Source organism: Winogradskyella vincentii, assembly GCF_020166345.1.
GTDB classification, from domain to species: Bacteria; Bacteroidota; Bacteroidia; order Flavobacteriales; family Flavobacteriaceae; genus Winogradskyella; species Winogradskyella vincentii.
In genome coordinates this window covers 57672-173014 of the sequence record NZ_JAIUJS010000001.1, presented here as the reverse complement: position 1 = coordinate 173014, position 115343 = coordinate 57672, and the positions used below count along the sequence as shown (strand labels likewise).

Sequence of the window (115343 nt, the reverse complement as noted above, 5' to 3'; positions counted from 1 at the left end):
ATTGTTCAATTTATCAATATCAAAGCTAAAGCACCTAATAATCCAATTAGAATTAAAACAGTTACTCCGGTAGTTGTAGAATTATCTAATTAATAGGAAATAATAAAATTGATAGAGCGTTATAGACATGTTCTAAGGCCTCAAATTAATAAAATGAATACAATGAAGATAAAGCAATTATTAATAACGTTTGTTGGGATTTTAGCCTTCAACAGTATGTCTGCTCAGGCGAATATTCTCAACGCTAAGATACCAGAAGAAATTGGCATGAAAACAGAAGCCGAGTTGCTTTTGGATAATGACAAACCTCTTGAATATGGTTATGTTGGCGATAGAGATATTTTGTTTTCCAAAATTATTTGGGAAAACGTTGTCCTTGATGAGCGAGCAAATTTTCCATTGTATTTTCCTATAGATACAAATAATATTGGTAGAGATAGACGCTCTTTATACCATGTATTGATGGATAACATTAATAGTGGTATGATCTCTAAAGTGTACAGTGATTCTTATTTTACAAATGAGCTTACACAGAAAGATTTAATGGCTTCTATGACTAAGACCGATACTTTAGATATTGGATATGATCAATTTAATGCTGATGGATATATTGATCCTGAATATATCGTTACACGAAATATTGAAGCGTTTGATATCAAGTCATATTTAATTAAAGGTATGTGGTACTTTGATAAGCGTCAAGGTGAGATGAAGTATCGTATCTTGGCACTTGCACCAGCGGCACCAGATGTTAACTTTATTGATTCTGATGATGAAGCAAACAAAGAGCCAATAGGATTATTCTGGGTGTTTGTTCCTGAAATTAGAGATATATTACATGAGTCCAAAGCATTCAATAATAAGAATAGTGCTGTACCAATTTCCTTTGATCATCTCTTAAATAGTCATCGATTCCATGGATTAATTTACAAGGAAGAGAATGTCTATGGCGATAGAGAAGTTAAGGAGTACATCGCTGAAAATGCTCTTATGCAACTCTTAGAATCTGAACGAATAAAAGATAAGATCAGAAACTTTGAACAAGATATGTGGAGTTATTAAACTCATCACAATAAATTTAAAGCTCACCATTGGTGAGCTTTTTTTATGCAATAATTAAGCGTTTATCGTTAGCTTGTCTCTAGATATATTAATTTTACATTGATGAAAGAAGTTGATTATATAGTAGTTGGTTGCGGTCTTGCGAGTATTTCGTTTTGTGAAAAGTTGTATAAAAACGGCCACTCGTTCGTCGTGTTTGATGATGGCTCTCAACAATCGTCATTAGTGGCAGCTGGATTATATAACCCTGTTATATTAAAACGATTTACAGAAGTATGGAAAGCCAAAAAGCAACTCAGTATTGCTTTGCCAGTATACGAGGTTATTGAAAAGAGATTAGGTATAAAAATTGATTATCAACTTCAAATATTAAGACGATTTGCTTCAATTGAAGAACAAAACCTTTGGTTTTCTGCTGCAGATAAGCCATCCTTAGAATCGTACTTATCTACAACAATAATCAAGAATTCAAATATAAATGTTGTTGCGCCATTTGGATTTGGTGAAGTCCTCCAAGCAGGAAGACTAGATACAGAGACCTTGATAAGGCACTATAAAAAGTTTTTAATAGAAAAGGATAGCCTAAGGAATGAGGCATTCGTCTATGAAAATCTAAGCATTAATGATCTAAAGGTTTCTTACAATAATATAAAAGCAAAGAAAGTTGTTTTTGCGGAAGGATTTGGCGTAAAGAATAATCCCTTTTTTAAAGATTTTCCGTTAAATGGAACCAAAGGCGAAGTTTTAACAATTAAGGCTCCAGATTTAAAAATTGATTTTGCAATTAAGTCCTCGGTCTTTATAATTCCTCTTGGTCAAGATAATTACGTAGTTGGCTCTACCTATAATTGGACTGACAAATCAAATAACCCAACTGAAGAAGGAAAGGAAGAATTAACATCAAAATTAAAAACATTCATTAAATGCGATTTTGAAGTCGTTAATCATGTTGCTGGTATTAGACCAACAGTTAAGGATAGAAGACCTTTAATTGGTGCACATGAAGACCATCAAAACATATATGTCCTAAATGGTTTAGGTACACGAGGTGTAATGATTGCGCCTTATGTCGCAAATGAACTTTACAATTTTATAGAGAATAATGCCGAGTTAGATAGAGAAATAGATTTTAGACGCTTTAATTCTTAACTAAATTCTTATCATATTTCATAAAAAGGTTAATCCAAATATTACGTGAAAGCCTCATAATTACTGGTATCAACGCAATGAGGGTAATTATTATTGCTATGAAAGCCGTAATTAGGGAAGAATCAAAAATATTATAGCTTACTACAAATGCCGTTACCGCAAATGCAATTCCAATTGCGTAGCTTACATACATAGAGCCATAAAAAAATGAGGGTTCCATTCTGTATCGCGTATGGCAATGTGAACATTCGTCATTGATTTTTAAGGTTTCTGATAGTGCATATGGATTAGGGTTGACATACATGGATTCTTGATGGCATTTTGGACATGCACCGAAAAGAATACTATAAAGTTTCATTCCTTTTCTAATCATAACTAAAAACCTTTAATTTTGCGTCTTTTAATATAGAGCAAAGATAAATTTTTATTGTTCTATTGTTGTAACAATTGTGACATTTAAGCCAATTGTAATTTATAGAAAACCTATGCTAAATATTCATAATTTATCCATTTCATTTCAAGGAGAATACCTTTTTAAGGACATAACCTTTAAACTTGGTGTTGGAGATAGAATTGGACTAATTGGTAAGAATGGAGCAGGTAAATCTACAATGCTTAGAATCTTGTCAAAGGAACAAGATTATGATTCTGGACAAATTGCTGCAGATAAAGACTTAAAAATTGGTTTTCTCAAACAGGATATTGATTTTGAATTCGGTAAAACAGTATTGGAAGAATCTTATGAAGCTTTCAAGGATATTAAAAATTGCGAACTTGAGCTAGAGAAAATTAATACTGAATTAGCTGAAAGAACCGACTATGAGAGTGAGTCCTACCATCAGTTGATGATTAATCTTAACGAGATTCAACACAAATATGAAATATTAGGTGGGTACAATTATCAAGGTGAAACTGAAAAGATTCTTCAAGGATTAGGATTTAAAAGGGAAGACTTTAATAAACTAACAGATACGTTCTCGGGAGGCTGGCGTATGAGAATAGAGTTAGCCAAATTACTTCTTCAAAATAATGACTTGTTATTACTAGATGAGCCAACCAACCACTTGGACATTGAATCGATTATTTGGTTGGAGTCATTTTTAAAAAACTATAGTGGTGCAGTTGTTATCGTTTCTCATGATAAAATGTTTCTGGATAATGTAACTAACAGAACAATTGAAATAACCTTAGGACGTATATACGATTATAAAAAGCCGTACACTAAGTTTTTAGCGCTAAGAAATGAAATGAAGGTGCAACAACTTGCTGCCCAAAAGAATCAGGAAAAACAAATTCAACAAACTGAAAAACTCATAGAAAAATTCAGGGCCAAGGCTTCTAAGGCTTCGATGGCTCAATCACTGATAAAAAAATTAGACCGAATTGACAGAATTGAAGTCGATGAAGATGATAATAGTGTAATGACGTTAAAGTTTCCTGTATCTATAACTCCTGGTAAAGTTGTGATTGAGCTAGAAAATGTTTCAAAGAATTACGGGGATTTACAGGTGCTCAACAATGTAAATTTAACTATTGCCCGTGATACAAAAACTGCATTTGTGGGTCAAAATGGGCAAGGTAAATCTACATTAGCCAAAATCATTGTTGGAGAAATTGAACATGGTGGCAATTTAACCTTAGGACACAATGTTCAAATAGGTTACTTTGCTCAGAACCAAGCTGAGTATTTAGATGGAAATAAAACTGTTCTGGATACTATGATTGATGCGGCCAATGAATCTAATAGAAGTAAAGTTCGTGATATATTAGGCTCATTTTTATTTAGAGGTGAAGAAGTTGAAAAATATGTAAAAGTACTTTCTGGGGGAGAAAGGAATAGATTGGCCCTCGCAAAGTTATTATTACAGCCACTAAATGTTTTAATAATGGATGAGCCTACTAACCATTTAGATATTCAATCTAAAAATGTATTAAAGGAGGCATTGAAAAAATTTGAAGGGACATTGATACTGGTTTCACACGATAGGGATTTTCTTCAAGGCTTAACCGAAGTTGTGTATGAGTTCAAAGACCAAAAAATCAAAGAGTATCTTGGAGATATTGATTTTTATTTAGAACAAAGAAATATAGAGAACCTCAGAGAGGCTGAAAAAAGAACAGTAATTGCATCTAAACCCAAGGAGAGTAATAAGCAGAGCTATGAAGATCAAAAACGTTTAAAATCACTTAATAATAAGTTGAGCAAAGTAGAATCAAAAATTAATCAGCTAGAAAAAGATATTAAAAACGATGATATTGCTCTAGAAACCAATTATGAGGTAACTGCTTCCGACCCAAACTTTTTTGAATTGTACCAGGCTAAGAAAGCTGAATTAGAAGATTTGATGATGCAATGGGAGACAGTTCAAGAAGAAATTGAGAATTTTAACAATTAAGATTATTTTAACTGCTTAGCACTTTGTTATAGGTAAATTTGTAGACTATAACAAACCATCACATGCGCAAAACTATATTATCCCTATTAGGGGTTTTACTTATTGTAGGAGCTTATTTCTTAGGTCAAATAATAATTGAAAAAAATAATCGAAAAAGACCAACTCCAGAAAAGGTTGTTAAAACCGTGTTTATCGATACGGTTCAAAATTCAAATGTAAATATTGTTATTCCTGCAAATGGAAGTTTAGTTGCCAAACGCAGAGTTGAACTTTTTTCTGAAGTTCAAGGTGTTTTTAAAACAGGAAACAAACTCTTTAGGCCTGGTCAAGAATTCAGAAATGGAGAAACCCTTATACGCATAGATGCTTCAGAGTATTATGCAAGTGTACAGTCAGCAAAAAGTAATCTGTATAACTCTATTGCAGCAATAATGCCAGATTTAAGATTAGATTTTCCTGAAGTTTACAGTAAGTGGCAGTCATATCTAAATGGTTTTGATCTCAATAAATCAACACCAAAACTCCCTGAAATGACTTCGGAGAAGGAGAATTTTTTTATTACAGGTAGAGGAATAGTTTCAAATTATTATAGTGTTAAAAATCTGGAACAAAGACTAGCAAAATATAATATTAAAGCACCATTCTCGGGGATATTAACTGAGGCGTTAGTTACAGAAGGTTCATTAATTAGAAATGGGCAAAAATTGGGAGAATTTATTTTTCCTGGTGTTTATGAGATGGAAGTAGCCTTAAGTAAATCCTATGCAAGTCTTTTAAATGTAGGAGAAAAAGTAGATTTGAATAATATTGATAAAACGGAAACATATTCTGGTGTGGTTACACGCGTTAATGGTAGTATTGATGCAACAACACAAACCATTACAGCTTTTGTTGAGGTGAAGAACGAATCCTTAAAAGAAGGTATGTATCTCGAAGCCAACCTAAATGCCAAGCAAGAGCCAAATGCCTATGAAATCAATAGAAATTTAATGTTGGATGGTGAGCAAATATTTATTGTTAGGGATAGTATTTTAGATATTATAGATGTACAGCCTGTTTACTTTTCTGACACAAAGGTAGTTTTGAAAAATATACCAAATGGTACGACCATTCTTGCAAAACCGATACCAGGTGCATATGCCGGAATGTTGGTGAAACCCTTTCGGTCTAACGTAAATGAAGAAACAAACCAAGAAAAACTTAATAAGTAATGAGAAAACTGATTGCTTATTTTATTAGGCATAGCGTTGCTGTAAATGTAGTAATGTGGTCCTTTCTGATTTTTGGATTGTTTGGTGCATTAAAACTAAAATCATCTTTCTTTCCGTTAGTAGATTCAAAAAACATTAGTATTAATGTTACTTATCCAGGTGCATCGCCTCAAGAGGTGGAAGAGGGTGTAATATTAAAGATTGAAGATAATCTAAAGGGACTAAATGGAGTTGAGCGTGTAACATCAACTTCTAGAGAGAATAGTGGTAATATCAATGTTGAAATCCAAAAAGGGAAGGATATTGATTTTATGTTGTTAGAAGTTAAAAATGCTGTTGATAGAGTACCATCCTTTCCTGTTGGTATGGAACCCTTAATCGTAGCAAAACTGGAGGCATTAAGGCCAACAATAACTTTCGCTATTAGTGGTGACAATATACCGCTGGCTACATTAAAACAAATTGGTAGACAAGTAGAAAATGACCTTAGAGGCATTGAAGGCATTTCACAAATTCAAATTTCAGGTTATCCAGATGAGGAAATAGAAATTGCTGTTAATGAAACCAATTTGTTAGCTTATGATTTAACATTTGCAGAGGTTGCACAGGCAGTAAATCAGGCAAGTTTAATTACTACTGGTGGTACAATTAAAACAAACGCAGAAGAGTATCTAATCCGTGCAAATAATAGATCATATTATGCTGATGAACTATCCAACTTGGTTGTGAAATCAGATGCTTTGGGTAGAAAGATTAAGCTTAAGGATATTGCTATAGTTAGAGATCAATTTTCAGAAACTCCAAATGCCAATTATTTTAATGAAAACTTATCTATCAATATAACAATAACGAGTACTAATACTGAAGATTTAATTACCTCAGCTGAGAAGACCAAGGAATATATTGAAGACTTTAATCAGAAGTACGATAGTGTTCAGTTAGATGTGGTTAGGGACTTATCTACCACGCTAGTACAACGTACTGAATTGCTTACTGAGAATGCAATAATAGGGATGATTTTGGTATTAACCTTTTTATCCTTGTTTCTCAATACAAGATTGGCATTTTGGGTAGCGGTTGGACTGCCAGTTGCTTTTGCTGGTATGTTTATGCTAGTAGGTTATTTTAATGTTACCATTAATGTACTTTCATTATTCGGAATGATCATAGTAATTGGTATTCTGGTAGATGATGGTATTGTTATAGCAGAGAATATATATCAGCATTATGAAAGAGGAAAATCTCCAGAGCAAGCTGCAATAGATGGTGTAATGGAAGTATTGCCAGCTATTGTTTCGGCAATATTAACAACTATACTTGCCTTCGGAATATTTTTGTTTTTAGATGGAAGAATAGGTGAATTTTTTGGTGAGGTTTCAGTAGTGGTAATTTTAACTTTAGTGGTTTCGTTAGTTGAAGCACTTATAATACTTCCTGCACACCTTGCACATTCCAAAGCACTAAGAACTCAAACCAAAAAGCAAAAAACAGGTTTGGCTGGTGTTTTTCAAAATGTTTTTTCAAAATTGAGATACATCAATACTCTCGGAGATAAAATAATGAAATGGTTGAGAGATAAGATGTACAGCCCATTCTTAAAATTTGCATTGAATAATAGATTCTTAACCTTTTCATTTTTTATAGTCATATATATTTTGACTAATGCAAGTTTTCAAGGCGGTATTATAAGAAGTGCATTTTTTCCTAGGATTGCAAGTGATAGAGTTGAGATATCCCTAAACATGCCAAATGGTACTAATGAAAAAGTTACGGATAGCATTATTTCTTTTATAGAGTCTAATGCCAAGATAGTAACTAAGGAAATCAATGATGAGTTTATTGGAGAAAATGCCGATAAATACTTGGTGGAAAATATGATAAAGAATATAGGGCCAGGTTCTTCAGCAGCATCTCTTGTGATTAATTTGTTACCTGGAGAGGAACGACCAAATAGTATTACTTCAGACTTGGTATCTAATCGCATTAAAGAAAGAGTTGGGCCAATATTTGGTGCAGAAAGTATAGTGTATGGTAGTGGTGGTAATTTTGGAGGACTTCCAGTATCAGTCTCACTTTTAGGTAACAATATAGCTGAGCTTAAAGCTGTAAAGACAGAGCTTAAGCAAAATTTAGAAAATAACATACTCCTTAAAGATGTAACAGATAATGATCCTGCTGGTATAAAAGAAATACGCCTAAGACTTAATGAAAATGCTTATGCATTAGGATTAGATTTACGTTCGGTAATGTCTGAGGTACGTTCTGCATTTTTTGGTAATCAAGCACAGAGATTTCAAAGGGGACAAGATGAAATCCGAGTTTGGGTTAGGTACGAAAGGGAAAATCGCTCATCTATTAATAATTTAGACAATATGAGGATCACCACACCTAGTGGTCAAAAAGTACCTCTTAAGGAAATTGCAACATATATTATTGAACGTGGAGATGTTGCAGTAAACCACTTAGAGGGTAGAAGAGAAATCCAGGTTTCCGCAGATATTAAGGATGCTAAGAAAACTAGTTCTACGGATATTATGGCAGAGATAAGGGATGAGATAATGCCAGAAATATTATCTAAATATCCTACTGTGACACCTTCATACGAAGGGCAGAATAGAGAACGTTTGAAATTAATGAATTCTTTAGGGCCAGTAGGCTGGACGGTTTTGGCACTAATTTACATCGTTATTGCATTTACTTTTAGAAGTTACAGTCAGCCTTTAATATTACTTACATTAATACCCTTCAGTTTGCCTGCAGTGGCTTGGGGACATTGGATACATGATTTCCCATTGAATATTTTATCAATGTTGGGTATTATTGCCTTGATTGGGATCATGGTTAATGATGGATTGGTATTGATAAGTAAATTTAATAGCAATCTGAGAAGTGGGTTATCTTTTGATGATGCCTTATATGAAGCTGGAAGATCTCGTTTTAGAGCTATTTTCTTAACCTCGTTAACTACTATTGCTGGATTAGCGCCACTTATTTTTGAACAGAGTAGACAAGCTCAATTCTTGATTCCTATGGCGATTTCAATTGCTTACGGTATAGGGTTTGCAACAGTTTTAACTCTTGTGTTACTACCCATTTTCTTATCCTTCAATAATTTTGTTAAAATGAATATGAAGTGGCTTTGGACAGGTGATGATATTTCTAAAGAGGAAGTGGAACGTGCTATTAAAGAACAACAGGAAGGATATAGGCTTCAAGAGGATGCGCTTTTAGGGACATCAAAAGGTAAAAATATAGAGCAGGAACAATTGAATAATGCCGACAAATGAAAAAGAGAATTTACATAGTATGTATTACAGTTTTAATAGGTTGTAATCTTTTTGCACAAAATATTTTGTCAAAGGATGAAGCGATTCAACTTACTCTAGAAAACAACTACGGAGTTAAGATTGCGAATAACAATGTTGAGGTTGCTGAGAATAATAAAAGTGTTTTAAACTCTGGTTATTTGCCAACATTAACTGGTAATGCAGGTGCAACATATAATAAGGACGATATTTCTGCAGAATTCAGTAATGGTGAATCTACTTCGTTAAATGGAGCAGAAAGTTCAAGATATAATGCTGGTCTAAATCTTAATTACACATTATTTGATGGGTTAGGTCGTTACTACGATTTTAAGAGATTAAAGGAAGAGTATAATTTAAGTGAATTACAAGCACGAGAAACAATTGAAAATACAATTTTACAGTTGTTAACGGTTTATTATGATGTAGCAAGGCGTGCAGAAAATTTAAAATCTCTTGAAGAAACTTTAGAGATATCTTACGACAGGCTAGTGCGATCAGAATACCAATTTGAATATGGCCAGAACACAAAATTAGACGTTTTAAATGCTCAGGTAGATATTAATAATGATAGCATTAATGTAATTACTTCTAAACAAAATGTTATTAACTCCAAACGTGATTTAAATGTTGTAACAGGGAATTCTGTTAAAAGAGAGTTTGCTGTTGATACCTCTGTTACGTTTCTTATGCAACTTAATAAAGAAGAACTTTTAGAAAAGGTTTTAAATAATAATGTGACTTTAATTCAGAATGAGAAGAATATTGCAATAAATGATTTTACAGTTAAAGCCAATAAATCTGGTTATTTACCAACAGTTGGTTTAACCGGTTCTTATGGTTGGAACGAGAATAATAATAATGCAGCTTCTTTCGTAGCTGTGTCAACAAACACTGGGTTGTCAGCAGGAGTTAATCTTAGTTGGAATTTGTTTGATGGTGGTACAACCATTACAAGAGTAAAAAACGCAAAGATAAATCTTGAAAATCTAAAATTACAGAAAGAGCAATTACGACTAGACGTTGAAAGAAATTTCAATAATGCATGGGATGATTATCAAAATAGATTAAAGATTTATCGCGTTCAAGAAGAAAATATTAGGACTGCAAAGAATAATTTTAATCGTACTCAAGAGAAATTCAAATTAGGTCAAGTAACCTCTATTGAGTTTAGACAAGCGCAATTAAATTTACTCACGGCAGAACTTAGCCGTAACCAGGCAAAATATGATGCAAAATTAGCTGAAATTTTAGTGCTTCAAATTAGTGGTGAATTATTAAATGTCAGATTTTAATACTTTGTAAAAATGTATGAACATTTTTTTCAATGTCCGTATTGTTGGGAACAAATCTCAATGCTAATTGATAGCTCTCAAAATTCCCAGATTTATATAGAAGATTGTGAAATTTGTTGCAATCCTATACAGATTAATGTCTCTTGTGAGAACAACGAATTGTTGAGTTTTCAAGCAGAAAATATAGAACAGTGATATTTTGTAAAGTACTGATAATCAATTATATAAAAAATTAGAGTATGCAGTTCATCGAAAAAAGTTGTAGTTTTAACTGTTTGGACCTATATTCGTAATGTAAATTGTGTCCCTCCACAGAAATCTGCTATTATGAGAACCCTAAAATTAACCTTGTTATGTTGCTTGCTTTCTGCATTTACATTTGCAAACGTTTCCCAAAAACAAAAAGACGCACTCCTAGCACTTTATAATGCTACTAACGGTAGTGATTGGAACAATTCTTGGGATTTGGAAACTCCAATTTCTGATTGGTACGGAGTAACAGTTCAAGACGATAAAGTTGTTGCTTTAAATTTAACCTTCAACAATTTAAAAGGAGAGTTACCAGAAGAAATTTCTGAACTTTCTTCCTTAAAAGTATTAAACCTTTCTTTCAATAAAATAGAAGGTCAATTACCAGAAAGCATTACACAAATGAAAACATTAGAAAAGCTTTTATTATTTTCCAATAACTTGAGTGGAGCTCTGCCTAAAACTATAGGTAATCTAGAAAATTTAAAAGCATTAGAGCTTTATAACAATAATTTCTTTGGTGAGATTCCAGCTTCAATAGGTAATCTTACAAATTTAGAGACACTAATACTTAGTAGTAATAATTTAATGGGTAAAATACCTTCTACGGTATCAAACTTAAAATCATTGAAAGTATTAAGTGTTTTTGATAATAATTTATTAGGAACCATTCCTTCATCAATTGGTGAGTTAACTCAGTTAGAAGAGTTGGTTTTATCTAATAATGCATTTTATGGAAATTTACCAGGTGAACTTGCACAATTGTCAAACTTAAAAACTTTATTATTAAGTAATAATGGATTTAAAGGCAATTATGCAATATTGAAGGAACAATTACCAAACATTGTAGATTTTGATTTAGATGAAGCAAATCTTAAAGGTGCATTAGCGACTTTAGATTCAGACGAAGACGACGATTAATATATTAAGTTTTATTTATAATTGGTTTAAAGCGCTCAGATTTTCTGGGCGTTTTTTTATTTAAAATGCTTGTTAAAATTAAAAAGCGTCGTATATTTACAATCCAATATCGCGGGATAGAGCAGTAGGTAGCTCGTCGGGCTCATAACCCGAAGGTCACTGGTTCGAGTCCAGTTCCCGCTACTAAGTAAGAGTAATCAGAAATGGTTACTCTTTTTTTATGCTGAAAATTAAGCACTTACAGATTTAATCAAAATTTAGATTACTAATAAAAATCCATTTCTACTCAAATAAGGTGTCAAAAAAGACACCCTTTTTTTATAAAAAGACACCCATAATTAAAACAACAATACTATGAATATCAATAAGTTAAATAAATTATTCTATCTGAACAAAGTAAGACTGAATAAGCAAAATAGGTCACCAATTAAATGTAGGTTGACATTTCTTGGAAAAAGAAAGACTTTTTCAACAGGATTATTTATAAATCCCCAATACTGGAATAGTAAACAACAAAAAGCTAATCCACCCGGCCCAGATAACAATTACATCAACACTCAGATAAGCCTTATTAGTCAAAAGATTAATGAGGCTTTTTTATTTCTACAAGTGAGCAATAATAAATATGACGTTGAGGACATTTATTTTCAGTATAAGGGAGAGAACATAAAGACGCATAAAACTCTTTTAGAAGTGTTTGACTTGCATAATAGAAGAATGGAGAAATTGATAGATATTGAGTATGCAAGGTCCACTTACAAGAAGTTTAAAGAGGCAAAAAAGCATACTAGGAACTTCATAAATTTCCAGTTCGGAAAAAATGATGTATTACTTGAATCTATAAAAAGTAATTTTCTGCAAGATTTTGACTTTTATTTAAAATCAGAGTTAGGACATAAGCAGATAACGATTAACAAGAGTATTCAAAGAGTTCGTAAGGTCATTAAGCTTGCTTTAGCTGAAGGATATTTACAAAAAGATCCATTTATTCTATTCAAGCCAAAAAGAGTAAGTAATGTAGTTATCTTTTTAAATTCAGAAGAACTAGAGGCATTGGAAAACTATCAATTTTCACAAAGGAGATTAAGCTTTATTCAAGACTTATTTGTTTTTAGTTGCTATACGGGACTTCCTTATAGAGAATTAATGAATTTGAAGCATAACAATATTATTAAAGGCTTTGATGATAATCTTTGGATACAAATGAAAAGAGAGAAGACTAATAAAGATTTGTCAATTCCACTGCTACCAAAGGCGATAAAAATCATTAATAAGTATGACAGCGAAAAATCTATTTTTCCCAAGATTAGTAATCAGAAATATAACTCCTATTTAAAGGAAATAGGAGCTGTTATAGGAATAGAAAAGAAGCTTACGACGCATACAGCAAGAAAAACATTTGCAAGTACTGTATTGCTCTATAATGATGTTCCCATGGAGATTGTTAGTGAATTATTAGGTCATAGCAGTATGAAAATCACTCAAGATAGCTATGGGAAGGTGGTGCAGAAGAAGATTAGCTCAGAGATAGAGAAATTAAAGGGAAGATGAATAACTTCCCTTTTTGAGTTTTAGAGTTTTTTTAAATAGGAGAAATCTAGCAATTAATTATACACATCTTGAGTTGTATTTTAAGTGTGATTTTTAAAAAGGTAGTGTCCAATAAACTAGTCATCAAAAATGTCATCGAAATAACCTTCCATACTATTATTAAATTCATTCTCTACATCACTTTTTTCTTTAAGTATCTTGCTATTTTTAATTAGCCATTCGTTACGTGTTAAGTCATTCGAGCCTATTTTTCTGTCTTCATTCGTTAATGTTCTTCCAACTTCCCAAAGGATTTCAGATTTGGTATATGCCCATTTTTCAGGTTTAGAAAGTTCAGAAAAAAACTTCTTTTCTTCATCTTTTAAAAAGGATGAATATTTGTACTTACCACCCCAAATGCAGTCAGAAATTAAAGAATGTTTTGACCAATTGTCAATTAAATTTTGAGCATCCTCTATATTTATTTTATAATATGCTTTAACTTTTGAAAGTAATTCAGGAGTACTTAACTCTCTATTTGTATCAAATATTTCAAAAATATCAGTATCATATTTATATCCATATACCCGATCATCAATTAAACTTTGATCATACTCTTTTTTTCTTTCATAGTCTCTTTTTACTTTATTGTTGTAACTTTCTACTTCTTCTGGTTTTTTAGATAGTTTTTTTAATTTTTTTTCTAACTCCAATTCAGTCATTATTTGATTGCCATCTTGTTTGGATTTATTGTATTGATTAATCATATTGGTAGCAGCATCACTATTTTGAAGTATATCCCTTTGTTTTATTTGTCCCTCTTCTTTTTTGCTTTGGTACATTAGCATAACATAAATTAAAAAACCGATAATAGCTAAAGCTCCAATTGACGCAAAAAATCCCATTATAATGTCCTTAACAATCTTTATAAATAAACCAACTCTATTGTTCTTAACAATTGGATATATGTATTACTTATACTCCTATTGTAACGTCTAAGGTATTAAATCTTTTATGACTTTAAAGGATTTGTTTATGATACCTGTATAATTTATCAAGCTTAATTTTTAATTTTTTTTAAAGAAAGTTGCAAGCAACTTAAATCCAACTTCACCCCTTACCCTTTTTATATTTTGGGAGATAGGGATAGCCTTTATCTCATAATTAAAATTCAAAATTATGACAAATTTCAAGGAAATTATTAATGAAGAAACAGGAGAAAAGCAGTTTCTTTTTAATGCAGAACTTCTTAAAATTGGAGAAAAGACATTGGAAAATTCTAATGGCAAAGAGTACAAAATTGTAACGCTAAAATTTAATTTACCGTCTGGCGAAGAAGTGGAGCGTTCAGCCATTTGTTATGCATCAAACTATAATCATGGTATTGAACAAGGCAGGCAATATTTATGTAATCTTAGTTTTACAGAAGAGGGAGATCCTCAAATCAACATGTCACATTTAACTAATGCAGACAGAGCTAGTGCAGAAGATTTTGCTGGCTTATTTCAAATGCAAGAACAATTAATTAAAGATGATTTAGTGATGTAATCACAGTATTATCTTGTTCGAGTAAGGACTTATACAATCAATGTATAGGTCCTTTTTTATTTATAAACATTTTAAAACAAATACAATGCAAATACGAAAATCAGAAAGGAAAAAAGCAAAAATAAAATTAGCCTTACAAGGAAGTGCTGGGAGCGGAAAAACCTATTCAAGTTTACTTCTAGCAAAAGGATTATCAGGAGAAAAGTTTAACGAAATAGCTATAATAGATACAGAAAATAAAAGTGCCGACTTATACGCTCATCTTGGAGGCTATAATGTTGTGTCTATGAACCCTCCATATTCCCCTGAAAGATATGTCGAAGCAATAGAGCTATGCGAACAGGAAGGGATGGAAGTAATTATTATTGATAGTATATCTCATTGTTGGGATTATTTATTAGATGTACATAGTAAAATGCCTGGTAATAGTTTTGCTAATTGGAGCAAAATTACGCCACGACAAAATGTATTTGTTAATAAAATTTTGCGTTCCAATACACACATTATTTCTACAATGCGTGTAAAACAAGATTATGTGCTTAACAATAAAAATGGCAAAATGGTTCCTGAAAAAGTAGGACTGAAAGCTATACAGAGAAATGATTTAGACTATGAATTCACAATAGTATTTGATATAGATAGTGCTCATAATGCAAAGGCTACTAAAGATAGAACGGGCCTCTTTATAGATAAGCCTGAGTTTATAATCAATGCAAGTACTGGTAGCAAGATAAATGAATGGTGTGTTAAAGGTGTGGAAGAAGTAGATGGAAAAATTGAATTAGAAATTGACGCTTGCGAATCAGTAGAAGGACTAAGACATATCTATTCTAAATATCCAGAATTTCAAGATGCTATAAAACCAATAATCATTCAAAAGAAAGAACAGTTAGAAAGCATACAGTCCCAAATCATACCAAATAATCAAATAATTCAACAATCTAAAAGTCAAGAAAATGGAATTGATACAAATAAATAACACAATTGATAATCAGGTCATATCAAAAGATGATGTTACCATATCACAAGGAAATTTTATAGAAGCTAATACTGAAATGGTGTCATTATCCCATTTAAAAAGGGAGTGTATAATTCCTGTGTATGCAGATAATGAATCCACTATCTCTCATGCTCAATTTATTGAGGCTACCAAAGAAGTAGTGCAATCAAATTTTCAAGGTGAAAGAGTTTATGAGCCAAACATAAGGGTTTCTCATATCATTAAAGGGAGAGTGCCAAGTGCTATTGGGAAACCAGTCAAACAACTGAAACCAGAAGAAAAGACCATTTATTATCAACGAGCAGCCTTTATGATTGAAGTGCCAAGTTTAAAGGAAAATGTAAACAATAATTCCTTATCACTAACAATAGGAGGGGTTAGAGCCTTGAATCAAGAGAATTTGTATAGCAAACGAAATCTTGAAAAGTTCAAAGTGTTTATAGGCTTTAAAAATTTAGTGTGCACGAACCTTTGTATTAGTACCGATGGACTCAATGCAGATATAAGAGTGAGTAGTGTGGAAGAATTAAAGGATAAAATTGCTGAATTGATTCAATCTTTTGATAAAGATAGATTTCTAGGTAATATGGAGCGTATGAGTAAGTTCAAGTTAGACGAATTACAATTTGCACATACCATTGGTAAAATGCGAATGTATCAGCACCTCAATAAGTTAGAAAGAGATGGAAAGTTCGCTCTTGGCATGAATGACAATCAGATTGGTACAGTGGTCAAGAACTATTACCAAGATGACAATTTTTCTAGAAGCGAAAGTAGAGATATTAATCTTTGGAATTTTTACAATCTCATGACCGAGGCTAATAAGTCTTCATATATAGATTCCAATCTTGAACGTAATGCAAATGCCTTCGAATTTGTATCTGGATTGGCCAATTCCATGCAAAACCAAACTCAAAACTGGTTCTTAAATTAAATGAATAAACAAGATTTAGCAGAGCAACTTAAATATAGCAGTTCTAAGTGGCTTTATGTAGTTACCTGGAACAATGTGCTTAAACAACTTTTTTGCCCCTTTAAAGTAGTGGTTTTGAAGTCTGTTGGTACTTTAAAAAAAGGGGAGCTAGTTATGGTTGAAGCAATTAAAGTAACGATGGAGTTAAAGACTGTTTTTGTGATTAATGGAAGAGCATATTTCCATTATCATTTCGAGATTTTGTTGGATGAATAGGTACGAGAATTAATAGGAGTTATGTTGTATTTTGTATAATCAAACTTTTGAGACGGTTTCTCCTTTATCAATAAAACCTCTGAAAATGTATTCACATGTGGGTTAAGTAGGAGCAAGCGGACATTTGAATGTAAGCTTGTTCCTTCTCTTATCCAAGAACCCACTTTTTTGACCAAATATTAGCGGGTTAAACTTTTTATACATTATTATAAATAGCTAAATCGTTATAATTATATTGCTAGTTTTAAAAATAAATGCATTACATAAACAAACTTAAATTTAATGGAAAATAGACCATTATTGATAGAATTTAACCGTGGGATTCCTAAAACTCAAAAAGAACTAGAAATTCTAAAAAAGGATTTTCTTTCAAATGATATAACGCATAAGGATTTATTAAAAAATGGCGAAAATCCTGTTTTAGATTTTAATAAAACTAAAATTCAATCTGAAGTAGTAGTTGGCAAATCAATGAGAATAAGCCTAGACAGATTTGGCTTTGAGGAAGAAGAAATAGATTTTGAGTATGATTTAAAGGAGATAGATTTTTCTGAAGAATTTAAAAGAGCACTAGAGATTTCGTTTAATAATCTTTGCAATAAATTTATTGATGAGTTAGATAAAAAAGGCATTTATACATCTGAAGGTTTAGAAGGATATAAAAACGTTAAATTAAAGAAGCTGAATGACTTAATTTTAGAACTAGACAATGTCTGTGATATTGAGGAAGGCATTAAAAATCTCATAAAAGAATTTTATAATAAATTATACGATTTCATTTCAAATTTTAAATCGGAAAATTATCAAGTCAGCAAGAAGTTAAATTTCAAATTAAATAAAAATCAACTTATATGGTTTTTTAAGATGATGTATGATAAAGGTGTAATTTCTGGCCTCCACATAAATGATGTGTATAGATTATTAGAGACTAATACCAGGTATTATGAGAATGGAGACTATGTGGATATGAAAGCGGTAATTAGACAAGCACATAAACTTACTAAAGGATATACTTCACCTGAAAAAGCTATTAAGAAATTAAGCGAAACCTTCGACAAGAGCTTCTTCAGCTCAGAAAAATAGAAACTAAATTTCAATTACAATAAAGAGGCTTCAAGCCTCTTTTTTTATTTCTGACATTTCTGGATACAAATAATTGTATCCAAGTTTCATAATAGGTTTTTTGTTCTTGTTGCCATAAAAACTATCAAAGTGGTGGTCGAAATTAAATTTTTAAACATGAATAAAAAATCAAACTATTCATTTATTGCTTCTAATAAAGTGATAAGACACGAGCTAGGAGTAAAGGCAGCAGATGTTCTTGCAACATTAATTTACAAATACAAACATTGGGAAAATGAAAAGAAGCTTCAGCTTAGAGATGAACTGCCTTGTTTTTTTGCAAGCCTTAATGATTTAAAATCTGAAACTGGCTACAATAAAAATATAATTTCAAAACATATCAAAATTTTGAAGAAACATGAATTGGTAAAATCAATACAACAAGGATTAAACAGACCAAATCTTTATTCAGTCAATTTTGATGCAATCGATAGGTTTATTGCAAAACATGAAAAGTCATTTAAAGATTGGCAAAATTCAGTAAGAGCAGGTAAGCTGTACTCTTCTAGAAGTATAACAGGGAATAGTATTAATGATGTTACAGGAATATCAAATAAAGGGATTCAGGAACTATCAAATCAGTATGCAACTAATAACCTAAATACTAATAATAAATCTACTAATAAGTCTTTTACTAACCGAGCAAGCTCGGCAAATGACACTAATCTAGAAGACAAGCTTGAAAAGTTAATAGAGGATATAAGATCGTGTTCTGATGGACATAATAAAAATTCAATTAACACACTATTTAAATTCTTGTGTGATTTAGTTCCGTCTTTTAGAAATTTTAAAATGTCTGAGGAAGACAAAGCATTACTTGAAGCAATAGTATATTCTGAAATTGAAGTGTGCAAGTTCTCTTCGAGAATAATAAGTAATGCTATTAAAATAAATGATAGGCAGAAAAATGCAAGATTTGGAAATCTATTTGTGGGCGTAAAAGAAATAATTGCTAATTACAATAATCTGAGTTAAGATGAAAAATAAAGGAATTATTTATAAAGTAACTCATAAAGAAAGTGGTAAGACTTATATTGGTGCAACCACAAAAAGTATTGAGAAACGTAAAATAGACCATACGGAACGTACAAATAGAGGAGAAAGCCAACCTTTTGCTAAAGCAATTGCAACTCATGGCTCCGATGCATTTAATTGGGTGCAGATTGACACTGCTACAACTACTAATGAACTAGCACAGAAAGAGAAAGAGTATATTATCAAATATGACAGTAAGGACAATGGTTATAATTCTGATTCAGGCGGTGGGATTAAAAAAAAGGTATATCAATACTCAATTGAAGATGGTAAATTAATTGGAAGGTATGATTGCTTGCAAAGTGCAGCTAATGCAGTTAATGCAACTAAACAGAATATGAGTGCGGCATGTTTAGGAATTAATAAATCAAGCAGGGGATACTTCTGGTCTTACTCCTCTTCTACTTCTCTTCCCACAAATGTTTCTGATAAAAAAAAGAAGCCAGTGATTCAATTGAGTCTAGATGATAAAGTAATAAATAAATACGAGTCCATTGCTGAGGCTTCTAAAGCTACTGGAGTTAATAAATGTAGTATTGCTAAAGTTTGCAGAAAAGAAAGAAGTCAGGCTGGTGGGTTTAAATGGGTATGTCTTTAATTAGACTGAAAAAAGCTCAATTCTTTTTAGATTTGAGCTTAATTTTTTTAATACTTTCTTTATTGTAAAAAAAATGCATTTCCTCGTTTTTCAAATTCAAGCATTCCTTGCTTTCTGTAATGCATCAAATCACAGTCTTTAATTTTTGCTTTTTTCACTGCATCTTTTGAAGAAACCCAATTTTTTATATTATTACTGTTATCCATAAAATACATTATTTAAATCACTGAAAATGAGAATTTTAAAATCAAAAATTTATACTTTGATAAAATGTTTAAAAAAAGTTAGATGTTAATGGATGAATTCATCCATTAAACATTAAATTGCAATTCTTTTCTAAACTATATCTAAAATAAATGATTTTGAACAAAGAATCTTATAGATTTTCAGGGCATGACACATTTCATTGTAAGGAACAGTGGTTGCTAAAAGGTGTGCAATTAACTGAAAAAGAAGGATTTAATGTATTGAGAACAGTTGGAGCTATATCTACATTAGGAGTTGGAAAGAATATGGTCAGATCCATACAGCACTGGCTCAAGGCATTTAATCTTGTTGACGAAAAAGGTGAATTAACAAATTTATCTAAATTCCTTTTTATTGAAAAAGAGTTTGACCCTTACCTTGAAAATGATGCGTCATTATGGCTTCTTCAATACCATTTATGCAATAATCAATATGCTTCAATATATAAGTTAATCTTCTGTGATTATTTTTCTGACAAGGCAGTGTTAGACTTTTCAGAACACCAAATATCAAGATTTCTAAATAGTAGATTAAAGTCGTCTGGTCAAAAGGAAGTTGCTCAAAAAACACTTCAAGCTGACTATAAAGTTTTTTTAAGAACTTATTTGTCTCAGGCTAAAAATTATAAAACGGTAGAAGATGATTTTAATGTTCCTTTAGTTTCACTGAATTTAATTGAAGACACTGGAAGGTTAAATGATAAAGGTCAAAATGTTTACAGGATAAACAAGAGCAATCATGATATTCCTGTAGAGATACTTGCCTATTGTTTGATAGAGGAGTTTCCTGATGAAGTTGCGATTAGTTTCGATTTAATTAGCAGAACAATAGGTTCTTATTTATGTGTTTCAAATGATTGGCTAGACCATTTGCTGAGTCTATTAGCATCCACATACAAGGAGTTTGTTTATAAAAATGATGCTGGTATTAGACAGATTCAAGTAAAGAGTAAGAATAGAGATAACTTTAAAATTATGATACTCAAAAAATATTATGACAAGTATTAATGTATCAACAAACATACTGAGGGATGAATCATTACAAATTGATTTCATACCAACACCTAATACAAAGGAAATATTTGATAGGATATTCCTTCACAATTATGGTGCAAATAAATCATTTAATTTAATTGGGAATTATGGTACTGGAAAGTCAACATTTTTATGGGCTTTAGAAAAAAATCTAAAACGTGAAAAACAGTTCTTCACAGACTTAAGTGAATCTGATGAGTTAGGTGATTTTGATTTCATTAAAATAGTTGGCGAGAATGAGTCTTTTACTTCTGTTTTATCAAAAAAACTAAATCTAAAAAAAAGTAATTCCAATTTAATAATTAGTGCCTTAGAAAAGCAGAGAAAACTATCTGAAACAAATAATAAAGGTTTAGTTTTAATAGTTGATGAATTTGGAAAATTCCTTGAATATGCATCTAATAATAAAAATATTGATGATGTTTACTTATTACAGCAAATTTCTGAATGGGCTAATAATAGTTTAAATAATACGTACTTTATAATATCACTACACCAAAACTTTTCAAGTTATGGCAGAAACTTATCTAGCCAAGATAAACTTGAGTGGGAAAAGGTAAAAGGACGATTTGTAGATTTGGTTTTTAATGAACCAGTGGAACAACTCTTATTTTTTGCTAGTAAGAAGCTCAGTGAATTCAAATGCCCAAAAAAAATAGAAGATAAACATGAATCATTGATTAGCTTAGTTTCAAAATCCAATTTAATTAGTTTAAAAACTGAGAGCAACGAGCTTTCCAAAGCAATTTACCCTCTAGACTGGCTCTCTGCAAATGTTTTGGTCAATTCGTTACAGAGATATGGACAAAATGAAAGGTCCTTGTTTTCTTTTATAAATGATAGAACCAAATATTCTATCAAGAATTTTTCAAATGATTTTTATACTGTTGCTAATGTTTATGATTATTTAGTTAATTCTTTACCCACAGAAATTAACAGTCCAGATAATCCTCATCGAGCACAATGGTTAACAACATTTAAAGCAATTGAGAAAACAGAACTTTATTTTAGTGATAATTTTCATTTAGCATCAGAGGTTCTAAAAACAATAAGTCTTGTTAATCTATTTTCTAAAGTAGGGGGCTTATTTGACAAGGTGTTTATTGTTGAATACTTCAAACTTACTAAGAATGAAGATGTGTCTAATATCTTGGATAGGCTTGATAAAATGGGTATTATCCGCTTTTATCAACATAGCAACAAAATAAACTTTCTTGAAGGTACAGATATAGATTTAGAACAAGAACTGTTACTAGTTAATAGTGAGATTAATACCGATTTTTCTTTATCTGGTGAAATAATTAATAGAATTGATTTTCCAGTGTTATTAGCGAAAAAATACTCTTTTGAAACAGGAACAAATAGGTTCTTCGAGTTTAAAGTTATTGATTCACTAGAGGACGTAAGTACTGCAGTAGGACCTATTGATGGATATATAAATCTAGTTTTTGACAACATAAAAAAGACCAGATTGATTTCTAAATCAAAAGAGCATAAAGACAATTTATTTGTTTTATATAACAACACCGCTGAAATAAGAAATAACATCTTGATAATTCTAAAGTTTGAAAAACTTTTAGAGAAGCATCAGCTTGATGTAAATGCACTCAAACTATTAAAAGATGAAAAGAGTTTTTATGAGAGCAGATTAAATAACCTTGTTATAAATCAGTTGTTTGGTAACAACAATAACATATGGTTACAAAACGGGAAAGAGGTTGAAATAGACAATAAAAGAAGCTTATATCAAAAACTAACGGAAATAAGTTATTCTGCTTTCTCAAAAACACCTGTGTTTATTAATGAGTTGGTCAATAAGGAATTTATAAGTACCCCAATAAATACGGCAAGAAAAGCACTACTAAGAACCTTGTTAGAGAATGAGGGGTTAAAGGATATTGGTTTTGTTGATAAGAAATTTCCACCAGAAAAAGCTATATACATTAACCTATTAAAAAACACAGGAATACACCAAAAAACAGCTCAATTTGACTATTACAAATTAGATAAGCCAAATACAAAATCAAGCTTACATAAACTTTGGATTGAATCAGAAAAGTTTATTAATGACTCTATTTCCAATAAAAGAAACCTAAAAGAGTTTTACGATATGCTTTTTAATAAACCTTTTAAACTTAAAAAGGGTTTTGTAGATTTTTGGATACCTATTTTCCTCATTGCTAAAAGAGAGGATTTTGCACTATTTCATGTAGAAGGCGGCTTTATCCCTTTTATTAAGGAAGATACTTTGGACTTAATTCATAAAAAACCTCAGGACTTCCTTATTAAGAGTTATGATGTTTCAGGATTAAAGTTGAATTTGTTAGAGAGCTATAAAGAACTGGTGCAAATTGGGGATACTGATAAGGGAACAAAATCAACATTCTTATCAATTTTCGGTAATTTCCTTAGATTTCAAAGGGGATTAAATGAATACACATTAAAGACAAAAAAACTGACTTCACCTGCATTAAAGTTAAGAGATGCAATTGTTAAGTCTAAAGATCCAGAGGATGCTTTATTTAATCAGTTCCCGGCGGCTTTAGGGTATCACTCTTTATCTATTAAGGATGATATAGAAGTCTTAGCGTCGTTTACAAAACAAATTCATGGTGCTATTAGAGAAATTAGAAGTGTATATGACGATTTGCTTAATAGGGTTGAAAAAGTTATAGTTGAATCATTTCATTGTTCAGTAGTTGAATTTCCTGAATATAAAAATGAAATTAATTCCAATTTAGAGGTTTTAAACCTGGCTTTATTGAGTCAAAAGCAAAATGTATTTTATAAAAGACTGGTTTCTAATTTAGATGATAGGGTGAGCTGGATTAAGTCTGTTGCAGATGTAGCCCTTGGCAAGAGTATTGAAACAATGTTAGATGAAGAAGAGATTGTTTTAATGGAAAATATTAAAGACTTATCTTTAGGATTGTTGAAGGCTGCTGAAATTCAACATTATAATCAATCATCTAAAAATGGAACATTATATTCAATTAGGTTTTTTGGAGCTAATGGTGATTTTATTGATGATAAGCTTGTCGTAAATTCAGAGTCCTCAAAAGATTTTATTGATGTTAAAAATAACGTGGCTAGTTCAATTAAAAGTTTGAATGAAAGTCAAAGAAGAGAGTTGTTAGTAGAATTACTCTCTAAAGAGTTAGAATTAAAAAATGAGTAGAGTAAAACATTTATTGGGAATTTCAGGTGGTAAGGATAGTGCTGCATTGGCAATTTACATGAGTAAAAATTGTCCAGAATTAGATATTGAATATTACACTTGTGATACGGGGAAAGAACTTAAAGAAACGTATGATTTAATTGATAGATTAAATTCTGTCCTAGGAAAAGAAATTGTTATTTATAAGTCAATGGATGATGCTAACTCTCCAATGAAAAACCCATTTGATCACTTTTTAGCAATTTATGGTGGTTATCTACCTTCTCCTATGGCAAGGTGGTGTACAAATAAAATGAAACTTGAACCATTTGAAGAACATGTGGGAGACGCACCTACAATCTCTTATGTTGGTATTAGAGGTGATGAGAATAGAGAGGGTTATGTCTCTAAAAAGGAAAATATTCAGACTATTTTTCCGTTCAGAAAGAATATTTGGAGTGAGGATGTCATTAAAAAGGCATTATCTAATTCCAATCTTGAAGTTATTTCTAGTTTTTACAAAGAACTGTCCCCTGAAGTGATACTAAAAAATGTAATGCAATATGCAGAACAACCAATTTCACCAAAATTTACACAAAGACAAAAATTAAACGCCTTAATTGATGCTGACGTTAAGTTGTTTAATAAAGTGATTTTTGAGTTTTTGAAGACTACAGATTATCCTGTTGGTAAATTAGATTATTTCCACCTTGTTGATAGTGAGGATGTCATTGTTTTAGATGATGTATTCAAGATTTTAGAGGATTCTGGTGTAGGTGTTCCAGCATATTATAAACCAATTGAATATGAAGTTGAAATTGATGGTGAAATAAAAAGAGGAACGTATTCAAGAAGTAGGTCTGGATGTTTCTTTTGTTTCTATCAACAAAAAATAGAATGGGTTTGGCTTTTGGAACAACATCCTGATCTTTTTGAAAAAGCTATTGAATATGAGAAAGAGGGTTATACCTGGATGGCAGAGAGATTAGAAGAATTAAAAAAACCAGAAAGAGTAAAAGCGATTAAAAAAGAGCATTATTTAAGAATAAATAGAGAAAAAAGTAAATCTAGAACAGGACAATCTTGGCAAGACGAAATCTTACAAGCTGAAGGTGAGGGTTGTGCTAGTTGTTTTATTTAAAAATTATTGCAATGAATTATTCTATTCAATCACTAACAATTAAATCGCTTATTGAGATGATTGAAAGTGAAATTTTAGATTTGTCTCCTTCATACCAAAGAGAGTTTATTTGGTCATTGAAGGACCAAAAAGAATTAATAAAGACAATTCAAAAGGTATATCCATTACCAAATTTGTTCATTAACAGACTAGAAGATGGCAAATTTGAAATGGTAGATGGACAGCAAAGGTCACGATCTATTTACAGACATTACAAGGATGAGATAAAATTCACAAAAAAAGATAATCTTGAAACATTAGATAAAAGTGTTTTTTTAAATTACGAATTGCCGGTTGTTTTTTTATCAAATGCGTCACAAGAAGAAATAAGGGAATTTTATGTTCTAATAAACAAAAAAGGTAAATTTTTAAATGTTCCTGAGGTTCAAAGATCTGAATTTAGAGATACTAATTTTCTAAAGTTAGCCGAAAAAATAACAGCTGATCAAAAATTTATTAATCTGGATATTTTTTCAAATACTTCTTCTATAAGATTAAATGACAGAGATTTTGTTCAAGAATTATTGGGGTACCTTTTAATGGGATACAAGGATTTTGAGAATAAAGAGAATATTGGTTATGAAGGTATTCGAGACAAAAAAAAATATATAGATAGTGAGATATTCCCAGAAGATATTTCTGAGGATGAGTCTAAGAAATTAGAGAATCATTTTAATAGGATTTTAGATAAAATTGTTTTATTAGACAGTTTAGAATCAATAAACTCTACTCGATATAGGCAAAGAAATGATTTTTATACTTTATTTAATTTCATAAATAAACATACTGAACTATCAGATGATATTTTAAAATATCAATATAAAATATTACTACAATTAGACGGTAAAGATTCAAAGGGGAATCAATTCATTAGACCCACAAATGATGAATGCGAATCATTAAAGAATTATGCTATAAACTGCGTTTCGCAGAGTAATTCTAAACATGCAAGGAAAATTAGATTAGATTTTTTTGAGAGTATGTTAATCAATAGAAAAGAAGATGTTGAATCAAACGAAACAATGCTTGACGTTTTATCTTACTTAGTAGATCAATTTGGTAATGAAAAAGTGGGAATCAAAAAAATAAGTGATTATTATTTACTCGATGTAGATTTATTGAACTCATAAAAAGATGAACTTTAATTTTCCTAATTTTATTACCATCGATAATTGGGGGTTACAAGGTATCAATTATGTTGACCCTCAATTAAATCAGATAACAATAGATAATACTGATTATATATTCAAGTTACTTTCTCCATATGGAAATAAAGGTGGAAATTCAGTTATCCTGAAAGTTTATTCAGATGCGAATATTTCTAATATTGAAGATTATGATTTATTAGAAGATAAAATGCCTGATAAAATTTTAAAAATTTTGAAATATCCATTTAAAAAGGGATTTAGAGGTAAAAGTATATATAAGAATTCTCATAAAAGATTTTTAAATGAAATCAGAGCAATAGAAATATGTAACAAGCACAAGTCTCAAAACGTTATTGATTTATATGAAAATGGTGAATGCCAAATCAAACAGCAAAACTATCTATATTATACAATGGAGGTAGCAGATTGTGATTTAAAAGAGTTTATTGAGAATCATCATACTGACTTAGATTATGCTAGTAAGATTAAATTTTGTATTGAGCTTTTGGAGGGACTAAAAGAAATTGATTCAAACAATTTTTATCATAGGGATATTAAGCCTGATAATATATTTATAGTTAATGGTACATGGAAGATTGGTGATTTAGGATTAGTTGACGGAAGACAATTAGAATATAAGTTAGATGAGTCTTCAAAATTTATCGGACCAAGAGGTTGGATTTCTCCAGAGGTAATGAATAAATACTTGACCGAAGGTAAAAGTTTTAAAAAAAAATTTGATTGTATTATAGATACTCAGTCAGATCTTTTTCAAATGGGGAAAATATTTTGGTATATTTTTCAACATAATGCACCAATAGGAACGGTCAAACAAAAAGATTTTAATTCAAAATATAAGGAAGTATATCCTGTTATTAAAAGAATGTTGAATTATGATAAAGACAAAAGGTTTCAATCAATAGATGAAATTATAATTCTCCTAAAAAAAATTCAACTTAAGCTTTTATTGAGTTGATTTGACAATCATATCCATAAATGATGTTGGATTTAAAAAATAACTAGGATTATCTTCTAATCTTTCTTTAATTAAGGTTAAACCGCCGTGTGTATAGGATTCCATTGTGTGTATTAATTCTTTTACCGCCGCGTCTTCTGATATTTCTCCCTTTTCTAATGCTAAAACATCTAAATCCGTCTTTGCTACTAATGCAGAAAACATATATTCTTGTAGATTAGAAAAGTCTTTTCTGAGAGCAGAATTTTTGCTTCCCCAATATTGAATATGATGGCTAAAATCGACTTTTTTTGCACCATCTGGTATAGGGGAATATTCGTTGTTATAAAGTCCAAGAAAAAAGGCATAGGTATATAATTCATAATTTGTACTAAAATGTTTACCTAAACTAACTTTTTTATCGCCCTCTGCCCCATATTTTTCAGATAAGGATTTAAACAAAGTGTCTTTAAACTCAATACTATACTTTGGAATTTTAGTTTTCCATTTATCAAATAAACTTTCCATAATTACAATTCTATTCTTTTAGTATTAATTGTTTTTAAATTCTTTTCATCAAAAGGCCTTTCTAATTTCACCCAGAATGCTTTATCACGTTTTACCTTGTCAAATTCAGGTTTGACATATAAATTTTTGTCTTCATCTTTTGCAAGGTAATCCTTAATCAAAATGATTGTTTGATTATCCGTTTCATAAATAAGGTTTAAAAACTCTGTCATTTTGCTTTCCCCAAAGGAAGAAGTTGGTGCATCAAAAAGCATTGGGTATTTATCATCTCTAACTTCTTTAGATAATTCAGAGATTGCTAACAAAATTGAAATATGCATTGATGTTAAAAGTGATTGGTTTGGGGAGTAAAATATACTACCATCTTCCTCTTGTAGTTGTATTTTGACCTTAATTTTAGCGCCAGTTTTTACAAGTTTAAAATCAATAATTCCAGTAAAAGCATCAACATTTATTTTGGAAAAAATTTGATTTGATTTCTGTGAAAGTAATTGAATAAACTCTTCAAATTTTCTGTCTTTAGTATCTCTAAATATGGTGTCAATATCCCTTAATATATTCCTAGTATTTATTAAAAATGTATTGGCATTAGATAAGTCAATTTTTTCTTTTTCAGCTTCAAGGACTTTTAGTTCTTCATCAAAGCCTTTAATTTTATGCTTATAATCAACAGCATCCTCATTCAGTTTATTGACGTCATTTTGCCACATATTATAGTCTTTAAGAACAACACCTAGTCTTTCTGAACCAAGAGTTGAATTACCAATAATTTTATTTCTTTGTTCTAGTTCATGTTCTAGTTTAATTTTTAAATTGGCAACTTCATTCTTTCTCTCTTGATTGAACTTGAAAAGCTCTCGAATTTCAGTTTGAATATTGTTTAATTTTGAAAATTCATCTTCTTGATTTGTGCTAAGATTGACTAGTCTGTTCATGTAATTATACTGAAATAGTTTTTCTGGCTGTTCTTCCTCTTCATTAATTACCTCTTGAGAGTTGATGTAATTTTCTAATCGTTTTCTCATAAACTCTAAAGCTTCAGAGCCCTCTGGCGCTGGTCTGTTACACACTTTACACACCTTTTCATTTACCATTTCTTCCATTATCGCTAGAGAAGGAACATTCATTGGAAGAGGCACTAAGTCATTAATTATTTCTAACCTAGCTTTTTTTTCACCTTCTTTTATTCCTAGTTCCCTATCGAATTTTGATTGTAATTTTCTTTTTTCTTTGCTTAAGCTTGATACTTTTTCTGAAAACTCCTTTTGTATATTTTTAAAGTTCATCAAAATCCAATTTTCATCGAATAAAGAAGTGGTATAATTTTCAGAAATAAGACTCTCAGTTTTTGAGATTTGATCTTCAATTTTTCTAATCCTTTTATTTATTGTTTCTAAAGCTTCTGCGTTATTTATGAATTTTTCTACTTCTTGAATATTCTTTTTTGTCTTTTCAATATTATCCGTAGTTTCATTAAGGAAGGTAATTTGATCATTCTTTTTTCTTTTGAAGTAATTAATATTCTCTTCAAGTCTTTTATATTCTTTTTGGTTTTTGGTATTATTTTTGGATTCCCTATTCACTGCCTTTTCAGCTTCTGAAAGCAAAAATTCACCTCTATCTTCATACTTATCATAATACCTGGCATCAGAAAAAAGTTTTATTAAATTACCCAGAGCTTCATCATTATCAAATATGTTAAGTTCTTCTTCACCTTTAAACATTGAATATCTTCTTATCTCGCTAGGGAACAATTGTTCTAGTAAACTTTTACCATCAACCGGACTCCTTTCACCATTATTGGATTCTTCAATACCTTTCAGGGCTACCTTTCCAACATCGTATTCATTATCATTTGTTTTAGTTACGGAAAACTCTTTGGATAAAATTTTAGTTTCACCGAAATGCTCCACAATTATTTCCACTCTAACTCTAAACGATTCGTCAGCAACTTTTTCGTCAAGAGCTTTCTTGGACACAAGTAATTCTAAATTGTCATTATTGTTGCTGAATAACCATTCTAAAGCCTCAAAAAACTTGGTTTTACCCTCACCATTTTCACCTAATAAAATATTTAAACCATCTGCGAGGTTAAATTTTTTAATACCGTAATAGCATAAATAATTCTCTATTGTAACTTCTTTAATTGTCATACTGCCGATTCATTTAAAAATTGAGTGATTTGACTATAAAGTGCTTTATCAGAAGGAGCATTATAATCTTCCGTTTTATCTACTATTAATGCTATAGCTTTTACTATTGGATGTTTAGAGTTAAGTCCTTCAGATACTCTGTCAGGAATATCATTTTCATTTATTTCATATTTTTCTACAATAATTTCATGTTGTAAAAAGCTCTTAAAAATCTTGTCTTTTCTTGCCATATCTATTTATATTAGTCACACTCTAAATTTAGGTTGTAGTAATTTAGAATAGGTTTTAATGTATTATATGTGTCTATCTTATTTAATGCTAAGCAGGAGAAATCTATTACTCTTTCTAATTCTTTCGCAATCATATTTTTTTCCATGTCATAGGTTGATTCATCATTTGGTTCTGGGATTACGACTAGGTCATGTATAACTGCATAAGTTTTGTCGTCATGAGTTCTTAATACTCTACCTCTTCTTTGTACAAACTGTCTTGGGTTTCCAGTACTAGCACAGAATATAGCTAACTCAGATCTTGGAACATCTACACCTTCATCTAAACATTTCATAGAAGTTAAAACATCCACATCACCATTTTGAAATTTTTCAATAACGTCATCCCTATCAATTGTTCTTGAGGTGTATTGTTTAACCATAATTGAACTGTCTGTTCTGCTCACTGCTCTCGTATATTCATTAATTAAAGATACCTCTTCAGTATTTTCAATATATTCATCAACGTATTCGTAGTTAGGTTCAACACCCTCAGGAACGTAAACTAAGGTGTATTTTAGATTTTTTCTTAAGTTGAATTCGTTGTTTAAAATTTCAATAAATTTTGGAAGCTTATTTTGTGCCTTGTGTTTTATTCGAGATCTTTCAAGTAATAGCATTTCCACTTCTTGACAATCTTTGTATTGACCCGTCTCTGAATCAATGTACTTCTTTAATTTATCTAGTATTTCTTTCCATTTTTTGACCTCAACATCAGTTAGCTTTACAATATGAGGATAGTACTTGTATTCGCTTAACCACCCTTTCTCCATTGCTTGTTTCATTGTATATCTAAAAACAAAAGGAGGTGAATCATTAAAAAAGGCTTCAATACTTTTATTTCCTTCATCATCGTATTTTCTATCAGGAGTGGCAGATAAACCAATTCTTTTGCCCAAGTGAACTTTTTGGATTGCTTTTGACACATTGTTTGATCCTAAATTATGTGCTTCATCTGCGATAAATAAGGTGTCCTTTGGTAAATTAAGAAAGTGGGATTGGAAATTTTTCCTGTAGAAAGAAGCGTAGGTGACTATTATCACAAATGATATATCAATAAAGTTACTAGCGGAATTTAAAAAAGAAACATTTTTTGGCCACTTTTCCTTAGAGCTTATTGTTATGATGTTATTAAAATTAAATTTTCTACACTCCTTTTCCCATTGATTTACTAATGCTATTGTCGGCACTAAAATTACAGCTTTATAATGTCCTGAATCTTTATATTCATTTAACAAACAATTTAATGAAGTAAGAGTCTTTCCTGTCCCTGTAGCCATAGCAAACAGTCCTTTTTTATCGTTATCCACCCATTTTTTATAGGCCGTTTTTTGATAATCTCTTGGGCCATCAGGAAAAGGGAATTTTGGAGAATTTTCTATTTTGATAAACTCATTTAGTTTAATGGTTGCAGCTTTAACTGATTTGATAATTTTAGTATTTTTTAATGAATTGTTTTTTGTTTGAATTAGTTCTTTTTCTTGGATAATTAGCTCTTGAATGTTTTTATCTCCAAATTCATCTTTTATGGCAGTTTTAATTTTATCCACATCTAAGTATTCTACTATTTCAGATTTGCCTGAAAATAGATTTTCAAAATCTTTTTTTTGTTTTTTTATTTTTTTTAAATCATTTGCCTCCCAAGATAGCCTACAATCTAATTCCTCTAAATTTTCTAAAAACCCATAATAAGTGAAATTGCATGATGATTTAAAGCTTACATAATTTTCTCCATCACCAAAAACCCCAGATTTATAATGTGAAATTCCTTTTTTGTTTTTTGGCTTGATAATTTTTAAATCAATCTTGTCATTGGCTATTAACCATGCAAAACACTCAAAAAAGTGTTTTCCATAATTGTCTAATGACGATTTTAGTTCTGCTATATCATCAAAATTATAAATAGTAGAAAAATTCTCTTTGTCTTTTCCACGTAGAATGGCATCCTTATCTTCCTCTGATAAAATGTTATTTATTACAGCTCTCATTTTACCACCTGAATATATAAAGTTTGCAAAGCCCAAAGACAGAACATTCAGAGCTGAAGAACTAAAATACCCTAATAATAAATCAAAGGATGAACTATTGCAAAGAGCATCAATATAAAACTGAAGAGGTTCGTCTTCACTCCCAGATTTGTAATCTCTATCCTCTGCCCAATTTACTTCTTTAAGCATACCTAGAATTTAAGTGGTTAGCTAATGATTTAGTTAATGAGTCAATATCATCTTTTGAAGTGTATTTGTCAAGAGATATTCTTAAGTAATTATTCTCAAACTCACCTTTTTTTAACATTGATTTTATAACATGTGATTCTTCAATGATTTCAGAGTTACAAGCGGAGCCATTACTCACAGCAGTAGATATGAATTTGTCAATAAAAATATTAGAATTTAAATTTGGTATAACAATGTTTAGGATATGTGGAACTCGTAATTGTTTTTTAGAAATTTCTTTAAAATCAGTTATTTTGTTTAACTCATGAATTAAATATTGGTTTAGTTTTAAGATTTTGTTCTTACTTTCCTCCATTTCTGATTTTAAAATTTCACAAGCTTTACCTAAACCTACTATGGCAGGGGTATTATATGTTCCAGATCTTAATCCTTCTTCTTGATTTCCGCCATGAATCAAGGGCATTAGCTTTACGGAATGCTTTTTAAAAAGCACACCAATCCCTTTAGGACCATTAATTTTATGTCCAGAAAAACAAAGCATATCAATATTATCGCTTACAACATCTACAGATAACTTACCAATAGCTTGGGTTGCGTCACAAAAAAAAGTAATATTTAATTCATTGGCTACTTTACCTATTTCATTTATTGGTTGAATAACACCTGTTTCATTGTTAACGTACATAATTATAATTAAACAGGTATTATCCTTTACGGAATTCCGTAATTCTTCAATTGAAATAATTCCATTTTCATCAACATCTAAATATGTTATTTCGTATCCCTTTGTTTCAAGATATTCACAAGTAGATAAAACCGCTTTATGCTCCGTTTTAACAGTAATTATATGATTTCCTTTGTCGTCATTTGATTCAACGAAACCCTTTAACGCCAAATTAATAGCTTCAGTTGATCCAGAAGTAAAAATTAATTCACTAGGACTACAATTAATTAATTCAGAAACTTTTAATCTTGACTTTTCTATTGCTTGTTTAGATTGGTTTCCAAACTTATGATTACTTGATGCATTTCCATAAAAATTGTGATAATAGAGCAGCATTTCATCAAGAACTCTTTCATCTACTTTAGTTGTAGCTGCTGTATCTAAATATTTTATTTTTTTGTTCAATTTAAAGCTATTAAATATTCATAAATTTTAACCATCCCCAATGTATCCAATTCACAATATTTAAGCAAGTCTTTCCTTACTTTTTCTAGGTCTTCAAACTCTTCAGGATTTAAAATTGTTCTTCCCCAAGTGTCTAATGCCATTGTTCCGTTTTGGATATTTAAATCTTTATAAGAAAGGTTGGGAACAAGTATTGGCAAAACATTTTTAATAGAGGTCCTTCCTAGGAATCTATAATCAACGTATAGTGTATGAAAAACAGTTTCTAAATCAAACATGTTATCGTTGACATATTGTAAGTAAGATTCATATTCTGGAAACAGTTTCATCATTTCTTTATTCCTGCTAGTTTCAAAAGGTGCATACCATGAAATGAAAGTGCCAGTTTCACCAGTTGTATCTTTCATTAGTTTCAAAAGATTCTCAGGTAATTCTAAGTTGTCTGATAAGTATTCATCGTGTTTTAATGTACTATCAGATAAAAGGGTATGAATGCTAACCTGAAAAGTTAAATGTTCATGTGGACTCATCCCGTCTAGTTTAGGGACAGCAGTAGGATAAGTTTCATAGTCAATAAAATGCAATGGAAACTTTAGTTTATTTAAAGTTTGGTGAATTTCATTTTTGTTAATTATTGGCTCTTTTCTTTTATTGGATAATACCTGTAATTGCTGTTTCTCATTTAAATCAAAATTGTCAGGAACATCTTCAATTTGAAGTGCACCTAACTCTCTTAATTTTTCTATTTTCTTAGCACTTATTCTATTTATCTCGTATATACTATGATTTTCAACTTGTGGGTTGAAGTATTGACATGCATCACAATGATTACTTCTTGTTTTTTCTAAACAGGAACATTGAGTTAAGTCAATGTCTTTCTTAATAAGATTTAAAGCGGCATTGATGTCATTAACAGTTGAAGAGTAAATAGTATTAACGTCATCAGTCACATCAACAATCTCTAATAATTCTGTAGGCTCAATTGTTCCTTGTTTTACGTAGTCTTTGTTTAAGTGGACAATGGAAACTTGACTAACTGTATAGCCACATTCTGTCATTACATATTTTTGAAAACAGGCATCCTTTATATGGTTATGTTTCTTATCGGTTTTTATTGAATTACTAGACTTTACTTCGTAAATATGCCAACTGCCATCACCTTTTCTTTCTAAAATATCAATTACGGCATATGCACCTTTTTGTGTTTCAAATGATGGTTGAAAATAATGTGAATTATTGTCACTTAATGATAATTCAGTTTGTTTAGGTGTGGTAAAACTTGGAAGTTTATTTCCATTAGGAAATAGTTTCTGGGCATAAGATTCAACTTCATAACCTTCTTTAATCAACTTCTCTAAGAAAAGTGAAAACTCACCTTTTGGATAATCTTCTTCTTTGTTCTTTAGTAGCCATAGAGATTCTGGACAATGTAGGTATTGAATAAAATTGGTTTTAGTTAGTTGCATAGATTCAATAAAAACTTTTAAAAGTTTTGATTTACTATTGCTAATTTTGGAGGGAATTAATTAGGAATTATAAAGATAATATTTTAACAGGAAAAGGGAAACTATTCGACACCCTTTTTAAAAACAATGTCATAACATATTGAGCATAAGGTATTAATACTCACTGGTTCGAGTCCAGTTCCCGCTACAACTGGCCAAATACGAAAGTGTTTGGCTTTTTTTGTACAATAGATTTGTATAAAATTGAAATATCAAAAAAGAAAAATATTTATTCAAAATTAGTTTTGTTATATAGGCTACCCGTCTAAGTCCAACTTGCTTTAACAATTTAATCCAGTTCCTGATATTATTTGAATCATATGAAAAAGATGAATTTTACCCAAATAATATTTAATTTTTTGAAATATTAGAATAGTCATTAAACTTAGGTTGGATAAATCGTTTAGCCGGCTGCCATTGACTTTTTAAATTGGTTTAATGTTGAATCTACGATTCTTTCTGAAATACTTTTTTTATGATAATTTGTTTTTTACTTTTATTACATGAGGAATTTAGTTTTTATCTTTTGTTTGGTATTGGTAGGGTGTTCTAAATCTGATTCCAATTCTAACAATAGCTCAGATCAAAATGACAATACTTTTGAAGATACCGGAATTAGTATTTATGCTGACGATGATCCGACGAATGATGTGTTGATGCAAGTGTTTTGGTGGGATAGTTTCAATGATTTGAAAATATCTAATTATGATTCTTATTATCATTATATAAATAGTCTAGTTGTAGAATTGTCTAATGCTAATATTGATTTATTATGGTTTCCGCCTGTAAGCGAGGGAGAAGGAATGGGATACCACCCAAGGAAACTGTATGATTTTAATTCATTACACGGTACAGAAGCACAACTTGAAAGTTTACTTTTTAACCTTAACGCTAGAGAAATGCATGCAATGGCTGATTTAGTTTTTAATCACCGTATAGGAACCGCTACTTGGACAGATTTTACAGAACCGTCATGGTCATGTGAATCTATTTGTATAGATGATGAAGGTTTTACCAATCCAGATGCTTTCGGGACTACACCTTGCGGAGAAGAAGATGAAGGATGGAGCTGGGGCGGTGCTCGAGATCTTAACCATCAAAGCGAAGAGGTTCAAGAAGGCTTAAAAACATATTTAACACATTTGAAAAATTTAGGTTTTGATTCTTGGCGTTATGACTATGTCAAGGGTTTTCCAGCTAAGTATGTAGGGGAATACAATGCTTTTACTTCCTATTATTATTCTGTTGGTGAATTTTGGGATGGTAATGTAAATCTGATTAAAGCTTGGGTAGATCAAACCGGGACAACGATTTCTGGACAAACTACTAATAAGGCAGGTGCATTTGATTTTGCTTTGAAATATAAATTACATGATGCTTTTGTAGATAAAAATTATAACATTTTAAATCAAGATCATTCACTTGCAAATATTCCAGGTTATGGCAGTAAATCAGTTACATTTCTAGATAATCATGATACAGGTTGTGTTAACCGAGATGATTGTGATAATTTATATTCCACAGATATAAATAATATTTTAAAAGGTTATACTTATTTGCTAACACATCCAGGTATTCCTATGGTTTGGATATATCATTACCTCTATTCAGATCCCGCTGGGACATTGAAAAACGATATTAATGATCTAATAGAAATACGAAAAGAGAATGGTATTAATGCTAATAGTGTTGTAGATATTATTGAAACTATTGATGGAAATAGTGGTTACTATTTAGCACAAATTGATAATAAAATCCTTGTTAAAATCGGAGAAGGTTCTTTTCAGCCCGATAATGATTGGGAATTGATTAAATCCAGACCAGGAATAAATATTTGGAAGAAATAGTATTGCACAATTCTTGCCGAAAATAAGTTGGTACTATTGGGGTTACGACCTTACAAGATTAATTAGTTTAATCAACTGATTTTATTCTCTATTGATATTAAGGTAATTTTATAGAGCTATTCCATAATAGAATTGCTCGAAAATTATTAATAATCAAAATATTATATTTGATAGAATTAAGAAATTAAATTCGGGTAATTTAACTTCTTATGTTTATATATATGATAAATTTAAGCCCAAAATTTAGAAGAAATCTTTTGCAAGTTATTCCTTTTGGAATCATTTGGTTAATAAATGGTTGGGCGTTTTTATGGAGCGAATATGCAGTTCTAGGTGATCAAGTGGATGCTGTTGATGCAGCAATTAAAATTACACCATACATCGTTGTCTTTGCTAGTATAAGTATTTTTATTACTGGTTGTCTTGTAGGTATTATTGAGGTTGCATTTATGTATAGTTTTTTGTAAATGGAAGCTTTCCTCAAAAAATTATAGGTAAATTTCTACTTTATGGGTTGTTGTTTTTTGCACTTATTTTTATATTCTATGTATTGGCAACTAGTATAGAAACAAAAACTTCATTGTTCAGCGCTTCGGTGTTGGATCAATTTACCAACTTCTTCTTTAGTTTCACATATATTACCATTGGGTTGCAACTTGGGTTTTCATTAATTGTTTCGTTGATATATGCTGAAATCAGTGATAATCTTGGACAAAATGTATTTCTTAATTTTTTTACTGGAAAGTATCATAAACCTGTAGTAGAACAACGTATTTTTATGTTCACAGATATGAAGTCCTCAACAGAATTTGCGGAACAATTAGGACATATTAGATATTTTGATTTCTTAAAAGATTACTATAATGATTTATCTGACGCCATTATTGAAAACTATGGTGAAGTGTATCAATATATTGGTGATGAAATTGTCATTTCCTGGGATCTTAATAAAAAGAATGCGATTCTTAACAGTATCAATTGCTTTTATGCAATGGAAGAGGATTTGTTAAAAAAGAAGGATTGGTATCTTAAAAAATATGATGTATATCCTGACTTTAAAGGTGCGCTTCATCTTGGTGAGGTTACTACTGGAGAAATAGGAGCTCTTAAAAAAGAAATATTCTTTACTGGCGATGTTCTTAATACCACAGCTAGAATTCAAGGACTTTGCAATCAGTATCCAACGGATCTTTTAATATCACAAGATTTCTTAGATAAACTTGACTACAAAGAAGGCTTTGAAATAAATCATATCGGTAAAGTTCCTTTAAAGGGAAAGAACGAGTCTAAAGAACTTTATACCGTTCAAAAATCAAGAAACATATAATTTTTCATCAGGAGCTTTATTATTAAACGCGATTTTTATCAATCTTAGTTGATTTTTTCTTTTCATTCCGTTCTGGTGGGATAATATAGCGGTTGTTATCATTAAAGAATTGATTTCTCATTGCCTCCATGCGTTTAAGCATATCATCCATGTTAGGAAAGTTTGGATTAATTCTATTTGAAAAAAAATCGTCTTCAAAAAAATCGTCATTAAAATATTGCTTCATAATTGAATCATGTGACTTAAAACTTTGTGTGTTTGGTTTAAGCATTGAAAAATGATTTCTTAGTAAAGAGTGCATTCGATGATTCAAACTGTCAACTTCAATACCTTTTATAGGACCAACAGATGACCAGGTATAAACTGAATCATATCTAATTATATTGCCGTTTTCATCTACCTCTTTATTAACCTTCCAACTTTCTTTGGGTTGTTCAAGGCTATCTCCACTTATTTCAGCTTTAGACGGTTTTTCTTTTAGAATTTTATTGTCTTGGGCATTGCAACTTGTAGCTAAAATTGTTGCAAGCAAAAAGAATACTAACTTTTTCATTGGTTACAATTTTAAATTATACAAACTATCAATTTTCAATCAAAAAAAATGCCAATTTTAAGCAGACTTCAATTTTGTCAGATAGTATTATTTTTGTCAGTATGAATGATAATTTGGTAAACGAATTCTTTGGTATAGGTATTCAAAATGGTAAAACGCCAGAAAATTTAGGTGTTCTTTGGCGTTCGGCGCAGAATTTAGGTGCCAGTTTTATATTTACCATTGGTAATCGCTATGCTAAGCAAGCTTGCGACACTCATAATGCCGTGAAATCTATGCCTTATTTTCATTACGAATCTTTCGAGGACTTCTTCAATAATCTTCCGAAAGGTGCCAGATTGGTTGGTGTGGAGCTTACTGACAAAGCCGAACCCCTAGAATCATTTAAGCACCCTAGACGTTGTGTTTACCTATTGGGTGCAGAAGATCATGGGCTTTCTAAAGAAGCCATAGAAAAAAGTCATTTTTTAGTGAAGTTTAGTTCTCAACTTAGCCTTAATGTATCCGTTGCTGGCAGTATTGTGATGTACGACAGGCAATTAAGTAAACCTAGATCTTAAAAACTATTAAAACAAATTACTAAATTCAAAATATTACTTAAGCCTATCCTTTATAATACTGGATGAGTTTTAAAACCATACATATGAATTGTATTCCATTTATTGGTTTTAAAAAAAAACTGTAAATGAATCAATTTTTCTTCTGTTAAGGATTTAATCTCTCCAATGGAATTAAAGGTTGTAACTTTGCAAAAAATAAATTAGATGCACAAAGCTGGTTTTGTAAATATTATTGGTAACCCAAATGTTGGTAAATCTACCCTGATGAATGCATTTATGGGTGAGAAATTATCCATTATTACATCTAAGGCACAGACAACTAGACATCGTATTTTAGGAATTGTAAATGGAGAGAATTTTCAAGTTGTATTAAGTGATACGCCAGGTATTATAAAACCTGCATACGAATTGCAAGAATCTATGATGGGATTTGTTAAGTCTGCATTCGAAGATGCAGATTTATTAATCTATATGGTAGAAATAGGAGAGAAGGAATTAAAGGATGAGGCATTTTTTAATAAAATCAAAAACTCTAAAATACCTGTATTACTACTACTAAATAAAATAGATAGTTCAAATCAAGAACAACTAGAAGAACAATCCGAGTTGTGGCAACAAAAGGTTCCAAATGCAGAATTTTATCCTATATCGGCATTGAATGGATTTAATGTAAAAAATGTGTTTGATAGAATTATTGAGTTACTACCAGAGTCACCTCCATTTTATCCAAAGGACCAGATTACGGATAAACCTGAGCGATTTTTCGTTAATGAAGCCATCAGGGAAAAAATATTAGTGCACTACAAAAAGGAAATTCCTTATGCAGTAGAAGTTGATACTGAAGAATTCCTAGAAGAAGAAAACATCATTAGAATGCGCTCTGTTATTATGGTAGAACGAGAAACCCAAAAGGGAATCATAATTGGGCATAAAGGTTCTGCTTTAAAACGTGTAGGTGTAGAAGCACGTAAAGACTTAGAAAAGTTTTTTGGGAAGCAAGTTCATTTAGAGCTATACGTTAAAGTAAACAAGAATTGGCGTAGTAATCAAAGGCAATTAAAACGATTTGGTTACAATCAATAGTAATTAATTGATTGAGTGAATGTCTTGACTTCTTAAGGTATCTCTCATAAAATGATGTAGTTCGTGCATTTGATCCATGCCAGTCCTCTTTCCTAGACGACCTCCAAAGTAAAGTGCAAACCAAATCACTACCATTAATAGCGTAACGAATAATTGAATTGCATAACTGCTTTCTAAGGACCAATTTACATAAGCCCAAATAGCAAATCCAATAAAAAAACCTGCTACAACAAAATGGAAAAACATGAACATGGTCCAAACTGTCGGATTTGGTCCAAATAAACCATAAATCATACTGGTATCTTTCTCGCCATAGTCTTCATTTATTTCTAAATGAAGTTGCGGCGACCAAAAATGTTGTTTCTCCTTGGGTATTTTTATAAAAACATGGTCATCAACGCGAGTTACGATGAAATCTGATTGAGATTTGCTTTTTTCTTCAAATAAAGACAATAGCACATTATTAACTTCATTGACTTTAAACTTAAATCTTGGCCTTAATATTATTTCATTAGAGAGTTCCATAATCAGGTGATGCGGTAACATCTTCAATTTACATAATTTCTTTTAAATTAAATATAAGATTTAATACTACCTTTGCGGCAAGAATTAGAGTATGGGAAATATAGTTGCAATAGTAGGTAGACCAAATGTTGGTAAGTCAACTTTTTTTAATCGTCTTATACAAAGACGAGAAGCAATTGTTGATGCAGTTAGTGGTGTAACTAGAGATCGTCATTACGGTAAAACAGATTGGAATGGCAGGGAATTCTCATTGATTGACACAGGTGGATATGTTGTAGGTAGTGACGATGTATTTGAGGCCGAGATTGATAAACAGGTAGAGTTAGCTATAGATGAGGCTGATGCCATTATTTTTATGGTCGATGTAGAAAGTGGTGTTACTGGTATGGACGAAGATGTTGCCAAATTATTGCGAAAAGTAGATAAGCCGGTTTTTTTAGTGGTTAACAAAGTAGACAACAACAAGCGCGCTGAAGATGCTGTCGAGTTTTATTCACTTGGATTAGGTGATTATTATACAGTAGCAAGTATTAACGGAAGCGGGACAGGTGATCTACTAGATGCAGTGGTAGAGGCATTACCCGAGAAAGAAGAAACAGAAGAAGAAGCTTTACCAAGATTTGCAGTTGTTGGTCGCCCTAATGCAGGTAAATCATCATTTATAAATGCATTAATAGGTGAGGATAGATATATTGTTACTGATATAGCTGGTACAACACGAGATTCTATCGATACTAAATACAATCGATTTGGTTTTGAATTTAATCTTGTTGACACAGCGGGAATAAGACGTAAATCCAAGGTAAAGGAAGATTTGGAGTTTTATTCCGTAATGCGAAGTGTAAGAGCCATTGAACACTCTGATGTTTGCCTATTGGTTTTGGATGCTACACGTGGTTTTGATGGCCAGGTGCAAAATATTTTTTGGCTGGCAGAACGCAATAGAAAAGGAATTGTAATATTGGTAAACAAGTGGGATTTAGTTGAAAAAGACAATAAAACGGCTAAAGAATTTGAAAAGCATATAAGAAAGCAAATTGAGCCGTTTACGGATGTTCCAATTGTTTTTATTTCTGTGTTGAATAAGCAACGGATTTTTAAAGCAATTGAAACTGCAGTAGAAGTCTATAAAAACAGAACTAAACGCATTAAAACTAGTGTTCTTAATGATACCTTGTTACCGATTATTGAACATTTTCCGCCTCCTGCTTATAAAGGTAAATTTGTAAAAATTAAATACATAATGCAACTGCCAACACCACAACCGCAGTTTGCATTCTTTTGTAATCTACCGCAATATGTTAAGGAACCTTACAAGCGATTTTTAGAGAATAAACTTAGAGAACATTTCGATTTTACAGGTGTTCCAGTGAGCGTTTACATGCGAAAAAAATAGTAGTAAAATTATATTTGTTTTCATTCGGTGTTTAACAATCATGCGATATAATAACAGGGTTGACTAATTAGCTGTATGTTGATTTAACTTTTTTCACCAACCTCCTGAGGCACCACCACCTCCAAAACTGCCTCCTCCGAAACCACCACCGAATCCACCAGAGCTTCCACCACCAAATCCGCCAAATCCACCAGATGACGATCCACGAGAATAGCTGCCACGGCCCATATTGCTTAAAATAATAGCTTCGAGTAGACTTCTCCTATCCGAACGGTTTCCACGATTTCCACCGCCTCCTCCTCGTCTACTTTTCGAAATAGCAATGATTAATATTATGAAGACGATTAACATTATTATAAATAATTCAATAGGGAAGTCTGTTGTATTGCTCTGCCGTGTGCCCTGATATTCACCATTTAAGACTTCAAAAATAGCTTCAGTTCCTCGGTTAAGTCCTCCATAATAATCGCCTCTTTTAAAATAAGGGATTATTTCTCTATCAATTATTCGCTTGCTCATGGCATCAGTTAATAGATGTTCTACGCCTTTTCCTGTATTAATACCAATTTTCCGGTCATTTTTAGCCAGTAGAATTAATACACCGTTATCCTCTTTTTCTTGGCCAATGCCCCATTTTTCACCCCATTGTGCACCCAGATAATTGATGTATTCACCTTCGGTAGAATTAATAATAGCGACTACAATTTGTGTTGAGGTAGTATCAGAGTACCTCACTAAATTCTGTTCTAAGGTACTTTTCTCTGAAGCATTTAATAGATTAATATAATCATAAACACTAGTTTGAAATTCTGGTTTGGGCGGAATTTCAAATTGGGCATAAGAGCAATGCACCGAGAAAATAACTAAGACGATTGAAATTTTTGAAACGATGGATTTTAAATACTGCATTAGCCTTTAGAAATTGTGTTATCTAATTCATTTCTATCGCCATACTCCCAGGGAAAGTATTTAGATAGTTCTTGGCCAGCTTCAGAAACGCCATCGATTAGTCCTTGTTTAAAATTCCCGTTTTTGAAATGTTGTTGAATTTTGTCTCTGGTTGAATTCCAAAAACTCTCACCAACTTTTTCATTGATACCTTTATCTCCGTAAACCACAAAAGATTTATTGTCAACTGCCACATAGATAAGTACACCATTTCTTTGAAGCGTATTATCCATTTTTAAAAAGTGGAAAACTTCAAGCGCATGATTATATATGTCACCATTATAATTCTGCTCAATGTGTACACGTATCTCACCAGAAGTATTACGTTCTGCAATACGGATAGTTTCAATGATTTCCGTTTCCTCTTCTGATGTCAGGAAATCTTCAATATGTGGCATATGGTGAATTAATTAAATTTAAAGTTTACATCAGGAACTTTTTCACTTCCAGGTTCTGCCTGATATCTTGGCATTTCTTCAAAACCGAATAATCCTGCTAATAACTTTCCAGGGAATTTCGTAGTATGTTTATCGTAGATGTTTACTGCTTCGTTGTAACGGTCTCTAGCAACATTAATTCTATTTTCTGTTCCTTCTTGTTGCGCTTGAAAATCTCTAAACTGTTGTGTTGCTTTTAAATCTGGATAACGCTCAAAAGTTGCGATTAATCTACTAAATGAACCTTTTAATTGACTCTGAGCTTGTTGAAATTTCTCCAGGTTTTCAGGTGTTAAATCATCAATATTTATATTTACTGATGTTGCTTTGGAGCGTGCTTCAATTACTTCGTTTAAGGTTGTTCTCTCAAAATCTGCTGCGCCTTGTACCGTCTTAATTACTGTGCTGTATAAATCGCTTCTACGTTGGTATGTACTTTCTACATTAGACCATGCGGTTTTTGCATCAGCTTCATATTCAACTGCAGTATTATTAAAACCTACTGCCCATTGATATATTCCAAAGGCAATAACTGCGATTACTATTACAGGGATTAACCATTTTTTCATATTGATAAGTTTATAGTTGTGATTTAATTTTATTTAGTTGTGCCTTTATATTTTCTAGCTTTTCAATGATTTCGTACTTCTCTAGTGCTTGTTTTTTTTCTTCCTTTAAATGAATTTTAGCGCCTTCTAAAGTAAATCCACGCTCTTTTACCAAATGATAAATGAACTTTAAATTTTTAATATCATCTGGCGTAAATTTCCTATTCCCTTTTGCATTCTTCTTTGGTTTGATAACATCAAACTCCTTTTCCCAAAAGCGTATCAAAGAAGCGTTAACCTTAAATGCCTTGGCAACTTCCCCAATCCCATAATATCTTTTTTCTGGTAAATCTATGTGCATTCTAATCTAAGGATTGGTTTTCTAATGATGCTTTTTCCAGTAGTTTATCAAACTCTTCAGCTGATAGGTTTCCGTAATAGAAATTAATTGGGTTAATACGGTTTCCGTCTTTAAAGACCTCATAGTGCAAATGTGGTGCTTCTGATCGACCTGTACTACCTACAAAGCCGATTAAATCACCACGCTTTACGCGCTGATTTACACGTACATTATATTTATATAGGTGTGCATATAAAGATACGTAACCAAATCCGTGGTCAATACGGATATGCTTACCATATCCAGTTGCACTATTGTCTGCACGTTTTACAATTCCATCACCAGTTGCGTAAACAGGTGTGCCACGTGGTGCTGTAAAATCCATTCCAAAATGAAACTTTCTCACTTTGGTAAAAGGGTCAGTTCTAAAACCGTATCCAGAAGCAACTCTTGTAAGACTTACATTATTTACTGGTTGAATGGCTGGTATGGCTTCTAAAAACTTTTCTTTGTCTTCTGCAAGTTTGGCTATTTCATCCAATGATTTGGATTGTACTACTATAGCCTTTTCGAGAATATCTAATCGCTTATTTGTTTCAGCTATTAACTGTGAATTATCAAAGCCTTCATACTTTTTATAACGATTTATACCTCCAAATCCAGCACGTCTTTGTTCATCTGGTATTGGATTGGCTTCAAAATATAGTCTATAGATGGCGTTGTCACGTTCTTCAACATTTTCTAATGCCGCAATTGCATCATCCATTCTCTTGTTGAGTAGCTGGTATTGTAATTCCATATTTTGCAATTCACGAGCCAGTTCACGTTCTTTTGGTGATTCAACGTATTGACTCACAATGAAGAATGAAAGAAATCCAAACAATCCCGCAGCAGTAAGAAACAACATAATATATTTAAATGTTGTTCTTTTCTTACGTCTTATTTTTCGGTAAGAAAGTGTTTCGGAATCATAATAATATTTTACCTTACCCATATTGCAAATTATACTATTTTTGCAGCTAATAAAAACATTTTGTAGCCCAATTTTATTAGCGTAACGACCAAAGATAAAAATTGTTTTGCAATTGTGGGAATTTAATATAGAATCAAGCTCTAATTAATTGCATATGAAATCTAAAGATATTCGTGCTAAATTTTTAAACTTCTTTAAAGGGAAGGAACATCTTATTGTGCCTTCTGCGCCGATGGTTGTAAAAAATGACCCAACACTGATGTTTGTTAATTCTGGGATGGCACCATTTAAAGAGTATTTTTTAGGTAATGCAGTGCCTAAGCAAAACAGAATTGCAGATACACAAAAATGTTTAAGAGTTTCTGGAAAGCACAATGATTTAGAAGAGGTTGGTTACGATACTTACCACCATACACTTTTTGAAATGCTTGGCAATTGGAGTTTTGGTGATTATTTTAAAAAGGAAGCCATTGCTTGGGCTTGGGAATTATTGACCAAAGAATATGGTATTGATAAAGATATGCTTTATGTCACTGTGTTTGAGGGAAGTGATGATGATGATAAACTGGAAATGGATAATGAGGCTTTTGATATATGGAAACAATACATTGATGAAGATCGAATTTTAAAAGGTAATAAGAAGGACAATTTCTGGGAAATGGGTGAACAAGGTCCTTGTGGTCCATGTAGCGAAATACATGTAGATATTCGTTCTGCTGAAGAAAAGGCAAAAGTAAACGGTAGGGATTTGGTAAATATGGACCATCCTCAGGTTGTTGAAATATGGAATTTAGTTTTCATGCAGTACAACCGAAAAGCTAACGGATCTTTAGAAGTATTACCTAACAAACATATTGATACAGGAATGGGCTTTGAACGTCTTTGTATGGTACTACAAGGTGTACAGTCTAATTATGATACCGATGTTTTTACGCCGATTATTCGTGAGATTGAAACTATTACTAGTTCAAAATATGGTGAAGACGAAAAAATTGATGTTGCAATTAGAGTAATATCAGATCATGTAAGAGCAGTTGCATTTTCAATTGCAGATGGGCAATTACCTAGTAACACAGGTGCTGGTTATGTAATTCGTAGAATTTTGAGAAGAGCGATTCGATATAGTTTTACATTCTTAAACCAGAAAGAACCATTCATTTACAAGTTAGCAGATACTTTAGGGAATCAAATGGGTGAGGCATTTCCAGAAATTAAATCTCAAGAACGACTTATTGAGAATGTGATAAAGGAAGAGGAGCAGTCTTTTTTAAGAACATTAGATCAAGGCTTATTATTATTGGATAAAGTAATTGAAAATACTACATCAAAGACTGTAGATGGTAGTAGAGCTTTTGAATTATATGATACCTACGGCTTTCCTTTAGACCTAACCCAATTAATAGCTAGAGAGAAAGGGTATGAAGTTGATGAAGCCGGTTTTGATTCTGAAATGCAAAAGCAAAAAGATCGCTCTAGAAATGCTTCTGCAACCGAGACTTCAGATTGGGTGATATTGAGAGAAGACGATACGGAAGAATTTATAGGTTATGATACGTTAACTGCAGATGTGAAGTTAACGAGATATAGAAAAGTAGTTTCTAAGAAGGATGGCGATCAATATCAACTTGTTTTTAATTTAACACCGTTTTACCCAGAAGGTGGTGGGCAAGTTGGCGACAAGGGACTCATTGAAGTTCCAAATGGTGATATTGTTTATATAACAGACACAAAAAAAGAGAATAATCTTATTATTCATATAACCAAGCAATTACCAAGTCATTTAGAAGATACGTTTAAGGCTGTTGTTAATGACGAGCATAGAAGACTTTCAGCGAGCAATCATACGGCAACTCATTTGTTGCATCAGGCATTAAGAACAATTTTAGGAACGCACGTAGAACAGAAGGGATCTTTAGTAAAACCCAAATCTTTGAGGTTTGATTTTTCCCATTTCTCTAAAGTAGATGCAGATCAGTTGCAACAAATTGAAGATTTTGTTAATGCAAGAATACGTGAAAACTTACCTTTAGAAGAACAACGAAATATCCCAATGCAAAAAGCCTTGGATGAAGGTGCTATTGCTTTGTTTGGTGAAAAGTATGGTGATAGTGTAAGAGCAATACGGTTTGGTCAATCCATGGAACTTTGTGGTGGAACACATGTTAAGCAAACAGGTGATGTTTGGCATTTTAAAATTAAATCTGAAAGCGCAATTGCCTCTGGAATAAGAAGGATAGAAGCTATAACCAATGTAGCTGTTGGTGAATATTTTGAGAATGTAGATAAACAATATGAAGCGGTAAAACAGGTTTTGAAAAATCCTGCTGAACCTGTAAAAGCACTTCAAAATCTTCAAGAAGAAAACGCAAGTTTAAAAAAGCAAATCGAAGCTTTGTTAAAAGATAAGGCGAAGAATTTAAAAGGTGATTTAAAAAATGAAATCACTGATGTTAATGGTATTCAGTATTTGGCCAAAAAAGTAGATTTAGATGCCAAAGGAATTAAAGATCTTTGCTTTGAGCTAGGCAATCAATCTAACAATCTTTTCTTGTTGTTTGGTGCAGATAATAATGGCAAAGCCATACTTTCTTGCTACATATCCAAAGAACTTGTAGCGAGTAATGGCCTTAATGCGGGCACCATTGTAAGGGAGCTTGGCAAGTTTATCCAAGGTGGAGGTGGAGGTCAACCATTTTTCGCAACTGCAGGTGGTAAAAACCCGGCAGGAATAGAAGAGGCTTTAAAAGCTTCTGAGGACTATCTCAAATAAGCAAAAACATTTGTTTTTGGAGTTTATACGATGGATTTACAAACTAAAATACCATTAAAAAGGCAACCATATAATCAGATTGATTATGATTCAAAGGTTCTCTTTCTTGGGTCGTGTTTTTCTGAGAATATTGGTCAAAAATTTGACTATTATAAACTACAATCTGTAATAAATCCATTTGGTATTTTATTTCAACCATTAGCCATAGAAAACCTTATTACTAGAGCTATTAATCAATCATATTATGAGAAAAATGAACTCCTAAAGGTTCAAGATCGTTGGGTTTGCCTTGATGTACACTCTAGATTAGACAGAAGCTCAGAAGATGATTTATTGAATTTATTAAATCATCATATAGATAAGACTGGACAACAGCTTAGAACATCTTCACATATAGTGATTACCCTTGGTACTTCTTGGGTATATAGATTTATTGAAACCGATGAGGTTGTTGCTAATTGCCATAAGATTCCTCAAAAAAAGTTTTTGAAAGAGCTTTTGAAAGTTGAAGAAATTGAAGAAAGCCTGCACTCTATGGTGAGTTTAATAAAATCTGTAAACAAAGAAGTTTCTGTTTTATTTACCATTTCTCCGATACGTCATATTAAGGATGGAATAATAGAGAACAACCAGAGTAAATCTCACTTGATATCGGCTATTCATAATGTCGTAGATCCACGTCATAAATTGCATTATTTCCCAGCTTATGAAATTATGATGGATGAGTTAAGAGATTATCGTTTCTATAAGGAAGATATGATTCATCCAAGTCAATTAGCAATTGACTATATATGGGAAAAATTTAAGCCTGTTTGGTTTACGGATGAAGGTTTGTCAATGATTGAAAGCATTGGAAAGATTCAGGCCAAACTCTCTCATAAACCATTTAACTCGGATTCTGTTGAGCACAAGAAATTTTTGGCTCAATTAGAATTAGATATTAACAATATTCGTAAGAAATATCCTTATCTATCTTTTTGAGAATTAGATAAGTAACAACAAAAACCCACTTTAACATTTAAAATGTGTTTTTTATCGAAAAAACGGCAATTACATTTTAATTAGTTTTAAATTTAGAATGCTATTAATCAAGTTTTTGAAAGCATCATTTATTTTCTGTAAAAAACAAAAAATATGTGATGCTTTTTTTGTGCCCTTATTTATCTAATAGGTCGATTCAATCTTTCTTTTACCAGATCAAAACTCTTTTTACTTGCACGTTCCCATCTATAGATATTCGATTTCTTTTTAGGTTTTGGTGATTTATTCTTTTTGTCATTAAATAATTTCACCCAGTGAAAACGCTTTCGGTTTATTATTTTGGAAGTCTCCATGTCAACATCTAGAATTTCTAATGCATTGAGTGCAGCTATGGATACATGATGGATGTTATCATGAATTGCCAAAAGTAAAAGTGGTATTGATGATCTATCATTTATTTCAGCCAATGCTGTTGCTGCCAAGGGCCTTGTTTTGTAGTTTCCATGTTGTAGAATAAATCTTAGTTTTTCGCTCTCATTATTATACTTCCATCTATTAATGGTGTTTTGGTTGGGTTTTAACCATTTTAGTTTAATAAGGAGAAAAGAAATTGGACGAAACATGACAAATAAAGGCTATACTTTATATGTCCTGATTTTAATGAAATAGTTACAGTTAAATGGTATCTAGTCTTGATCTGGCAATACTACACTATCTGGTACCAAAACGGAATAATTACCATTATTTCTAATGACGTCTCTTACAATTGATGATGATATATAAGATGTTTTGGCAGCGGTTAACAAGAATACAGTTTCGATTTTTGAAAGCCTTCTATTGGTGTGAGCAATAGCTTTCTCAAACTCAAAATCTGCAGGATTTCTCAATCCTCTTAAAATAAATTTTGCATTTACTTCTTTGCAATAGTCTACTGTAAGACCACTATATGTCGTAACCTTTACTTTTGGTTGGTGTTTGAATGCTTCTTCAATAAACTTTTGACGCTCTTCAATTGAGAACATGTATTTTTTATCTGCATTTATACCAATAGCAACAATAATCTCATCAAATAGTTTTACACCGCGTTTAATAATATCGTAGTGCCCTAAGGTAATTGGGTCAAAAGATCCTGGGAAGATGGCTCGTTTCATGCTTTAATTCTTTATAAGCTATTGGTGTCGAAGTATTGATTAAGCAAATATAATTAATTCTGTATTGCCTCTTCAATGGCATTATTGAACAGAGCTTTTAAACTAATTCCTGCTTCATTAGCCTGTTGAGGTAATATGCTTTCTTTCGTTAGACCAGGTACGGTATTCATTTCCAAGAAATAGGGATGGTCGTTTTTAAAAATAAACTCACTTCTGGAAAACCCTTTCATTTTTAGAATTTCATAAATACGTTTTGCCTCAGTATTTACTTTGTTTTTGTATTCCTCAGAGATTCTTGCTGGAGTAATTTCTTGAGACTTTCCTTCATATTTAGCTTGGTAATCGAAAAAATCATTTTCTGAAACGATTTCCGTGATAGGTAATACTAATGTTTCTCCTTGGTAAGATATAACACCAACAGATACTTCTACGCCATCTAAGAATTCTTCAATTATAATTTCATTATCCTCTTTAAAGGAAGCGTCAATGGCAGGTTTAAGTTCTTCTTTATTGTATACTTTAGAAACACCAAAACTACTACCTGCCTTATTGGCTTTAACAAAGCATGGTAAACCAACTTTGTTTATTATTTCATCTTCATTAATGCTATCACCGTAATTAAGGTAATAGTTTTCAGCAGTTTTTATGCCATATGGTTTTAAAGTAGATATGAGATCCCTTTTGTTAAAGGTAAGAGCGGCTTGGTACATACTACAGCTTGTATGTGGTATATCAAGTAACTCAAAATAAGCCTGCATATAACCATCTTCTCCAGGTGAGCCATGTATGGCGTTAAACACACAATCAAATGTTACTTTATGGCCTTCAATTTTTACTGAAAAGTCATTCCTGTCTATAGTAAATTTGTCTTCATTATCATCAACATAACACCATTCATCTTTAAAAACATGAATTCTGTAGGCATCATATTTTTCCTTATCCAATGTTTCATATACCACATTACCGCTTTTAAGTGAAATTTCATATTCACTTGAATATCCACCCATTATTATGGCAACATTTTTCTTCATTGTATCTTCTGAAAATCGATAATGTAAATGTATCATTTATTTTGAATAAACTAAATCATTCCTCGATACGTATATAAATTTTATGACGTTATATATTTTATTAGTTTTGTCAATAATCAATTAATTCATGAGTCTAGTCAAATTTCTAACCAGCAAAGTATTTTTTAAACAATTGGCTTTGGCCATTGTAGCCATTGTAGTTTTAAGTTTTTTGGTTTTAAAATGGTTAGATATAACTACTAAAAAAGGTGAATTCGTGGTTGTACCTGATTTAAAAGGTAAATCAGTAGAAACCGTTGAAATAGAACTCAGGGATAATGATCTGGTAATGCAAATTCAAGATTCGGCCAACTTTAATCCAAATTATCCAAAGTATTCTGTTATAGAGCAGAATCCTGTGGCAGGCTCAAAAGTAAAAGAAGATCGTAAGATCTATCTTATTTTGAATCCTTCGGGTTATAGAAAGGTAGAAGTACCTAATATATTAAAACGAACATTAAGGCAGGCAAAACCTACTCTTGAAGCCTTGGAGTTTAAAATTGGTAAGATTACCTACAGAGATGCAATTGGTGAAGGTGTTATGTCAATGTCTCATAATGGCAAACCATTGAAACCAGGAGCTCTTTTGCCACTTACTTCTCAAATAGACTTAGTCGTTGGTAACGGCAAGTTATAAGCTATTGAAATGCCAAATATATCTGATTTAGATACTCAAGATGACGAACTTTACGAGCACTATGCTTTTAGGGTAGAGAAGGGTCAGCAATCTATTAGAGTAGACAAGTATTTAATGAATTTTATGGAAAATGTAACACGCAGTAAAATTCAAAATGCAGTCAAAGATGGGTTTGTCTTTGTAAATGGCAAATCAGTCAAGGCAAGCTACAAGGTAAAACCTAATGATTACGTTACGGTTAAATTTGAACATCCAACTCACGAACAATTACTAGTTGCGGAAGATATTCCGATTGATATAGTCTATGAAGATGACGATGTTCTTGTAGTAAATAAGCCTGCCGGAATGGTGGTTCATCCAGGCCATGGAAATTATTCAGGTACCCTTATTAATGGGTTAATATATCACTTTGAGAATTTACCGAATAATTCTAGTAATCGACCTGGTTTAGTACACAGAATAGATAAGGACACAACTGGTTTATTGGTTGTTGCGAAGACGGAATTGGCGATGACACATTTATCTAATCAGTTTGCAGAAAAGACAAGTGAACGGGAGTATGTTGCTCTTGTATGGGGAAATGTTGAGGAGGATGAAGGTACAATTGAAGGGAATATTGGTAGACACCCTAAAAATAGACTTCAAAATACAGTTTACGAAGGAGAGGACGCATATAAAGGCAAGCCAGCCGTAACACATTATAAGGTCATTGAACGTTTTGGTTATGTAACTTTAGTAAGTTGTAGACTCGAAACTGGCCGAACACACCAAATCCGTGTGCACATGAAGCATATTGGACATACGCTTTTTAATGATGAACGCTATGGTGGAGAAAAGATTCTAAAAGGTACCACCTTCACCAAGTACAAACAGTTTATTTCAAATTGTTTTAAAATTTTACCTAGACAAGCTTTGCATGCTAAAAGTTTGGGTTTTGAACATCCAAGTACAGGAAAATTTTTGCGCTTTACAACTGAAATACCAAAAGATATCCAGTCTTGTATAGAAAAGTGGAGATCTTACGCAAAGCATCAAGATAATTAATAGTACCATTGTTAATATTTGTTGAATGTCATTTCAACTTTTTGAAGGACTTCGTAAATTTACAATCAGAAAAAGCAACTATATGAAACTTGTAATATCGCCTGCCAAATCTTTAGATTTTGAAAGTAATGTACCAACTACAAAATCGAGTGAATTTTGTTTTTCTGCAGAAGCAGAACGCCTCAATAAAATCCTAAAGAAAAAATCGCCAAGAAGTTTATCTCGACTGATGAATATTTCAGCAAATTTAGGTGAGTTAAATTATGAGCGTAATCAAGAGTGGAGTTTGCCCTTTAACAAAGACAACGCAAGACCTGCAATGTATGCTTTTAATGGTGATGTTTACAGAGGATTGGATGCTTATACAATTGACAAGTCAAGATTAGATAAGGCCCAAGATACAATAAGAATCATTTCTGGCTTGTATGGTATCTTAAAGCCACTGGACTTAATACAACCTTACAGATTAGAGATGGGAACTAAACTTCCTGTAGGAAGAAATAAAAACCTTTATGACTTTTGGCGCAAAAAAGTTACTCAAGCACTTAATGAGGAACTTAAGGAAGGAGAATTGTTCTTAAACCTAGCAAGTAACGAGTATTTTAAGGCTATAGATAAAAAAGCGCTTAAAGTACCTGTTATAACTGTGAGTTTTAAGGAATTTAAAAATGGGCAATACAAAACCATTGGTTTTTTCGCTAAATATGCAAGAGGGTTAATGGCTAGATATATTATTGATACAGATGCAAAGACACTTGATGATATAAAAGGTTTTAATTATGATAATTATGCATTAAGTAATGAGTTATCAAGTGAAAACGAACTTGTTTTCACAAGATAATGTTTTTGCACAAGCATCCTTACCCACCATTTATTAATCAAGACACTACAAAACTAATTGTAGGCACTTTACCACCACCAAGATTTTCAACAGGACAATTGTTAGAAAAAGATGTAGACTTTTGTTATGGGAGCTACTATAATTCCTTGTGGTTATACATTGATAAAATTCATAATCTTAATTTAAGATATGATAATTCAATTAGGGCTATTGAACAACGTAAAGCGTTTTTGAAAATGCACAAAATTGGTGTTTGTGATATAGTAGACAGCGGTGAGCGTAAAAAAATAGATGCCTCAGACTTAGGCTTGTCAAATGTAAAACTTAGAGATCTTATTGGTTATTTAAGAGAATTTAAAAATGTAGATACTCTTCTATTCATTGGAGGTAATAGTAAAAATGGTCCTGAATATTTCTTTAGGAAACTTATTAAGACCAATAATTTAAAATTAGAATTGGTTTCTGGCGAGATTCCTAGAATTCATCAATTTTCTATAGATAACCGTATTATAAAAACAGTCTCTTTAACTTCTTCTTCTGGTTCTGCAAATAGAGCAATTGGTAGTATGCAGTTATACAAACAACTTAAGGCCAAAAACCCAAATTTTTCAACTTTTGATTTTAGAGTATTGCAGTATAAGGAGTATTTTTAAAAAGATGTGTCAGCCAGGAAAGTTGTGCTAGGTAATTTTTATTTTATTCGAATACATTAAAGTCTTGTTTTTTGGCAAGTGATAATAAACTTTCTAGTTCGGTTTCATTAATTGTAATTAAATTCTGAAGCCAGTCATAAACTCCTTCAGTTGAGGAAAAGACACTTTTGTCCATTTCAATAATATTATCATCTATTCTTGTGAATAATATGGATAAAGCAGCTTCATTCGGCGCATCTGCCAAATATGCAACATTTCTTATTTCTCTTTTGATAAAATTACTATCAAAATATTTATAAATTTTATGCAAATCGTCTATGGATAAAACTAAATTACAATTCCTTAGATCTAAAATGGTATTGTAGTAAAAGTCATAATTTGGTTCTAATTTAATCTTTTCCTTTAAGCCAATTAAATCTTCCACTTTTATAGTACCCGAATAATACTCTATTATCAGTTTTAAATCCTCAACAATAATATATTTACCTATTTTTTTAGTCATTTTAGGATATGAACTTTTATTAATTAATTCATATTCAAGTTAATAAAAAAATATTTCTTAATTCTAGCAATGTATAGTTTGTTGGTTTGTAAAGATGATTATTTCTGTTTCAGACAAAAATCTTTGTTCAAATTCTAAAAATTACTTATGATTGATTAACTTGTATTATAACTAACAACAATCATTATGAAAAAAGCACTGCAAATCGGAAATGGGTTGGCATTGGGTTCAACTATTTTCATCAACTACTTATCAAATACTGGTTTAATTAATGATACAACTATTGGAGAAATGTCCGATGGTTATAGGTCTGTATTTACACCTGCAGGATACACCTTTGCTATTTGGGGTTTAATTTATCTATTGTTGATTTCCTTTGCCATATATCAAGGGCGAAGCCTGTTTGTACATGTCAAGGACGATAGTTTTGTTGAGAAAATCGGAATATGGTTTATTCTATCTTGTGTGTTTAATTCCTTATGGGTATTTGCTTGGATTTATGACTACACTGGCTTGTCTTGTGTTTTAATCTTTTTATTACTTATTTCTTTGATCAAGATTGTAATTAATTTAGGCATGGAGCATAACGATGGACGTTTTCCACTTATGGCTTTTGTTTGGTGGCCTTTTGCCATATATTTTGGTTGGGTAACTGTTGCAAGTATAGCAAATGTGTCTAGCTACCTTATAAAGCTAAAATGGGATGGGTTTGGATTGCCAGATAATACCTGGACCATCATTATGATTTGTATAGCAGTGATAATAAATCTTTATGTAATGTGGAAACGCAATATGAGGGCGTTTACATTAGTTGGTGCATGGGCATTGGTAGGTATTGGTGTAGCTAATAGCGCAGTAAATGAGATTATAACAACAACTACATTTATTGCTGCGGCTATATTGATAACAACTAACGGAATTCATGGTTTTAAAAACCTCTCTGCAAATCCATTTGCAAAGTATAGGGAGTGGCAGGCAGAAAAGAAATCATAAAAATTATTATTAACAGCGAGTAAGGATTAAAATAACTGTAACTTCGCTGGACATAGCAAGGTGAGATTTTAGTATGATATTCATCTTAAATGCCAATTCTGGCAAACTTAAAAAAGATGTATGTCATTTAAATCATTAGGCTTGTCGGAGCCTTTACTAAGAGCCATTAGAAAGAAAGGATACGAAACTCCTTCGCCGATTCAGCAAAAAGCGATACCGCCTGTTTTAGAAGGAAAAGATGTTTTGGCTTCAGCACAAACAGGTACTGGGAAAACGGCAGGTTTTACATTACCCTTATTACAATATTTATCAGATAAGCCTCAGCAAAGAAATAGACCAATTCGTGCTTTGATATTAACACCAACCCGCGAATTAGCAGCGCAAGTTTATACTAATGTAAAAGAGTATTCGGAGTTTCTTAATATTCGAAGTGCAGTTATTTTTGGTGGTGTTAAACAAAGACCACAAGTAGCTACCTTGCGACAAGGTATAGATGTATTAATAGCTACGCCAGGTCGTCTAATTGATTTGGAGAATCAAGATATCATATCTCTAAATCGAATAGAAATATTTGTTTTAGATGAAGCTGACCGCATGCTAGACATGGGATTTCTTCGCGATATTGAGCGCATAATGAAGTTGATGCCTAAGCGACGTCAAAATTTAATGTTTTCTGCCACATTTTCTAAAGACATAAAGAAGTTAGCATATTCCATATTACATAATCCAATACAGGTTGAAGCTACACCAGAAAATACAGCAGTTGAGATTATAAATCAAAAAGTATTTCGTGTTGCAAAAACTAAAAAAACAGGATTAATTATCAAACTTATTTCTGATGGAAACTGGAAGCAAGTTTTAGTATTTACTAGAACTAAACATGGCGCTAATAGACTTTGTAAAAAAATGATAAGCGCAGGTATTTCGGCTTCCGCTATTCATGGTAATAAAAGTCAAGGCGCGCGGACAAAAGCCTTAGCAGGATTTAAAAAAGGATCAATTAGAGTATTGGTTGCGACAGATATTGCAGCTCGAGGTCTAGATATTCCTTTGCTACCTCATGTTATTAATTTCGAGCTCCCTAATATTTCTGAAGACTATGTGCATAGAATTGGAAGAACTGGTAGGGCAGGAGCAAGCGGTGAAGCCATTTCTCTTGTAAGTGCAGATGAGACATCCTATTTACGAGGAATTGAGAAGTTGATTGATATGAAAATTGAAGTAGAGATTGTTGAAGGTTTTGAACCAGATCCTAATGCTTCTACAGAACCAATAAAGCCAGGTCAAAATAGGCAGAGAAATAAAAACCCAAGGCAATCTTCAAACTCTAAAAACTCTAATAGTCCAAAGAATTCTAATAGAAGTCGTAATAGAAATAGAAAACGTCGTAAAAAAGATAATAGAGGATAGTAGAATGAGTATGCAACCAAATAACCCATTACATGGTGTTAAGTTAGAACAGATCATCCTTGAGCTTAAGGAAAATTATGGATGGGAGTATATGGGTTTCCAAATTAATATTAGATGTTTTACCCATGATCCTTCGGTGAAATCTAGTTTAAAATTTTTGAGACGTACCCCTTGGGCAAGATCTAAGGTTGAAAAAATGTATTTAAATATGCTCAATCAAAAGCGTTAATGAGCAGGTAGTTTTTTATTCTTTTTTTTGTCTAAGTAATGCCTTAAAACACCACCTTTAACAGAGTTAACATCAAATTCTACAATAAAGGCATTTGGGTCTATAAGATTAACTGTCCGATACATTTTTTTTATATCAATACGATTGATAATGGTGTGTATAATATCAATATCTTCAGTTTTCCCTGAGCTACCCAATCCTCTTGTACCTTTGTAAAGAGTCATGCCTACACCTAATTCTTCCATTATGGCCGTTTCAATCAATTCGTATTTTTTAGATACTATCGTAACACCAATAAAATCTTCGAAGCCTTCTATCGTGAGGTCAGTAACTTTAGCCGTTACGATATAGGTTAAAATAGAATATAAGGCGACTTCTACAGAAAGTATAATCGCAGTGATGCAAAAAAGTATGATATTAAAAAGGAGGATTACTTGCCCAATACTTACTCCAAAGCGATCGTTGAGATAAACACCTAAAATTTCGGAGCCATCTAATACAGATCCATTTCTAATGGCTATACCAATTCCCGCTCCTAGAAACAAACCTCCAAATATTGAAATCAGCAATTTATCATCTGTGATGGTTTCAAAATTTTCAAACTCAATAATTAGGGCCAGTGTGATTATACTAATAATTGATTTTATAACAATTCGTTTTGATACAGTAAAATAACCTAGAATAATGAACGGTATACTAAATAAAACTAACAAATATGAAATGCTGATATCCACTAATTCATTTACCAATAATGCAATTCCGGTAACTCCACCATCTAAAAATCCATTTGGAAGAAGAAATGCTTTTAGTCCAATACTAGCGAGTATTATTCCAAACAGTATCTGAGCATATTCGCTAATATATTTCATTGATTTTTTCAATTTTAATTTGTTTTAGATTTTCTCATGGAGTCACTGATAAAAATCAATCCTTCTGGCAGAGAATCTATCCAGAAATTCCAAGTATGGCCACCATCTCTTACTCGAAACTCATGTGGGATTCCCTTATTTTTCATTTTAATGTGAAGCGACGTATTACCTATAGTTAAAAAATCATCATCTCCACAATCAAAATAAATAGCTACAGATTTTAAGTCTTCTAAATCTTGGGTGTCAACAAAATTAACTAGGTCAAATTCTTTAATAGCATCAGTATATCTCACTTCTCCTTTTTTGCCGATTACAGAAGGAGATATTCTACCAAAATATCTGTCAAAATGATTAGAATTGTCATTTATTATTTCATCATAGGTTCTTATACTTGGACTAAAAGCTGCACAGGCACCAAAAAGCTTATGGTATTTTAGGGCGAGTCTCATGCTCCCAGCTCCTCCCATGGAAAGACCGCTAATAGCTCTAAATTGTTTGTCTTTAATTACATTGTATTTTTCTTCAACAAATGGTATAAACTCTTTAATAAGCATGTCTTCATAAGGATAGGTGCCATCATCTCTATTCATATATAATCTATCATCGCCATCTGGCATTACAATCACCATTGGGTCAATTTTCTCTGCCCTAATTAATTCGTTAACTATATCAGAAAGTAGCCCTTCCATGTTCCAGTCGGTTTCATCACCTGTGAACCCATTGAGCAGATATAGAATTGGAAATTCTTTATCTGAGCTTTCATATTCTGCAGGTAAGTAAACAGAATATCTAATGTTTTTTCCCAATAGTTTGGAATCCATTTCAAGGCTCAGCTTTACTTCACTTTGTGCAAATGAAATAGCGCCAATGAAATAAAAAAGAGATAGAATTAAGATTTTTTTCATTTTGAAGTTCGCATTGAATTACTAATAAAAACTAAACCAACCGGTAATGAATCTACCCAGAAATTCCAAGTATGCGCACCGTCCCTAACTCTATATTCATGTGGAATTCTTTTTTTGGTTAATTCTATATGAAGCATTGCATTACCCACAGCCAAAAAATCGTCATCACCACAATCAAAATAAATATCCACTGATTCCAATAATCTAGGATCTTTGGTATCTATCATATCAAATAGATTGTAATCTTTAATAGTTGCATTTATGCGATCTTTGCCTTTTGCACCAATCAAGGAAGGTGATATTCTACCAAAATAGCCTTCAAAACTTTCTTGATTTTCATTTATTATCTCTTCTTCCGTTCCTATTCCAGCACTAAACGCGGCACAAGAACCGAATAGTTCGTGATATTTAAGAGATAGTCTTAAACTACCAGCGCCACCCATAGATAGACCACTAATACCTCTAAATTGCTTTTGCTTTTTAATTCTATATTTATTTTCAACAAATGGCATTAGCTCCTTAATAAACATATCTTCATAAGGGTAGGTGCCATCATCTTTATTCATGTATAATCTGTCATCACCATCTGGCATTACAATAACCACAGGTTCTATTTTATTGCCTCTTATAAGTTCATCTGCAATATCTTTTACATGACCAATTCTAACCCAGTCCGTTTCATCACCTGTATATCCATTTAGTAGATATACCACTGGATACTCTTTTTCAGTGTCCTCAAATCCTTGTGGCAAATACACTGAATATTTCACATCGATATTTAATAATTTGCTCTTCATGGGAAGGCTTACTAAAAGCTTGCTCTGAGCAAATGTGGCACTTAGGATGAAAGAAAATAAAAGGAGTAAAATAGTTTTTTTCATTGTGAGAGTTTTGCTTTATTGTTTATAAGAAGCTATCTCTCAAATATATCAAATTAAACTTTGAAAAGGGTTGGTAGAGGCACTTGAAATGAAGTAAGGTTGATTATTTTTTAAGTTTTATAATAATGAGTCGTATAAGCAGTATAAATGGGAAACCGTGCAATACCAAATCAAAATAATCCATAAGTTGCATGCCCTTTGCACCACCAAAAAGCCATCTGAGTTTACCAATAACATGTGGTTCTGGGAAAAATGGCGCTAAGCCTAGTGTTAGACATAAAAGAATAATAATACGCCAATCCGTTGTGAGCTTCATGTTAAATTATTGTTTTTACAAATTGGTCAATGGTATCAACGCCATTATTTGTAACGTGCTTAATAAAGGCACTACCAATTATTGCACCCTTTGCATATTTTGTGGCTTGTGTAAATGTATCGCTATTAGAAATACCAAAACCTACAATTTGTGGGTTATTTAATTTCATGTTTGCAATACGAGTAAAGTAGGCCTCTTGCTCATCGCCAAACCCTGATTTGGCTCCTGTAGTACTTGCGGAGCTTACCATGTAAATGAATCCGTCTGAAACTGAATCTATAAATCTAATACGCTCATCTGAAGTTTGTGGCGTGATTAAAAAGATGTTTATTAAACCATAGGATTCAAAAATACTTTTATAGTCAGAATGGTACACATCTACAGGCAAATCTGGAATGATAAGTCCATCGATACCAATTTCCTGACACTTCTTGCAAAAAGCATCAACACCATATTGAAGCATAGGATTAAAATAACCCATGATAATTAATGGGATGCTAACTGTTTTACGGATGTCTTTTAATTGCTCAAAAAGAAGCTCACTAGTCATACCATTTTTTAGAGCTTGGGTAGAGCTTGCTTGAATCGTTGGTCCATCAGCTAATGGATCACTAAAAGGTAGTCCTATTTCAATCATATCCACACCATTTTTTTCAAGGTTTTGTATGGTGGTGACTGTATCATCAATATTTGGATAACCAGCCGTAAAATATATGGAGAGTAACTTCTTGTCCTCTTGTAATTTCTTATTTATTCTATTTGTCATCTTTGGTTTTAAAATTTACTAGTTCGAGAATAGTTTTACTACCATCAATATTTGTGTATTCTAATTTTACGAAGCCATATTTATTATGAAAATAGGAAGTGAGCTTTGTTTCACCAATTCTACTTTTGGCATTAGACTCAACTACTAAACATTTTAATTTTCCAAATTCCGTTGAAATGTTTCTTTTATCCGTAATTTTATATTCATAATTGTTTTCAATTTGACCTTCCCAGACTTTCCAACGATGGTCAGACCAGCCATCTCCAATTCTTAGATTCCATGTCCATGAATCACCAATTTTGGCAGGTAATTTTATGTAAGGAAATGGATTGAGTTCTAAAATTTCGAAGTATCTATCTCGAGGTGGATGTATCCAAATATTGGCTTCATTTTCAATGGCTCCAGAGGTAGAGTAACCTATATTTTTGTCAATTAAGTATTTTAAGTTCGTTTGATTATAATCAGGAATATGTCGCGCCATCGCATTTTCGTCTTGAACACTAATTTTAACTGAGGTAATCGTGGTTGAATCTTGGTCAACCTCTTCTACAAAATCCCATATTTTGTCTTCATCAATTTTATAATATTTTGTTTTTCCGTCGACTGTTATATGTTTAAATGCGTATTCAAAAACATTACCGACCTTAAAAACTTTATTGTTACGATTGTACTTGTTTTCATCTTTGACAATGGAGTCAAATTGCTCGACCAGAATTCCACTACCTAAGTCTACTAATTCATATTCTGCTGTTTTTTGTATTTGTTTTTCACCTTGACCCTTCTTTTGTTTGCAAGAAACAGTTACTAGTAAAACCAGAGCTATGACTATGATAATTTTAAATTTCATTTTGTTGTAATTTATAGTGCCATCATTATTGAAAACACTTCAATTTTATAGTTTGAAATAGTCAATGTAATTCTGTAAATCTTTATCACCTCTTCCAGATAGGTTAACTACAATGATATCATCTGGATTGAAGGTTTTATGTTCAAATACTGCTAAGGCATGCGAAGTTTCAATAGCAGGTATAATCCCTTCTAGTTGTGATAGCTCCAAACCAGCCGTCATAGCTTCATCATCTGTTATGGCAATGAATTCTGCCCTACCTGTTTTATATAAATTAGCATGCATTGGGCCAACGCCTGGATAATCCAATCCAGCAGAAATAGAGTAAGGTTCTGTGATTTGACCATCATTCGTTTGCATTAATAAGGTTTTACTACCATGAATAATACCTTCTTTTCCTAGAACAGAAGTTGCAGCACTTTGACCTGAATCTACACCCTTTCCGGCAGCTTCGACTGCGATGATATTTACATCTGTATTGTCTAAATAATGATAATAGGTGCCTGCAGCATTACTACCACCACCAACACAGGCAATGAGATAGTCCGGATTTTCTGTACCTTCTTTTTCTTTAAGTTGGGTCTTAATTTCTTCAGATACAATGGCTTGAAATCTTGCTACCATATCTGGATATGGATGAGGTCCTACAACACTGCCAACAATGTAATGCGTGTTTACCGGGTTGTTGATCCAATCTCTCATAGCCTCATTTGTGGCATCCTTTAATGTTCTGCTTCCTGATAGTGCAGGTACAACTTTGGCGCCCAACATTTTCATACGTGCTACGTTTGGAGCTTGCCTAGCAATATCAATTTCACCCATATACACTACACATTCAATTCCCATAAGAGCACAAACGGTCGCAGTAGCAACACCATGTTGACCAGCACCTGTCTCAGCAATAATGCGTGTTTTACCAAGTCGTTTTGCTAATAAAATCTGACCAATTGTATTGTTTACTTTGTGAGCACCAGTGTGATTTAAGTCTTCGCGCTTTAGATAAATTTTGGTATTGTATTTTTCTGAAAGTCGCTTTGCAAAATATAGAGGTGAGGGCCTGCCAACATAATCTTTTAATAACTGATTAAACTCTTCTTTAAAAGAAGGGTCTTCAGAAATCTTTATGTAATTCTGGCTGAGTTCTTCAATATTTGGGTACAGCATTTCTGGTATATATGCACCACCAAACTCCCCATAATAGCCTTTTTCGTTAATGTTGTAACTCATATTTAAATTTTTCTAATTCATTAATGTTTTTTACTCCAGGGTTTATTTCAAATTTGCTATTTACATCTAAAGAATAGCAATATTTTGAAGCTGGACTATCTATAAAATCTTTAAGTTTTTCTACCTCTTTTAAACCAATTCCACCACTAAGAAAAAATGGTTTGGTTGATGGATAATCCTTTAAAACATCCCAATTAAAAGTGTAACCATTGCCTCCAGGTAGTTTGCCTTTTGTGTCAAAAAGATAATAATCGCAGACCTCTTCGTAAGGTAATAGCACTGAAAAGTTAAATGTATCTTTTATTGAAAATACTTTGATTATTTCTGCGTTTTCGAGTTGAGAACAATACTCTGGTGATTCTTGTCCATGTAATTGAACCACATCTAATTTTTGTTCTTTTATTATACTTTGTAATGTTTCTAAGTCTTCATTTACAAACACACCAACTTTTTTAATGGCTTCTGGTAAGTAAGGTATATCACCATTAAAATATCTTGAGGATTTATCGTAGAATATAAACCCTAAAAAGTCAGGTCGCAGTTTTGCTACAGCCTCCATATTATTAAGATATTTCATTCCACAAACCTTCAGTTTCATGAGTTGATATTATTTATAAATTGAGTTGCACTTTTACCTGGATTGTCTGTTTTCATAAAATTTTCACCTATTAGGAATCCTTTATAACCAAACGGTTGCAATTCTTTAATAGCCTCAATAGAGCTTATACCACTCTCAGAAACTTTTACAAATTCATCGGGTATTAAATTACTAAGTAGTTTAGATGTTTCTAAACTAACATTAAAGGTTTTTAGATCTCTATTGTTAACACCCAGCATATCTAACGAAGGCATAATTGATTTATGTAATTCTTCCTCGTTATGTACTTCGAGTAGTACATCGAGCTGTAATGATTTAGCAAATTCTGACAAAGACTTTATATCATCTCTTGTTAAAATGGCAGCAATCAGTAAAATTACATCTGCACCATAAGCCTTTGCTTCTAAGATTTGATATTCGTCAATAATAAATTCTTTTCTCAATAGTGGTAATTGACAACTTGATCTTGCAATTAATAAATCGTCTAAAGAACCACCAAAATACTTACCGTCTGTTAATACAGACATACCACAAACTCCTGCATTTTCGTATCCTACTGCTACATCTTGAACATTGAGGTTATAATTAATTTCGGCTTTAGATGGTGATCTGCGTTTGTGTTCAGCGATAATGCCAGAACTACTAGTTCTCAAAGCTTTTGAAAGACTATGTGTAGGTCTATTAAATAGCACAGATGCTTCTAGTTGACTCTTTGGAATTAAAGCCTTACGAAGTTCAACTTCTTTGCGTTTATCAAATACTATTTTGTCTAAAATGTTCATTTACTAAGTTCAATCAGTTTTGTTAAACATTGCTTTGCTTTCCCACCAAACAAGGATTCTTTTGCCATTTCAATACCCGCTTTATGATCAATTTTATTGGCCGTTGCTATTGCTAAGCCCGAATTGGCGAGCACAACTTCGTTTTGGGCTGTTGTACCATCGCCATTAATTATTTTTTTGAATAAACTTGAAGCGTCCTTTACAGTATCACCACCGAAAATTTCAGACTGATTGACCTGATTTAATCCAATTTCCTTCGGACTAAAGAGTAATTCTGAATCATTGGTAATTACTTTTGTTTTTCCTGTTAAGGATATTTCATCATAGCCATCTAATGCATGAACGATGGCGTAGTTCTTATCTGTTTCTTGGTATAGATAACCATAAAGCCTTAACAACTCTAAATTAAATACACCAACCATTTGGTTTTTTGGAAATGCAGGATTTACCATTGGTCCTAGCATATTAAAAAAGGTCTTAACGCCTAATTCTCGTCGAATTGGTGCTACATTTTTCATAGCCGGATGAAATAGTGGTGCATGTAAAACGCAAATGTTAGTCTTATCAATGCTTTTTCTTAGAAAGTCAATGTCATTTGTAAATTTGATACCTAAATTCTCCATAACATTTGAGGAGCCACAAGTTGATGAAACTCCATAATTTCCATGCTTGGTAACTTTTACACCTGCACCTGCAGTTATAAAAGATGACAATGTTGAAATATTAAAAGTATCCTTTCCATCACCTCCTGTACCACATAAATCTATAGTGTCAATTTCGTCAAGTTCAACAGGAATGCATAATTCTAAAAGTGCATCTCTGAATCCTCTCAATTCTTCAATAGTGATACTACGCATCATATAAATCGTAAGAAAAGAAGCAATTTGACTCTGGTTATACATTCCTTTTGAAATATTTACCAAAACGGCTTTAGCCTCATCACTACTGATGCTTTCTTGATTTATGAGTCTGTTCAAAATTTCTTTCATAATTAACTATTCACCCAGTTTTCAAGTATTTTTTTTCCATTAGGTGTAAGAACAGATTCAGGGTGATATTGTACACCTTTCACATCGTATTCTTTATGCCTTAATGACATTATTTGACCATTTTCATCAAAAGAAGTCGCCTCTAAACTATCTGGTAAAATTGCACTTACAACCCAAGAGTGATATCTGCCTACTTCAAATGTTTTGTCTAATCCTTTAAACAATACCTCATCATCAACTGATAATGTTATATCTGTGGCAACACCATGGTAAACCTGATCGAGATTATCTAGTGAGCCTCCAAATACCTCTGCTATGGCTTGCTGGCCAAGACACACGCCAAAAATACTTTTGGTAGATGCGTATTTTGCAATTATATCTTTTAAAAGACCAGCTTCATCTGGTATACCAGGTCCTGGTGACAAAACAATTTTATCAAAAGCTTCAACCTCATTTAGAGTTAATTTATCGTTTCTTTTTACAGTTACCTCGCATTTTAAATCCTCTAGGTAATGCACCAAGTTATAAGTGAAACTATCGTAATTGTCAATAACTAAAACTTTTTTCATCTTAAATATCTTTAGCTTGTTCTATAGCATTGGTTAATGCACCAAGCTTGTTGTATACTTCTTGTAATTCACTTTCTGGTTCAGATTTTGCAACCAATCCAGCACCAGCTTGCCAAAATAATTTATGGTTTTTACTTAAAAACGTCCTTATCATTATAGCGTGATTGTAATTGCCTTCAAAATCCATAAAACCAATCGCACCTCCATAATATCCTCTGCTGGTTTTTTCATATTTTTCTATGAGTTGCATCGCCATATGTTTTGGAGCACCACTTAAAGTTCCTGCAGGAAATGTATCTGCAACTACTTGCATAGTCTCAGTTCCTTTGTTTTTTATGCCAGTGACCTTACTGACAAGGTGAATAACATGTGAGAAGAACTGTACCTCTCTATATGTTTCTACCTTAACGTTATGACCGTGTCTGCTTAAATCATTTCTCGCCAAATCAACTAGCATTACGTGTTCACTATTTTCCTTATCGTCGTTTATTAAACTTTCAGCCAGCTCAGCATCTTTTAAATCGTTTCCTGTACGTCTAAATGTACCAGCAATTGGATGTATTTCTGCTTTCCCATCGTTTACAATAAGCTGTGCTTCTGGTGAGCTTCCAAAAATTTTAAAATTGCCGTAATCAAAATAGAATAAATAAGGAGATGGGTTTATACTTCTTAGTGCTCGGTATACATTAAATTCATCGCCACTAAATTTTTGAGAAAACTGTTTAGATAATACAAGCTGAAATACATCACCGCGCGCACAATGTTTCTTTGCAAGTTCAACATGTTCTTTGTATTCATCGTCAGTTAGATTAGACTCTATATCGCCATCAGTATCAAAATCATAAGATGCATATTGCCTCCTTTGAATTAGCTGTAGTAGCGTTTCAATATTATTTTCGGTATCAAAGCAATGTGCAAAAATATAGGCCTCATTTTTAAAATGATTAATGGCGATTATATTTTGGTAGACCGCATAATAAATCTCTGGAATTTCTATAGAATCTGGTTTGTTTGAGATTTCTATATCCTCAAAATATTTCACAGCATCATAGGCGGTATACCCAAAAATACCGTTGTTTATAAATTTAAATTCTTTATTAGCTTCAACCTTAAAACGCTTTGTGAATTTTTGTATTTCTTCAACAACGCTCACCGTTTTTACATGGTTGACCTTTGAGCTCCCATCTGGATAATTCTGATAGATTGATCCGTTTTTAACTTCTATAGATGCTATTGGGTTACAGCAGATATAAGAAAAACTATTGTCATTAGCGTGGTAGTCACTACTCTCTAACAAAATACTGTTAGGGAATTTATCTCGAATTTTAAGATAAATGCTAACAGGTGTGATAGTATCTGCAAGTATCTTTTTATAGTGTGTATATAAACTAAATGTTTTCATTGATTACTAATTAAAAAAAGGCCTGTCGTGAATGACAAGCCTTTTTTCTATATTTTATACATACAAGGTGTTAATTCACAGACGTCGAGTTTGAGAAATTCCACCACCAAGTATGAGTAATTATTGTTTTCATTATGTGTCAAATATAGAAATGATAATTTTTATTATCAAACTTTTGAATTAATTTTTTGTTAATTATTCCAAGTCATAAATTTTGATTGATAACTTTAGCCTATGAAACAAATTGTACTGGTTGTTTTCTTACTATTTGTAGGATGTAAAAATGAAAATCCTCAAATTGAAGAGAAGGTTGATAAGGTCACTGCTGAAGTTGTAGAACCTGGTTCAGAAAGTATTGAACTTGAGATTTATGATTACGATGGTTTAGAACCGCTAATTAACAAAAAAGATGACAAGATTCATGTGGTGAATTTTTGGGCTACTTGGTGTGCGCCCTGTGTAAAGGAGTTACCATATTTTGAAGTAGTTAATGAAAAATATCAAGATAAAAATGTTGAGGTTTTATTAGTAAGTTTAGATTTTCCGAAGAATTACGATTCTAAACTCAAACCATTTATGAGCAAGCACAAATTACAATCTAAGGTTGTTGCATTTGATGATACAGATCAAAATAGATGGATACCTGCAATTGACGAAAACTGGTCAGGAGCAATTCCGGCTACAATAATTTATAATAATGATAAGCGCCTTTTTTACGAAAGGTCATTTACTCAAGAGGAGTTAGAAAACGAATTAAAACAATTTTTAAAATAAATACTCATGAAAACTTTAAAGGTACTTTCACTAATAGTAATTATGACCGTTGTTTCGGCATTTACAGTTAAGCCAGATACAGATGGCTATAAAGTTGGCGATTTAGCAACAGACTTCAGTTTGGAAAATATAGATGGTAAAATGGTTTCTTTGTCAGACTACAAAGAGGCAAAGGGATTCATTGTTGTTTTTACCTGTAATACTTGTCCTTATGCTGTAGCATATGAGGATAGAATTGTTGCATTAGATAAAAAATATGCTTCAAAAGGATATCCTGTAATTGCAATTATGCCTAATAACACTGATGTAAAACCTGGTGATAATATGGAGGCAATGAAAGCTAGAGCTAAAGCAAAAGGATTTACATTTCCGTATTTAGTGGATAAAGGACAAAAGATTTATCCTCAATATGGAGCTACAAAAACACCTCATGTTTATATTTTAGAAAAAACAAGAAAAGGAAATGAAGTAAAATATATTGGTGCAATTGATGATAATTATAAGGACGCAGCTTCAGTTAACACAAAATATGTTGAAGATGCTGTTGACACATTATTAGATGGTGGCGAGGTAAAGGTTAAAGAAACAAGAGCTATAGGATGCTCAATAAAAGTATAATGAATTGATTTTTAATTAATTATATTAAAAATCTAAAAAATTAATCCGAAGATGTAACACTTCGGATTTTTTTTCGTCTATATCATAAGGAAATGTTAATTTTGTTTAAACAAAAAGCTATATAAATTGAATTTATCGCAGAATGATTGGACAAAACAACTCGAAGAAGACAATAATTCGGTTGTTTTAGATGTTAGAACTCAGAACGAAGTTAATGGCGGAATTATACCAAATGCAATTCATATAGATATTTATAAAGGTCAAGGATTTATTGATGAACTTAATAAATTGGATAAATCTAAGAATTACTATGTGTATTGTAGGTCAGGTGGTCGTAGTGGGCAAGCATGTGCAGTAATGAATCAACTTGGTTTTGAAAACGCCTTTAATTTATCTGGTGGTATACTTGAGTGGAAGGGCGATGTTATTCATCAATAATTAAATATTAAGTTAGTCATGAAAAGATTTTTTTATATCTGTTTTTTAATCCCAGTACTTTGTCTTTCAATAAGTTGTGTGGATACTAAAAACACTGAAGTTAAATTAGTAACTGCAGAAGAAATGATATCTATTTTAGAATCGGAAGATGTTCAGGTTATAGATGTGAGAACACCAGAAGAGTACAGTGAAGTACATATTTCAAATGCTCAAAATATTGATTATTTCTCACCTACTTTTGAGGAGGATATAACAAAATTAGATAAAGAAAAACCAATTATTCTTTATTGTAAAGGCGGTGTAAGAAGCGCAAAATGTGCAAAGAAAATGGAAGAAGCTGGTTTTGAAAAAATCTATGATCTCGAGGGAGGTCTATCTAGGTGGCAACATTCTGATGAACTCGACCTCGAAGTAAAATCATAAAAACATAACCGAACAATTTGTTCGGTTTTTTTATGTTATAAAAGTATCATTGTAATTCTTAAGGATTTTATAAATTACGCGACTGTTTATCAATATTAGAATCACAACAATTACATTTGTGTGTTAACGCTTTATTTATGAAGATTAAATCCCTATTATTTTACGTATTAATTGCGTTTTGTTTTTCATTTCAATTGAATTCTCAGATTTTAGAACCCGTAAAGTGGGAATCAAAGGTTGAGAAAGTTTCAGAAAATGAGTATAAAGTCATTATTCAAGCTAATATTGATAAGGGCTGGTACATTTATTCCCAGCACCAACAATCTGAAGAAAGTTTTGCACCTACAACATTCTTTGAATTTACAAATCAGGAAAACAATTATACTCTAATAGGTGAGTTCGCTGAGCCATCTGTAGCACCAATATTTGATAAAATATTTCAAGAAAACGTTGTAAAATTTAAGGACACTGCCGTATTTGAACAATTGGTTGCAATTAGTAATTCTGAACTTAGCCAAGTTGATCTTATTGTAGAATACCAAACCTGTGATGATTCTAAATGTATTCCTGGCGATTACACCTTCAATATTTCATTAGATGGCTCTGATATAACCAAAGAAATTACCGAGATTGATGATAGGAGCAAGGAATTATCTGAGTCACTCAATCTTAATGTAACAGGTTGGGATAAATTTGAAAGCCAAACCATTAAAAAGAAAAGCAATTTTTCTATTTTTTTATTGGGTTTTCTGGGAGGATTAATTGCATTGTTAACACCTTGTGTGTTTCCAATGATACCTTTAACCGTTTCATTTTTTACCAAAAGTGCAAACGATCCAAAGAAAGGTTTGTTTAACTCAATTCTTTATGGTTTTTTCATTTTCCTAATTTATGCGCTATTGAGTATTCCTTTTCATGTCTTAGATTCTTTAGATCCTGGAATATTGAATAATATCTCTACTAATGTTACCCTTAACATTATATTCTTTATAATTTTTATAGTATTTGCCTTTTCGTTCTTTGGTTATTTTGAATTAACACTGCCACAATCATGGAGTGCAGCTATGGATAGTAAAGCCAATAAAATTGGTGGATTTATTGGAGTCTTTTTTATGGCCTTAACCTTGGCTATAGTATCATTTTCATGTACAGGTCCAATATTGGGAACGCTTTTGGGAAGTTCATTAACAGCAGATGGTGGTGTCATGCAATTAACTATGGGAATGAGCGGATTTGGTTTGGCTTTGGCCTTACCGTTCTCCTTATTTGCCATGTTTCCTAAATGGCTTAATTCGTTACCAAAGTCTGGTGGATGGCTTAATACAGTTAAAGTAGTGCTAGGTTTTATTGAATTAGCTTTAGCGCTTAAGTTCTTGTCTAATGCAGATTTGGTTGAGCATTGGGGACTTCTTAAACGTGAAGTGTTTATTGGTCTGTGGATATTGATTGGTATTGGCTTGGTCCTATATCTATTTGGGAAAATAAAGTTTCCGCATGATGGGCCTCTGCAAAAACTAAGTAAAGGAAGAATAACAACAGGTATTTTGGTGATTGCATTTGTAATTTACCTTATACCTGGATTGACAAATTCAGCTCATGCAAACCTTAAATGGTTAAGTGGTTTCCCGCCACCTATGTTTTATAGCCTATATGAAAAATCATCTGAATGTCCATTAGATCTTAACTGTAATAAGGATTTAAGTGAAGGCTTGGCACAAGCTAAGGCAGAGAACAAACCTATTTTACTAGACTTTACTGGTTGGGCTTGTGTTAACTGTAGAAAGATGGAAGAGCAGGTTTGGAGCACGTCTGATGTTTATGATATGCTTAGTGAAAATTATGTCATTATTTCGCTGTATGTAGACGATAAAAAAGCATTGCCTGAAGTAGATCAATTTCAGTATTTAAGAAGTAATGGATCGGTTAAGGAAATAGAAACTATAGGAGATAAATGGGCAACCTTGCAGACCATAAATTTTGAGAATAATTCACAACCCTACTACGCATTATTAGACCATGATATGCAATTGCTTAATACTACCAATGCCTATGAACCTGACGCAGATGCATATTATGACTGGTTAAAAAAGGGATTGGAGAATTTTAAGAAATAAGGTTATACCTCAAAATAAACCTCTTCGAAAGGGATTCTAAATCTCGGCCCATAAATTCCCTTATCATCTCTTATGCCACATCCTATAACCATATTTACTTCAGCACCACGAGGCAAGTTGAGTATCTTTTTAACACGTAAAGTATCACTTCCTTCCATTGGACAAGTATCATAGCCAATTGCCGCCATACTGGTCATAAAATTTTGAGCGGCTAAGCCAGCACTTTTATGGGCAACTATTCGCATATCACTTAAACGTGTTTGTCTATAAATGGGTTTAAAAATTCCAACAATCTGAAAAATGAAAAATTTAATATAACCCAGTATGCCTAGAAAGTCTGTGTAAATCGTAGGAATGAGTTTTTTATAATAATCAGTTGCCATTTTTTTACGTTTTAAATCACGCTCGCTCAGTCCTTCTCTGTTATATACTCTGTTCAGAAAATCAATATTTGCATTAGCTCGTTTTTTCCACAAATCTTTTCTTGCCACGACTATTACCAATTGTTGGGCTGTCTTTGCAGCGCTTTGATTGAAACATGCTTCTGCTAGTAATTTCAGTTTTTCTTTGTTGGTAACATGATAAAATTCCCAGAGCTGAAGATTACTGCTTGTCGGTGCTAAAGAGGCATTTACAAGACATTGTTTTACTTTGTCTGTATCAATCGGTTGTTCTGTATATACCCGAGTTGATCGTCTATAAGCAATAGCTTCTGTAACTGTTTTTTCCATGTACTTTTAGTTTTTTATTAATTTATGGATTGAGTCACCAATCCAAAACCCACAACCTAAGACTAATGGATAGCCAATAAACAACCATAGGTAGTCTAATATGCTTAGTTGGCGAAACGCTGAACTGCCTTCATGGTTGAGAAGGGCAATAAAATCATACCAAGACTTAATGCCTAATTTTAAAATTATGCCATTTGCCAGAATCGCAATAATAAGAATGGCAATGCCAATAATATAAAGTCGTATCATTTAATTCTAATTCCAATCTAAGTTACTTCTTTCTTGCCAATATTGCTGTGGTGACACTTTAAATGATTCTAATTTTGAAGTTTCAATTTCATCTAAATCAAAGTTTAAAGCCTTTATGTTTTGTTTTAATTGTTCTGTATTTGAAGCACCACTTAATATCAAAGTTGGTTCAAGATTGTCCATAATAAAGCGTAATGCAATAGCATCACTCGAAACTTTGTATTTTACTGCAAGTGTTTCTAGATAATCATAAGTGGCCAAATGATTTTTGAAACGATTATTTCTAAAAACCCGACCATTAGCCAATGCTTCTTTAATGATAACGGTTTTATCTTCTTTTAATAATTGTTTTAAAATCTTATAACAAGATTGTTCAAAAATATTGAATGTTACTTGGTAACTGTCAAAAAGTGGTTTCCCATTGACATTGACATTCTTGGCATTATGGATAATTTTTACTTGTTCTGTTCCACTAGAAGTAATTCCAATTTTTAATTGATGTTTTTGTTTTAGTTCATCTAATCGAGATAATACATCCCTGTTTTCTAAAACACCGCTTTCCAGCGTTGCAGAATGGATCTGATAGATTTTAAGATTTGGTAGAAGGGCTTTCGATGTTTCCCATTGCTCGTTAAGTTTCGTTAAAGAATGTTCTTTAATTTCATGTTTCCCTTCAAATCCAATTTTCCAATTAGCAACATAAGTGTAACCGAATTTTGTTGAGAGATTCACATCTGAATGATTTCTTGTTTTATTCCATTCTAACAAGAATTGCTCACCTAACCCATAAGATGGGGCCACATCAAAATCTCTCAAACCAAGAGCATAACTCTCATCAAGGATTTTTAATGTATTGCTTTTAAACGCTTCAATAGATTTATCTACATTAGTGTTAGACCTTATATTAATGTAGTCAGGTCTGCCAAGTGCGGCTAATCCTAATCCGATTTTCGTTTTACTCATTTAGTCCTTTTAAGCAAAGTTTATATTACAAGTCTTGCATGTGTAGGAGTCTTTTTGTATGGCAATTCCATCTATGTTGCTTTCTACAATTTTATTAATGAAGTTATTGTACGTTTCATTGCGTTTTTCGTTTTTACTACCTTTCATAAATTCATAGAATTCACCTTCCCATTCTTGTTTACCCCAGCAATTTGGGCAAATACCTTCTGGTGCTTCACCAGTTGGTTCATTATTTATTTTCTTACCGAAGTAATTCTTAATTGATTCTAGTATTTTCATTTTTAAGTTGAAATTATATAGTCTTTATTGACTTGATTGTTAAATTTATTTAGTAGAAGTTCTAATTTAGGGTTTATAAAACGTTCACAAAATGGTTTATCAGGATTTTTTTTATAATAATTCTGAATAGCCTCACGTGAGGCTTTAAATTCTGAAAAGGGATACACTCTTGTTATTAGTTTATTCTTAAACTCAGACTGAAATTCGCTCAAAATTTGAATTGCATGATTATATTGTTTTTCCGAAAAAGTATATATCGCAGAACGGTACTTTTCTCTCATAGAGTGCGCTGAGGTACTTTTGTGCGTATGCAAATGAATTTCAATCAATGTTTGAAGCGATATAATTTCAGGATTATAATGAACAATTACTGCTTCTGAAAAAGCACTATTCTCGTTAATTGAAGCAACATAGCCCTGCTCAACTCTATTAACACCCTTTAAGGATTGAAAAACGGCTTCTGTACACCAGTGACATCCTCCGCCAAAAGCTATTTTGTTTTTTCTAACCATTTTTCGAGTTCCTTTTCTGTTGGGTTTCTTAATTTCTTTTCACCAATTGTGATTGTTGGGAAATTAAGTTTTCTATTTTGATATAAACTTTTTAATTCTTCGGCAAATAACTCATTTTGCTCAACATCTAAAAAAGAATAATCTAATCCTTTTTGGTTTAGATAGGTTTTATAGTGTTGTGTTTTATGGCACCTCTCGGTGCCATAAAGTTTAATGTTTAAGGCCATCTATTTAATTGTTTTTAAAAACTCAATTGCAGCCTCAGGATTTAAATGAAAATCACTATAAACTACATTATCATATTTGTCTATAAAAATAAACCAGGGTGTACCACCTGTTTGGTAATTAGTCATAATATTAGAGCGTGAATTGCCGTCATTACCAGCATCATGTCCAAAAGGAATTTTTAATTCGTATCGCTTTTGGGTCTCTACCATTTTCTCAAAAGTGTTAGAACTATGACCTTCAAAAACGGTTTGAACTGCTAAAAATGCGATATTGTCATTATCTTCTAATGCTTCAACCATCATTTTTAAATCTGGTAATCCTTTACTGTGGCAACCAGGACACCAACTTTGAAAACAATACACTATTTTAAACTTTCCTTTATAGTCTGAAAGTTTTATAGGTTCTGTTTTGTAGCCGTTAGCATCAATCCACCGATTGACATTAAATTCTGGTGCTTTAAATACTTGTTTTTCTATTTGATTTGACATTGTCTTTGTCCTTTCTTTTTTCAATAGTCACTCAAGGCAATTCATTTTCAGAATCGCCCTAGTGAAATTTAAATTTAAAATTTGATTAAGCGCTTTTAAGCTTATCAGCATGGAGTTTTCTCAGCTTCATAAGTTTTGGTGTAATCACAAAACTACAATACCCTTGTTGCTGATTATTTCTATAATAATTTTGATGCTCTTCTTCAGCTTCATAAAATGTTGAGGCTTCTGTAATTTCAGTAACTATTGGGTCTTCATAATATTTGCCCAATTCATTGACTACAGTTTCTGAAATTTTCTTCTGCTCTTCGCTATGGTAAAAAATTACCGAACGATATTGCGTACCACGATCTGCGCCTTGTCTATTTAATGTAGTAGGATCGTGCGTAGTCATAAATATTATGATAATATCCTCATACGTAATCACACTCGCATCAAAGGTGATTTGAATCACTTCGGCATGACCAGTCAATCCAGAGCATATTTCTCTATAGGTTGGTTTCCCAGGTGCGTTACCACCAGAATAACCAGAAACTACTTTTTCAACACCTTTAACTTCTTGAAAAACTGCTTCCGTACACCAAAAACATCCTCCGCCAACTGTGGCAACCTGTAAATTTCTGTGATCCATTAAGCAATCTCCTTATCTAATGTCATTGACTCTGAATTTATGCAATAGCGCAATCCACTTGGTTCTGGTCCATCCGGGAAAACATGCCCTAAATGTCCATCGCAGGTATTGCACATTACTTCCACTCGTACCATTCCATAAGAGGAGTCTTTCTCGTATTTAATTGAATTCTCCTTTATAGGCTGAGTAAAACTTGGCCAACCTGTTCCTGAACTAAATTTTATTGTACTATCAAACAAAGGCGTATTACAGCAAACACAGTTGTATTTGCCTTCGTCATAGATACTACAAAGTGCTCCACTATGTGGTCTTTCTGTACCTTTTTGTCTTGTAATTCTAAACTGTTCTGGAGTGAGTTGAGCACTCCATTCTGATTCTGTTTTTTCAACTCTTCTGTCTGGAGTTGGATTTCCGTTAACCGAAAAATTTATAACATCTTTCCAAGTTAGCATACGTTTTGATTCCTTTCGTTTTTAGTTAATAAATATGCTTTTTTTGAATGTGTAAAGATAGTCGAAGTATTGTCAAAAGCCTTACAAAATTGTGTTAAGGAGAAAGATAAAAAAACCAACTTTTACACAAAAGCTGGGCTATAATTGGCGGTTAATTTAATTCTAGAAATGTGCTAAAGTATCATAAGTACTAGCTACAACTGCTATCAGCATAATGAGTACACTCGTTACAAACGCAGCAACATACTTTGTAATTGTATCTTTTTGAAATATATAATCTCTTCTTTTTTCCTTTTCTTCTTTAATAAATTTCATAGTTTCTTTTTTTGATTTAATATGTTGACTTATTTAAGATACACAATATCAACGTATTATAAAATTTATAGGTCCTTTTAACAAAAGAATAGCATTATCTATTAATGAATGTTAAACCTTTAATAATCATTAGAATTTATAGATATTAAAATAAGTGTATATTAGTAAAATAAATAAGATACAATTGTGATGAAAGTTTTAACAAACCTACTTAAAGCTACATTCTTTTTTATAGGGTCATTTATCATGGCTCAAGACACTACTGAACAACGTACTGTTTTATTCAACACCATTGATGCTGATGGTAATGAGGTGATAACCAATCGTGAAATGCGCACATTTTACAGAGGCAAACTTAATACCTTTGGCGAACCTATTGATGCCAAACGGTTATTCTATGCTTTTGATGCTAATAGAAATAGTATCATAACACTGAATGAATATGTCAAAGGGCCTGATTTTAAATTAGCAACTGAATATAGAGAACGCTGGCAGTATCCAGAACGTTATCAAGAGGTAGTTAGCATCGAAGAAAATTTGAGTAAAAGTGAAAAGGCAATTGCAAAATTCACTAGAATTGATACTGACAAGGATGGTAAGATAACACTTGATGAAATGGTGGATTTTAATGAAGGAAAGATTGATAATATTACTGGTGAGTTAATTAATGGCAAGTTGATTTTCTATGCCTTAGATGCTAATGAGGATGATGAAATAAGTATGGAGGAGATCATGTCTAAACCAGATATGAAATTAGGTTATGAAAAATTAAAATCAAACAGATCGGAAGTGGGAGGTGCTGACCCGGTTGCAGAACCAACCACGTCTGATGAAGATTATGTTAATCAACGAATCAGCTTATTCTTTGAATTGGATTTAGATAAAAATTACAAAATAAGTCTAGAAGAATTACAGACTTATTATGAAGGTAAAAAAGATAAATTGGGTAAACCTATAAATGCAAAATTGAGGTTTTATGGTTTAGATACGAATGAAGATGGCGCAATTGAACTTGAAGAATTTACTAAGAAAATTGATTTTGTCTATGCAACATTTAGGTTAAAAGAGGTCGAAAAACAATAAGTTTTTCACCCTTTACTTTAGTCTAATATTTATTTTTATTCAGAGGGTATTTGTGTAGATGTTACACAATCAGTTTTCCATTCACCATTATATTTTTTATATATGGCTGTCCATGCAAAATGGGTTGCACTGTTGCTCGTATTACCATCGTCATCCTTATAAGTTACTTCTACTATTTTATTTACAATCGTATAGGCTAGGCTGCCATCTTCAGAAAATCTAATTATAGGATCAGATACGTCATCCCATTTCACAAAATTGACTGAACTAAAGTAACTGTTATAGCGCTTAATGTTTTCCTCTTTTGTAGGCATGGTAATTTTGCCTCTATTAACAGAAATAAAATTATCTGAAAGTTGATTAGCGAAAGCAATTGAGTCTTTGTTAAAGTGATTATCCCGTTGTTGATTATGCAATTTTAAAATCTCTTCTCTTTCTTTTTCTATGTCAAATTCTACCTTTTCATTACATGAGTAAGTGAATGAAGCGATTAAAATAATATATAGATATACTCTCATAGTTTTGAGTTTAATTAAACTTATTTCTATAACATTTTTAGACGAAGAAGAGCTAAATTAAAGTTGAATTGCTTATACCATTTAAATTAACTTAAGATTAATTCCATCTCATATTGTTCTAATATGTTCTTTAGTCCAATAGTATTAAAATATTGGTTAGCTACAGTATGACTTTTATCTACATTAATTGCGTAGAATGTATTTCCATAGCTTTTCTTTAATTCGCTAACTAGAGTAGAAGCAACACCTTTTTTTCTCTGATCTTTCTTCACTGCTATTTGTTGTATACGATTGTTAGTTGGATTGTAAATGACATAACCTACTAATTGTTTATTGACATAAGCACCTAATGAAATATTGGTAGATTTTAATTCGTTCACCACTCGTGTGGAGTTTTGCCAAGTAGGCAGTATATCCCAAAAGGATTCTAGTTGTTTCCAATCGTAATGATCAAGTTTGGAGACTTCTATACAATCATTAATATCAGAAATAGTTGCTTCTCCATTATAACATGCCAAATGCCTTGTGATATTAAAACCAGATTTTTCGTAAGACTTAATGGCTTGAACGTTTTCATCTATGACCTCTAGTATTAGTTTATTTACACCTTTACCTTTTAAAATGGGTAAAATGAATTGATACATTTGTTTAGTAAGCCCTAAACCTCTGTGTTTTGGAACAACTCCCGTTCCTCCATTATAAACCACATTTTCATTATTAATACTATCAAAACCATGAAGAATGAAAGCAATTAAATTACCATTGACAAAACTACCAACTGACAAGCTGAGATCAGTTTTATCTGCTTTCAATTTTGAACTTAGTTGTTCTTCGGTAAATTGAAGTGGAATGAAATAATCAGAGAAAGATTCGTTAAAAACCCTTGTGATTTCTTTTTCACTTACCCCTTTTAAAGTTCTGATTTCCATTATGGTTTATAATTTCTAGTGACATTAATTTAAGTAGTTGATTAATGTTTTGGTGAGCTATATGAAAACTAAAATCAAGCTAATTGACAAACAAATATTTGCTTGTCGGAAGTGTCATTAAATTCATCTTCCTTAAAATTTCCAAATTTGTTTAAAATATTAAAACCGCTCATTTCTAGGTATGAATTTAATTCTTGCGGATAAAACATCCGCATATCCAGATTTTGAACTGAATCGAATTCACCATTTATATAATAATGCCATTCTATACGATTTACTTGAGTCTTATTCTCATAGTGCATTATTTCTTTTATATCGACCTTTCTTCCATCTTCCGTGATATAAGATGATATCTGTTTTAGTTCTTTACCGCCATCAACAATAAATTGAATATTAGGGTTAAAACAATCTAGTATAAATAAACCCTTTGGTTTTAGGTGTTTTTTAACCGCATTAAAAGCATTCAACACATCTTCGTTCTTGTATAAATGATGTATGGAATTAAATGGTATAAAAATTAAGTCGAATTTATCCTGCAGATCCAAATACCTCATATCAGCTTCAATAAACTTAATTACAAGACCTTCATTTGAGGCTTTGACTTTCGCTTGGTCTAACATGGAAGCTGTAAAATCCACACCAGTAATATTATATCCTTCTTTTGCTATAGGTAGTGTGAGTCTGCCAGTACCGCAACATAACTCAAGGATTAATGCATCTTTAGTTTTTGGTAACCAACGCTTGTAGAACTGCAAATCTGACAAGTCAGTATTCATACCATCATAGATGCTGGCGTCATAAATTAAATGACCTACTGTATAATTTTTAGTCATTTTTTAATCGTTCCATTTTTTTTGCATAATAATCACTTTGGTCTAAATTGTAAGCCATTTGGGCAAATTTCAACGCGTTCTCTTTATCCTTGTTTCTTTCATAAAATTCAGACATTGAATCATAAGCGTTAGCACTTTTAGGATAAAATTCCATGCCGAATTCAAAGTACATTTTAGCGCGTTCTGTATTTCCCATATCCATACTCATATAACCTGACATATTCAATAAATCTTCAGGATATGGCGGTACAACATATCCAAAATGCTCCTGAAGTTTTTTAGCTCTGTATCTAATGATTTTAGTTAATTCATCGTTAGAGGTTTCGAAGGAGTTGATCTTATAGGTATTCTCCATTTGAAACCACTCAAATATTGAAATCAATCCATCTCTTACAGATGGAAATTGAATTGTTCCGTGCAAATCCATAGGATAGAATTTCCAATGTATTTTTAATCCATTACTGTGATTTTGTTCTACTAACTTTCTAAACGTGATATTAGATCTTGCAAATAAAGTTGAGCCTGTATCATCTTCCATTACATTATCAATAGTGATATTCGGATCCTGCCAATGCAATTGTCCGTTTAATGACATAAAAAGTGATTTGCCTTCAAAACTATTGGATGCTAGAATTTCTTTAGCATCATTTATCAATTTTTGGTTGTCCCAGTCTAAACTTGGATCAATGGCGACGTAATTGGCAAATAACTCAGGGTGATTGAGAAGTGTGTAAACAGTAAATAATCCTCCATATGAATGGCCAATTAAAGTTCTGAAATTTGTTACAGGATATTTATTTTCAATATAAGGTATTAATTCCTTACTTATAAAATTAGCAAAATTATTGGCCTTTCCATTTTCTCGATTGTAAGGCATACCATAGCTTTCTGTAATCTGTGAAGTAGTTAGGTCTCGTGTTCTGTTTTTTAGGTTAGAAACACCAATTAAGATCATTTCTGGCGTGAAGCCACCACTATAATACCCTTGAAAATTATGAACCGTTGGCATTAAAAACTCACCATCTAAAACAAAAGCAACGGGATATTTGTTGTTATTGGTAGCGTCGAATCTATCTGGGTATTGTATATAGAATGAACGGTATTCTTTTAAACTTTCTGAATATATACTGTCGGTTATAGCTGGGTTTGCTTGAAATCTTTCATTTTGGCCAAGGCAATTATAACAGCATGTTATTAGCAAATAAACATTGATTAATAGTTTTGATTGAGAACGCATTTTGATTTGATTTAGAACTACTAAAGTTACATTTATTTTGTAGATAGACTTATTACATAATTTATAATCCTTGCTGAGTCAACAAGGGCTTTAGCTATTCGATTGCAGTAACACTTTAATTTTTAAAATTACTTTCCTTTAACATCATATTTTCTTTGGAGATCTATCCAATTCTCTTTTTGTATTTCTTTCATCAATCCCACATTAATTTTATCAAAGTGAGTGTGATTTTTAGGCAACATAAAACTTTGGTAATTCTCCTTTAAAGTAAAAGGCAATAGCTTAACTTTTTCGTCTAGGGAAAGTCTATTGATGTAATATTGTAAAACCGTTTTATCATATAATAAAACGTCATTTTCTTTTTTTGCAATTGCTCTAAGAGCAAGAATAGGAGATGCATAAGTTTGTGTTACAGGAATATTTTCTTCCATTAAATAATATTCGCCACTCGAAGCCCCTACTGTACTAATTCCCTCAACTAATCTAATATCTTCAATATTTTTTATATCGGTTTGTAAACCAGAAATAGTTAGAGTAGAAGCAATCCCAGCCGTAAAACTAGATATAATAATTACAGCCGTAAACATCCAAATGATTGCTATCGCTTTACCAAGATTAGATTTTGGTGCTTTATCACCATAACCAACTGTTGTCATGGTTACTGCAGACCACCATAACCCATCAAAAAGTCCTAGCACACCAGGTCTAAATTGAAATTTATTATGCTTTCTTTCAACCAGCCATAGAAAAAAGCCAAAGACAAATATTATTAAAATGAGCATTAAAATAATTTCTAAAAATTCTAGCGAAAAAATGTTGCTTACAAAAACTGAAAATGTAGAACGATTCAAATAAGGTATGGCCACACCGATACTAGAAATAGAAAATGGTTGTGTCATTTCAAACTTACCAACTCTTAAATCATTTACGTCCATAGGATTTATAGTAAGATCAATCTCATTATATTCTAATCTTTTCAGAATACTTATAAAATCTGAATGCAATTCATACTTAAAGTTTAGATTTGAAGAATTGGCAATATTTTCCCAAAGTTCAATGCTTAAACCTTCGAATTTTCCTTCTCCTGTTGTTATTACAAAAGGAGGGTTTTGGTAAATGCCTACAGTGAGCGTGTCACTTTGGGTATTGGCTTGAGCCTTGTTTAAAGCAAACAGTAACAATATTACTATATAAATAAATTTATGTCTCATTGTTACTTTGTTATTGCTTTATGTATGGATAAATAAATGAATTGTGCTAATATTCTAAACATTATAAGGTCGTTCTCGTCAAAGTGATTTTTATTAATACTATAAGCACACAATACTACAGGTTGATTGTTTTCTAAAGTAAATGGAATGAAAAGTAGAGAGTTGAATCTGTAAACATCTTTTTCTTGAATAAATATTGGATGTTCTTTTACAAAATCATTAATCAACACCTCTTCATCGTTTTCCATTGCCCAACAGGTTAGACTTGTTTTTGGATTAAAGGGTTTTGCTCTAAAAGTAAAACCACTTCGCTCTTGGTCCGAATATCCTTTGTGTACAATTTCATTACCCTCTTTAAAAGCAATTTCAAAGGCATTGATGTCTGCAGTTTGTGTAACAGCCTTTCCCATTGCCGTAATAATGTCATTCCATGATGCTTGAAAGGGTATTCCTTTTATAAAAAGCTCTAGTGTTTCTATATTAGATGTAGCACTGACTAATTGGTCACCTTTTTCTTCTAATTCTTTAATTTTTTGATTTAGAAGCTCCTCTTTTTTCGCTAATTTTTCATTTGAGTATTTCAAAACTGCTTGTAATCTTTCAAAGCGTCGTTTAGCATAGACTCTAAAATAGAAACCAATAAAGGTAAGTGCAAATACCGCTATGGCGTAATAAAACCAATTTTGCGCATACCAAGGTGTATAAATGTATAATTGAACCTCTATTGGATTGCTCCATTGATAACCGCCTGGCTGTCTTGCTCGCAATTGTAAAGAATAGTCTCCAGGCTCAATCTCATTTAACAAAATTGTATTGCTGTTGCCGTTAGACTGCCATAGTTGTTCTTCTAACAATATATCAATATCTTCATTGGGAAGTAGTCTAGATTGATATTGTACGTCTTTTGCAGGGAATGACAAATTTGTAAACTGAAGTTCGAGTTGTTGATTTTTTTTAATTTCTATAACCTCTTTAAAATTTTCTATTAATTCATCACCGTCGATTATTGCTTTTCTAATTCTTGGTTTGCTAGAAAATGGTAAGTTTGAAGCTGATATTCGCGAATAGACTAACCCTTCTGGTGTTCCAGCCCATAGACGCCCTTCTTTGTCTGTTGTGATACATCTATAAGCGCTAATTACAGCTGGAAGACCTTCAGATTCTCCCAATACGGTTGATGTATTCCCTTGATGAAATACCAATCCTTTGGTTGCTGTAGCTACCCAAATATTACCATTTGAATAATGCGTAACACCTCTAACTTCTTCTTGACCTAAAATATCGTTTTGAATAAGTAAGATTTTCTCACCATCGTACCGTAGGAGCCCATCAGTAGTTGCTAACCAAACGACACCGCGATCATCAATAGTTAAATCATGTGCTTCAAAATTAAGCATAGCTTTGAACGGAAGTTCTGGACTGAGATTAATAAAACGATCTAGATCTGGATCAAAACGATATAAATAACTTCTTTCACCAATACCAGCAGCATAGATTTCGCCGCGATTACTTTCTTTCAATGAAAGTACTCTACTAGAAAATCCTTTAGCCTCATCATAATATTTTACATTACCATTATTACTTACTTGAGCAATTCCAACTATGGGCTTGTCGGTTGGTGCTTGGCAAAGCCAAAGATTTCCTTTACTATCTGGATAAAGATTAAAAATAGATTCACCACGATCATGGAAGTCATATCTCCGTGTAATTTCATCATTGACAAATTTTAGCAGTTCCACTTTTGGTGTGCTTGTTGTCACCCAAAGTGTGCCGTCATTTTGATTTGCAACATAGTTAACTTGTAGGTTTTTATAAATTGGTTTGGCTGTAAAACCATCTTGTTGAGGTGAGATTTCATATAGATTATTTATTGGTGCCCAGGCCTTCCCATTATCGTTAATAGAGATACCAATAGGATTGTTCATCGGTAAATTATTAACAGTTTTAAAAAAACGTTGTTGCAGTAACCACAAACCTGAAGATGCGCTAACCCATAGTTTATCTTTGTTACTATTAGTATCGGTTGTCATATAGATTTCGTTAATATGTCCAAAATCTAATTTTTCAACTCTATGAGCTTCATTGGCTCCATAAATAGATTTTAAGGGGCTGTTGAGGTCTTTCATTTTAAACAGGTTTCCCTTTTTTGTGCCTACATAGTATTGATTGGCTTTGTCAGAATATATAGCACTTATTTGATCATTAACAATTGGTATAGTCTTATGGAGCGTTGGAGTACCGCCGGAAAGGGTGTAAATGTGCAATGATTCATTACCTACAAGTATATGATTATTTTGAATTAATAAAGAGGTGGCATTTTTGATTGCTATTTTTTTTTCAAATCTATTGGTTGAATTATTTAATTTAAATAAGCCATCTAATGGGCTTAAGATCCAAATGCCTTGCTTTGAATCTTCCTGTATCTCTAATTGTTGTGCTGCTGTGCTAGAAGAAAAAGAGTGGGATTCATATCTTCCATCTTGCCATTTGCCAATAACATGATTTGAATTACTTAACCAAATACTTTTGTTCTTAGATACAATGACGTTGTTTGGGTAAAAAGGAAGATTACTTTTTTTGTTAATTGTACCTTCTAGCAAGGTTTCAATTTGTGGTTGATTTTTAATGCCCTTAATTTGGTGAAGACCTTTATCATTTACAAAAACAATCCCATTGTCAAAAAGCTGAAGTTTATTAATAGTTTGACTTTCGTTGTGTATACTATAAAAATCAAATCCTATTCCATCAAACCTGTAGAGTCCGTTATCGCTACCTATCCAGACAAATCCTTCGCTATCTTCTAGAACAGTATTTACCTTGTCAAATGGTGCTCCTGACTCTTTATGGTATTGAACATAACCATATTGTTGTGCATTCAAGGTTGAATATATACAGCACAAAAACAATAAGAAGATAAGATGGTTTAATCTATGCATCATTCTCTACTAAGATAGCAAAAAAAAGCCCAAATTATTGCAGTAATTGTTAGGTTTTTAGTCTTTTAAAAAAGTGAAAATTAGTGTTCTTTATTAATTAATAACATAGAACTTTTTGTAATCATTTTGCAAAAAAACCCTTGTACAATTACAAGGGTTTTTTGTGGTGGAGTCGGAGAGATTAACTTTGTTGTTCTCTAGTGACACCTAAGTTGCAAATACAACTGCCTGGATTTACAACCCAGGTACTTTAAAAGACAAAACCCAAACAAGTGAACTTGATGGGTTTTCTATTTTAATGCACAACGCAGTTGTGAGTGTTGTGGAGTCGGAGAGAATCGAACTCTCGTCCAAACAAGTAACCAAAGAGCTTTCTACACGTTTAGTTTTTTATTGGTTTTTGACCATAAGCTGACAAAAAACAGCCTACTTACAGCTTAGCTTTTTAATCTCGAAAAGGCATCAAAGCATTACCCAATCTTAGTTAATTTTTACGATGCCTCTAAATAGAACGCCACTAACCAAGGCTTTCTGGAGACATTTAGCTTGCTCACCTTGTGAGCCTAGGCCAATCTTACTATAATTCAGATTATGCAGCTAAAGCGTAGTTATTCTCGCCGTTTAAAATTTGGTCTAGCCTTTAACGTGTTTCAATGCCATTACACGACGTGCTTACCATTTAATTAATCTCGCTGTCAAAACCAGTCGACCCCAAATGATAATCTAAAAAAGGATAGCGAAGTTACAAAAAAAGTTGTGCAACCTCTTAAATCCAGTTATTTTCGTGCAAAAATTATTCCAGACTATTTTCCTGACAGTTATGTCAGTTTTTTAAAACATTTGAGTATGAAATTTGCCATCATAAAAGAACGTAAAAACCCGCCTGATAGACGTGTTGTTTTTTCTCCTGAAACATTAGCCGAGGCTAGAAAACGATTTCCTGATGCGGAATTTGTTATTGAATCTTCAGATATTAGAGTGTTCACGGATGAGGCTTATAGAAAATATGGTTTTGAAGTTACTGATGATGTTTCTGATGCAGATGTTATGATTGGTGTAAAAGAAGTTCCTATAGATTTTTTAGTTGCTAATAAAGACTACTTTTTCTTTTCGCATACTATTAAAAAGCAACCTTATAATAGAGAATTATTAAAGGCAATTTTGAATAATAATATACGGTTGTATGATCACGAGACAATTGTTGGGCCTAATGGGTATAGATTAATAGGCTTTGGTCGTTATGCTGGTTTGGTTGGTGCTTATAATGGTATTAGGGCACTTGGAATTAGGGATGGTTTGTTTCACTTGCCTAAAGTAGAAACACTTGCAGATTTACATGAGGTTAAAGAGGTGCTGGATCAAGTCCAATTGCCTAACATAAAAATATTACTGTCTGGTACCGGTAAAGTAGCCAATGGTGCACAAGAAATTCTAGATCATATGGGTATAAAGGAGGTAAGTGATGCACTTTACCTAACTTCTGAATTTACGGAGCCTGTTTATTGTCGGGTAGATGTAATGGAATATGCTAAGCGCACCGATGGTAAAGTAGGTGAGAGGTTGGCATTTTATGACGATCCAACAGGTTACGAAAGCAACTTTATGCCTTATGCCAAACTAACAGATTTCTTTATAGCTGGTCACTTTTACGGTAATAATGCACCTTATTTGTTTACCAGAGAAGATGCAAGGCACCCAGATTTTAGAATCAATCTAGTTGCTGATATTTCCTGTGATATCGATGGTCCTGTTGCCAGTACGATAAGATCATCAACTATTGAAGACCCATTTTACGGTTATGACCCCATTTCTGAGACTGAAGTTGCTTTTGATGCAAAGGGAGCAATTACTGTAATGGCAGTAGATAACCTACCTTGTGAATTGCCAAAGGATGCGAGTGAAGGATTTGGTGAAACATTTATTGATCATGTTTTGCCATCGTTTTTTGACAATGACGAAAAAGAAATACTAAAACGTGCAAAAATTACTGAAAACGGTAAGTTGACTGAAAGGTTCAGTTACCTGCAGGATTATGTAGAGGGTAAGTAATAACTATGTAATTGGAATTTTATAATATGCTTTGGTTCCAATTACCATTGGCATTTACTTTCTCTTTTTAGAGTGCCATCTGTATCCTAGTGTAATCAGAGCCTTTGAATATAATGAAATACCCATATCAGAATCAAGTGGGTTATATTCAAATGATACTGTCCAATAACCTTTTTCACCATTAGTAAAACTTGATTGCAAATAAAGATTTGTAGGGTATGGCCTGACACCTAAAATTATCTTGGTGTTGTTAATTTTTTTGCCAATACCAACCTTTCCTGTTATAATTGATGGAATTGCAATCCCGGCAGAATATTCAACAATAAAGTCGTTATCATTGATAATGGTTGTACCCCAAAGAAATGAGACTCCTGGAAATATTGTAGTATCATCAGAAATTTCTACAGAGGTTAAAAATGCAATTCCGAAATTCAACTCAGAAAAGGAATTCTTGGAAATCCCATTACTTAATTCCTGAGACCATAAACAATTAGGAATTATAGAAATTGCCATAAACAATAGGAATAGTTTAGATTTCATGACGTATTTACTTTAATGTTAAAATTTAATTTAATGAGAAGAATAATTTTAGGCAATGATGTAAATCATGTTAGATAGATAAATCAATATATAGTTTTAATGATGCTCAATTACAATAAATTAATGTCATTAATTAATGGAAAGAGTTTCTTTTTACAAGGCTTATTCCTCCATGATGAAAATCATTTTTTAATTACCTATTAAACCCGAACTTATAAGACTGTTATTGTTTAATTGTAAACTCTTGTCTTATGAATCCTCCATTATTATTTACTGTATTTATTGTCGTTTTCCTTTTCGCAGGAATCCGTATTGTTTTTGAATATAAACGTGCCTTAAAATTTAGATTTGGGAAGTATGTTGGCACACTTAAACCTGGCTTTAGATGGATTATACCACTTGTTGAAACCATTCAGATAGTGGATATAAGGGTAATTACGGTCAATATTGTCTCCCAAGAGGTGATGACCGAAGATAATGTACCATGTAGTATCGATGGTGTGGTATTTTTTAAGGTAATAGATCCTGAAATGGCTGTCCTAGAAGTTGAAGAATACCAATTTGCTATTTCACAATTATCTCAAGCGGCATTAAGAGATGTTTGCGGTAAGGTGGAACTAGATACCATTCTGTCCAAGCGAGAAGAAATGGGCAAAAACATAAAGGCTATTGTTGAATTGGAAACCAAGGTATGGGGAATTGAAATTATCGACGTAAAAATTAAAGATATCCAGTTGCCAGAGAATATGAAACGTATGATGGCCAATCAAGCAGAAGCAGAACGCTCACGTCGTGCTAGAATAATCTTGGCAGAAGCTGAAGACCAAGCCGCTGGAAAACTCTTAGAAGCCGGTAAACAGATTGATAAATCACCATCTGCAATTAAGTTAAGGCTCTATCAAACCTTATCAAATATTGCTGCAGAGAAGAATTCAACAATTTTGTTCCCATTCCCTGAAGAGGTATTGCCTAGGTTGAATAAAGATGATTAAGGGTCGGTTGGTTTTAAATAATAGATAGCCTTAAATATCCAAAAACCAACTAATAAAAAACTGCCAAAGCCTAAGGTGAACAGCCATGCATCAAAATGTTGAAATGGCCTGATTATAATTGCTATAATATCTGAAAGCAGATATTGAGGCTGGCTTATTATTTCCCAAGAGTTATAGCGTAAAAATCTACCAAGGTATACACCAAACCCACTTAATAAGATTATGGAATAAGTCAGTCCTTTAATTGGAAACCTTGGGTATTTTGTTGCTACAATTCTTTGCATGTCTATAATTGTAAGATAGAAGAGGAGCAAACCAGTACTTGCAAAAGAAAGAACTACAATAATATCTAGCCACAACAGGGAACTATTTCCTAATCTAATGTGCATTAAATCTGTAACTATATATGTGCATTGGGCAAAAAGAGAATCCAAACAGACACCCAAATCATTAATTTTAAAGAATTTAGGCTATGTTTTGTATTGAGATACATCGTAATCATATATGGTATAAGGGCCAAGAATACGTTCCAAACTAAAAAGATATAGAAGAACGATTTATTCAGCTTTACTCTGATCATTAGAGCAATGACGCTAAAACTGAGCGCCATACTAATCAGGTAAAAGGATTTAAATTTTGATAGAATAAGTGTCTTTAGTGTTTGCATGATAGTGTTCAAAAATTAGTACTGATAATATTCCTAGTGTATAGGCAAGTAGGTCGCCAATTTGAAATGTGCTTCCAAATATTAGATTGGCGGTTGGATTATTTTGTAAATTACAGTAGGCTAAGACATGAAATAATTGAAGAAATTCGATAATGTAAGCAATTAAGAGGACGACCAATGCCGAGACCCAAACTTTCAGATTGGTACATCCTCTAATAATTGCATATAATAAAATAACAACCAAAAAATCACCAAGCGTATAGCGTATAAAACCAGTTTTAATAATAAATGCTATTGCAATTTCTATTAAGAAAAGAGAGTGCGCTAAAACGAGATAATATTTGTTGAATTGTAGTTTCATCAATTTTGTGTTTAACCGTTATTCCAGTCTATTTTACGTGATACATACATTACAATGGCAAGGATTACAAATAGTCCAATACTACCTACTAAAAGCGCATAATTTTCCAATTGAATGATAACGTAGATAAATGAGTATAAAGCCGTTAACGATAATCCTATAAACACAGGAAATTTCAGATTTTTAAGTATGGATTTAGAGTAAAGCGTTATTAGAGCTACAACTGAAATACCAGCAATTAAATAGGCTTTTAAGAAGTTGCTATGTTCTGATATAGATACAAGTAGCGTATAGAACATAATTAATGCAAGACCAATCATTAGATATTGAAAGGGATGAATATTTATCTTGCTTAAGGTTTGTATAAGAAAGAATAACAGAAAGGTTAGGCCTATGACTAAAAATCCATATTTGGCAGAACGTTCACTTTTTTGATATTCATCTACTAGCACTACAAACTTAGTCCCAAATGCAAACTGATGGAGGTTGGGAAGCTTCTTTAAGTATTGTTGAGAGAATGCTCTATTTACTGATAATACTTTCCAATCTACTTTAAATCCGTCTTCGGTGATACTTCTTGTTTCGTCATTTGGGGAATAGTTACCAATAAAACCAGGATCAGCCCAATTAGATTCCATAGTCATAGTAGTGGTTTTACCAACAGGAATTAGTTTGATTTGTTCACTGCCGTCATAAGTAACATTCATACCGAATTTAAATGAGTCATCCAAGAGGGATTTACCTATAAAATTCGTTTCAAGTTCATCTAGTCTATGTTGAGAATTTTCACTAAAATTTGTTTCAAAAAGATAGCTTTTGTTGTTGAGTTGAATCGCCATCTCAGTTTTTATCCCCTTTAAGTTTGTGGTTTTAAAAAGCATTGTTGCTTTATCCCATATAATTTCTTTGTCTTTAATGCCTTTGGTACTAAGATCAACTTTATTGAATTTCCCGCTGAGTTCCATATTTGCTGTAAACACTGCCGATTCAAAGTTTCCTAAATACAATGATTTAGAATTAACTTTAGCGTCTGTTGTCAATTCTTCAGGGAAGATATAGGCATAGTTAATATGGGTTTTGGTTTCTTTTATATAGGATTTTGTCTTTTCATTTAGTTTAGAAATTTCTGTGTAGGTCTTATAAGGTACTTTTAAAATTGGTCCATAAATAATGATATCATTTCCCCATTTAGTATTTATCTCACTAACTACATTTTGTTGTCTATATGAGCGTTCTTCGATAAGGATGTTTACATAGGCAAGGGGAATTAATAAAACCATTGTAAGAACTCCTACTATTATCATTCTAGCTGTGATTGAGGTTTTTAACCAATGTCCAAATTTGTTATTTGACTGGGTAGTGTTTTTGTTGTCGTTGTTTTCCATGATAATTATATGATTTATTAAAAGTACTTTGTATTTCAAAGTAAATACGTAAAAAAATAGGTTTTAGGATGTCTTAATTAATTTTTCTAATGCTTCAATATGTTTTTTAAACTCGGCCTTTCCCAGTTTGGTTGCGCTATATCGTGTGTTTGGCTTTCGACCAATAAATTGTTTTTCTACCATAATATATTCTGCTTTTTCCAACGCTTTTGTATGGCTTGCCAGATTACCGTCGGTTGCACCAAGTAATTCCTTTAGCGTATTAAAATCTGCATGTTCGTTAACCATTAAAATAGACATTATTCCAAGTCTTATCCTATGGTCAAAAAGCTTATTAATATTTGTTATAATACTCATAAATATTAGCTACCAGCAATTGGAGATCCAAATATACCTACTGACATTTCCATCCAGATTAGCAAAAGTAAAACTATGACTGTTACTATTAGTAAAGTCTTGTGCTTTTTTGATTTTGTTAGAATTAATTCTAGTAATATACCTGTTCCTAATAATAGTATTCCGGCGATTATAAAATCTCCAATGTCCCAATTTACTTCCGAGGTAAATTGCATTGCAATTAAAGGAATTATTAATATAACAATTGCAATACCCAAAATTATGCCTAAACGTTTACTAATAACCATATTAATTTTATTTAGAGTCGTATTTAAAGTGCATCCATGTTCCGTAAACTATATGCATTATTCCAAAACCAGCTACCCAAAGCCAAAAACCGTAACCAGGATAAAATGCGGCAATTAACCCAAGAATAATCTCAATAAACCCTAAGTATTTAATGTCTCCAATACTGTATTTTGAAGCATTTACTAGGGCAAGTCCATAAAAAATTAGCATCAAACCTGCAGTTTGTCCATAGCGACCTTGACCTAGAATAATGATGCAGTACAAACCACCAACTATCAAAGGAATTAAAAAATTGAATAACAATCGCTTTGATGAATTGTCCCAAATTTTTTCTCCGTTTTTCTTAGCCTTTCTAGTGGTAAGAAAAATACCTGTAACAATACTTAATAAAGCTACGGCCAAAAGTATGAGCATTGAAGTTCTAAATACCCAACCATCGAGGATCAAGGTACCATAACTGTATGTGTTTACAAGATGATAAGTTATTGATGCGCCTATTAAAGCATATATTCCTGCTAGGATACCTGATAAACCACTTAAGGAAATAAAGCGAGATGATTTATTCATTAAGTTTTTAATCTCGCTAATGTCTTTTAAATAATCTTCGTTGCTCATAATTAGAAAAGTACTTTGAAATACAAAGTAAAATAAATTATTTCATTACCACAAATAAATTCTAAGTTATTCTTAAATTTATAATGAACTTAAATTTTACGACTATGGTTGGGATTGTATTGACAATTGCAAATATTGCGGGTGGTATACTTCTAGGACTTGCTACATTAGATAAATGGGATGGCGAGAGTAACTTTTTTAATAAAATTGCCAGCTCATTAGCACCATTTCAAACAGTAATTGGTGGTGTTTTGGTCATTTTACCCTTAATTACATTTTGGAATAATTTATTGTTTAATATCGTAAGCATATTAGGAGGTATATTATTACTTACCCATGTTTTTGGAAAAGTTCCGGCGCTAGAAACTACTTTGAGAAAACTGTCCGATCAATTAATGCCATTTAAGGCCATAATTGGGATAGCACTGTTGGTTATAGGGATATTACGGATTTTTTAATTTGCTAAAAAAATGTCTATTCAATCACTTCGTATATAGTTACTGGTGCAGTTTTGTTTTTTAATTGCACAGTACCAACTTTATTACATTTAAAGGACTCTTTGACCTTTTCATAGCAATCTTCTGAAATGATTATTTGATTTGGTTTAGCTGTGTCCTCTAGTCTTGCTGCAGTATTAACATTGTCTCCAATTACGGTATAGTCTAATCTTTTTAAACTTACCGAACCAATATTACCAGACACCATTTCACCACTTTTAATACCAATAGATACCTTTGGTATAAAGCCAACATCTTCTCCGATTTCGGTCAAATCGTTTAATTTGTCCCTTACAGCAAGTGCTACATCAATAGCTCTGTCAAGGTGGTATTCTCCTCTGAATACTGCCATAATTGCATCACCAATAAATTTATCTATATAACCTTTCTGATCAATGATCTCTTTAACTATTTCATCAAAATAGGCATTGATCATCTTAACCACTTTATCTGCAGCGGTCGTTTCACTAATACTTGTAAAATCACAAATGTCTATAAACATTACAGTCCCCTCAATGGTTTCATTAGTCATCATAGTAGTCTCAAACTCTTTGTTTCCCATAAAGTTCAATACATTCTCATCTACATACATTTTAAGAATGTTGTTTTCTTTTATTGCTTGTAGCGTTTCCTTGAGATGTCTTGCATGTTCTATGGTTTTTTCCATGGTTATGGTTAAATCCTCAAAGTTTATTGGTTTTGTAATAAAATCAAAAGCTCCCCTATTCATGGCTGTTCTAATATTATCCATATCACCATAGGCAGATACAATTACCGACTTTATTAATGGACTCAATTCGCTTAATTCTGAGAGTAGGGTAAGACCATCCATTTCTGGCATATTTATATCACTTAAAACGATATCTACCTCAGGGTTTTGGTTAATCTTAACTAAAGCATCTTTTCCGTTTATTGCAAATAGGAATTCATATTCCTGTGACCTAATTTTTTTTCGGAATTTCTGTTTTATAAGTACTTCTAAATCCGTTTCGTCATCAACTACTAATATCTTAGCCATTATATATTCTGTATTAGTTTTTCTTTTAATAATTTAAAATCTACTGGTTTAGTGATGAAATCATCAGCTCCAAGTTCTTTGGCAGTATTATAATTCTCATCATCACCATACGCTGTTACCATCATTACAACAGGAGGAGGAGCTATAAAGTCTTTCTTAATAATCTCTAATAGTTGAAGTCCACTCATTCCTGGCATGTTAATATCGGATAGGATAAGAACAGCTTCATGTTCCATATTTCGAAGTGTTTCTAGTGCTTCTTCTCCAGAAAATGCAAATACAAAGTTGAGTTCACCTTTTCTAATTTCTTTTCTAAACCGTTGCTGAAAAAGAAGTTGAACATCGTGTTCGTCGTCTACTACTAATATCTTCATGATTTTTTGGTTTTAATAGGTAATGTGATTTTAAATTCAGTGAACTCACCAGTTTTGGTATATACTTCTAATTGACCATTGTGTGCTTTAATAATATCATAACTCATAGATAAGCCTAGTCCAGTACCCTTACCAGTGGGTTTTGTTGTAAAAAAAGGTTCAAAAATTTTACTCACTACTTCGCTCGGTATGCCATTACCATTGTCTTTTATAGCCACAGTAATACTATTTTTTAATCTTTTAGTAGTTAAAGATATTGTTGGTTTATAATCATTAGACTCAGTGGTGGATTGGCGTTCATTTACAGCATAAAATGCATTGGTGAATAAATTTAAAATTACGCGACCAATTTCTTGGCTCACAACATTTATTACTCCTAGTTTAGGGTCAAAATCTGTTTCAAGTGTAGCATTAAAACTTTTGTCCTTAGCACGTAGGCCGTGATAGGCTAATCGCATAAACTCATCAGTGAGTTTATTGAGGTCTACAAGTTCCTTTTCCCCAGAATTATTACGACTATGTTGTAACATTCCTTTTACAATACCATCAGCTCGCTTACCATGATGGTTTATTTTCTCTAAGTTTTGCTTCACATCATTGGCAATGGCCTTTCCCTCTTCAATATCTCCATTGTCTAATTCTTCTAACATTTCATCAATAAGCTCATTGCTAACCTCAGCGAAATTATTGACGAAGTTAAGTGGGTTTTGAATCTCGTGGGCAATGCCAGCAGTAAGTTCCCCTAGACTCGCCATTTTCTCTGATTGGATTAATTGTGATTGTGTAGATTTAAGATCGGATAAGGTGGTTTCTAATGCATCTTTCTGCTCAATAATAAGTTGGTTCTGAGATTGTAAAAGATTATTCTTTTTGCGAGATCGTTTATAATAGAACAACAATAATCCTAAAATGACCACACTAAATGAAAACAGAATGATATAAATGGTATTCTGTATTTGTTTTTTCTCAATATCAAGTTGCTGTGCTTCAAGCTCCAAATCTTTCTTTTCAATTATATAATCACTTTCTAATTGTGAGAATTGATTTTCTTTTTCGGCAGTGAAGAGGCTGTCTTTAAGAGAATAATATTTTTCTAAAAACTCAGCTTGTTTTTTGTAATCTGGTTGTTTGCCGTACATCGTGGCCAAGTCCTTGTAATCTTGTAACAGTATTTGTTGTGACCCGACGATGTTTGCATAATCTATACTTTTATTGAATGCTTCTTCACCAGATTTATAATCTTGTTTTTGAGCATGGGCTGAGGCAATATTGTTATATAATATACCAAGAGAAAAATCGTTTTTTTCTTCCTCATAGATGTTTAATGCCTGTTTATAATAGTTAAGGGCATCATTAGTATTTCCAATATGCTTGTATGTAAGTCCTAGATTTGTGAGAGCAGCTGCAATAGAGTTTTTGTTTTTTATTTGTTGGGCTATTTTAAGACTCTTTTTTAAGTAAACGATTGCAGAATCGTAGGATTTTCTTTGGTCATATATAACCCCCTTGTGGCTATAAAAATTGCCCAATTGAACACTGTCGTTTCCTTTTAAAACCAAATCTTCTGCATAATCTAAATATTGAGCTTGTTTGTCTACATCCTCGTCTGAGATATAAAGATTAGATATGCCCATATAAGTATTAACTAAACGCCAATCATCTTTTAATTTTTCATAAATACGTGCGGCATCGAGGTAGTTTTCTATTGCATTTGGTAATTCTTGTTTAACACTAAAGGTATAGCCAATACTGTAAAATAAGTTCGCTAATTGCAAACTATCATTAGAGCGTTTGGCGGCAATTACACCATCATTAAAATAATTTATAGCTTTTTCCTGATTACTATGCTGATAAAAATAGCCCAATTGTTTATTTGCATAAACTCGAGTACTGTCATGTGTGGCAACTTCTAATTGTTGCAGTAAGTCTTTAACACGATCGTTTTGAGCATAGATTAACCCAATAGAAAAAATAAAAAGTAGGCAAGCAATACCTATATTTAACTTTCTGTTTGACATAGTTTCTCTTTATTATAGTGGCAGTTCAATTTTAAATATTGTGCCTTTTCCTTGATCTGACTTTACCATTAATTTTCCGCCATGACCTTTGGTAATTATATCATAACTTAAGGATAATCCTAAACCTGTACCTTCACCTGTAGGTTTGGTAGTAAAGAAAGGCTGAAATATTTTTTCCTTTACAGACTCTGGCATACCGTTACCATTGTCTTCGACACTAATTTCTACAAAATCTTTTATGCGTTTTGTACTAATAGATACTGTTGGCTTATAACCTTCAATCCCTGTTTTTTTCTTTTCATTAACCACATAAAACGCGTTAGTTAACAGGTTAAGAATAACACGCCCAACGTCTTGAGGTATTATGTTAATGTTTTGCATAGAATCGTCAAAATCTGTCACCAATTCTGCATTAAAGGATTGATCCTTGGCACGTAAACCATGATAAGCTAACCGAAGATATTCTTCTGCCAATGCATTAATATCAGTAGGTTCTTTTTTATCGCCACTGGCACGACTGTGCTGCAACATACCCTTTACAATACTATCTGCGCGCTGACCATGATGGTTTATTTTATCTAGATTCTGCACCACATCATCCATAATGGCTTTAGCCTCTTCTAAATCGCCATTTTCAATCTCTTCTTGCATTTCTTCGAGCAGTTCTTTACTCACGTCAGAGAAATTATTGACAAAGTTGAGTGGATTCTGTATCTCGTGCGCGATACCTGCGGTGAGCTCACCAAGCGATGCCATTTTTTCAGCTTGGATAAGCTGAGATTGTGTTGCTTTTAGGTCAGATAGTACAACTTCTAAACGTTCTTTTTCTTTTCTGATCAAGTCAGATTGGGCTTCTGCTTTTTTTAAGTCTAGAAAACGTGTATAGGTTTGTTCAAACACTTGCCCAAAGCGTTTAAATATACCATGAGCCTCTGGTACAGCTTCATAGGTAATGAACATGACATAACCATGTTCGAAAAAAACAATATGGAAAATTTGAAAGGTTGGTAATTCAATTCCTTTAGCATCAAAATCTGATAAGATTTCTCCGATAATAGGTAGTGTTTTCATAAAGTCGTAATGCTTTACAAGTGCTTTACCACCTAATTCTTCTACATGAAAGGCTTCTCCATTTTTTAATGGCTTTTCAAAATTATAACCTTCGCCAACAGTTGGTAATGAAAATCCTTTTTGAATTTCTCCTTCACTACTCATATTGCACCAAGTACTTTTTTTTGTTTTGTCTTCCCAAATACAATAACCTGCACTCCATGCAGGTATGCCCAATTCTTGTACTTGTAAAAACAAATTGTTAGCTGCTTTTGGTAACTCATCACTATGTTGCATAGCCATGGTTCGCGAACGTACTTTTTCTAAGGCAGTTTCTATTTGCGCTTCTCTTGCCAGCGCTTCTGCTTTTTGTAGATCTAAGAATCGTATATAGGCTTGTTCAAAAACATTTGCAAAACGTTTCATTATGTCTGCATCATTTTCAGAAGGTACATCTCCGGTTAATGAGGGTATAATAATAGCTGAATTTTTTGACCAAGCGGCTGATAGATTATGGCTGTCAGCCTGAAGGACAAACTGTTTGTAATCCTCAGGCATTTTCTTATAATCACTATTTTCAAAGGCTTGTTGAAAAAAATCATTTTTCGCTTCTACTGTAAATTCTTTTGAAAAATAGGTATCACCTTTGATTTTGGAATCCCAAGCATCGTTAAAAATAGGATTATCAAAATACGGCACAAAATAACGTCCTGAAGATGAGAAGTCATCAACAGCAATCCAATGCACAACATCTTTGTTGTCTGGGAAGTAAGTGCAAAGTATAACTCCTCCTGCATCAAATATAACTCCCAGTTCTTTTAGTTTTTCTGCCACCACAGCTACCACTTCCTGTAGTTCCTCTGGTTTATGCATTGCTAAGGAACGTGAACGGACTTTTTCTAAAGCATTCTCTATTTGCGCCTCTCTAGCCTGTGCTTCTGCTTTTTGCAGATCTAAGAAACGTGCATAGGTTTGTTCAAATACCCTCGTAAACCTAGCGAGTAAAGTCTCTTCTTCTTCATTAAGTTGAGAGCCTGAAACCAGGTGTAAGTATCCATGTGAAAAATTAAAGCAATAAAATACAGTTGGGTCAGGGAATTGATTAAGAACCATTTCTTCTGCCTCTTTTGAATTAAATGTGGTAATGGCATATTCAAGATGTTTTCTTCGTTCTTTACCAGTTACTGTTTGGTGGAATACCGGTTGTTGATTTTTCCATGCCTCGTAACGTGCGTCAAAATAGACGTCTCCAGTTAAAGGAAGATAGAATAACCCTAAAGAGTCTCCACCTGGACTTGTAACCCAAGTGGATTGCAAATTAGTTTTCTCATTAATTTCTACATAACCACAAGTTGCAAAATTGGTAACGCCAAGTGCAATAAGTTCTTTATATAAAAGAACCACTACATCTTTAACTTCTTCACCTTTCTGCATGGCCATGGTTCGGCTTCTCACTTTTTCTAAAGCAGCCTCAATCTTTGCTTCTCTAGTTTGTGCTTCGGCTTTTTGAAGGTCTTCAAAACGTTTATAAGCTAAATCAAATGCGGCACCCATTTTGGTTAAAATGGTTTCCATTTCGTCTGAAGGTGCATTTAATAAGTCGATAACCAATTTTCCGTTATTCAATTTTTTTACGGCATGATGTAATCGCTCTAAATTTGATGTTTTAGTGTGTTGTTCAACTTCATTGGCAATGTCTTCTAAATTATTTTCTCTGAGCCATTCTACAATTCTTTTTAAGTCTTTTGCATCTTGTACTTCTAAAAAATAATTTTCGGGATTATCCCAAACACGTTTCACATATAAATTGGGATCTTTTTTCTTTAGCTTAAATGTAATATCAAAAGGGATTTGATAACCATCAATGTCGTTCTCTTTTTCTAGTGTAGAAAGATCCCACATTCTTACTTTATCTTCTTCTTCACTTAAAAAAATAGTAGCAGCAATCACATCAGGAATATCCAATGCCATCACTTCTTCTTTAAGTTTGGCAACCACTTCCATAATCTCTTCAGATTTATGCATAGCCAAGGCTTTAGCCCTTACACGTTCCACAGCTAAATTAATTTGTGCTTCTCGGGTTTGAGCTTCTGCTTTCACTACATCATCATATCGCGTATAGGTAAGGTCTACAACATTTGTAAAACGTTTTAAAATTTCAACTTTATCTTCTGGTAGTGGTGATTCACCTAAAAATTCTAAATAACCATGAGTCATCGCAAACTGTGAATAGCAAAGGCTTTTAACCTTTTTCCAAGAATCAATAAATTCTTTTGGCGCGTGTCTAAAGTCTGTTTCGGTAAATACTCTTTGCCACCATGTCTTTAATAATTTTCCCGAGAGTACTCCAGAGCGATATTTAATCCCATTTTTAAAATCCTTAAAAAGATTTTCTAACAAAGGATGGTCTATATACTGTAATTTAACACTAGATGGTTGTGCAGAACCTAAAGGACCCGCGCTCCAAAATATCAAATCTTTTTGATTAGTGTCATAAGCTACAATACTGCATTCCGTCAAATTAATTTCCAAGTTTTTTAATTCTTTAAAAATGGTTTGTATCACTTGGTCTAATTCAATGCTACTACGAATAGCCATTGCGCGACTTCTAACCCTTTCTAAAGCTGTTTCAATTTGTGCTTCTCTAGCTTGTTCTTCAGCTTTTTGTAAATCAAGGAAGCGTGTGTATGTTTGTTCGAAAACTTTTGAGAATCGTTGTAAAATTTCCTCTTCTTCTTTAGTTGCTTTAACCACATTCGATTTACTTATGCAACCATATTTATTGTTAGCATCTACAAACTCAAATTGGTTTAATTTTAATTTATTTTGAATGGTCATAAAATAATTGGATGCAGTAACGTCATCACAAACTTTCATAAACTGATTAACTTCTTCTTTAGATGTCAAATGAATATATGAAAATGGAAGCCCATCTTTCCATGATTTAATAGTAGTATCTTCAAAAAGTTCACTTTGCATTTTAAAATGTTTAGGGTCTTCATACACACCTTCAAGTGGTGAGAACCAAACATCTACATAACCTTCTTCTACATGAAAAATAGTTATCCATGATTGAACAAATTCAATATTTAATTTCTTAAGCTGCTCAAAATAAACCATAACAACTTCAAATAAATCTTCTGTTTTATGCATCGCCATTGAAGCACTTCTCAAGCGCTCCAAAGCAGCCTCTATCTCAGCTTCTCTAATCTGTGCTTCGGCTTTTTGGAGATCTAAAAATCGAGTATAGGCTTGCTCAAAAACTTTTGCAAATCGCGAAAGGATATCTATGTTTTCAAAATGTTGTAAAGAGGATGCTAGGATGTAACCGTTTTTAAAAGAAGCACCATAATCTATTTCCCATGGCGGTGCAGCAGGCATAGGTGCATTCCGAGACTCTAAATCTTTAAGCGCTACTTGTGCTGAAGGAAGGTTAAAAATATCTTCAAAATGTTGTTCTATAAAATCACTCGGAATTTCTATAGAAAATAGTTCTTCACCTTTTTTCCATTGGTCATAACGGTATTGGTGGATGTAGTCTAAATCTATAGGTACAATAATGGGACTTAACATACCACCATTTGGTATACTATGCCATTGTTCTACATGGCCTTCGTGTTTATCACAAAATACAATACCTGTAGCAAATAAGTCTTCGCCTAAATTTCGTAATTGATTAAACATTTCTGTTGTAACTGCACCAAAATCGTTAGTACTTTGCATTCCCATAGAATGTGAACGTACGCGCTCTAAGGCGGTTTCAATTTGTGCTTCTCTTGCTTGCGCTTCTGCTTTTTGAAGGTCGCGAAAACGTGTATACGTTTGCTGAAATACTTTGCCAAAGCGCATTAAAATTTTATTCTCAGCCTCTGAAAAAGGAATGCCTGCATAATTCTCGATATATAGCCCAACATTATCTGATAGCATTGTGGATATCGCTAAGCCATCAAAACTGAAATAGGTTGCTTTTGTTTCTTCTGGCAAATCTGGAATAAACTCAAAAAGGTCTTTGTAAAATTTGTTTTTTTCTTCAAAATCCAATTGATTAGCGAAGAAATTTAGTCCCTTTTTTTTGGCATTATTAAAACTGTTCCAATGAGCACAATCAAAATATGGAAGTACAATTTTTGGAAATATAGCATTTTTGTCTGCTAGCCAAATATGCATATCATCATTTTCTTTATAATCTATAATAAAACCAGCATGTTCAACATTAATACCTAAATGTATAAATTGGTCATATATTACTTGAATAACTTCTTTGAGTTCATTACTATCATGCATAGCTATACTTTTTGAGCGAACACGCTCTAAAGCTGCTTCTATTTGAGCTTCTTTCGCTTGAGCTTCTGCTTTTTGGAGGTCGAGGAAACGTGTGTAGGTTTGCTCGAAGACTTTCGCAAAACGTTTAAAAACGTCATGTGAATCTGGAACATGCTCTTTGGTTATGAACAGTAAATACCCATATTTAAAATAAACGACATGATCTATTTGATAGGTCGGAAAGCCGTCGTTTGTTTCTTTTAATTTTAATAGAACATCTCCTATTACTGGAAGCGTACTCATATATTCGTAATGCGCTACACATGCTTTACCTGAAAATTCTTTAATATAAAGTGATTCCCCTTTTTTGCCTTTATTGTAATAATCTTTAAATATGCCTTTATGTGGAACGGTATAGGTTGGTAAAACACCTTTTTCGTTTCCAAACCATTCCGTAGATTCTTTTTCTCCATAAATATTAAAGGCACAACCCCAAGTTTCAATGCCTAACGCTCGTACCTGCTGATCTAATAAGAATGAAGTTTCTTGTAATTCATCACTATGTTGCATGGCCATAGTGCGACTTCTCACTTTTTCAAGTGCGAGTTCTATCTGCGTTTCTCGTGCTTGCTTTTCAGCCTTTTGAAGGTCTAGAAAACGTTTATGCGCGAGGTCAAATACTCCTGCGAAACGGACTAAAATTTCTAAATCTTCTTTTGGTGGGTTTTTTACAATTCCTGGTAAACTATAACCAATCTCACCATGCGTGGTTCTTGCCATGATAAAGGTTAATCCTCCTATATGCTTAAGATCGTCGTGACTTGGTGCTTGAGGATCTATATTTTTAAAATCACCAAGCTCAACCATTTTATCTACATAGTCTATAGATTCTTCCGTAGTCATTGCATACACAACGGTTGATTTTTTGCTTTTTTCCCATTTAGCGAGTAATGGGACGTCACCATGAATATGCCTTGGCAGAGTCATTACAAATCCAATTTTACTGCCATCTCCAGAGGTCATAGCTTTTTCGTAAGTTTCTTGTAACCACATCATGTGCCAGAAATAATGGGCTTCGTGACCGAGTTGAATGAACTCGTTGCGCATGGTAACGACAATGTCGAGTAGATCTGATGATGCTTTCATAGCAACAGCTTGTGCTCTAATACGCTCTAATGCACCTTCAATTTCTAGTTCGCGATTTTTGTGCTCTAATTGATGTGTGCGCTCTGATACGGCTTTTTGCAATCTTTCATTTTCTGCCTTTAAGACATCAAGACCAAATGCTTCACCTTCAGCAGCTTTCATGTCTGGGAAAGAACCATGTTGGTGAAGTACAAGCCAACCATTTTCTGTTTGTTCTATAAACGAAGACAATCTAAAAGGACCGTAAAACTCCCAATTGTTGTTATTCAGAACATACATGTCGGTAAACTCATTGACCATGACATGTTTTTCATATGTTATAACATCAATGCTTCGATTACGGAGTTCAACTTTATTTTTTAGTTGATCTAATATCTTTTTGGTGTAGTCGAGCACTTCTTGCTTATTATGCCATATTTCTTCCTCTGTCCCACCAATATTATAATAATCGTCACTGAGAAATTGAGACCACGTTTTAAGATCACCTTTTATATAGGTTTTCCAATAATTATCTAACCACTGATCTAATTCGTTTATTAATTGTTTGGTTAATTTCATTGCAATCCGCTGAATTGAGTTAAGTTTAATAATGTAATTATCTGTTCCAGATTTATCATTTGGATTGTGTTCTTTATAAATAAAGATGTGAGGTAAGTTTGATTTGATTGGTTATTGCTAAATTTAAGGAAAATACTGATGCTTATAAAAATATACCAGCCTATTTTGAAACAATACATGTATAGTTTTGCAATATGAATCCAGCTGAAACCTATATTCTTAAACAAGAAGAGCCTTATAGATCTATTTTATTACAACTTCAAGCTATTGTGGAAGCTATTCTTCCTAAACCCGAATTGCACTTTAAATGGCGAATACCATTTTATTATAATGGCAGTTTGCCAATTTGTTATCTTAATAAGTCAAAAGATTATGTAGATCTGGCCTTTTGGCACGGAGAAAAATTAGATAAATACAGAGAGCATTACGTAACTGCAAATAGAAAATCAGTTACATCTTTAAGATATAAATCGGTTGAAGATATAAATGATGAAGTGATTCTTTATGTCATTAATAAACAATTAGAAATAAATATAAATCCTTTTAAATTGATTTTAGGTTCAAAAAAAACCTAAAAAGAATTAACCAGTTTTCGAATAGCAACAAGATTTGTTAATAAACCTTCTAAGTTGTCTAAATGAAGCATATTAGCGCCATCACTTTTAGCATTAGACGGGTCAAAATGTGTTTCAATGAAAAGGCCATCAACATTATTAACTACACCTGCTCTTGCAATAGTTTCAATCATTTCCGGCCTACCACCTGTGACACCAATGGACTGATTTGGTTGTTGCAACGAATGGGTAACATCTAATACTGTTGGAGCATATTGTCGCATGGTAGGTATACCTCTGAAATCTACAATCATATCTTGGTATCCAAACATGGTGCCTCGATCTGTAATCCATGCATTTTCATTTCCGGCATCTTTCACTTTTTGTACAGCGTGCTTCATGGCTTCAGGGCTCATAAACTGGCCCTTCTTAAGGTTAACAACCTTGCCTGTTTTTGCGGCTGCAACTACTAAATCTGTTTGCCGGACTAAAAACGCAGGAATTTGCAATACATCAACATAATGTGAAGCCTTTGATGCATCAGATACTTCATGAATATCAGTTACAGTTGGTATATCAAAAGTTTCAGATACTTTCCTTAATATTTTAAGTGCTTTTTCATCTCCAATACCGGTAAAACTGTCAACTCTACTACGATTAGCTTTTTTGAAACTACCTTTAAAAACATAAGGGATTTCAAGTTTGTCTGTAATAGAAACGACTTTTTCTGCAATACGTAATGCCATGTCTTCTCCCTCTATGGCACAAGGACCACATAAAAGAAAAAAATTATTAGAATCTGAATGTTTTATTTTAGGAACTGTTATCAAAGCAATTGACTTAATATTAAGTCGCAAAGATAATATTTTAATGCCTAAAACATCTCGAGGTCAAAATTGCTTCTGAATACTATTGCGAATCATCCATAATGCCATAACAAAGCTACCTAATATAAATAGCCCAATACTTGTAAAAATTGAAGTTGTAGCGCCAAACCAGTTAACAACATCTAGTAATGCTAGTCCATAGGCCAATATTAAGTACGAGGATACACAAACAAAGATAATTCCTAATGAAAAATTGAGATTCCGGTTTGGTTTAATAAGTTGCCATATAAAAGGAATACCGAATAATAAAATTGGATAGGCAGAAATCCCTTCTGTTCTATTAGTATATGTAAACCAATATACTATTACCGAAATAAAATAAAGGTAAGGGATAAAACGAGTGTATTTACTAATTGCTTTCATCTGTTATTAATTGTTAAGGGTTCAGATGTAAAATGCCAGAAATTAGCGATTGGTTTGGAGCAGGCTTTTTACTATTAATCAAATCAATAACGTAAGATACGAACTCAAATTGCTTGTAAATGAAATAATAACATATAATTAACGATTTACAGCTAATTAGACTTACCTTTGCACGCTTAAAATCAGCATCAGTTATGACTAAGATTAAAAACATTGCAATAATTGCCCACGTAGACCATGGTAAAACTACTTTGGTAGATAAGATAATGTATCATTGCCAATTGTTCCGTGAGAATGAAAACACTGGTGATTTAATTCTTGATAATAATGATTTAGAACGTGAGAGAGGAATCACAATTACTTCTAAAAACGTCTCAGTTGTTTATAAGGATACCAAGATTAATATTATCGATACTCCTGGTCACGCCGATTTTGGTGGTGAGGTAGAGCGTGTTTTAAACATGGCGGATGGTGTTTTACTGTTAGTTGATGCTTTTGAAGGACCAATGCCACAGACAAGATTTGTACTGCAAAAGGCAATTGATTTGGGACTTAAACCATGTGTAGTCATAAACAAGGTTGATAAAGAAAATTGTACTCCAGATGAAGTACATGAAAAGGTGTTTGATTTAATGTTTGAACTTGGAGCAGAGGAATGGCAATTAGATTTCCCAACAGTTTATGGTTCTGCTAAACACAACTGGATGAGTGAAGATTGGCAGCAACCAACTACTAATATTGAACCATTGTTAGACATGGTAATTGATCATATACCTGAACCAAAAATTACCGAAGGTTCTACTCAAATGCTTATTACCTCATTAGATTTTTCATCATTTACAGGTCGAATTGCCATTGGTAGATTAACTAGAGGTGGTTTAAGAGCAAATCAACAAATTTCCTTAGTGAAACGCGATGGTTCTGTTGTAAAAAGTAAGATTAAAGAACTGCATACGTTTGAAGGTTTAGGACGCAAGAAAGTTGATGAAGTTCAATCGGGAGATATTTGTGCTATAGTTGGTTTAGAAGGATTTGAAATTGGAGATACTGTTGCAGATTTTGAAAACCCTGAAGGATTAAAAACTATCGCAATTGATGAGCCAACAATGAGCATGCTTTTTACCATTAATGATTCTCCATTTTTTGGGAAGGATGGTAAATTTGTAACCTCACGCCATATAAAAGAACGTCTTACAAAAGAGTTAGAAAAAAACTTAGCGTTAAGAGTTGAAGAGACTGATAGTGCAGATAAATTTATGGTTTTTGGCCGTGGTGTTTTACACTTATCGGTACTAATTGAAACAATGCGTAGAGAAGGGTATGAGCTTCAGATTGGTCAACCACAAGTAATCATTAAAGAAATTAATGGCGAAAAATGTGAACCATTTGAAGAGATGACCATAGATTTACCAGAAGCTGTTTCGGGTAAGGCCATTGAAATGGTAACTATGCGTAAAGGAGAAATGCTAAGTATGGAAGCCAAAGGTGATCGTATGGTATGTGAGTTTATAGTGCCTTCTCGTGGAATTATTGGCTTGAGAAATCAGCTATTAACAGCTACTGCTGGTGAAGCCATTATGGCACATAGATTTAAGGAATATAGACCGTTGAAGGGAGGAATTCCTGAACGACAAAATGGTTCTTTAGTATCTATGGAAAATGGTCAAGCAATTCCATATTCAATAGACAAGCTTCAAGAACGTGGGAAATTTTTCATAAACCCAGGAGAAGATATTTACGAAGGGCAAGTCATAGGTGAAAACTCTAGAGGTGATGATATGGTTGTTAATGTTACCAAGACCAAAAAATTGAGTAATGTAAGATCTGCTGGTGCAGATGACAAGGCTAAAATTGTACCTGCAATTAAATTTTCATTAGAGGAAGCCTTAGAATATATTCAGAAAGATGAATATGTTGAGGTAACACCAAATCACTTAAGATTACGTAAGATTTTATTAAAGGAAGTAGATCGTAAGCGATCAAAGAATATTTAATCCATTTTATTATGGAGCTGTTCGGCATCACTGGCACTGAATACATAGGCTATTTGGCCTCATTTATGGTTTTATTGTCCTTTACTATGAAAGAAGTTAAAAAGTTGAGGATAGTTAATATGACCGGTTGTGTTTTATTTGTACTCTATGGCTTTTTAATGCCTAGTTTAAGAATAGGACTCCCTATTATTATTGCAAATGCTGCAATTTTGTCCGTTAATATTTATTATTTGACTACTAATAAAAATTAGAAGTTTTATATTTACAAAAACTAGTTAAATGCATTTTCTTTATTTCGATCCAGGTTTAGGTGCAATGATAATACAAGCTATTGTGGCGGCTGTTGCAGGTGTAGTTTTATTTTCTAAGAATTTGATGTACAAGATTAAACTGTTTCTGGGTTTAGCTAAACCAATGGAGGATGATGTGTTTGATGATATTGATGTTAAAGATTCTGATGTAGACAATACTAAGTAAAGTGGATTCTAAAGAACTTCATTCTTCTTCATTTAGAGATCCTTCAGGTTACATTTTTTTAGATAATGGCGTAATAAAAAGGGTAATAAATCCTATTTATTTTAATCAATATAAAGAACTTAAAAACTCTGGCTTTTATAAAAGTCTATTTGAAAATTCCTTATTGATTTCGCATAAAGAATTATCGATTTCAGAAAATGAAATTATAATTCAACCAGAACATATTCCATTTATAACTTATCCTTATGAATGGAGTTTTAACATGTACAAAGAGGCGGCACTTCTTACTCTGAAGATTCAGAAATATGCCTTGGAAAGAGGGTTTGCACTCAAAGATGCTTCGGCCTTCAATATTACGTTTCATAAAGGGAATGCCATATTTATTGATACTTTGAGTTTTGATTTTTATAAAGAAAATCAACCTTGGCGAGCTTACAAGCAGTTTATAACGCATTTTTTTGGACCTCTTGTATTAGCACATTATCATGGTGCAGATCAGTTAAAATTAATGAGCAATTTTATTGATGGAATACCAGTTACATTAATTAGCTCAATGCTACCTAAAAGAACAAAACTGAATCCTACATTATTTAGTAATATCCATCTTTTGGCAAAGCTAGAAAGTAAGCACAATACCGATTATGAAGGCGAGACTAAGGTTAAGGAATTGTCTAAAAAAGGATTACTTAATATAATAGAAAGCTTATACAGCCATATTAAAAACTTAAAGCTTAAAGGTCAAACCGAATGGTCTGATTATTACGATAAAACAAACTATTCAGACGAGGCATTTAAGCATAAATCTGCAATAATTAATAGCTGGATAAATAATTTGAATCCTACGAAGTTAATTGATGTAGGAGGAAACGATGGGACATTCGTAAGGTTCATTGATTATAAAATTGAAGAAAACCTTGTATGTGATATTGATAACAATGTAGTAGATATCAATTATCTTACAATGAAGAAGAACAAAGAAAAGGACATTTTACCATTTGTTCTAAATGTGCTAAATCCATCACCTGCAATTGGCTTAAACAATAAAGAACGAAGTTCATTTTTAGAACGAATCAAACAATATTCACCAGATGTTACTATGGCTTTAGCGGTTATTCATCATATGTCATTATCTGGTAATGTCCCTTTTATAGAATCCGCGAAGTTTTTCAGTATTTTTTCAAAAGATTTAATTATTGAGTTTCCAAATCGAAATGACTCCTGGGTAAAACGGTTGTTAAGAGCCAAAGGAGAATTTGAATCGTATTTTGATTTTTACAACATTGTTAATTTTGAAAAATCATATTCGGCATATTTTGATATTATCGAAAAGCTTGAAGTAAAGAGCTCTGAGCGGGTTATGTACTTAATGAAGATTAAAGCTTGAGTAATCTAAAACAAAAAATACTCGCATTTATAGACAGTGAGCATGAGTCACCAATCCTCGCATTTGTTGCAATAGGAATTGCTCCAATTCTCTTTTATGTTGCCAATAATTATTGGGCTTTAAATTCAATTTCACATCTACTCTTTTTTTCGGCATGTTTAATTGGATTTGCGGTAGGCTTAAACGCAGTTTATTATATGTGTTTTAAAACCAATAAGAAATTACATAAACATAAGGGACACGCTTTATTTTGGTTTTTAGTTATAGGTGTTATTTTTTTTCTAACACATACTTATTTTAATTCTACCTTAAAACGTGTTTTTTTATTGCTTGCACTTGTTGCATTGTGGAAATTAATACCCTTCAAACCTAGAAAACTTTATAAGAAAATCATAGTGATGCTATTGTTGTTTTCGGGTTTGTCAATGTTAAGAATTCTTATCCATGCTTATGAGGATATTAAGCCAGATACATGGGTAAGACAACCTGATGATATAGAAAATGTTAAGTTCAAGAAAACACCAAACGTTTATATGATTCAGCCAGACGGATATGTGTCTGAACAAGTGTTTGACTCTTCACCATATAGTGCAAAAAGTGATTTGTTTAGTTGGTTAGAGACTAATGGATATAAGGTTTATGATGGATTTAGAAGTAATTATCCTGCCAGTTTAACTTCAAATGCCTCGTTATTTGCTATGAAACAGCATAAGTTCGCTGATATGTTATTTCCAAAAATTGAAATGGCAAACGGAAGAGAGATAATCTCAACCAATAATCCAGTGGTTTCCATTTTTAACAACAATGGATACCAGACACATTTTATCGCTGAAGATGAATATTTTCAACAGAATAAAAAGCAGAAGATTTACGATCATTATAACATCGAAAAGAGTGATTTCCCTTATATAACAATAGGAGGGAGCGAAGTTAGAGATGTATATAAAGATTTTAAAAAAGTATTTAAACCTGAAGATAAGAACCCTAAGTTCTTTTTTATAGAAAAATTATTGCCGCATCATGTTGCTTTCTATAATACTGATGAATCAATCGATACGGAAAGATCTAGGTATTTAGACCGAATTGAGGAAGTTAATGTTTGGCTTAAGGATATTGTTACATATATTTCAGATAATGACGAAAATTCGATAATCATTATATTAGCCGACCATGGAGGTTGGGTTGGTTTGAGAAGTTTTAATGACCTATATTCTAATGAGAAACCAGAACTGGTAAAATCTATATTTTCAAACATCGCCGCCATAAAATGGAATGGAAATCTAACTGAGGGTTATGACAAAGATTTAAAATCTAATGTCAATGTATTTAGAGTGCTTTTTGCAGCATTAAGCGAAAACCCAAAGTACCTAGATAATTTGGAGGATGATTCTAGTTACAATCTTAAATTAAATAATTTAGGTTATAAAGATGTAATTAAATCAATTGACGGAAAAGGTAATGTGGTAAATATATTAGATTGAAAATTAAGCTTATTAAATTCACGACTAAATTATACTAGTAGAAAAATATACCACTGAAAAGGCTTCCGAATGGAATTCGTTTATTGAGAACTCTCAAGAAGGTACATTTTTGTTCAATCGAAACTTTATGGACTACCACAGCGATAGGTTTGATGACTTTTCGCTTATTGTAAGAAAGGATAACGAGATAGTTGCTGTATTGCCCGCTAATAAAAGTACTGATGAACTTATTTCACACCAAGGCCTAACATATGGTGGATTAATCACAAGGAAAAACTTAGATGTTGAAAGTATCAAAGCGGTTGTAGATGCAGTATTAACCTTTCTAAAGGATGTTGGTTTTAAGTTTTTGGAAATCAGAGAATTACCAACATTCTACCAATGTGATTTATCTCATTATGTGTTTACTGCATTGATGGATTATACTGCAAATATTATTGGTGCAAATAAGGTTTTGGCTATTGACTACAACAAGCCTTTAAGCATACATAAAACCAAACTAAAACATTATAGAAAAAATAAGGACAAAGGGTTTGAAATTAAGGAAGAGGACAATTTTGATGAATTTTGGAATCAGGTTTTGGTACCACGATTAAAAGATAGACATAACACTAAACCAGTTCACACTTTACAGGAGATTTCGTTATTAAAATCTAGATATAGCAATCATATAAAGCAGTTTAATATCTATTTGAAAGGAGAAATATTAGCTGGTATTACTATTTTTGATAAAGGACATATTGTGAAATCACAATATGGAGCAACAACAGCTTCAGGTGAAAAAGAGCGAGCATTGGAATATTTATTTATCAATCTTATTTATAAATTCAAAGCTGAAGGGAAAAGTTATTTTTCAATGGGAACAGTAATGGATAAATCATATCCAGAAGGATATAATATAGGCTTGCTGAGGCAAAAAATAGAACTAGGTTGCAATGAGTATAAGCAGAATATTTTAAGAATTTCTTTAGTATGATACCCTTTCTAGACCTACATAAAATAAACGACAGATTTAGAGATCAGTTTCATGAAGTCTTAAGTGAAAGTCTAAACGAATCACAATTTATTTTAGGAAAAAGCGTAACAAAATTCGAAAATGAGTTCAGTGATTATTGTGGCGCAAAGTATTGTGTTGGTGCAGGAAATGGTTTAGATGCCTTAACCTTAATCTTAAAGGGATATATAGAGTTAGGTCAATTAAATGAAGGTGATAAAGTGCTTGTGCCGGCTAATACATTTATCGCAACAATTCTTTCTGTAATCCATTCAGGTCTAATTCCCGTATTTATAGAGCCAGATAGAGATAGCTATAATATTTCATCTAAAGCGATAAAGTCAATCTTAAACGAAGAAATAAAAGCTATTATAGTCGTTCATTTATATGGTCAATTGGCTGATGTAGAAGCCATTAAGAAAATGTCTGACGAAAAGAACATTTTGTTAATAGAAGATGCTGCACAAGCTCATGGTGCCTCATGTGAAATGGGTAGGGCTGGTAACCTAGCTGATGCTGGTGCATTTAGTTTTTATCCAAGTAAGAATCTTGGAGCACTTGGTGATGGCGGAGCAGTGGTGACTAATGACTTACAATTAATAAATGTTGTTAGGAAGTTGTCTAATTATGGCAGTGAGAAAAAGTATCAGAATAAAATCGTTGGCTTTAATAGCAGGCTTGATGGATTACAAGCTTCATTCTTGTCAATAAAACTGAAATCTCTAAATAAGGATAATGAAAGAAGGCAAGAAATTGCTAAAATGTATTTAAGAGAAATTAAAAATTCAAAGATAAAACTACCTAGCTACAATAATAGTAACGATCATGTTTTTTATGCCTTTGTGGTAGAAGTTGAAGACAGAGACCAATTTTCAAAATATTTGGATAGAAATGAAATAGGTTGGTTGGTTCATTACCCAATACCACCGCATAAGCAAGAGGCATTGAAAGTTTATTCCAAATTAAATTTGCCAATTACAGAGAAGATTCATCAAAGAGTAATAAGTTTGCCGATGAGTCCCATTATGACCAATGATGAAGTAAATAGCGTTATTGACGCCTTAAACACCTATTAATTGAAGAAATTTTTCGATTATATAAACACAGAAGTCTTAAATAAGGCGGCTAGCCTTAACACGGCTAATATTAGTGTTAAGATTATTGCTGGAATTTTAGTCTCAAAATTTATCGCAGTTTTTATTGGAGCTGAGGGAATGGCTCTTATCGGTAACTTGAGGAATTTTCTTAGCGCAGTTCAATCTGTTGCTATTGCAGGTCTCTATAAAGGGGTAGTAAAGTTTATAGATAAGTTTAAGAATAATTCTATCGAGCTTGGTAAAACATTGTCTACGGTATTTTACTTAGGCTTTTTCGCTTCAATGCTTTTGGCATTTTTATGTTATTATAATGCCGAATATATTAATAGCTTAATATTTCAAGGGAATTACAAGTACACCTATGTCATTGAGATACTTTCAATTGTATTGCCATTTTATGCATTAAACATGTTTGTGTTTGCCATAATGAATGGTTTTTCGAAGTATAAAATTCTATTCATAATCAATATTATCGGGCAAGTTCTTGGTCTTTTAGTAACCATTTTATTGATATGGCAAGATAATATTGATGGAGCTTTGGTTGCAGTGGTCATTACACCAGCATTAAACCTTTTAATTTCTATTGTGGGTATACTATACAGGAAGAACTTAATGAACTATATAAAAATATCCGATTTTAGTTTTTCAGTATTAAACAATCTAAGCCCATATATGATTATGGCATTGGTTTCTTCAATAGCCATTCCCATTGTCTTAATTATTATTAGAAATTATTTAATTGCAGAAATTGGATTAAAAGAAGCAGGTTATTGGCAGGCAATGAATCGTGTTTCTGATTATTATTTGATGTTTATTAATTCATTGATGGTATTGTATATATTACCAAGATTTGCTGAAATAAATACCAAGAAAGAATTTAGAAAAGAAGTGTTTAGTTTTTATAAAACCATAATGCCAATTTTTGCCATAATTCTATTGGTTATATATTTGAGTAGATCCTTATTAGTAAGTCTTTTATTTACACAAGATTTTCAACCTGTTGAAGAATTATTCGGTTACCAAATTTTAGGTGATTTTATGAGGGTTTTATCCATGGTTATAGCTTATCAATTCTTGGCGAAAAAAATGTTTGCACATTTCATTGTGCTTGAAATATTTTTGTTTGTAATCATTTATTTTACCAGTATTTATTTTATTGATCTCTATGGTTTAAAAGGTGCCGTAATGGGTCATTGTTTAAGTTATTTTATGCATTTCGGAATAATATTACTAATTTTTGGTAGTTCTTTGTTCGGTGTACTTTCGGATGAAGGAATAGAAGAAAGCTAAATTAGAAATATTGAAACTTCCAGGCTTTATTAAAAATAATATCGTTTTAAAGATAACCTCTTTAAACGCTGTAGTAATTTTTATAAGGCTCATTGTCTCTGTTTTTATACAAAGGTTGTTGGCCGTTACAGTTGGTGAAGCAGGTATTGCCAATATTGGACAAATTAGAAATATACTTGCAATGCTATCGAGTACTTCTACACTTGGCACTTTTAGTGGTGTTGTAAAGTATGTTTCAGAATTTAAAGATAATCGGCCTGAACTTACCAAAGTCTTTTCAAGCGCTACAGCATTTCTAATTATTGGGTCGGTAATTTCTTCTTTAGTCTTATTTATTGGAGCAGATTATTTTACAGGATATGTATTTGATTCAACCGAATATTCATATGTTTTTAAACTTTTGGCGATTATAGTTCCCTTTATTGCTTTTAGTAGAATTATAAGTGGTGTTGTCAGTGGATTGTCTGATTATAAAAAGTATGCAAAAATTGAGCTGATAAGTTATTTGTTAGCTTCATTAGTGTTAGTAATTGGGCTTTATAGCTATAATCTAGATGGTGTTATAATTGCGATTGCCATTGCTCCAATCATACAATTAGTAACGTTGATATTAATATTTGGC

The 115343-nt window shown here is 32.4% G+C and carries 115 protein-coding genes, 1 tRNA gene, 1 other RNA gene and 1 pseudogene (2 of these 118 cut by a window edge); 56 read left to right on the top strand and 62 right to left on the bottom strand.

Going from position 1 to position 115343, the window contains the following annotated elements:
* From porM to LBV24_RS00835, 3 genes are all read left to right on the top strand, one after another.
* Positions 1-93 carry the 3' portion of a type IX secretion system motor protein PorM/GldM gene (gene porM / locus LBV24_RS00845; protein WP_224476713.1) on the top strand. Its footprint begins 1479 nt before the window's first position, so the window shows 93 of its 1572 coding nt (coding positions 1480-1572); its start codon lies off the left edge, out of view; it ends in the stop codon at positions 91-93.
* Between the two features lie 69 nt (positions 94-162).
* Positions 163-1062 carry a type IX secretion system ring subunit PorN/GldN gene (gene porN, locus LBV24_RS00840; RefSeq protein ID WP_224476712.1) on the top strand — a complete coding sequence of 300 codons (900 nt, stop codon included), beginning with the start codon at positions 163-165 and terminating at the stop codon, positions 1060-1062.
* Between the two features lie 102 nt (positions 1063-1164).
* Positions 1165-2211, top strand: coding sequence for an NAD(P)/FAD-dependent oxidoreductase (locus tag LBV24_RS00835; protein WP_224476711.1), 1047 nt, complete (start codon positions 1165-1167; stop codon positions 2209-2211).
* Here the strand turns inward: LBV24_RS00835 and LBV24_RS00830 are convergent.
* On the bottom strand, positions 2201-2584 hold the full coding sequence (locus LBV24_RS00830) for a DUF983 domain-containing protein (RefSeq protein ID WP_224476710.1): 384 nt from the start codon (positions 2582-2584) through the stop codon (positions 2201-2203). The two genes, LBV24_RS00835 and LBV24_RS00830, sit on opposite strands and share 11 nt — an antisense overlap.
* Positions 2585-2696: 112 nt before the next feature.
* Here LBV24_RS00830 and LBV24_RS00825 point away from each other — a divergent pair, with 112 nt between their 5' ends.
* From LBV24_RS00825 to LBV24_RS00790, 8 genes are all read left to right on the top strand, one after another.
* Positions 2697-4607 (top strand): ABC-F family ATP-binding cassette domain-containing protein, encoded by a 1911-nt coding sequence (locus LBV24_RS00825; protein ID WP_224476709.1) that lies wholly within the window; start codon positions 2697-2699, stop codon positions 4605-4607.
* 62 nt (positions 4608-4669) lie between these two features.
* On the top strand, positions 4670-5818 hold the full coding sequence (locus tag LBV24_RS00820; protein ID WP_224476708.1) for an efflux RND transporter periplasmic adaptor subunit: 1149 nt from the start codon (positions 4670-4672) through the stop codon (positions 5816-5818).
* A complete protein-coding gene (locus tag LBV24_RS00815) occupies positions 5818-9105 on the top strand; it encodes an efflux RND transporter permease subunit (protein ID WP_224476707.1) in 3288 nt (1095 codons plus the stop codon). The genes LBV24_RS00820 and LBV24_RS00815 overlap by 1 nt, the downstream gene beginning before the upstream one ends.
* Positions 9102-10418, top strand: a complete 1317-nt coding sequence (locus LBV24_RS00810) for a TolC family protein (protein WP_224476706.1) — start codon at positions 9102-9104, stop codon at positions 10416-10418. The genes LBV24_RS00815 and LBV24_RS00810 overlap by 4 nt, the downstream gene beginning before the upstream one ends.
* A 12-nt stretch (positions 10419-10430) precedes the next feature.
* Positions 10431-10613, top strand: a complete 183-nt coding sequence (locus tag LBV24_RS00805; protein WP_224476705.1) for a CPXCG motif-containing cysteine-rich protein — start codon at positions 10431-10433, stop codon at positions 10611-10613.
* A 132-nt stretch (positions 10614-10745) separates the two neighbouring features.
* A complete protein-coding gene (locus LBV24_RS00800) occupies positions 10746-11588 on the top strand; it encodes a leucine-rich repeat domain-containing protein (RefSeq protein ID WP_224476704.1) in 843 nt (280 codons plus the stop codon).
* Between the two features lie 110 nt (positions 11589-11698).
* Positions 11699-11771, top strand: a tRNA-Met gene (locus LBV24_RS00795).
* 171 nt (positions 11772-11942) lie between these two features.
* Positions 11943-13139 carry a site-specific integrase gene (locus LBV24_RS00790; protein WP_224476703.1) on the top strand — a complete coding sequence of 399 codons (1197 nt, stop codon included), beginning with the start codon at positions 11943-11945 and terminating at the stop codon, positions 13137-13139.
* A gap of 116 nt (positions 13140-13255) precedes the next feature.
* On the opposite strand, the gene LBV24_RS00785 is transcribed toward LBV24_RS00790, so the two are convergent.
* Positions 13256-14023 (bottom strand): hypothetical protein, encoded by a 768-nt coding sequence (locus LBV24_RS00785; RefSeq protein WP_224476702.1) that lies wholly within the window; start codon positions 14021-14023, stop codon positions 13256-13258.
* A 274-nt stretch (positions 14024-14297) separates the two neighbouring features.
* On the opposite strand from LBV24_RS00785, the gene LBV24_RS00780 reads away from it, so the two are divergent.
* From LBV24_RS00780 to LBV24_RS00750, 7 genes are all read left to right on the top strand, one after another.
* Positions 14298-14666 carry a hypothetical protein gene (locus tag LBV24_RS00780; RefSeq protein ID WP_224476701.1) on the top strand — a complete coding sequence of 123 codons (369 nt, stop codon included), beginning with the start codon at positions 14298-14300 and terminating at the stop codon, positions 14664-14666.
* An 85-nt stretch (positions 14667-14751) separates the two neighbouring features.
* The gene (locus LBV24_RS00775) at positions 14752-15645 is read left to right on the top strand and encodes an AAA family ATPase (protein ID WP_224476700.1); all 894 of its coding nucleotides are present in this window, start codon (positions 14752-14754) and stop codon (positions 15643-15645) included.
* The gene (locus LBV24_RS00770; RefSeq protein WP_224476699.1) at positions 15623-16600 is read left to right on the top strand and encodes a DUF3871 family protein; all 978 of its coding nucleotides are present in this window, start codon (positions 15623-15625) and stop codon (positions 16598-16600) included. The genes LBV24_RS00775 and LBV24_RS00770 overlap by 23 nt, the downstream gene beginning before the upstream one ends.
* Entirely contained in the window at positions 16601-16855 is a 255-nt protein-coding gene (locus tag LBV24_RS00765; RefSeq protein WP_224476698.1) for a hypothetical protein, read from the top strand.
* Positions 16856-17137: 282 nt separating this feature from the next.
* Positions 17138-17938 (top strand): hypothetical protein, encoded by an 801-nt coding sequence (locus tag LBV24_RS00760; protein WP_224476697.1) that lies wholly within the window; start codon positions 17138-17140, stop codon positions 17936-17938.
* Between the two features lie 156 nt (positions 17939-18094).
* Complete coding sequence (locus LBV24_RS00755) at positions 18095-18952, top strand: helix-turn-helix domain-containing protein (protein WP_224476696.1); 858 nt, start codon at positions 18095-18097, stop codon at positions 18950-18952.
* A gap of 1 nt (position 18953) precedes the next feature.
* On the top strand, positions 18954-19610 hold the full coding sequence (locus LBV24_RS00750; protein WP_224476695.1) for an NUMOD1 domain-containing DNA-binding protein: 657 nt from the start codon (positions 18954-18956) through the stop codon (positions 19608-19610).
* Positions 19611-19669: 59 nt separating this feature from the next.
* Here LBV24_RS00750 and LBV24_RS00745 read toward each other — a convergent pair whose 3' ends face one another.
* Complete coding sequence (locus LBV24_RS00745) at positions 19670-19816, bottom strand: hypothetical protein (protein ID WP_224476694.1); 147 nt, start codon at positions 19814-19816, stop codon at positions 19670-19672.
* Positions 19817-19972: 156 nt separating this feature from the next.
* Between LBV24_RS00745 and LBV24_RS00740 the strand changes: the two genes are divergently transcribed.
* The 5 genes from LBV24_RS00740 to LBV24_RS00720 are packed head-to-tail and all read left to right on the top strand — an operon-like array spanning position 19973 to position 27351.
* Positions 19973-20863 carry a DUF4007 family protein gene (locus LBV24_RS00740; RefSeq protein ID WP_224476693.1) on the top strand — a complete coding sequence of 297 codons (891 nt, stop codon included), beginning with the start codon at positions 19973-19975 and terminating at the stop codon, positions 20861-20863.
* The gene (locus LBV24_RS00735) at positions 20850-24068 is read left to right on the top strand and encodes a hypothetical protein (protein ID WP_224476692.1); all 3219 of its coding nucleotides are present in this window, start codon (positions 20850-20852) and stop codon (positions 24066-24068) included. Before LBV24_RS00740 ends, LBV24_RS00735 begins: the two co-directional genes overlap by 14 nt.
* Entirely contained in the window at positions 24061-25188 is a 1128-nt protein-coding gene (locus LBV24_RS00730; RefSeq protein WP_224476691.1) for a phosphoadenosine phosphosulfate reductase family protein, read from the top strand. Before LBV24_RS00735 ends, LBV24_RS00730 begins: the two co-directional genes overlap by 8 nt.
* An 11-nt stretch (positions 25189-25199) precedes the next feature.
* Positions 25200-26357, top strand: a complete 1158-nt coding sequence (locus tag LBV24_RS00725) for a DUF262 domain-containing protein (RefSeq protein ID WP_224476690.1) — start codon at positions 25200-25202, stop codon at positions 26355-26357.
* Positions 26358-26361: 4 nt separating this feature from the next.
* A complete protein-coding gene (locus LBV24_RS00720) occupies positions 26362-27351 on the top strand; it encodes a protein kinase domain-containing protein (RefSeq protein ID WP_224476689.1) in 990 nt (329 codons plus the stop codon).
* Here the strand turns inward: LBV24_RS00720 and LBV24_RS00715 are convergent.
* Genes LBV24_RS00715 through LBV24_RS00690 form a run of 6 tightly spaced genes read right to left on the bottom strand, consistent with a single transcriptional unit; the run spans position 27340 to position 35052 of the window.
* Positions 27340-27858: a hypothetical protein gene (locus tag LBV24_RS00715; protein WP_224476688.1), complete on the bottom strand. Its 519-nt coding sequence runs from the start codon at positions 27856-27858 to the stop codon at positions 27340-27342. The genes LBV24_RS00720 and LBV24_RS00715 overlap by 12 nt on opposite strands.
* Before the next feature lie 2 nt (positions 27859-27860).
* Positions 27861-30011, bottom strand: coding sequence for an AAA family ATPase (locus LBV24_RS00710; protein ID WP_224476687.1), 2151 nt, complete (start codon positions 30009-30011; stop codon positions 27861-27863).
* Positions 30008-30241, bottom strand: coding sequence for a hypothetical protein (locus tag LBV24_RS00705; RefSeq protein ID WP_224476686.1), 234 nt, complete (start codon positions 30239-30241; stop codon positions 30008-30010). Before LBV24_RS00705 ends, LBV24_RS00710 begins: the two co-directional genes overlap by 4 nt.
* Before the next feature lie 11 nt (positions 30242-30252).
* Positions 30253-32457 carry a DEAD/DEAH box helicase family protein gene (locus LBV24_RS00700; RefSeq protein ID WP_224476685.1) on the bottom strand — a complete coding sequence of 735 codons (2205 nt, stop codon included), beginning with the start codon at positions 32455-32457 and terminating at the stop codon, positions 30253-30255.
* Positions 32450-33586 carry a cysteine desulfurase family protein gene (locus tag LBV24_RS00695; RefSeq protein WP_224476684.1) on the bottom strand — a complete coding sequence of 379 codons (1137 nt, stop codon included), beginning with the start codon at positions 33584-33586 and terminating at the stop codon, positions 32450-32452. Before LBV24_RS00695 ends, LBV24_RS00700 begins: the two co-directional genes overlap by 8 nt.
* Positions 33583-35052 carry a DUF2779 domain-containing protein gene (locus LBV24_RS00690; protein WP_224476683.1) on the bottom strand — a complete coding sequence of 490 codons (1470 nt, stop codon included), beginning with the start codon at positions 35050-35052 and terminating at the stop codon, positions 33583-33585. Before LBV24_RS00690 ends, LBV24_RS00695 begins: the two co-directional genes overlap by 4 nt.
* A 542-nt stretch (positions 35053-35594) precedes the next feature.
* Between LBV24_RS00690 and LBV24_RS00685 the strand changes: the two genes are divergently transcribed.
* From LBV24_RS00685 to LBV24_RS00675, 3 genes are all read left to right on the top strand, one after another.
* Entirely contained in the window at positions 35595-36938 is a 1344-nt protein-coding gene (locus LBV24_RS00685; RefSeq protein WP_224476682.1) for an alpha-amylase family glycosyl hydrolase, read from the top strand.
* Between the two features lie 221 nt (positions 36939-37159).
* Positions 37160-37405, top strand: a complete 246-nt coding sequence (locus LBV24_RS00680) for a hypothetical protein (RefSeq protein ID WP_224476681.1) — start codon at positions 37160-37162, stop codon at positions 37403-37405.
* An 83-nt stretch (positions 37406-37488) separates the two neighbouring features.
* Positions 37489-38265, top strand: coding sequence for an adenylate/guanylate cyclase domain-containing protein (locus LBV24_RS00675; RefSeq protein ID WP_224476680.1), 777 nt, complete (start codon positions 37489-37491; stop codon positions 38263-38265).
* Between the two features lie 22 nt (positions 38266-38287).
* Here LBV24_RS00675 and LBV24_RS00670 read toward each other — a convergent pair whose 3' ends face one another.
* A complete protein-coding gene (locus LBV24_RS00670; RefSeq protein ID WP_224476679.1) occupies positions 38288-38818 on the bottom strand; it encodes a hypothetical protein in 531 nt (176 codons plus the stop codon).
* 101 nt (positions 38819-38919) lie between these two features.
* On the opposite strand from LBV24_RS00670, the gene LBV24_RS00665 reads away from it, so the two are divergent.
* The gene (locus LBV24_RS00665) at positions 38920-39378 is read left to right on the top strand and encodes an RNA methyltransferase (protein WP_224477147.1); all 459 of its coding nucleotides are present in this window, start codon (positions 38920-38922) and stop codon (positions 39376-39378) included.
* 204 nt (positions 39379-39582) lie between these two features.
* The gene (gene era, locus LBV24_RS00660) at positions 39583-40461 is read left to right on the top strand and encodes a GTPase Era (protein WP_224476678.1); all 879 of its coding nucleotides are present in this window, start codon (positions 39583-39585) and stop codon (positions 40459-40461) included.
* 3 nt (positions 40462-40464) lie between these two features.
* Here era and LBV24_RS00655 read toward each other — a convergent pair whose 3' ends face one another.
* Positions 40465-40986, bottom strand: coding sequence for a GTP-binding protein (locus LBV24_RS00655; RefSeq protein ID WP_224476677.1), 522 nt, complete (start codon positions 40984-40986; stop codon positions 40465-40467).
* 91 nt (positions 40987-41077) lie between these two features.
* Between LBV24_RS00655 and der the strand changes: the two genes are divergently transcribed.
* A complete protein-coding gene (der, locus tag LBV24_RS00650) occupies positions 41078-42382 on the top strand; it encodes a ribosome biogenesis GTPase Der (protein WP_224476676.1) in 1305 nt (434 codons plus the stop codon).
* Between the two features lie 93 nt (positions 42383-42475).
* Here the strand turns inward: der and LBV24_RS00645 are convergent, their stop codons facing one another.
* Genes LBV24_RS00645 through LBV24_RS00625 form a run of 5 tightly spaced genes read right to left on the bottom strand, consistent with a single transcriptional unit; the run spans position 42476 to position 45649 of the window.
* On the bottom strand, positions 42476-43291 hold the full coding sequence (locus LBV24_RS00645; protein WP_224476675.1) for a TPM domain-containing protein: 816 nt from the start codon (positions 43289-43291) through the stop codon (positions 42476-42478).
* Entirely contained in the window at positions 43291-43728 is a 438-nt protein-coding gene (locus LBV24_RS00640; protein WP_224476674.1) for a TPM domain-containing protein, read from the bottom strand. Before LBV24_RS00640 ends, LBV24_RS00645 begins: the two co-directional genes overlap by 1 nt.
* Positions 43729-43736: 8 nt before the next feature.
* Positions 43737-44336, bottom strand: coding sequence for a LemA family protein (locus LBV24_RS00635; RefSeq protein WP_224476673.1), 600 nt, complete (start codon positions 44334-44336; stop codon positions 43737-43739).
* 10 nt (positions 44337-44346) lie between these two features.
* Entirely contained in the window at positions 44347-44676 is a 330-nt protein-coding gene (locus LBV24_RS00630; RefSeq protein WP_114300715.1) for a MerR family transcriptional regulator, read from the bottom strand.
* A gap of 1 nt (position 44677) precedes the next feature.
* Positions 44678-45649: a M23 family metallopeptidase gene (locus tag LBV24_RS00625; RefSeq protein WP_224476672.1), complete on the bottom strand. Its 972-nt coding sequence runs from the start codon at positions 45647-45649 to the stop codon at positions 44678-44680.
* A 133-nt stretch (positions 45650-45782) separates the two neighbouring features.
* On the opposite strand from LBV24_RS00625, the gene alaS reads away from it, so the two are divergent.
* Together alaS and LBV24_RS00615 are read left to right on the top strand one after the other, a co-directional pair.
* A complete protein-coding gene (alaS, locus tag LBV24_RS00620) occupies positions 45783-48398 on the top strand; it encodes an alanine--tRNA ligase (RefSeq protein WP_224476671.1) in 2616 nt (871 codons plus the stop codon).
* A gap of 30 nt (positions 48399-48428) precedes the next feature.
* Complete coding sequence (locus tag LBV24_RS00615) at positions 48429-49379, top strand: GSCFA domain-containing protein (RefSeq protein ID WP_224476670.1); 951 nt, start codon at positions 48429-48431, stop codon at positions 49377-49379.
* Positions 49380-49558: 179 nt separating this feature from the next.
* Here the strand turns inward: LBV24_RS00615 and LBV24_RS00610 are convergent, their stop codons facing one another.
* The 3 genes from LBV24_RS00610 to LBV24_RS00600 form a co-directional block, all read right to left on the bottom strand.
* The gene (locus LBV24_RS00610) at positions 49559-50002 is read right to left on the bottom strand and encodes a HEAT repeat domain-containing protein (protein WP_224476669.1); all 444 of its coding nucleotides are present in this window, start codon (positions 50000-50002) and stop codon (positions 49559-49561) included.
* 63 nt (positions 50003-50065) lie between these two features.
* Entirely contained in the window at positions 50066-50530 is a 465-nt protein-coding gene (gene coaD / locus LBV24_RS00605; protein ID WP_224476668.1) for a pantetheine-phosphate adenylyltransferase, read from the bottom strand.
* Between the two features lie 53 nt (positions 50531-50583).
* The gene (locus tag LBV24_RS00600) at positions 50584-51561 is read right to left on the bottom strand and encodes a D-alanine--D-alanine ligase (RefSeq protein ID WP_224477146.1); all 978 of its coding nucleotides are present in this window, start codon (positions 51559-51561) and stop codon (positions 50584-50586) included.
* Positions 51562-51688: 127 nt separating this feature from the next.
* Here LBV24_RS00600 and LBV24_RS00595 point away from each other — a divergent pair, with 127 nt between their 5' ends.
* The 4 genes from LBV24_RS00595 (at position 51689) to LBV24_RS00580 (ending at position 54775) form a co-directional block, all read left to right on the top strand.
* A complete protein-coding gene (locus tag LBV24_RS00595; protein WP_224476667.1) occupies positions 51689-52237 on the top strand; it encodes a PASTA domain-containing protein in 549 nt (182 codons plus the stop codon).
* 9 nt (positions 52238-52246) lie between these two features.
* A complete protein-coding gene (locus tag LBV24_RS00590; RefSeq protein ID WP_224476666.1) occupies positions 52247-53281 on the top strand; it encodes an RluA family pseudouridine synthase in 1035 nt (344 codons plus the stop codon).
* Positions 53282-53363: 82 nt separating this feature from the next.
* Entirely contained in the window at positions 53364-54122 is a 759-nt protein-coding gene (gene yaaA / locus LBV24_RS00585) for a peroxide stress protein YaaA (RefSeq protein WP_224476665.1), read from the top strand.
* On the top strand, positions 54122-54775 hold the full coding sequence (locus LBV24_RS00580; RefSeq protein ID WP_224476664.1) for a uracil-DNA glycosylase family protein: 654 nt from the start codon (positions 54122-54124) through the stop codon (positions 54773-54775). The genes yaaA and LBV24_RS00580 overlap by 1 nt, the downstream gene beginning before the upstream one ends.
* 43 nt (positions 54776-54818) lie before the next feature.
* Here the strand turns inward: LBV24_RS00580 and LBV24_RS00575 are convergent, their stop codons facing one another.
* A complete protein-coding gene (locus LBV24_RS00575; RefSeq protein ID WP_224476663.1) occupies positions 54819-55277 on the bottom strand; it encodes a hypothetical protein in 459 nt (152 codons plus the stop codon).
* A gap of 186 nt (positions 55278-55463) precedes the next feature.
* Here LBV24_RS00575 and LBV24_RS00570 point away from each other — a divergent pair, with 186 nt between their 5' ends.
* The 3 genes from LBV24_RS00570 (at position 55464) to LBV24_RS00560 (ending at position 57909) form a co-directional block, all read left to right on the top strand.
* Entirely contained in the window at positions 55464-56270 is an 807-nt protein-coding gene (locus LBV24_RS00570; protein WP_224476662.1) for a tryptophan-rich sensory protein, read from the top strand.
* Positions 56271-56390: 120 nt separating this feature from the next.
* Positions 56391-57680 (top strand): DEAD/DEAH box helicase, encoded by a 1290-nt coding sequence (locus LBV24_RS00565; RefSeq protein WP_224476661.1) that lies wholly within the window; start codon positions 56391-56393, stop codon positions 57678-57680.
* Between the two features lie 4 nt (positions 57681-57684).
* Positions 57685-57909: a VF530 family protein gene (locus tag LBV24_RS00560; protein ID WP_224476660.1), complete on the top strand. Its 225-nt coding sequence runs from the start codon at positions 57685-57687 to the stop codon at positions 57907-57909.
* Here LBV24_RS00560 and LBV24_RS00555 read toward each other — a convergent pair.
* The 12 genes from LBV24_RS00555 to LBV24_RS00500 all read right to left on the bottom strand — a co-directional run bounded on the left by LBV24_RS00555 (position 57906) and on the right by LBV24_RS00500 (position 68060).
* Positions 57906-58778 (bottom strand): YitT family protein, encoded by an 873-nt coding sequence (locus tag LBV24_RS00555; RefSeq protein WP_224476659.1) that lies wholly within the window; start codon positions 58776-58778, stop codon positions 57906-57908. The two genes, LBV24_RS00560 and LBV24_RS00555, sit on opposite strands and share 4 nt — an antisense overlap.
* Before the next feature lie 14 nt (positions 58779-58792).
* Entirely contained in the window at positions 58793-59683 is an 891-nt protein-coding gene (locus LBV24_RS00550; RefSeq protein WP_224476658.1) for an alpha/beta hydrolase, read from the bottom strand.
* The gene (locus LBV24_RS00545) at positions 59680-60564 is read right to left on the bottom strand and encodes an alpha/beta hydrolase (protein ID WP_224476657.1); all 885 of its coding nucleotides are present in this window, start codon (positions 60562-60564) and stop codon (positions 59680-59682) included. Before LBV24_RS00545 ends, LBV24_RS00550 begins: the two co-directional genes overlap by 4 nt.
* A 103-nt stretch (positions 60565-60667) precedes the next feature.
* Complete coding sequence (locus tag LBV24_RS00540) at positions 60668-60880, bottom strand: hypothetical protein (RefSeq protein WP_224476656.1); 213 nt, start codon at positions 60878-60880, stop codon at positions 60668-60670.
* Between the two features lies 1 nt (position 60881).
* The gene (gene trpA, locus LBV24_RS00535) at positions 60882-61646 is read right to left on the bottom strand and encodes a tryptophan synthase subunit alpha (protein ID WP_224476655.1); all 765 of its coding nucleotides are present in this window, start codon (positions 61644-61646) and stop codon (positions 60882-60884) included.
* Positions 61636-62493 (bottom strand): hypothetical protein, encoded by an 858-nt coding sequence (locus LBV24_RS00530; RefSeq protein ID WP_224476654.1) that lies wholly within the window; start codon positions 62491-62493, stop codon positions 61636-61638. Before LBV24_RS00530 ends, trpA begins: the two co-directional genes overlap by 11 nt.
* A gap of 45 nt (positions 62494-62538) precedes the next feature.
* On the bottom strand, positions 62539-63720 hold the full coding sequence (trpB, locus tag LBV24_RS00525) for a tryptophan synthase subunit beta (RefSeq protein WP_224476653.1): 1182 nt from the start codon (positions 63718-63720) through the stop codon (positions 62539-62541).
* A complete protein-coding gene (locus LBV24_RS00520) occupies positions 63704-64318 on the bottom strand; it encodes a phosphoribosylanthranilate isomerase (protein WP_224476652.1) in 615 nt (204 codons plus the stop codon). The genes trpB and LBV24_RS00520 overlap by 17 nt, the downstream gene beginning before the upstream one ends.
* Positions 64315-65100 (bottom strand): indole-3-glycerol phosphate synthase TrpC, encoded by a 786-nt coding sequence (gene trpC, locus LBV24_RS00515; RefSeq protein ID WP_224476651.1) that lies wholly within the window; start codon positions 65098-65100, stop codon positions 64315-64317. Before trpC ends, LBV24_RS00520 begins: the two co-directional genes overlap by 4 nt.
* Entirely contained in the window at positions 65097-66089 is a 993-nt protein-coding gene (gene trpD, locus LBV24_RS00510) for an anthranilate phosphoribosyltransferase (protein WP_224476650.1), read from the bottom strand. The genes trpC and trpD overlap by 4 nt, the downstream gene beginning before the upstream one ends.
* A gap of 2 nt (positions 66090-66091) precedes the next feature.
* Positions 66092-66658: an anthranilate synthase component II gene (locus LBV24_RS00505; RefSeq protein ID WP_224476649.1), complete on the bottom strand. Its 567-nt coding sequence runs from the start codon at positions 66656-66658 to the stop codon at positions 66092-66094.
* Between the two features lies 1 nt (position 66659).
* Positions 66660-68060: an anthranilate synthase component I family protein gene (locus LBV24_RS00500; protein WP_224476648.1), complete on the bottom strand. Its 1401-nt coding sequence runs from the start codon at positions 68058-68060 to the stop codon at positions 66660-66662.
* Positions 68061-68294: 234 nt separating this feature from the next.
* Between LBV24_RS00500 and LBV24_RS00495 the strand changes: the two genes are divergently transcribed.
* The 5 genes from LBV24_RS00495 to LBV24_RS00475 all read left to right on the top strand — a co-directional run bounded on the left by LBV24_RS00495 (position 68295) and on the right by LBV24_RS00475 (position 72427).
* Positions 68295-68834, top strand: a complete 540-nt coding sequence (locus tag LBV24_RS00495; protein ID WP_224476647.1) for a TlpA family protein disulfide reductase — start codon at positions 68295-68297, stop codon at positions 68832-68834.
* A gap of 6 nt (positions 68835-68840) precedes the next feature.
* Complete coding sequence (locus LBV24_RS00490) at positions 68841-69452, top strand: thioredoxin family protein (RefSeq protein WP_224476646.1); 612 nt, start codon at positions 68841-68843, stop codon at positions 69450-69452.
* A gap of 126 nt (positions 69453-69578) precedes the next feature.
* The gene (locus LBV24_RS00485; protein WP_224476645.1) at positions 69579-69890 is read left to right on the top strand and encodes a rhodanese-like domain-containing protein; all 312 of its coding nucleotides are present in this window, start codon (positions 69579-69581) and stop codon (positions 69888-69890) included.
* An 18-nt stretch (positions 69891-69908) separates the two neighbouring features.
* A complete protein-coding gene (locus LBV24_RS00480) occupies positions 69909-70313 on the top strand; it encodes a rhodanese-like domain-containing protein (protein WP_224476644.1) in 405 nt (134 codons plus the stop codon).
* A 137-nt stretch (positions 70314-70450) separates the two neighbouring features.
* Positions 70451-72427 carry a protein-disulfide reductase DsbD family protein gene (locus LBV24_RS00475; protein ID WP_224476643.1) on the top strand — a complete coding sequence of 659 codons (1977 nt, stop codon included), beginning with the start codon at positions 70451-70453 and terminating at the stop codon, positions 72425-72427.
* A 2-nt stretch (positions 72428-72429) separates the two neighbouring features.
* Here the strand turns inward: LBV24_RS00475 and LBV24_RS00470 are convergent, their stop codons facing one another.
* The 10 genes from LBV24_RS00470 to LBV24_RS00425 form a co-directional block, all read right to left on the bottom strand.
* Positions 72430-73158, bottom strand: coding sequence for a nitroreductase family protein (locus LBV24_RS00470; protein ID WP_224476642.1), 729 nt, complete (start codon positions 73156-73158; stop codon positions 72430-72432).
* A 6-nt stretch (positions 73159-73164) separates the two neighbouring features.
* On the bottom strand, positions 73165-73407 hold the full coding sequence (locus LBV24_RS00465) for a DUF7672 family protein (RefSeq protein ID WP_224476641.1): 243 nt from the start codon (positions 73405-73407) through the stop codon (positions 73165-73167).
* 6 nt (positions 73408-73413) lie between these two features.
* Positions 73414-74370, bottom strand: coding sequence for an aldo/keto reductase (locus tag LBV24_RS00460; protein ID WP_224476640.1), 957 nt, complete (start codon positions 74368-74370; stop codon positions 73414-73416).
* A gap of 9 nt (positions 74371-74379) precedes the next feature.
* Entirely contained in the window at positions 74380-74649 is a 270-nt protein-coding gene (locus tag LBV24_RS00455) for a hypothetical protein (protein ID WP_224476639.1), read from the bottom strand.
* 2 nt (positions 74650-74651) lie between these two features.
* Positions 74652-75161, bottom strand: coding sequence for a peptide-methionine (S)-S-oxide reductase (locus LBV24_RS00450; protein WP_224476638.1), 510 nt, complete (start codon positions 75159-75161; stop codon positions 74652-74654).
* Positions 75140-75388 carry a glutaredoxin family protein gene (locus LBV24_RS00445; protein WP_224476637.1) on the bottom strand — a complete coding sequence of 83 codons (249 nt, stop codon included), beginning with the start codon at positions 75386-75388 and terminating at the stop codon, positions 75140-75142. Before LBV24_RS00445 ends, LBV24_RS00450 begins: the two co-directional genes overlap by 22 nt.
* Positions 75389-75877: a peroxiredoxin family protein gene (locus LBV24_RS00440; RefSeq protein ID WP_224476636.1), complete on the bottom strand. Its 489-nt coding sequence runs from the start codon at positions 75875-75877 to the stop codon at positions 75389-75391.
* Positions 75878-75962: 85 nt separating this feature from the next.
* Positions 75963-76508, bottom strand: coding sequence for a peptide-methionine (S)-S-oxide reductase MsrA (msrA, locus tag LBV24_RS00435; protein ID WP_224476635.1), 546 nt, complete (start codon positions 76506-76508; stop codon positions 75963-75965).
* Positions 76508-76960, bottom strand: coding sequence for a peptide-methionine (R)-S-oxide reductase MsrB (gene msrB, locus LBV24_RS00430; protein ID WP_224476634.1), 453 nt, complete (start codon positions 76958-76960; stop codon positions 76508-76510). Before msrB ends, msrA begins: the two co-directional genes overlap by 1 nt.
* Positions 76961-77122: 162 nt before the next feature.
* Complete coding sequence (locus LBV24_RS00425; RefSeq protein ID WP_224476633.1) at positions 77123-77275, bottom strand: hypothetical protein; 153 nt, start codon at positions 77273-77275, stop codon at positions 77123-77125.
* A 189-nt stretch (positions 77276-77464) separates the two neighbouring features.
* On the opposite strand from LBV24_RS00425, the gene LBV24_RS00420 reads away from it, so the two are divergent.
* Positions 77465-78358 carry an EF-hand domain-containing protein gene (locus LBV24_RS00420; RefSeq protein WP_224476632.1) on the top strand — a complete coding sequence of 298 codons (894 nt, stop codon included), beginning with the start codon at positions 77465-77467 and terminating at the stop codon, positions 78356-78358.
* A gap of 35 nt (positions 78359-78393) precedes the next feature.
* Here the strand turns inward: LBV24_RS00420 and LBV24_RS00415 are convergent, their stop codons facing one another.
* From LBV24_RS00415 to ssrA, 7 genes are all read right to left on the bottom strand, one after another.
* A complete protein-coding gene (locus LBV24_RS00415; protein ID WP_224476631.1) occupies positions 78394-78876 on the bottom strand; it encodes a nuclear transport factor 2 family protein in 483 nt (160 codons plus the stop codon).
* Positions 78877-78962: 86 nt separating this feature from the next.
* Positions 78963-79805, bottom strand: a complete 843-nt coding sequence (locus LBV24_RS00410) for a GNAT family N-acetyltransferase (RefSeq protein ID WP_224476630.1) — start codon at positions 79803-79805, stop codon at positions 78963-78965.
* A 74-nt stretch (positions 79806-79879) separates the two neighbouring features.
* Complete coding sequence (locus tag LBV24_RS00405; protein WP_224476629.1) at positions 79880-80638, bottom strand: class I SAM-dependent methyltransferase; 759 nt, start codon at positions 80636-80638, stop codon at positions 79880-79882.
* Complete coding sequence (locus LBV24_RS00400; RefSeq protein WP_224476628.1) at positions 80631-81875, bottom strand: alpha/beta hydrolase-fold protein; 1245 nt, start codon at positions 81873-81875, stop codon at positions 80631-80633. Before LBV24_RS00400 ends, LBV24_RS00405 begins: the two co-directional genes overlap by 8 nt.
* A 128-nt stretch (positions 81876-82003) precedes the next feature.
* Complete coding sequence (locus LBV24_RS00395; RefSeq protein WP_224476627.1) at positions 82004-83086, bottom strand: ion channel; 1083 nt, start codon at positions 83084-83086, stop codon at positions 82004-82006.
* A gap of 2 nt (positions 83087-83088) precedes the next feature.
* Positions 83089-85965 carry a ligand-binding sensor domain-containing protein gene (locus LBV24_RS00390; RefSeq protein WP_224476626.1) on the bottom strand — a complete coding sequence of 959 codons (2877 nt, stop codon included), beginning with the start codon at positions 85963-85965 and terminating at the stop codon, positions 83089-83091.
* 377 nt (positions 85966-86342) lie between these two features.
* Positions 86343-86735, bottom strand: a transfer-messenger RNA (tmRNA) gene (gene ssrA / locus LBV24_RS00385).
* A 133-nt stretch (positions 86736-86868) separates the two neighbouring features.
* Between ssrA and LBV24_RS00380 the strand changes: the two genes are divergently transcribed.
* The gene (locus LBV24_RS00380; protein ID WP_224476625.1) at positions 86869-88071 is read left to right on the top strand and encodes an NAD(P)-dependent oxidoreductase; all 1203 of its coding nucleotides are present in this window, start codon (positions 86869-86871) and stop codon (positions 88069-88071) included.
* Between the two features lie 54 nt (positions 88072-88125).
* Here LBV24_RS00380 and LBV24_RS00375 read toward each other — a convergent pair whose 3' ends face one another.
* Positions 88126-88611, bottom strand: a complete 486-nt coding sequence (locus LBV24_RS00375; RefSeq protein WP_224476624.1) for a hypothetical protein — start codon at positions 88609-88611, stop codon at positions 88126-88128.
* 251 nt (positions 88612-88862) lie between these two features.
* Here LBV24_RS00375 and LBV24_RS00370 point away from each other — a divergent pair, with 251 nt between their 5' ends.
* Complete coding sequence (locus LBV24_RS00370; protein ID WP_224476623.1) at positions 88863-89603, top strand: slipin family protein; 741 nt, start codon at positions 88863-88865, stop codon at positions 89601-89603.
* On the opposite strand, the pseudogene LBV24_RS00365 reads toward LBV24_RS00370, so the two are convergent.
* The 6 genes and pseudogenes from LBV24_RS00365 to LBV24_RS00340 form a co-directional block, all read right to left on the bottom strand.
* A pseudogene (locus LBV24_RS00365) lies at positions 89600-90096 on the bottom strand (DUF1361 domain-containing protein). The gene LBV24_RS00370 and the pseudogene LBV24_RS00365 overlap by 4 nt on opposite strands.
* Positions 90097-90232: 136 nt before the next feature.
* A complete protein-coding gene (locus LBV24_RS00360; protein ID WP_224476622.1) occupies positions 90233-90631 on the bottom strand; it encodes a ribosomal maturation YjgA family protein in 399 nt (132 codons plus the stop codon).
* Between the two features lie 11 nt (positions 90632-90642).
* Positions 90643-92016: a cell envelope integrity protein CreD gene (creD, locus tag LBV24_RS00355; RefSeq protein ID WP_224476621.1), complete on the bottom strand. Its 1374-nt coding sequence runs from the start codon at positions 92014-92016 to the stop codon at positions 90643-90645.
* A gap of 63 nt (positions 92017-92079) precedes the next feature.
* Entirely contained in the window at positions 92080-92373 is a 294-nt protein-coding gene (locus LBV24_RS00350; RefSeq protein WP_224476620.1) for a winged helix-turn-helix domain-containing protein, read from the bottom strand.
* 5 nt (positions 92374-92378) lie between these two features.
* Entirely contained in the window at positions 92379-92660 is a 282-nt protein-coding gene (locus LBV24_RS00345) for a hypothetical protein (RefSeq protein ID WP_224476619.1), read from the bottom strand.
* Between the two features lie 7 nt (positions 92661-92667).
* Entirely contained in the window at positions 92668-93276 is a 609-nt protein-coding gene (locus LBV24_RS00340; RefSeq protein ID WP_224476618.1) for a hypothetical protein, read from the bottom strand.
* A 104-nt stretch (positions 93277-93380) separates the two neighbouring features.
* On the opposite strand from LBV24_RS00340, the gene LBV24_RS00335 reads away from it, so the two are divergent.
* A complete protein-coding gene (locus LBV24_RS00335; protein ID WP_224476617.1) occupies positions 93381-93734 on the top strand; it encodes a hypothetical protein in 354 nt (117 codons plus the stop codon).
* 16 nt (positions 93735-93750) lie between these two features.
* On the opposite strand, the gene LBV24_RS00330 is transcribed toward LBV24_RS00335, so the two are convergent.
* The 4 genes from LBV24_RS00330 to LBV24_RS00315 are packed head-to-tail and all read right to left on the bottom strand — an operon-like array spanning position 93751 to position 104200.
* The gene (locus LBV24_RS00330) at positions 93751-94791 is read right to left on the bottom strand and encodes an adenylate/guanylate cyclase domain-containing response regulator (RefSeq protein ID WP_224476616.1); all 1041 of its coding nucleotides are present in this window, start codon (positions 94789-94791) and stop codon (positions 93751-93753) included.
* The gene (locus LBV24_RS00325; RefSeq protein ID WP_224476615.1) at positions 94791-95165 is read right to left on the bottom strand and encodes a response regulator; all 375 of its coding nucleotides are present in this window, start codon (positions 95163-95165) and stop codon (positions 94791-94793) included. The genes LBV24_RS00330 and LBV24_RS00325 overlap by 1 nt, the downstream gene beginning before the upstream one ends.
* Positions 95162-97183, bottom strand: a complete 2022-nt coding sequence (locus tag LBV24_RS00320) for a tetratricopeptide repeat protein (RefSeq protein WP_224476614.1) — start codon at positions 97181-97183, stop codon at positions 95162-95164. The genes LBV24_RS00325 and LBV24_RS00320 overlap by 4 nt, the downstream gene beginning before the upstream one ends.
* Before the next feature lie 12 nt (positions 97184-97195).
* Positions 97196-104200, bottom strand: coding sequence for an ATP-binding protein (locus LBV24_RS00315; RefSeq protein WP_224476613.1), 7005 nt, complete (start codon positions 104198-104200; stop codon positions 97196-97198).
* A gap of 194 nt (positions 104201-104394) precedes the next feature.
* Between LBV24_RS00315 and LBV24_RS00310 the strand changes: the two genes are divergently transcribed.
* Complete coding sequence (locus LBV24_RS00310; protein ID WP_224476612.1) at positions 104395-104775, top strand: DUF1801 domain-containing protein; 381 nt, start codon at positions 104395-104397, stop codon at positions 104773-104775.
* Here the strand turns inward: LBV24_RS00310 and kdsA are convergent.
* On the bottom strand, positions 104772-105590 hold the full coding sequence (gene kdsA, locus LBV24_RS00305; protein ID WP_224477145.1) for a 3-deoxy-8-phosphooctulonate synthase: 819 nt from the start codon (positions 105588-105590) through the stop codon (positions 104772-104774). The two genes, LBV24_RS00310 and kdsA, sit on opposite strands and share 4 nt — an antisense overlap.
* A 54-nt stretch (positions 105591-105644) precedes the next feature.
* Positions 105645-106004 carry a hypothetical protein gene (locus tag LBV24_RS00300; protein ID WP_224476611.1) on the bottom strand — a complete coding sequence of 120 codons (360 nt, stop codon included), beginning with the start codon at positions 106002-106004 and terminating at the stop codon, positions 105645-105647.
* Between the two features lie 194 nt (positions 106005-106198).
* On the opposite strand from LBV24_RS00300, the gene typA reads away from it, so the two are divergent.
* From typA to LBV24_RS00255, 8 genes are all read left to right on the top strand, one after another.
* A complete protein-coding gene (typA, locus tag LBV24_RS00295; protein WP_224476610.1) occupies positions 106199-107998 on the top strand; it encodes a translational GTPase TypA in 1800 nt (599 codons plus the stop codon).
* A 279-nt stretch (positions 107999-108277) separates the two neighbouring features.
* Positions 108278-108475, top strand: coding sequence for a hypothetical protein (locus tag LBV24_RS00285; RefSeq protein WP_224476608.1), 198 nt, complete (start codon positions 108278-108280; stop codon positions 108473-108475).
* 1 nt (position 108476) lies between these two features.
* Complete coding sequence (locus LBV24_RS00280) at positions 108477-109859, top strand: class I SAM-dependent methyltransferase (RefSeq protein ID WP_224476607.1); 1383 nt, start codon at positions 108477-108479, stop codon at positions 109857-109859.
* A complete protein-coding gene (locus LBV24_RS00275; protein WP_224476606.1) occupies positions 109856-111340 on the top strand; it encodes a sulfatase-like hydrolase/transferase in 1485 nt (494 codons plus the stop codon). The genes LBV24_RS00280 and LBV24_RS00275 overlap by 4 nt, the downstream gene beginning before the upstream one ends.
* A 127-nt stretch (positions 111341-111467) precedes the next feature.
* Positions 111468-112316 (top strand): FemAB family protein, encoded by an 849-nt coding sequence (locus LBV24_RS00270; protein WP_224476605.1) that lies wholly within the window; start codon positions 111468-111470, stop codon positions 112314-112316.
* Entirely contained in the window at positions 112313-113410 is a 1098-nt protein-coding gene (locus tag LBV24_RS00265; protein ID WP_224476604.1) for a DegT/DnrJ/EryC1/StrS family aminotransferase, read from the top strand. The genes LBV24_RS00270 and LBV24_RS00265 overlap by 4 nt, the downstream gene beginning before the upstream one ends.
* Positions 113411-114721: an O-antigen translocase gene (locus tag LBV24_RS00260; RefSeq protein WP_224476603.1), complete on the top strand. Its 1311-nt coding sequence runs from the start codon at positions 113411-113413 to the stop codon at positions 114719-114721.
* A gap of 10 nt (positions 114722-114731) precedes the next feature.
* Positions 114732-115343, top strand: partial view of an O-antigen translocase gene (locus tag LBV24_RS00255; RefSeq protein ID WP_224476602.1) — the start only. The gene runs 681 nt beyond the window's last position; the window shows 612 of its 1293 coding nt (coding positions 1-612); it begins with the start codon at positions 114732-114734; its stop codon lies beyond the right edge, outside the window.

Coding starts and splice junctions, on each gene's coding strand:
- LBV24_RS00560 (WP_224476660.1), top strand. CDS start 57,685: ATGAGTATGCAACCAAATAACCCATTACATGGTGTTAAGTTAGAACAG.
- trpD (WP_224476650.1), bottom strand. CDS start 66,089: ATGAAAGAAATTTTGAACAGACTCATAAATCAAGAAAGCATCAGTAGT.
- LBV24_RS00815 (WP_224476707.1), top strand. CDS start 5,818: ATGAGAAAACTGATTGCTTATTTTATTAGGCATAGCGTTGCTGTAAAT.
- LBV24_RS00820 (WP_224476708.1), top strand. CDS start 4,670: ATGCGCAAAACTATATTATCCCTATTAGGGGTTTTACTTATTGTAGGA.
- LBV24_RS00370 (WP_224476623.1), top strand. CDS start 88,863: ATGAATCCTCCATTATTATTTACTGTATTTATTGTCGTTTTCCTTTTC.
- LBV24_RS00630 (WP_114300715.1), bottom strand. CDS start 44,676: ATGCACATAGATTTACCAGAAAAAAGATATTATGGGATTGGGGAAGTT.
- typA (WP_224476610.1), top strand. CDS start 106,199: ATGACTAAGATTAAAAACATTGCAATAATTGCCCACGTAGACCATGGT.
- LBV24_RS00270 (WP_224476605.1), top strand. CDS start 111,468: ATGGACTACCACAGCGATAGGTTTGATGACTTTTCGCTTATTGTAAGA.
- LBV24_RS00770 (WP_224476699.1), top strand. CDS start 15,623: ATGGAATTGATACAAATAAATAACACAATTGATAATCAGGTCATATCA.
- alaS (WP_224476671.1), top strand. CDS start 45,783: ATGAAATCTAAAGATATTCGTGCTAAATTTTTAAACTTCTTTAAAGGG.
- LBV24_RS00575 (WP_224476663.1), bottom strand. CDS start 55,277: ATGACTAAAAAAATAGGTAAATATATTATTGTTGAGGATTTAAAACTG.
- msrA (WP_224476635.1), bottom strand. CDS start 76,508: ATGGATCACAGAAATTTACAGGTTGCCACAGTTGGCGGAGGATGTTTT.
- LBV24_RS00345 (WP_224476619.1), bottom strand. CDS start 92,660: ATGGTTATTAGTAAACGTTTAGGCATAATTTTGGGTATTGCAATTGTT.
- LBV24_RS00420 (WP_224476632.1), top strand. CDS start 77,465: ATGAAAGTTTTAACAAACCTACTTAAAGCTACATTCTTTTTTATAGGG.
- LBV24_RS00520 (WP_224476652.1), bottom strand. CDS start 64,318: ATGAAACTGAAGGTTTGTGGAATGAAATATCTTAATAATATGGAGGCT.
- LBV24_RS00400 (WP_224476628.1), bottom strand. CDS start 81,875: ATGCGTTCTCAATCAAAACTATTAATCAATGTTTATTTGCTAATAACA.
- LBV24_RS00725 (WP_224476690.1), top strand. CDS start 25,200: ATGAATTATTCTATTCAATCACTAACAATTAAATCGCTTATTGAGATG.
- LBV24_RS00810 (WP_224476706.1), top strand. CDS start 9,102: ATGAAAAAGAGAATTTACATAGTATGTATTACAGTTTTAATAGGTTGT.
- LBV24_RS00690 (WP_224476683.1), bottom strand. CDS start 35,052: ATGCAACTAACTAAAACCAATTTTATTCAATACCTACATTGTCCAGAA.
- LBV24_RS00410 (WP_224476630.1), bottom strand. CDS start 79,805: ATGGAAATCAGAACTTTAAAAGGGGTAAGTGAAAAAGAAATCACAAGG.
- LBV24_RS00755 (WP_224476696.1), top strand. CDS start 18,095: ATGAATAAAAAATCAAACTATTCATTTATTGCTTCTAATAAAGTGATA.
- LBV24_RS00505 (WP_224476649.1), bottom strand. CDS start 66,658: ATGAAAAAAGTTTTAGTTATTGACAATTACGATAGTTTCACTTATAAC.
- LBV24_RS00465 (WP_224476641.1), bottom strand. CDS start 73,407: ATGATACGACTTTATATTATTGGCATTGCCATTCTTATTATTGCGATT.
- LBV24_RS00730 (WP_224476691.1), top strand. CDS start 24,061: ATGAGTAGAGTAAAACATTTATTGGGAATTTCAGGTGGTAAGGATAGT.
- LBV24_RS00480 (WP_224476644.1), top strand. CDS start 69,909: ATGAAAAGATTTTTTTATATCTGTTTTTTAATCCCAGTACTTTGTCTT.
- LBV24_RS00495 (WP_224476647.1), top strand. CDS start 68,295: ATGAAACAAATTGTACTGGTTGTTTTCTTACTATTTGTAGGATGTAAA.
- LBV24_RS00790 (WP_224476703.1), top strand. CDS start 11,943: ATGAATATCAATAAGTTAAATAAATTATTCTATCTGAACAAAGTAAGA.
- LBV24_RS00380 (WP_224476625.1), top strand. CDS start 86,869: ATGAAATTTGCCATCATAAAAGAACGTAAAAACCCGCCTGATAGACGT.
- coaD (WP_224476668.1), bottom strand. CDS start 50,530: ATGAAACGAGCCATCTTCCCAGGATCTTTTGACCCAATTACCTTAGGG.
- LBV24_RS00450 (WP_224476638.1), bottom strand. CDS start 75,161: ATGGTTAGAAAAAACAAAATAGCTTTTGGCGGAGGATGTCACTGGTGT.
- LBV24_RS00315 (WP_224476613.1), bottom strand. CDS start 104,200: ATGAAATTAACCAAACAATTAATAAACGAATTAGATCAGTGGTTAGAT.
- LBV24_RS00610 (WP_224476669.1), bottom strand. CDS start 50,002: ATGTTTCGTCCAATTTCTTTTCTCCTTATTAAACTAAAATGGTTAAAA.
- LBV24_RS00475 (WP_224476643.1), top strand. CDS start 70,451: ATGAAGATTAAATCCCTATTATTTTACGTATTAATTGCGTTTTGTTTT.
- LBV24_RS00310 (WP_224476612.1), top strand. CDS start 104,395: ATGAATCCAGCTGAAACCTATATTCTTAAACAAGAAGAGCCTTATAGA.
- LBV24_RS00375 (WP_224476624.1), bottom strand. CDS start 88,611: ATGAAATCTAAACTATTCCTATTGTTTATGGCAATTTCTATAATTCCT.
- LBV24_RS00780 (WP_224476701.1), top strand. CDS start 14,298: ATGACAAATTTCAAGGAAATTATTAATGAAGAAACAGGAGAAAAGCAG.
- LBV24_RS00415 (WP_224476631.1), bottom strand. CDS start 78,876: ATGAGAGTATATCTATATATTATTTTAATCGCTTCATTCACTTACTCA.
- LBV24_RS00470 (WP_224476642.1), bottom strand. CDS start 73,158: ATGGAAAAAACAGTTACAGAAGCTATTGCTTATAGACGATCAACTCGG.
- LBV24_RS00460 (WP_224476640.1), bottom strand. CDS start 74,370: ATGAGTAAAACGAAAATCGGATTAGGATTAGCCGCACTTGGCAGACCT.
- LBV24_RS00615 (WP_224476670.1), top strand. CDS start 48,429: ATGGATTTACAAACTAAAATACCATTAAAAAGGCAACCATATAATCAG.
- LBV24_RS00720 (WP_224476689.1), top strand. CDS start 26,362: ATGAACTTTAATTTTCCTAATTTTATTACCATCGATAATTGGGGGTTA.
- LBV24_RS00750 (WP_224476695.1), top strand. CDS start 18,954: ATGAAAAATAAAGGAATTATTTATAAAGTAACTCATAAAGAAAGTGGT.
- LBV24_RS00360 (WP_224476622.1), bottom strand. CDS start 90,631: ATGAAACTACAATTCAACAAATATTATCTCGTTTTAGCGCACTCTCTT.
- LBV24_RS00715 (WP_224476688.1), bottom strand. CDS start 27,858: ATGGAAAGTTTATTTGATAAATGGAAAACTAAAATTCCAAAGTATAGT.
- LBV24_RS00680 (WP_224476681.1), top strand. CDS start 37,160: ATGATAAATTTAAGCCCAAAATTTAGAAGAAATCTTTTGCAAGTTATT.
- creD (WP_224476621.1), bottom strand. CDS start 92,016: ATGGAAAACAACGACAACAAAAACACTACCCAGTCAAATAACAAATTT.
- LBV24_RS00550 (WP_224476658.1), bottom strand. CDS start 59,683: ATGAAAAAAATCTTAATTCTATCTCTTTTTTATTTCATTGGCGCTATT.
- LBV24_RS00490 (WP_224476646.1), top strand. CDS start 68,841: ATGAAAACTTTAAAGGTACTTTCACTAATAGTAATTATGACCGTTGTT.
- trpC (WP_224476651.1), bottom strand. CDS start 65,100: ATGAACATTTTAGACAAAATAGTATTTGATAAACGCAAAGAAGTTGAA.
- LBV24_RS00570 (WP_224476662.1), top strand. CDS start 55,464: ATGAAAAAAGCACTGCAAATCGGAAATGGGTTGGCATTGGGTTCAACT.
- msrB (WP_224476634.1), bottom strand. CDS start 76,960: ATGCTAACTTGGAAAGATGTTATAAATTTTTCGGTTAACGGAAATCCA.
- LBV24_RS00540 (WP_224476656.1), bottom strand. CDS start 60,880: ATGAAGCTCACAACGGATTGGCGTATTATTATTCTTTTATGTCTAACA.
- LBV24_RS00350 (WP_224476620.1), bottom strand. CDS start 92,373: ATGAGTATTATAACAAATATTAATAAGCTTTTTGACCATAGGATAAGA.
- LBV24_RS00685 (WP_224476682.1), top strand. CDS start 35,595: ATGAGGAATTTAGTTTTTATCTTTTGTTTGGTATTGGTAGGGTGTTCT.
- LBV24_RS00330 (WP_224476616.1), bottom strand. CDS start 94,791: ATGGCTAAGATATTAGTAGTTGATGACGAAACGGATTTAGAAGTACTT.
- LBV24_RS00645 (WP_224476675.1), bottom strand. CDS start 43,291: ATGCAGTATTTAAAATCCATCGTTTCAAAAATTTCAATCGTCTTAGTT.
- LBV24_RS00325 (WP_224476615.1), bottom strand. CDS start 95,165: ATGAAGATATTAGTAGTAGACGACGAACACGATGTTCAACTTCTTTTT.
- LBV24_RS00635 (WP_224476673.1), bottom strand. CDS start 44,336: ATGAAAAAATGGTTAATCCCTGTAATAGTAATCGCAGTTATTGCCTTT.
- LBV24_RS00765 (WP_224476698.1), top strand. CDS start 16,601: ATGAATAAACAAGATTTAGCAGAGCAACTTAAATATAGCAGTTCTAAG.
- LBV24_RS00265 (WP_224476604.1), top strand. CDS start 112,313: ATGATACCCTTTCTAGACCTACATAAAATAAACGACAGATTTAGAGAT.
- LBV24_RS00835 (WP_224476711.1), top strand. CDS start 1,165: ATGAAAGAAGTTGATTATATAGTAGTTGGTTGCGGTCTTGCGAGTATT.
- LBV24_RS00395 (WP_224476627.1), bottom strand. CDS start 83,086: ATGAGACATAAATTTATTTATATAGTAATATTGTTACTGTTTGCTTTA.
- LBV24_RS00800 (WP_224476704.1), top strand. CDS start 10,746: ATGAGAACCCTAAAATTAACCTTGTTATGTTGCTTGCTTTCTGCATTT.
- LBV24_RS00735 (WP_224476692.1), top strand. CDS start 20,850: ATGACAAGTATTAATGTATCAACAAACATACTGAGGGATGAATCATTA.
- LBV24_RS00710 (WP_224476687.1), bottom strand. CDS start 30,011: ATGACAATTAAAGAAGTTACAATAGAGAATTATTTATGCTATTACGGT.
- LBV24_RS00545 (WP_224476657.1), bottom strand. CDS start 60,564: ATGAAAAAAACTATTTTACTCCTTTTATTTTCTTTCATCCTAAGTGCC.
- LBV24_RS00405 (WP_224476629.1), bottom strand. CDS start 80,638: ATGACTAAAAATTATACAGTAGGTCATTTAATTTATGACGCCAGCATC.
- LBV24_RS00775 (WP_224476700.1), top strand. CDS start 14,752: ATGCAAATACGAAAATCAGAAAGGAAAAAAGCAAAAATAAAATTAGCC.
- LBV24_RS00830 (WP_224476710.1), bottom strand. CDS start 2,584: ATGATTAGAAAAGGAATGAAACTTTATAGTATTCTTTTCGGTGCATGT.
- LBV24_RS00595 (WP_224476667.1), top strand. CDS start 51,689: ATGAGTCTAGTCAAATTTCTAACCAGCAAAGTATTTTTTAAACAATTG.
- LBV24_RS00580 (WP_224476664.1), top strand. CDS start 54,122: ATGTTTTTGCACAAGCATCCTTACCCACCATTTATTAATCAAGACACT.
- LBV24_RS00530 (WP_224476654.1), bottom strand. CDS start 62,493: ATGAAATTTAAAATTATCATAGTCATAGCTCTGGTTTTACTAGTAACT.
- LBV24_RS00445 (WP_224476637.1), bottom strand. CDS start 75,388: ATGGCCTTAAACATTAAACTTTATGGCACCGAGAGGTGCCATAAAACA.
- LBV24_RS00555 (WP_224476659.1), bottom strand. CDS start 58,778: ATGAAATATATTAGCGAATATGCTCAGATACTGTTTGGAATAATACTC.
- LBV24_RS00745 (WP_224476694.1), bottom strand. CDS start 19,816: ATGGATAACAGTAATAATATAAAAAATTGGGTTTCTTCAAAAGATGCA.
- LBV24_RS00705 (WP_224476686.1), bottom strand. CDS start 30,241: ATGGCAAGAAAAGACAAGATTTTTAAGAGCTTTTTACAACATGAAATT.
- LBV24_RS00625 (WP_224476672.1), bottom strand. CDS start 45,649: ATGGGTAAGGTAAAATATTATTATGATTCCGAAACACTTTCTTACCGA.
- era (WP_224476678.1), top strand. CDS start 39,583: ATGCACAAAGCTGGTTTTGTAAATATTATTGGTAACCCAAATGTTGGT.
- LBV24_RS00500 (WP_224476648.1), bottom strand. CDS start 68,060: ATGAAAACATTTAGTTTATATACACACTATAAAAAGATACTTGCAGAT.
- LBV24_RS00320 (WP_224476614.1), bottom strand. CDS start 97,183: ATGTCAAACAGAAAGTTAAATATAGGTATTGCTTGCCTACTTTTTATT.
- LBV24_RS00425 (WP_224476633.1), bottom strand. CDS start 77,275: ATGAAATTTATTAAAGAAGAAAAGGAAAAAAGAAGAGATTATATATTT.
- LBV24_RS00455 (WP_224476639.1), bottom strand. CDS start 74,649: ATGAAAATACTAGAATCAATTAAGAATTACTTCGGTAAGAAAATAAAT.
- LBV24_RS00785 (WP_224476702.1), bottom strand. CDS start 14,023: ATGGGATTTTTTGCGTCAATTGGAGCTTTAGCTATTATCGGTTTTTTA.
- LBV24_RS00590 (WP_224476666.1), top strand. CDS start 52,247: ATGCCAAATATATCTGATTTAGATACTCAAGATGACGAACTTTACGAG.
- LBV24_RS00565 (WP_224476661.1), top strand. CDS start 56,391: ATGTCATTTAAATCATTAGGCTTGTCGGAGCCTTTACTAAGAGCCATT.
- LBV24_RS00440 (WP_224476636.1), bottom strand. CDS start 75,877: ATGTCAAATCAAATAGAAAAACAAGTATTTAAAGCACCAGAATTTAAT.
- LBV24_RS00665 (WP_224477147.1), top strand. CDS start 38,920: ATGAATGATAATTTGGTAAACGAATTCTTTGGTATAGGTATTCAAAAT.
- der (WP_224476676.1), top strand. CDS start 41,078: ATGGGAAATATAGTTGCAATAGTAGGTAGACCAAATGTTGGTAAGTCA.
- LBV24_RS00805 (WP_224476705.1), top strand. CDS start 10,431: ATGTATGAACATTTTTTTCAATGTCCGTATTGTTGGGAACAAATCTCA.
- LBV24_RS00335 (WP_224476617.1), top strand. CDS start 93,381: ATGGTTGGGATTGTATTGACAATTGCAAATATTGCGGGTGGTATACTT.
- trpA (WP_224476655.1), bottom strand. CDS start 61,646: ATGACAAATAGAATAAATAAGAAATTACAAGAGGACAAGAAGTTACTC.
- yaaA (WP_224476665.1), top strand. CDS start 53,364: ATGAAACTTGTAATATCGCCTGCCAAATCTTTAGATTTTGAAAGTAAT.
- LBV24_RS00760 (WP_224476697.1), top strand. CDS start 17,138: ATGGAAAATAGACCATTATTGATAGAATTTAACCGTGGGATTCCTAAA.
- LBV24_RS00655 (WP_224476677.1), bottom strand. CDS start 40,986: ATGGAACTCTCTAATGAAATAATATTAAGGCCAAGATTTAAGTTTAAA.
- trpB (WP_224476653.1), bottom strand. CDS start 63,720: ATGAGTTACAACATTAACGAAAAAGGCTATTATGGGGAGTTTGGTGGT.
- porN (WP_224476712.1), top strand. CDS start 163: ATGAAGATAAAGCAATTATTAATAACGTTTGTTGGGATTTTAGCCTTC.
- LBV24_RS00825 (WP_224476709.1), top strand. CDS start 2,697: ATGCTAAATATTCATAATTTATCCATTTCATTTCAAGGAGAATACCTT.
- LBV24_RS00300 (WP_224476611.1), bottom strand. CDS start 106,004: ATGAAAGCAATTAGTAAATACACTCGTTTTATCCCTTACCTTTATTTT.
- LBV24_RS00340 (WP_224476618.1), bottom strand. CDS start 93,276: ATGAGCAACGAAGATTATTTAAAAGACATTAGCGAGATTAAAAACTTA.
- LBV24_RS00700 (WP_224476685.1), bottom strand. CDS start 32,457: ATGCTTAAAGAAGTAAATTGGGCAGAGGATAGAGATTACAAATCTGGG.
- LBV24_RS00600 (WP_224477146.1), bottom strand. CDS start 51,561: ATGAAGAAAAATGTTGCCATAATAATGGGTGGATATTCAAGTGAATAT.
- LBV24_RS00640 (WP_224476674.1), bottom strand. CDS start 43,728: ATGCCACATATTGAAGATTTCCTGACATCAGAAGAGGAAACGGAAATC.
- LBV24_RS00285 (WP_224476608.1), top strand. CDS start 108,278: ATGCATTTTCTTTATTTCGATCCAGGTTTAGGTGCAATGATAATACAA.
- LBV24_RS00670 (WP_224476679.1), bottom strand. CDS start 38,818: ATGAAAAAGTTAGTATTCTTTTTGCTTGCAACAATTTTAGCTACAAGT.